This is a genomic window from Salinarimonas chemoclinalis, assembly GCF_041514305.1.
In the GTDB taxonomy this organism is placed as follows: Bacteria; Pseudomonadota; Alphaproteobacteria; order Rhizobiales; family Beijerinckiaceae; genus Salinarimonas; species Salinarimonas chemoclinalis.
In genome coordinates this window covers 221,721-330,519 of record NZ_JBGMWH010000003.1, presented here as the reverse complement: position 1 = coordinate 330,519, position 108,799 = coordinate 221,721, and the positions used below count along the sequence as shown (strand labels likewise).

At 72.5% G+C, this 108,799-nt stretch carries 109 protein-coding genes and 1 other RNA gene (1 of these 110 running past the window's edge); 47 read left to right on the top strand and 63 right to left on the bottom strand.

Annotated features, from left to right (window positions below; all coding sequences use genetic code 11):
* Positions 1–111 precede the first annotated feature (111 nt).
* On the top strand, positions 112–1,347 hold the full coding sequence (locus tag AB9M23_RS08790) for an FAD-binding domain-containing protein (protein WP_372424146.1): 1,236 nt from the start codon (positions 112–114) through the stop codon (positions 1,345–1,347).
* Positions 1,348–1,369: 22 nt separating this feature from the next.
* Here the strand turns inward: AB9M23_RS08790 and AB9M23_RS08785 are convergent, their stop codons facing one another.
* Positions 1,370–3,487, bottom strand: a complete 2,118-nt coding sequence (locus AB9M23_RS08785; RefSeq protein ID WP_372424145.1) for an oxidoreductase — start codon at positions 3,485–3,487, stop codon at positions 1,370–1,372.
* 14 nt (positions 3,488–3,501) lie between these two features.
* Positions 3,502–4,359 carry an alpha/beta fold hydrolase gene (locus AB9M23_RS08780; RefSeq protein ID WP_372424144.1) on the bottom strand — a complete coding sequence of 286 codons (858 nt, stop codon included), beginning with the start codon at positions 4,357–4,359 and terminating at the stop codon, positions 3,502–3,504.
* A 262-nt stretch (positions 4,360–4,621) separates the two neighbouring features.
* Here AB9M23_RS08780 and AB9M23_RS08775 point away from each other — a divergent pair, with 262 nt between their 5' ends.
* On the top strand, positions 4,622–5,500 hold the full coding sequence (locus tag AB9M23_RS08775) for a LysR family transcriptional regulator (RefSeq protein WP_372424143.1): 879 nt from the start codon (positions 4,622–4,624) through the stop codon (positions 5,498–5,500).
* A 36-nt stretch (positions 5,501–5,536) separates the two neighbouring features.
* Here AB9M23_RS08775 and AB9M23_RS08770 read toward each other — a convergent pair whose 3' ends face one another.
* Complete coding sequence (locus tag AB9M23_RS08770) at positions 5,537–6,283, bottom strand: YebC/PmpR family DNA-binding transcriptional regulator (protein ID WP_372424142.1); 747 nt, start codon at positions 6,281–6,283, stop codon at positions 5,537–5,539.
* A gap of 284 nt (positions 6,284–6,567) precedes the next feature.
* On the opposite strand from AB9M23_RS08770, the gene AB9M23_RS08765 reads away from it, so the two are divergent.
* A complete protein-coding gene (locus AB9M23_RS08765; RefSeq protein ID WP_372424141.1) occupies positions 6,568–8,010 on the top strand; it encodes a pilus assembly protein TadG-related protein in 1,443 nt (480 codons plus the stop codon).
* Between the two features lie 77 nt (positions 8,011–8,087).
* On the opposite strand, the gene AB9M23_RS08760 is transcribed toward AB9M23_RS08765, so the two are convergent.
* The 8 genes from AB9M23_RS08760 to ruvC all read right to left on the bottom strand — a co-directional run bounded on the left by AB9M23_RS08760 (position 8,088) and on the right by ruvC (position 14,063).
* On the bottom strand, positions 8,088–8,921 hold the full coding sequence (locus AB9M23_RS08760; RefSeq protein ID WP_372424140.1) for an exopolysaccharide biosynthesis protein: 834 nt from the start codon (positions 8,919–8,921) through the stop codon (positions 8,088–8,090).
* A gap of 16 nt (positions 8,922–8,937) precedes the next feature.
* A complete protein-coding gene (locus tag AB9M23_RS08755) occupies positions 8,938–9,759 on the bottom strand; it encodes a TIGR00282 family metallophosphoesterase (protein WP_372424139.1) in 822 nt (273 codons plus the stop codon).
* A 4-nt stretch (positions 9,760–9,763) separates the two neighbouring features.
* Positions 9,764–10,411: a 5-formyltetrahydrofolate cyclo-ligase gene (locus AB9M23_RS08750; RefSeq protein WP_372424138.1), complete on the bottom strand. Its 648-nt coding sequence runs from the start codon at positions 10,409–10,411 to the stop codon at positions 9,764–9,766.
* Positions 10,412–10,423: 12 nt separating this feature from the next.
* Positions 10,424–10,580, bottom strand: a non-coding RNA gene (gene ssrS / locus AB9M23_RS08745) — 6S RNA.
* 73 nt (positions 10,581–10,653) lie between these two features.
* On the bottom strand, positions 10,654–12,195 hold the full coding sequence (murJ, locus tag AB9M23_RS08740) for a murein biosynthesis integral membrane protein MurJ (RefSeq protein WP_372424137.1): 1,542 nt from the start codon (positions 12,193–12,195) through the stop codon (positions 10,654–10,656).
* Between the two features lie 6 nt (positions 12,196–12,201).
* Complete coding sequence (locus AB9M23_RS08735) at positions 12,202–12,825, bottom strand: DsbA family protein (RefSeq protein ID WP_372424136.1); 624 nt, start codon at positions 12,823–12,825, stop codon at positions 12,202–12,204.
* A gap of 106 nt (positions 12,826–12,931) precedes the next feature.
* Complete coding sequence (gene ruvA, locus AB9M23_RS08730) at positions 12,932–13,546, bottom strand: Holliday junction branch migration protein RuvA (protein WP_372424135.1); 615 nt, start codon at positions 13,544–13,546, stop codon at positions 12,932–12,934.
* A gap of 4 nt (positions 13,547–13,550) precedes the next feature.
* On the bottom strand, positions 13,551–14,063 hold the full coding sequence (gene ruvC / locus AB9M23_RS08725) for a crossover junction endodeoxyribonuclease RuvC (protein WP_372424134.1): 513 nt from the start codon (positions 14,061–14,063) through the stop codon (positions 13,551–13,553).
* 63 nt (positions 14,064–14,126) lie between these two features.
* Between ruvC and AB9M23_RS08720 the strand changes: the two genes are divergently transcribed.
* The 3 genes from AB9M23_RS08720 to AB9M23_RS08710 all read left to right on the top strand — a co-directional run bounded on the left by AB9M23_RS08720 (position 14,127) and on the right by AB9M23_RS08710 (position 17,061).
* A complete protein-coding gene (locus tag AB9M23_RS08720) occupies positions 14,127–14,906 on the top strand; it encodes a TSUP family transporter (RefSeq protein WP_372424133.1) in 780 nt (259 codons plus the stop codon).
* A gap of 130 nt (positions 14,907–15,036) precedes the next feature.
* Positions 15,037–16,563, top strand: a complete 1,527-nt coding sequence (locus AB9M23_RS08715; RefSeq protein ID WP_372424132.1) for a leucyl aminopeptidase — start codon at positions 15,037–15,039, stop codon at positions 16,561–16,563.
* Positions 16,564–16,608: 45 nt separating this feature from the next.
* Positions 16,609–17,061 carry a DNA polymerase III subunit chi gene (locus AB9M23_RS08710; protein WP_372424131.1) on the top strand — a complete coding sequence of 151 codons (453 nt, stop codon included), beginning with the start codon at positions 16,609–16,611 and terminating at the stop codon, positions 17,059–17,061.
* 61 nt (positions 17,062–17,122) lie between these two features.
* Here the strand turns inward: AB9M23_RS08710 and AB9M23_RS08705 are convergent, their stop codons facing one another.
* Positions 17,123–18,154 carry a tyrosine recombinase gene (locus AB9M23_RS08705; protein ID WP_372424130.1) on the bottom strand — a complete coding sequence of 344 codons (1,032 nt, stop codon included), beginning with the start codon at positions 18,152–18,154 and terminating at the stop codon, positions 17,123–17,125.
* Complete coding sequence (locus tag AB9M23_RS08700; RefSeq protein WP_372424129.1) at positions 18,151–18,297, bottom strand: histidine kinase; 147 nt, start codon at positions 18,295–18,297, stop codon at positions 18,151–18,153. Before AB9M23_RS08700 ends, AB9M23_RS08705 begins: the two co-directional genes overlap by 4 nt.
* A gap of 299 nt (positions 18,298–18,596) precedes the next feature.
* Between AB9M23_RS08700 and AB9M23_RS08695 the strand changes: the two genes are divergently transcribed.
* Genes AB9M23_RS08695 through AB9M23_RS08685 form a run of 3 tightly spaced genes read left to right on the top strand, consistent with a single transcriptional unit; the run spans position 18,597 to position 22,170 of the window.
* Complete coding sequence (locus AB9M23_RS08695) at positions 18,597–20,660, top strand: CHASE domain-containing protein (RefSeq protein WP_372424128.1); 2,064 nt, start codon at positions 18,597–18,599, stop codon at positions 20,658–20,660.
* Positions 20,657–21,082, top strand: coding sequence for a response regulator (locus AB9M23_RS08690; RefSeq protein ID WP_372424127.1), 426 nt, complete (start codon positions 20,657–20,659; stop codon positions 21,080–21,082). The genes AB9M23_RS08695 and AB9M23_RS08690 overlap by 4 nt, the downstream gene beginning before the upstream one ends.
* 5 nt (positions 21,083–21,087) lie before the next feature.
* The gene (locus AB9M23_RS08685; protein WP_372424126.1) at positions 21,088–22,170 is read left to right on the top strand and encodes a sensor histidine kinase; all 1,083 of its coding nucleotides are present in this window, start codon (positions 21,088–21,090) and stop codon (positions 22,168–22,170) included.
* Between the two features lie 6 nt (positions 22,171–22,176).
* On the opposite strand, the gene AB9M23_RS08680 is transcribed toward AB9M23_RS08685, so the two are convergent.
* The 8 genes from AB9M23_RS08680 to AB9M23_RS08645 all read right to left on the bottom strand — a co-directional run bounded on the left by AB9M23_RS08680 (position 22,177) and on the right by AB9M23_RS08645 (position 30,629).
* Positions 22,177–22,632 (bottom strand): acyl-CoA thioesterase, encoded by a 456-nt coding sequence (locus tag AB9M23_RS08680; protein WP_372424125.1) that lies wholly within the window; start codon positions 22,630–22,632, stop codon positions 22,177–22,179.
* A 154-nt stretch (positions 22,633–22,786) separates the two neighbouring features.
* Positions 22,787–23,815: a branched-chain amino acid ABC transporter permease gene (locus AB9M23_RS08675; RefSeq protein WP_372424124.1), complete on the bottom strand. Its 1,029-nt coding sequence runs from the start codon at positions 23,813–23,815 to the stop codon at positions 22,787–22,789.
* Positions 23,816–23,826: 11 nt separating this feature from the next.
* Positions 23,827–24,678, bottom strand: coding sequence for a branched-chain amino acid ABC transporter permease (locus tag AB9M23_RS08670; protein WP_372424222.1), 852 nt, complete (start codon positions 24,676–24,678; stop codon positions 23,827–23,829).
* 139 nt (positions 24,679–24,817) lie between these two features.
* Positions 24,818–26,023: an ABC transporter substrate-binding protein gene (locus tag AB9M23_RS08665; protein WP_372424123.1), complete on the bottom strand. Its 1,206-nt coding sequence runs from the start codon at positions 26,021–26,023 to the stop codon at positions 24,818–24,820.
* Between the two features lie 50 nt (positions 26,024–26,073).
* Positions 26,074–26,835: an ABC transporter ATP-binding protein gene (locus AB9M23_RS08660; protein WP_372424122.1), complete on the bottom strand. Its 762-nt coding sequence runs from the start codon at positions 26,833–26,835 to the stop codon at positions 26,074–26,076.
* Entirely contained in the window at positions 26,828–27,622 is a 795-nt protein-coding gene (locus AB9M23_RS08655) for an ABC transporter ATP-binding protein (protein ID WP_372424121.1), read from the bottom strand. The genes AB9M23_RS08660 and AB9M23_RS08655 overlap by 8 nt, the downstream gene beginning before the upstream one ends.
* A 172-nt stretch (positions 27,623–27,794) precedes the next feature.
* On the bottom strand, positions 27,795–29,387 hold the full coding sequence (purH, locus tag AB9M23_RS08650; RefSeq protein WP_372424120.1) for a bifunctional phosphoribosylaminoimidazolecarboxamide formyltransferase/IMP cyclohydrolase: 1,593 nt from the start codon (positions 29,385–29,387) through the stop codon (positions 27,795–27,797).
* Between the two features lie 72 nt (positions 29,388–29,459).
* Complete coding sequence (locus tag AB9M23_RS08645; protein WP_372424119.1) at positions 29,460–30,629, bottom strand: hypothetical protein; 1,170 nt, start codon at positions 30,627–30,629, stop codon at positions 29,460–29,462.
* A gap of 216 nt (positions 30,630–30,845) precedes the next feature.
* Here AB9M23_RS08645 and AB9M23_RS08640 point away from each other — a divergent pair, with 216 nt between their 5' ends.
* Positions 30,846–31,079, top strand: a complete 234-nt coding sequence (locus AB9M23_RS08640; protein WP_372424118.1) for a hypothetical protein — start codon at positions 30,846–30,848, stop codon at positions 31,077–31,079.
* Here AB9M23_RS08640 and AB9M23_RS08635 read toward each other — a convergent pair.
* Complete coding sequence (locus tag AB9M23_RS08635; protein ID WP_372424117.1) at positions 31,076–31,660, bottom strand: TrmH family RNA methyltransferase; 585 nt, start codon at positions 31,658–31,660, stop codon at positions 31,076–31,078. The genes AB9M23_RS08640 and AB9M23_RS08635 overlap by 4 nt on opposite strands.
* A 106-nt stretch (positions 31,661–31,766) precedes the next feature.
* Between AB9M23_RS08635 and AB9M23_RS08630 the strand changes: the two genes are divergently transcribed.
* On the top strand, positions 31,767–32,678 hold the full coding sequence (locus tag AB9M23_RS08630; RefSeq protein WP_372424116.1) for a pentapeptide repeat-containing protein: 912 nt from the start codon (positions 31,767–31,769) through the stop codon (positions 32,676–32,678).
* A gap of 10 nt (positions 32,679–32,688) precedes the next feature.
* Positions 32,689–34,941 (top strand): hypothetical protein, encoded by a 2,253-nt coding sequence (locus AB9M23_RS08625; RefSeq protein ID WP_372424115.1) that lies wholly within the window; start codon positions 32,689–32,691, stop codon positions 34,939–34,941.
* Positions 34,942–34,947: 6 nt separating this feature from the next.
* Here AB9M23_RS08625 and acuI read toward each other — a convergent pair whose 3' ends face one another.
* The 5 genes from acuI to AB9M23_RS08600 all read right to left on the bottom strand — a co-directional run bounded on the left by acuI (position 34,948) and on the right by AB9M23_RS08600 (position 41,962).
* The gene (gene acuI / locus AB9M23_RS08620) at positions 34,948–35,925 is read right to left on the bottom strand and encodes an acrylyl-CoA reductase (NADPH) (protein ID WP_372424114.1); all 978 of its coding nucleotides are present in this window, start codon (positions 35,923–35,925) and stop codon (positions 34,948–34,950) included.
* A 114-nt stretch (positions 35,926–36,039) separates the two neighbouring features.
* Positions 36,040–36,951 (bottom strand): GGDEF domain-containing response regulator, encoded by a 912-nt coding sequence (locus tag AB9M23_RS08615; protein WP_372424113.1) that lies wholly within the window; start codon positions 36,949–36,951, stop codon positions 36,040–36,042.
* 118 nt (positions 36,952–37,069) lie between these two features.
* The gene (locus tag AB9M23_RS08610; RefSeq protein WP_372424112.1) at positions 37,070–37,795 is read right to left on the bottom strand and encodes a nucleotidyltransferase family protein; all 726 of its coding nucleotides are present in this window, start codon (positions 37,793–37,795) and stop codon (positions 37,070–37,072) included.
* A 38-nt stretch (positions 37,796–37,833) separates the two neighbouring features.
* On the bottom strand, positions 37,834–39,420 hold the full coding sequence (gene tsaE, locus AB9M23_RS08605) for a tRNA (adenosine(37)-N6)-threonylcarbamoyltransferase complex ATPase subunit type 1 TsaE (protein WP_372424111.1): 1,587 nt from the start codon (positions 39,418–39,420) through the stop codon (positions 37,834–37,836).
* Positions 39,421–39,448: 28 nt separating this feature from the next.
* Positions 39,449–41,962: a sensor histidine kinase gene (locus tag AB9M23_RS08600; protein ID WP_372424110.1), complete on the bottom strand. Its 2,514-nt coding sequence runs from the start codon at positions 41,960–41,962 to the stop codon at positions 39,449–39,451.
* A 239-nt stretch (positions 41,963–42,201) separates the two neighbouring features.
* Here AB9M23_RS08600 and hemW point away from each other — a divergent pair, with 239 nt between their 5' ends.
* Complete coding sequence (gene hemW / locus AB9M23_RS08595) at positions 42,202–43,365, top strand: radical SAM family heme chaperone HemW (protein WP_372424109.1); 1,164 nt, start codon at positions 42,202–42,204, stop codon at positions 43,363–43,365.
* A gap of 23 nt (positions 43,366–43,388) precedes the next feature.
* Here hemW and AB9M23_RS08590 read toward each other — a convergent pair whose 3' ends face one another.
* The 4 genes from AB9M23_RS08590 to AB9M23_RS08575 all read right to left on the bottom strand — a co-directional run bounded on the left by AB9M23_RS08590 (position 43,389) and on the right by AB9M23_RS08575 (position 46,675).
* Positions 43,389–44,273 carry a ParB/RepB/Spo0J family partition protein gene (locus AB9M23_RS08590; RefSeq protein ID WP_372424108.1) on the bottom strand — a complete coding sequence of 295 codons (885 nt, stop codon included), beginning with the start codon at positions 44,271–44,273 and terminating at the stop codon, positions 43,389–43,391.
* 23 nt (positions 44,274–44,296) lie between these two features.
* Complete coding sequence (locus AB9M23_RS08585) at positions 44,297–45,232, bottom strand: ParA family protein (protein ID WP_372424107.1); 936 nt, start codon at positions 45,230–45,232, stop codon at positions 44,297–44,299.
* Positions 45,229–45,891 carry a 16S rRNA (guanine(527)-N(7))-methyltransferase RsmG gene (gene rsmG, locus AB9M23_RS08580; protein ID WP_372424106.1) on the bottom strand — a complete coding sequence of 221 codons (663 nt, stop codon included), beginning with the start codon at positions 45,889–45,891 and terminating at the stop codon, positions 45,229–45,231. Before rsmG ends, AB9M23_RS08585 begins: the two co-directional genes overlap by 4 nt.
* A gap of 67 nt (positions 45,892–45,958) precedes the next feature.
* Positions 45,959–46,675 (bottom strand): YggS family pyridoxal phosphate-dependent enzyme, encoded by a 717-nt coding sequence (locus AB9M23_RS08575; protein WP_372424221.1) that lies wholly within the window; start codon positions 46,673–46,675, stop codon positions 45,959–45,961.
* 195 nt (positions 46,676–46,870) lie between these two features.
* Here AB9M23_RS08575 and leuS point away from each other — a divergent pair, with 195 nt between their 5' ends.
* The 10 genes from leuS (at position 46,871) to AB9M23_RS08525 (ending at position 58,682) form a co-directional block, all read left to right on the top strand.
* On the top strand, positions 46,871–49,504 hold the full coding sequence (gene leuS, locus AB9M23_RS08570; RefSeq protein WP_372424105.1) for a leucine--tRNA ligase: 2,634 nt from the start codon (positions 46,871–46,873) through the stop codon (positions 49,502–49,504).
* Positions 49,491–50,099: an LPS assembly lipoprotein LptE gene (lptE, locus tag AB9M23_RS08565; protein WP_372424104.1), complete on the top strand. Its 609-nt coding sequence runs from the start codon at positions 49,491–49,493 to the stop codon at positions 50,097–50,099. Before leuS ends, lptE begins: the two co-directional genes overlap by 14 nt.
* 7 nt (positions 50,100–50,106) lie before the next feature.
* Positions 50,107–51,138 carry a DNA polymerase III subunit delta gene (gene holA, locus AB9M23_RS08560; RefSeq protein WP_372424103.1) on the top strand — a complete coding sequence of 344 codons (1,032 nt, stop codon included), beginning with the start codon at positions 50,107–50,109 and terminating at the stop codon, positions 51,136–51,138.
* A gap of 137 nt (positions 51,139–51,275) precedes the next feature.
* A complete protein-coding gene (locus AB9M23_RS08555) occupies positions 51,276–52,301 on the top strand; it encodes an ABC transporter substrate-binding protein (RefSeq protein ID WP_372424102.1) in 1,026 nt (341 codons plus the stop codon).
* Positions 52,302–52,391: 90 nt separating this feature from the next.
* The gene (locus tag AB9M23_RS08550) at positions 52,392–53,321 is read left to right on the top strand and encodes an ABC transporter ATP-binding protein (RefSeq protein ID WP_372424101.1); all 930 of its coding nucleotides are present in this window, start codon (positions 52,392–52,394) and stop codon (positions 53,319–53,321) included.
* A 16-nt stretch (positions 53,322–53,337) separates the two neighbouring features.
* Positions 53,338–54,258 (top strand): ABC transporter permease, encoded by a 921-nt coding sequence (locus AB9M23_RS08545; RefSeq protein ID WP_372424100.1) that lies wholly within the window; start codon positions 53,338–53,340, stop codon positions 54,256–54,258.
* Complete coding sequence (locus tag AB9M23_RS08540; protein ID WP_372424099.1) at positions 54,259–55,641, top strand: cytosine deaminase; 1,383 nt, start codon at positions 54,259–54,261, stop codon at positions 55,639–55,641.
* A gap of 37 nt (positions 55,642–55,678) precedes the next feature.
* The gene (locus AB9M23_RS08535) at positions 55,679–57,094 is read left to right on the top strand and encodes an FAD-binding oxidoreductase (RefSeq protein ID WP_372424098.1); all 1,416 of its coding nucleotides are present in this window, start codon (positions 55,679–55,681) and stop codon (positions 57,092–57,094) included.
* Between the two features lie 416 nt (positions 57,095–57,510).
* Positions 57,511–58,092, top strand: a complete 582-nt coding sequence (locus tag AB9M23_RS08530; RefSeq protein WP_372424096.1) for an NAD(P)H-dependent oxidoreductase — start codon at positions 57,511–57,513, stop codon at positions 58,090–58,092.
* On the top strand, positions 58,092–58,682 hold the full coding sequence (locus AB9M23_RS08525) for an NAD(P)H-dependent oxidoreductase (RefSeq protein ID WP_372424095.1): 591 nt from the start codon (positions 58,092–58,094) through the stop codon (positions 58,680–58,682). The genes AB9M23_RS08530 and AB9M23_RS08525 overlap by 1 nt, the downstream gene beginning before the upstream one ends.
* Positions 58,683–58,829: 147 nt before the next feature.
* On the opposite strand, the gene rho is transcribed toward AB9M23_RS08525, so the two are convergent.
* From rho to hemE, 3 genes are all read right to left on the bottom strand, one after another.
* Positions 58,830–60,155 (bottom strand): transcription termination factor Rho, encoded by a 1,326-nt coding sequence (rho, locus tag AB9M23_RS08520; RefSeq protein ID WP_029032109.1) that lies wholly within the window; start codon positions 60,153–60,155, stop codon positions 58,830–58,832.
* 189 nt (positions 60,156–60,344) lie between these two features.
* Positions 60,345–60,782 carry a protoporphyrinogen oxidase HemJ gene (gene hemJ / locus AB9M23_RS08515; protein WP_372424094.1) on the bottom strand — a complete coding sequence of 146 codons (438 nt, stop codon included), beginning with the start codon at positions 60,780–60,782 and terminating at the stop codon, positions 60,345–60,347.
* Positions 60,783–60,791: 9 nt separating this feature from the next.
* A complete protein-coding gene (gene hemE / locus AB9M23_RS08510; RefSeq protein ID WP_372424093.1) occupies positions 60,792–61,829 on the bottom strand; it encodes a uroporphyrinogen decarboxylase in 1,038 nt (345 codons plus the stop codon).
* A gap of 420 nt (positions 61,830–62,249) precedes the next feature.
* Between hemE and AB9M23_RS08505 the strand changes: the two genes are divergently transcribed.
* Genes AB9M23_RS08505 through AB9M23_RS08475 form a run of 7 tightly spaced genes read left to right on the top strand, consistent with a single transcriptional unit; the run spans position 62,250 to position 66,909 of the window.
* Positions 62,250–63,080: a pyruvate, water dikinase regulatory protein gene (locus tag AB9M23_RS08505; protein ID WP_372424092.1), complete on the top strand. Its 831-nt coding sequence runs from the start codon at positions 62,250–62,252 to the stop codon at positions 63,078–63,080.
* A gap of 19 nt (positions 63,081–63,099) precedes the next feature.
* The gene (locus tag AB9M23_RS08500) at positions 63,100–63,723 is read left to right on the top strand and encodes a Maf family protein (protein WP_372424091.1); all 624 of its coding nucleotides are present in this window, start codon (positions 63,100–63,102) and stop codon (positions 63,721–63,723) included.
* 44 nt (positions 63,724–63,767) lie between these two features.
* The gene (locus AB9M23_RS08495) at positions 63,768–64,625 is read left to right on the top strand and encodes a shikimate dehydrogenase (RefSeq protein ID WP_372424090.1); all 858 of its coding nucleotides are present in this window, start codon (positions 63,768–63,770) and stop codon (positions 64,623–64,625) included.
* A complete protein-coding gene (coaE, locus tag AB9M23_RS08490; RefSeq protein WP_372424089.1) occupies positions 64,622–65,230 on the top strand; it encodes a dephospho-CoA kinase in 609 nt (202 codons plus the stop codon). The genes AB9M23_RS08495 and coaE overlap by 4 nt, the downstream gene beginning before the upstream one ends.
* A gap of 24 nt (positions 65,231–65,254) precedes the next feature.
* On the top strand, positions 65,255–65,959 hold the full coding sequence (gene dnaQ / locus AB9M23_RS08485; RefSeq protein ID WP_372424088.1) for a DNA polymerase III subunit epsilon: 705 nt from the start codon (positions 65,255–65,257) through the stop codon (positions 65,957–65,959).
* Positions 65,960–66,019: 60 nt separating this feature from the next.
* Positions 66,020–66,547 carry a type II toxin-antitoxin system antitoxin SocA domain-containing protein gene (locus AB9M23_RS08480; RefSeq protein ID WP_372424087.1) on the top strand — a complete coding sequence of 176 codons (528 nt, stop codon included), beginning with the start codon at positions 66,020–66,022 and terminating at the stop codon, positions 66,545–66,547.
* A gap of 2 nt (positions 66,548–66,549) precedes the next feature.
* A complete protein-coding gene (locus tag AB9M23_RS08475) occupies positions 66,550–66,909 on the top strand; it encodes a hypothetical protein (RefSeq protein ID WP_372424086.1) in 360 nt (119 codons plus the stop codon).
* Between the two features lie 25 nt (positions 66,910–66,934).
* Here the strand turns inward: AB9M23_RS08475 and AB9M23_RS08470 are convergent, their stop codons facing one another.
* The 3 genes from AB9M23_RS08470 to AB9M23_RS08460 all read right to left on the bottom strand — a co-directional run bounded on the left by AB9M23_RS08470 (position 66,935) and on the right by AB9M23_RS08460 (position 69,627).
* Complete coding sequence (locus tag AB9M23_RS08470) at positions 66,935–67,171, bottom strand: DUF6894 family protein (protein ID WP_372424085.1); 237 nt, start codon at positions 67,169–67,171, stop codon at positions 66,935–66,937.
* Positions 67,172–67,244: 73 nt separating this feature from the next.
* Complete coding sequence (locus tag AB9M23_RS08465) at positions 67,245–67,643, bottom strand: DUF2237 family protein (RefSeq protein ID WP_372424084.1); 399 nt, start codon at positions 67,641–67,643, stop codon at positions 67,245–67,247.
* A gap of 64 nt (positions 67,644–67,707) precedes the next feature.
* Positions 67,708–69,627, bottom strand: coding sequence for a DEAD/DEAH box helicase (locus tag AB9M23_RS08460; RefSeq protein ID WP_372424083.1), 1,920 nt, complete (start codon positions 69,625–69,627; stop codon positions 67,708–67,710).
* Positions 69,628–69,867: 240 nt separating this feature from the next.
* Between AB9M23_RS08460 and AB9M23_RS08455 the strand changes: the two genes are divergently transcribed.
* Positions 69,868–70,719 (top strand): class I SAM-dependent methyltransferase, encoded by an 852-nt coding sequence (locus AB9M23_RS08455; protein ID WP_372424082.1) that lies wholly within the window; start codon positions 69,868–69,870, stop codon positions 70,717–70,719.
* On the opposite strand, the gene AB9M23_RS08450 is transcribed toward AB9M23_RS08455, so the two are convergent.
* From AB9M23_RS08450 to AB9M23_RS08425, 6 genes are all read right to left on the bottom strand, one after another.
* On the bottom strand, positions 70,656–71,222 hold the full coding sequence (locus tag AB9M23_RS08450) for a peroxiredoxin (RefSeq protein WP_372424081.1): 567 nt from the start codon (positions 71,220–71,222) through the stop codon (positions 70,656–70,658). The two genes, AB9M23_RS08455 and AB9M23_RS08450, sit on opposite strands and share 64 nt — an antisense overlap.
* Before the next feature lie 70 nt (positions 71,223–71,292).
* On the bottom strand, positions 71,293–72,306 hold the full coding sequence (locus tag AB9M23_RS08445) for an adenosine kinase (protein WP_372424080.1): 1,014 nt from the start codon (positions 72,304–72,306) through the stop codon (positions 71,293–71,295).
* 8 nt (positions 72,307–72,314) lie between these two features.
* Positions 72,315–72,827 carry a helix-turn-helix domain-containing protein gene (locus tag AB9M23_RS08440; RefSeq protein WP_372424079.1) on the bottom strand — a complete coding sequence of 171 codons (513 nt, stop codon included), beginning with the start codon at positions 72,825–72,827 and terminating at the stop codon, positions 72,315–72,317.
* 11 nt (positions 72,828–72,838) lie between these two features.
* Positions 72,839–73,471 (bottom strand): Smr/MutS family protein, encoded by a 633-nt coding sequence (locus tag AB9M23_RS08435; protein WP_372424078.1) that lies wholly within the window; start codon positions 73,469–73,471, stop codon positions 72,839–72,841.
* Positions 73,468–74,625, bottom strand: a complete 1,158-nt coding sequence (mltA, locus tag AB9M23_RS08430; RefSeq protein WP_372424077.1) for a murein transglycosylase A — start codon at positions 74,623–74,625, stop codon at positions 73,468–73,470. The genes AB9M23_RS08435 and mltA overlap by 4 nt, the downstream gene beginning before the upstream one ends.
* Positions 74,626–74,726: 101 nt before the next feature.
* On the bottom strand, positions 74,727–75,428 hold the full coding sequence (locus AB9M23_RS08425; RefSeq protein ID WP_372424076.1) for a Tim44/TimA family putative adaptor protein: 702 nt from the start codon (positions 75,426–75,428) through the stop codon (positions 74,727–74,729).
* 360 nt (positions 75,429–75,788) lie between these two features.
* On the opposite strand from AB9M23_RS08425, the gene secB reads away from it, so the two are divergent.
* The 3 genes from secB to AB9M23_RS08410 all read left to right on the top strand — a co-directional run bounded on the left by secB (position 75,789) and on the right by AB9M23_RS08410 (position 78,579).
* On the top strand, positions 75,789–76,349 hold the full coding sequence (gene secB / locus AB9M23_RS08420) for a protein-export chaperone SecB (RefSeq protein ID WP_372424075.1): 561 nt from the start codon (positions 75,789–75,791) through the stop codon (positions 76,347–76,349).
* A 136-nt stretch (positions 76,350–76,485) separates the two neighbouring features.
* Positions 76,486–76,962 (top strand): large conductance mechanosensitive channel protein MscL, encoded by a 477-nt coding sequence (mscL, locus tag AB9M23_RS08415; RefSeq protein ID WP_372424074.1) that lies wholly within the window; start codon positions 76,486–76,488, stop codon positions 76,960–76,962.
* A 468-nt stretch (positions 76,963–77,430) separates the two neighbouring features.
* On the top strand, positions 77,431–78,579 hold the full coding sequence (locus AB9M23_RS08410; protein ID WP_372424073.1) for a type III PLP-dependent enzyme: 1,149 nt from the start codon (positions 77,431–77,433) through the stop codon (positions 78,577–78,579).
* A 37-nt stretch (positions 78,580–78,616) separates the two neighbouring features.
* Here the strand turns inward: AB9M23_RS08410 and AB9M23_RS08405 are convergent, their stop codons facing one another.
* Both AB9M23_RS08405 and AB9M23_RS08400 read right to left on the bottom strand, forming a co-directional pair.
* The gene (locus AB9M23_RS08405; RefSeq protein ID WP_372424072.1) at positions 78,617–80,617 is read right to left on the bottom strand and encodes a putative bifunctional diguanylate cyclase/phosphodiesterase; all 2,001 of its coding nucleotides are present in this window, start codon (positions 80,615–80,617) and stop codon (positions 78,617–78,619) included.
* A gap of 169 nt (positions 80,618–80,786) precedes the next feature.
* Positions 80,787–81,317: a cytochrome b gene (locus AB9M23_RS08400; RefSeq protein ID WP_372424071.1), complete on the bottom strand. Its 531-nt coding sequence runs from the start codon at positions 81,315–81,317 to the stop codon at positions 80,787–80,789.
* 161 nt (positions 81,318–81,478) lie between these two features.
* Here AB9M23_RS08400 and AB9M23_RS08395 point away from each other — a divergent pair, with 161 nt between their 5' ends.
* The 3 genes from AB9M23_RS08395 (at position 81,479) to serA (ending at position 85,094) form a co-directional block, all read left to right on the top strand.
* Positions 81,479–81,955 carry a MarR family winged helix-turn-helix transcriptional regulator gene (locus tag AB9M23_RS08395; RefSeq protein WP_372424070.1) on the top strand — a complete coding sequence of 159 codons (477 nt, stop codon included), beginning with the start codon at positions 81,479–81,481 and terminating at the stop codon, positions 81,953–81,955.
* Positions 81,956–82,110: 155 nt separating this feature from the next.
* Positions 82,111–83,283: a phosphoserine transaminase gene (locus tag AB9M23_RS08390; protein ID WP_372424069.1), complete on the top strand. Its 1,173-nt coding sequence runs from the start codon at positions 82,111–82,113 to the stop codon at positions 83,281–83,283.
* Between the two features lie 206 nt (positions 83,284–83,489).
* Positions 83,490–85,094, top strand: a complete 1,605-nt coding sequence (gene serA, locus AB9M23_RS08385; protein ID WP_372424068.1) for a phosphoglycerate dehydrogenase — start codon at positions 83,490–83,492, stop codon at positions 85,092–85,094.
* 24 nt (positions 85,095–85,118) lie between these two features.
* On the opposite strand, the gene AB9M23_RS08380 is transcribed toward serA, so the two are convergent.
* Positions 85,119–85,493 carry a hypothetical protein gene (locus AB9M23_RS08380; RefSeq protein WP_372424067.1) on the bottom strand — a complete coding sequence of 125 codons (375 nt, stop codon included), beginning with the start codon at positions 85,491–85,493 and terminating at the stop codon, positions 85,119–85,121.
* A 239-nt stretch (positions 85,494–85,732) separates the two neighbouring features.
* Here AB9M23_RS08380 and trmB point away from each other — a divergent pair, with 239 nt between their 5' ends.
* Both trmB and AB9M23_RS08370 read left to right on the top strand, forming a co-directional pair.
* Positions 85,733–86,470 carry a tRNA (guanine(46)-N(7))-methyltransferase TrmB gene (trmB, locus tag AB9M23_RS08375; protein WP_372424220.1) on the top strand — a complete coding sequence of 246 codons (738 nt, stop codon included), beginning with the start codon at positions 85,733–85,735 and terminating at the stop codon, positions 86,468–86,470.
* 97 nt (positions 86,471–86,567) lie between these two features.
* Entirely contained in the window at positions 86,568–88,769 is a 2,202-nt protein-coding gene (locus tag AB9M23_RS08370; RefSeq protein WP_372424066.1) for a transglycosylase domain-containing protein, read from the top strand.
* Here AB9M23_RS08370 and AB9M23_RS08365 read toward each other — a convergent pair.
* The 6 genes from AB9M23_RS08365 to AB9M23_RS08340 form a co-directional block, all read right to left on the bottom strand.
* Positions 88,763–89,977 carry a multidrug effflux MFS transporter gene (locus AB9M23_RS08365; RefSeq protein ID WP_372424065.1) on the bottom strand — a complete coding sequence of 405 codons (1,215 nt, stop codon included), beginning with the start codon at positions 89,975–89,977 and terminating at the stop codon, positions 88,763–88,765. The genes AB9M23_RS08370 and AB9M23_RS08365 overlap by 7 nt on opposite strands.
* A gap of 113 nt (positions 89,978–90,090) precedes the next feature.
* Positions 90,091–90,564 carry a hypothetical protein gene (locus tag AB9M23_RS08360; protein ID WP_372424064.1) on the bottom strand — a complete coding sequence of 158 codons (474 nt, stop codon included), beginning with the start codon at positions 90,562–90,564 and terminating at the stop codon, positions 90,091–90,093.
* Positions 90,533–90,685: a hypothetical protein gene (locus AB9M23_RS08355; protein WP_372424063.1), complete on the bottom strand. Its 153-nt coding sequence runs from the start codon at positions 90,683–90,685 to the stop codon at positions 90,533–90,535. The genes AB9M23_RS08360 and AB9M23_RS08355 overlap by 32 nt, the downstream gene beginning before the upstream one ends.
* A 147-nt stretch (positions 90,686–90,832) precedes the next feature.
* Positions 90,833–91,540 carry a transglycosylase SLT domain-containing protein gene (locus AB9M23_RS08350; protein ID WP_372424062.1) on the bottom strand — a complete coding sequence of 236 codons (708 nt, stop codon included), beginning with the start codon at positions 91,538–91,540 and terminating at the stop codon, positions 90,833–90,835.
* A gap of 71 nt (positions 91,541–91,611) precedes the next feature.
* Entirely contained in the window at positions 91,612–92,925 is a 1,314-nt protein-coding gene (locus tag AB9M23_RS08345) for a hypothetical protein (RefSeq protein WP_372424061.1), read from the bottom strand.
* Positions 92,926–93,080: 155 nt separating this feature from the next.
* Positions 93,081–94,043, bottom strand: a complete 963-nt coding sequence (locus AB9M23_RS08340; protein ID WP_372424060.1) for an acetyl-CoA carboxylase carboxyltransferase subunit alpha — start codon at positions 94,041–94,043, stop codon at positions 93,081–93,083.
* Between the two features lie 237 nt (positions 94,044–94,280).
* Between AB9M23_RS08340 and ahcY the strand changes: the two genes are divergently transcribed.
* Positions 94,281–95,681: an adenosylhomocysteinase gene (gene ahcY / locus AB9M23_RS08335; protein WP_372424059.1), complete on the top strand. Its 1,401-nt coding sequence runs from the start codon at positions 94,281–94,283 to the stop codon at positions 95,679–95,681.
* A 79-nt stretch (positions 95,682–95,760) separates the two neighbouring features.
* On the opposite strand, the gene fliI is transcribed toward ahcY, so the two are convergent.
* From fliI to AB9M23_RS08315, 4 genes are read right to left on the bottom strand one after another with little or no spacing between them, the layout of a single operon-like run.
* Complete coding sequence (fliI, locus tag AB9M23_RS08330; RefSeq protein WP_372424058.1) at positions 95,761–97,104, bottom strand: flagellar protein export ATPase FliI; 1,344 nt, start codon at positions 97,102–97,104, stop codon at positions 95,761–95,763.
* A complete protein-coding gene (locus tag AB9M23_RS08325; protein WP_372424057.1) occupies positions 97,101–97,637 on the bottom strand; it encodes a hypothetical protein in 537 nt (178 codons plus the stop codon). The genes fliI and AB9M23_RS08325 overlap by 4 nt, the downstream gene beginning before the upstream one ends.
* Complete coding sequence (gene flgF / locus AB9M23_RS08320) at positions 97,637–98,368, bottom strand: flagellar basal-body rod protein FlgF (protein WP_372424056.1); 732 nt, start codon at positions 98,366–98,368, stop codon at positions 97,637–97,639. The genes AB9M23_RS08325 and flgF overlap by 1 nt, the downstream gene beginning before the upstream one ends.
* A gap of 35 nt (positions 98,369–98,403) precedes the next feature.
* Positions 98,404–99,183, bottom strand: coding sequence for a DUF1217 domain-containing protein (locus AB9M23_RS08315; RefSeq protein ID WP_372424055.1), 780 nt, complete (start codon positions 99,181–99,183; stop codon positions 98,404–98,406).
* A gap of 182 nt (positions 99,184–99,365) precedes the next feature.
* On the opposite strand from AB9M23_RS08315, the gene AB9M23_RS08310 reads away from it, so the two are divergent.
* The gene (locus tag AB9M23_RS08310; protein WP_372424054.1) at positions 99,366–99,521 is read left to right on the top strand and encodes a PIN domain-containing protein; all 156 of its coding nucleotides are present in this window, start codon (positions 99,366–99,368) and stop codon (positions 99,519–99,521) included.
* A 42-nt stretch (positions 99,522–99,563) separates the two neighbouring features.
* Here the strand turns inward: AB9M23_RS08310 and AB9M23_RS08305 are convergent, their stop codons facing one another.
* Positions 99,564–100,598: a sensor histidine kinase gene (locus tag AB9M23_RS08305; RefSeq protein ID WP_372424053.1), complete on the bottom strand. Its 1,035-nt coding sequence runs from the start codon at positions 100,596–100,598 to the stop codon at positions 99,564–99,566.
* A 206-nt stretch (positions 100,599–100,804) separates the two neighbouring features.
* On the opposite strand from AB9M23_RS08305, the gene AB9M23_RS08300 reads away from it, so the two are divergent.
* Entirely contained in the window at positions 100,805–101,617 is an 813-nt protein-coding gene (locus AB9M23_RS08300; protein ID WP_372424052.1) for a Crp/Fnr family transcriptional regulator, read from the top strand.
* 12 nt (positions 101,618–101,629) lie between these two features.
* Here the strand turns inward: AB9M23_RS08300 and AB9M23_RS08295 are convergent, their stop codons facing one another.
* On the bottom strand, positions 101,630–102,205 hold the full coding sequence (locus tag AB9M23_RS08295) for a protein phosphatase CheZ (protein WP_372424051.1): 576 nt from the start codon (positions 102,203–102,205) through the stop codon (positions 101,630–101,632).
* 78 nt (positions 102,206–102,283) lie between these two features.
* On the bottom strand, positions 102,284–102,667 hold the full coding sequence (locus AB9M23_RS08290; protein ID WP_029030313.1) for a response regulator: 384 nt from the start codon (positions 102,665–102,667) through the stop codon (positions 102,284–102,286).
* Positions 102,668–102,908: 241 nt separating this feature from the next.
* On the opposite strand from AB9M23_RS08290, the gene AB9M23_RS08285 reads away from it, so the two are divergent.
* Both AB9M23_RS08285 and AB9M23_RS08280 read left to right on the top strand, forming a co-directional pair.
* A complete protein-coding gene (locus AB9M23_RS08285) occupies positions 102,909–103,379 on the top strand; it encodes a MaoC family dehydratase (protein ID WP_372424049.1) in 471 nt (156 codons plus the stop codon).
* An 84-nt stretch (positions 103,380–103,463) separates the two neighbouring features.
* The gene (locus AB9M23_RS08280) at positions 103,464–104,441 is read left to right on the top strand and encodes a bifunctional riboflavin kinase/FAD synthetase (protein ID WP_372424048.1); all 978 of its coding nucleotides are present in this window, start codon (positions 103,464–103,466) and stop codon (positions 104,439–104,441) included.
* 69 nt (positions 104,442–104,510) lie between these two features.
* On the opposite strand, the gene AB9M23_RS08275 is transcribed toward AB9M23_RS08280, so the two are convergent.
* The 3 genes from AB9M23_RS08275 to rpmI all read right to left on the bottom strand — a co-directional run bounded on the left by AB9M23_RS08275 (position 104,511) and on the right by rpmI (position 105,483).
* On the bottom strand, positions 104,511–104,744 hold the full coding sequence (locus AB9M23_RS08275; protein WP_372424047.1) for a hypothetical protein: 234 nt from the start codon (positions 104,742–104,744) through the stop codon (positions 104,511–104,513).
* Between the two features lie 114 nt (positions 104,745–104,858).
* The gene (rplT, locus tag AB9M23_RS08270; protein WP_372424046.1) at positions 104,859–105,239 is read right to left on the bottom strand and encodes a 50S ribosomal protein L20; all 381 of its coding nucleotides are present in this window, start codon (positions 105,237–105,239) and stop codon (positions 104,859–104,861) included.
* Positions 105,240–105,282: 43 nt separating this feature from the next.
* Positions 105,283–105,483: a 50S ribosomal protein L35 gene (rpmI, locus tag AB9M23_RS08265; protein WP_372424045.1), complete on the bottom strand. Its 201-nt coding sequence runs from the start codon at positions 105,481–105,483 to the stop codon at positions 105,283–105,285.
* A gap of 264 nt (positions 105,484–105,747) precedes the next feature.
* Here rpmI and AB9M23_RS08260 point away from each other — a divergent pair, with 264 nt between their 5' ends.
* Positions 105,748–105,957 carry a hypothetical protein gene (locus tag AB9M23_RS08260; protein WP_372424044.1) on the top strand — a complete coding sequence of 70 codons (210 nt, stop codon included), beginning with the start codon at positions 105,748–105,750 and terminating at the stop codon, positions 105,955–105,957.
* A gap of 36 nt (positions 105,958–105,993) precedes the next feature.
* On the opposite strand, the gene AB9M23_RS08255 is transcribed toward AB9M23_RS08260, so the two are convergent.
* Entirely contained in the window at positions 105,994–107,487 is a 1,494-nt protein-coding gene (locus AB9M23_RS08255; protein ID WP_372424043.1) for an NAD(P)H-hydrate dehydratase, read from the bottom strand.
* A 223-nt stretch (positions 107,488–107,710) separates the two neighbouring features.
* Here AB9M23_RS08255 and AB9M23_RS08250 point away from each other — a divergent pair, with 223 nt between their 5' ends.
* Positions 107,711–108,049: a P-II family nitrogen regulator gene (locus AB9M23_RS08250; protein ID WP_372424042.1), complete on the top strand. Its 339-nt coding sequence runs from the start codon at positions 107,711–107,713 to the stop codon at positions 108,047–108,049.
* A 93-nt stretch (positions 108,050–108,142) separates the two neighbouring features.
* On the top strand, positions 108,143–108,799 hold the 5' end (the start) of the coding sequence (gene glnA / locus AB9M23_RS08245; protein ID WP_372424041.1) for a type I glutamate--ammonia ligase. The gene runs 753 nt beyond the window's last position; the window shows 657 of its 1,410 coding nt (coding positions 1–657); the start codon lies at positions 108,143–108,145; the stop codon falls past the right edge of the window.

Below are 108,799 nucleotides of genomic sequence, written 5' to 3'. Positions count from 1 at the left end.
GAACGGCTTGCAGTGCACCACATCGCGGCGATCCGCCGCGCCGCGCACCGGCATGTCGGCGACCTATCATCATCCTCCGGAGCTGCGCGCTCGCGCACGCAGGAGGTACGCATGTTCGCGCCCCCGACCCGCGCCGAGGGTCTCGCCCGCCTCGCCCGCTTCGTGCCGCGGGCGGGCAGCGCCTATGCCGCGAACCGCAACGAGGACCGCGGGCCGCGCGACCGCGCCAACGTCTCGACGCTGTCCCCCTGGGTCCGCCATCGCCTCGTGAGCGAGCGCGAGGTGCTGGCCTCGGTCCTCGCGGAGCACGGCCTCGAGGAGGCCGAGAAGTTCGTGCAGGAGGTGCTCTGGCGCACCTACTGGAAGGGCTGGCTGGAGCAGCGCCCCGCGATCTGGGAGCGCTACCTCGAGCGCCTCGCCGCCGACCTGCGGGCGCTGGACAGCGATCTCTCGCTGCGCCGGCGGGTCGAGGAGGCGACGGCGGGGCGCACCGGCATCGCCGGCTTCGACGACTGGGCCCGCGAGCTGGTCGAGACCGGCTACCTGCACAACCACGCGCGGATGTGGTTCTCGTCGATCTGGATCTTCACCCTGCGCCTGCCCTGGACGCTCGGCGCGGACTTCTTCCTGCGCCACCTCCTCGACGGCGACCCCGCCTCGAACACGCTCTCCTGGCGCTGGACGGCGGGGCTGCAGACGCCGGGCAAGACCTATCTCGCGCGGGCCGACAACATCGCCCGCTTCACCAACGGCCGCTTCGCGCCCGGCGGCCTCTCGCGCAGCGCCGAGCCGCTTTCAGAGCCGCCGCCGCCCGCGCCCGCGGGCGTGCCGCCGGCGGACAGGCCGCGGGCGGTCGAGGCGGCGCTCCTCGTCACCGAGGAGGACATGACGCCCGAGCACTGGGAGATCGGGCCGGTGCGGCCGAGGGCGGTGCTCGTCGGCCACGCCACCGCCGCACGCTCGATCCTGCCGCCGTCCGGGCCGGTACGCGCCTTCGCCGAGGGCGCCGTCGCCGACGCCGCGGCGCGGGCGGCGGACCATTACGGCGTCCCGGCGCACGCGGTCTCGCTCGCGCCGCAGGCGCTGACCGACGCGGCACGGGCCCTGCGCGTCGGCGCGCTGGTGACCGCCTGGGCGCCGGTCGGGCCGGCGGCGCGGGCGCTCGCCCGGGCGGAGGCGTCGCTGGCGGATGCCGGCGTCGCGCTCCTGCGGCTGCGGCGCCCGCTCGACGAGCGCGCCTGGCCGCACGCCACCCGCGGCTTCTTCGCCTTCCGCAAGGCGATACCGGACCTGCTCGCCGCCGAGGGGCTGATCCCGCCCGGCGCCCCGGCGCGCGCGGCCCGGTGAGTCCCGCGCGGCGCCGCGCGCCTCACAGGCTCATCGCCACACGCATCCCCTCCAGCATGGCCGCGTGCATGTTGCGCGAGGCGACCGCATCGCCGATCCGGGCGAGGACGAAACGCCCGGACGGATTCGTGACCGGGAAGTCGAAGCGGTCCTCGCCGATGCGGTCGAGGCCGAGCACGCCGCCATTCGACGCGTGCGGCACGAGCGCCTGCCAGATCTCGTCGACGGGCGTGGTGCCGTTCTCGATGACGAGCCAGTCGGCCTCGATCAGGTCCGGCTCCCCGGTGAGCGTGTTCGCGAGCCGGACGCCGAGCCCGTTGCCGCGGCTCTCGACCCCGACGAGCGCACGGTTCGGCACGAACGTCACGCCGAGCCGGAAGAGCGCGCGCAGCGCGACCGCACGCGTGGTGGGGCCGAGATCCTGGAGCGGCATCTCGTCGGGCGTGACGAAGATCACCCGCGCGCCGGCCTGCGCCCCCGGTCGCGACGCGATCCTGCGCGCAGCGACCTCCGCCGCCGCGGCGGCGGCGTGGCTGCCGATCTCGTCGTAGACGACGAGCGAGCCCTCCGGCCGCACGGCGCCGCCGAGGAGGTCGTGCACGCTGGCGATCCGCTCGGCGCCGGGCACGTCCGGGATCGCCGGCAGCCCGCCGGTGGCGAGGACGACGACGTCGGCGTCCGCGTCGAGCACGTCCTGCGCCTCCAGGTAGGAATCACAGCGCACGTCGACGCCCGCACGCGCCACCTCGTCGACGAGCCAATCGACGACGCCGAGCGTCTGGCGGCGCACCGTGCCCGCGCCCGCGAGCAGCAGCTGGCCGCCGAGACGTGGTGCGGCCTCGTGCAAGGTCACCGCGTGACCGCGCAGGGCCGCGACCCGGGCCGCCTCGAGCCCGCCCGGGCCGCCGCCGACGACGAGAACGCGCTTGCGCGCGCCCGGCGTCGACGGGACGACGTGGGGAAGCGTCAGCTCCCGCCCCGTCGCGACGTTGTGCCCGCACACCGCCGCCTTGCCCTGGTTCACCCGGTCGACACAGTAACCGAGCCCGACGCAGGGGCGGATGCGTGCCTCCTCGCCGCGCTCGAGCTTCGCCACGAGATGCGGATCGGCCATGTGGGCGCGAGTCATGCCGACCATGTCGACGAGCCCCTCCGCGAGGCCGAATCGCGCCGTGGCGAGGTCGGCGACGCCGCCCGCGGCGAGGACCGGCACGCCCGCGGCCGCGCGGATGCGCCCGGCGGCCGCGAGGTGCCCGACCTCGCCCATGCCCATCGGCGGCACCCATTCGGCGAGGCCGAGATTGTCGTAGGGCGCGCCCGCCACGACGTTCAGGAAATCGATCGCCCCCGTCCCCGCGAGCGCCTGCGCGATCGCCACGCAATCCTCCGCCGAGAGCCCACCGCCGCGGCGCTCGTCACCCGCGATGCGCAGGCCGAGCGCCGGCTCCGGGCCGATCGCGTCCCGCACGCCGCGGACGATGTCGAGCACCGCCGCGAGACGCTGCTCCAGCGGGCCGCCGAGCGCGTCCTCGCGGCGGTTGGCGTGCGGAGTCAACAGCTGGCCGAGGAGATGGCCGTGGGCCAGGAGCTCGATCCCGTCGAAGCCCGCCGCGACGCAGCGCCGGGCGGCGCGGGCGAAGTCGCGGCGGATGCGGCCCAGGTCGGCGGGCTCGATCGCCTTCGGAATGGCTCGATGCGCCCGCTCGCGCAGCGGCGACGGCGCGACGACGGGAAGCCAGGCGCCGTCGTCCCACAGGGTGCGGCGGCCCATGTGGGTGAGCTGGCACATCACCGCGGCGCCGTGGGCCTTCACGCCGTCCGTCAGCGCCCGGAACCACGGCAGGATCGAATCGTCCCCCGCGTAGAGCTGGCCGAACACCGAGGGGCTGTCGACGGAGACGTTGGTCGAGCCGCCGATCATGGTCAGCGCGAGGCCGCCCTTCGCCTTCTCGACGTGATACGCCGCATAGCGCTCCCGCGGGTGCCCGCCCTCGGCGAAGGAGGGAGCGTGTGCCGTCGAGAGGATCCGGTTGCGCAGCCGCAGCCGGCCGATGACGACCGGCGAAAGCAGCGGATCGACCCGCCCGCCGGCCCCCGCCGCTGCGCCCGCCGCCTCTCCTCCCGTCTCGTCCGCGCTCATGGTCGTCGTCCCGATCAGGGTCCCCGCCGCCGGTCCGTCGCGCCGAGCACGGCCGCGACGATGCTCTCCGGCGCGTCCTCCTGGACGAGGTGCCCGGCCTCCGGCACCGGCACGAGCCGCGCACCGGGGATCATGGCCGCGAGCCGCTCGCCCTGCGAGACGGGGATCCACGCGTCCTTCTCGCCCCAAAGCAGGGTGACCGGCACGTCGAGCCCGCCGAGACGCGGCTCGATCGCGTCCGTGAAGCGCTGTTCCATCTGTGCGATCTGGGCGTAGAACCCCGCCTTCCCCGCCGCGCCGAGCCAGGGCCGCATGTGCACCGTGCGCGCCTCCGCGCTCAGAGGCCGATGCGCAGCGCCCGCGATGTAGGCCTCCAGCATGGCCTCGTGCGCATAGTCCGGCAACCCCGAGAAGGCTGCTTCATGGGAACGCACGTGCTGGACGAAGGGCGAGCCCCAGGGCGCGATCGCCACGGGGTCGACCAGCGTCAGGCGCGAGACGGGGAGGCCGTCGAGCAGGATCGCCCGCAGCACGGTCGCCCCGCCGAAGTCGTGGGCCAGCACCTCGGGCCGCTCCAGGCCCCAGTGCCGCACGAGCGCGGCGAGGAGCCCGTTCTGGACGCCGAGCGACACGTCCGCGCCCGGCACCATCGCCGAGCGGCCGTAGCCCAGGAGGTCGAACCAGTACACGCGCCGTTCGCGCGCGAGCCAGGGCGCGATCCGCCGCCAGACCTGGGAGGAGAACGGCGTGCCGTGCACGAGGACGAGCGGTGGCCGCGCATCCGCCCCGTCTCCGGCGCTGCCCCAGGCGACGGGCCGGCCCTCGTGCACGAATCGATGCGGCGTCGCCAGCTCCGACGGGATCGTGTCCATGGGCTCCTCCTCGCTCCGGCGGGCGCACCGCGGGGTTCCGCACGATCCCGGGCGCCGAGCCGGAGGGGGCCGGCCCGGTCGGCCCCGGGATCGCCGGAACGGACGTCCGCTCGGGCCAGCCGCCGACGACTCGTTGCCCCAAGGCGCCGACGTCGGCCCGTCTCGCGCGAACATCCGTTCCTTTCTTGACAGATATACGCGCGCCCCCCACTCCTGTAGCGAAACCTCGTCACCGCTGCGTACACCGGGGGGAAACGCGAGCATGGGAAATGCGGAGCCCTCCTCCGCCGTTCGGCAGATCCTCCGCTCGGACGCGATGCGCGTCGCGCTCGCCGTGGTCGAGCTCGGCTCGGTCCGGCGCGCGGCCGCGGCCCTGTCGATGACGCCGTCGGCGGTGAGCAAGCAGCTCGTGCGCATCGAGCGCCAGCTCGGCCGCACGCTGTTCGTGCGCACCCGCGACGGCGTGCGGCCCAACGGCGAGGGCCTGGCGCTGGCGAGCTACGCGCGCCGTTTCCTCGCCCTCGTGGCCGAGGTGGGCGAGCGCTTCGAGACGGACTTCGCGTCCGCGCGCGTGCGCCTCGGCGTCGCCGACGACGTGGGGCTCGTGCGGCTGCCCGCGGCCTTGGCGCAGGCGGCCGAGGCGGCGCCGGACGTGGCCGTGGAGCTCACCGTCGCCTTCTCGTCGGAGCTCCTCGCGCTCGCCGAGTCGGGCAAGCTCGACCTGGCGATCCTCTCCGACGGCGGGCCACCTTTCCCGGCCGGCGCGCGCCGGCTGCGGCCCGAGCCGATGGCCTGGTTCGGCCGGCGCGACGCCGCGCCGCCGCCGGAGCCGCTGCCGCTCGCGGTGGCGGCGGAGGGTTGCCCCTGGAGGGCGCGGGCGCTGGCGATCCTGTCGGGCGCCGGCATTCCCTGGCGGATCGTCTGCACGAGCCCGTCGGCCGCGGGCCAGCTCGCCGCGGCCCGGGTCGGGCTCGCCGTGGCGCCGCTGCCGGAGGCCGTGGCCGACGGGCACGCCGAGCTCGCCCCCTTGCGCGGCCACCTCCCAGCGCTGCCCGCCTGCGCGCTGGCCCTCCTCGCGCCGACGCGGCCCGGCCGTGCCGTACGCGCGGTCGCCGAGGCGGTGCGCGGCGCCTACGGGTGAGTCTCGTCCGGCGGCGGGCGTGATGTCTCTCCGCGCTCAGGCGGAGAGCTTCTCCATCAGGGCTTCGGAGAGCTCGAAGTTGGCGTAGACGTTCTGGACGTCGTCGTGGTCCTCGAGCGTCTCCATCAGCTTCATCAGCTTCTCGCCGGTCTCGTCGTCGACGGCGACGGCGGTCTGCGCCTTCCAGATCAGCGCCGAGCGGCGCGCCTCGCCGAAGCGCTCCTCGAGCGCCTTCGTCACCTCGCCGAGCGCCGTGTCGGCGCAGTAGACCTCGTGGCCGGCCTCGGAGGAGACGACGTCGTCGGCGCCCGCCTCGATCGCGGCTTCCAGCATGGCGTCGGCGTCGCCGACGTCGGGCGCGTACTCGACGATGCCGACGCGGTCGAACATGAAGGCCACCGCGCCCGTCTCGGCGAGGTTGCCGCCGGACTTGGTGAAGAAGGAGCGGATGTCGGAGGCGGTGCGGTTGCGGTTGTCCGTCATCGCCTCGATGATCAGCGCAGCGCCTCCCGGGCCGTAGCCCTCGTAGCGGATCTCGTCGTAGCTCTCCGCGTCGCCGCCCTGGCTCTTCTTGATCGCGCGCTCGATGTTGTCCTTGGGCATGGATTGCGCCTTGGCCGCGAGGATCGCCGCGCGCAGGCGCGGGTTCATCGCGGGGTCCGGCATGCCCATCTTCGCCGCGACGGTGATCTCGCGGGCGAGCTTGGAGAAGAGCTTGGAGCGCTGCGCATCGACGCGCCCCTTGCGGTGCATGATGTTCTTGAACTGGCTGTGCCCGGCCATGCGGTCGTCCGTCCTCGCGCGGCGCCCGCAACGGGGCGCGGCGTCCTCTGGTCGATGGGATCCGTGGTGTCGCTGGAGTGCTGATATAGGCGGGGAGGGCGGGGCTTGTCGAGCGCGGCGCGCGGGAGACGGCCGGACCCCGCGGCGCGGCCCCGTCCGGGAAACGGGCAGGGCGGGCTTAACCATCGGCGCGAGTGCGGCGCCCGTCTCCCCGGGGATTCAAGATGTCGTAAGGTGTTCGCCTGCATCGTTCCCCGGATGTCGTTCTCGCGGAGGGGCGAAGGATGCAGGCAGCGTGGAATCGTCTCGGGCGCGACCGACGCGGGGGCGTCGCGATCGCCGTGGCGCTCGTGCTGGTCCCTCTCCTCGGGATCGCCGGGACGACGGTGGACTACAGCCGCGCCGTCAACTTTCGCGGCGAGCTCCAGAAGGCGGCCGATGCGGCGGCGCTCGTCGCGACCAGCGGGAACGAGTCCTTCGACGTGCGCAGGACCGCGGCGCTCACGGTAATCGACACCCAGCTGACCGCCTATGCGCAAACCGGCTACGAACCCGACATCGTGCCCGTGATGGAGGACGGCCGCGAGGTCGCGGTGCGCGTCTCGCTCACGGCGGGTGCACCGACGACCCTGCTCGGCGTGGTGGGCATCAGGACGATCGCCGTCTCCGTCGAGGCGCGGGCCTCGAGCGGACGCAACGAGCGGTTCGATCTCGCGTTCGTCCTCGACACCACGGGCTCGATGGCGGGTGAGCGGCTCGCAGTGCTCAAGTCCACCACCACACGGCTGATCGGCGAGATCGAGGACCGCCGCGGGGCCGACGACCAGGTCAGGATCTCGGTCGTGCCCTTCGGCCAGTACGTCAACGTCGGGCTCGCGAACCGCACGCAGCCCTGGCTCGACGTGCCCGCCGACCATCAGCGGCCGACGAACCGGTCCTGCCGGCTGGAACGCGAGGTCGTCGACCAGCGATGCGAGCGGGTCCTGGAGCCGGCGCGACCGGCGACCGACCGCACCTGCTGGGACGACGGCCGGGCCTACGCGTGCGGCAGCCCCGCGCGTCCCGCCCGCTGGGTCGATCGCTGCACCCCCGTCCATGGCGACCGGATGGTGGAGCAGTGCCGCACGACCGGCGGCGGCTGGGTGCGCTGGAGCGGATGCGTCGGCTCGCGCGATGCCCCGGACGACACGCGCGACGCCAACTACGCGGTGCGGATTCCCGGCCTGATGAACCAGAGTTGCGGCTCCCCGATCCTGGAGCCGACGACCAACCTCGCAGCAGCGAGGTCGCACATCCGCAGCTTGAGCACCTCCGGCGAGACCTACATTCCTGCGGGGCTGATCTGGGGATGGCGCGCGCTCTCGCCACACGCGCCGATCGCCGGGCGTACGAGCGAGGACGGCGTGCCGGTGAGGCGTTACATGGTTCTCGTGACGGACGGTCGGAATACCCGCTCGGCCAGCTACCCGAAGCACGACGGCACCAACGGCGCGGCCGCGGACGAGATCATGCGGCGCATCTGCCGGAACATCGCCGCGGACGGGGACACGGGCATCACGATCTACACGATCGCGTTCGAGGTCGGCGATCCCACGGTCAAGCAGATTCTCGAGGATTGTTCGCGCCTGACCGGTGGCACATTCTACGACGCGGCGGACGCGGCCCAGCTGGGGGACGCCATGAGCCACATCGGCGGGCAGATCTCGCGCCTGCGCCTGACGCACTGACCGGCCCGCGCGGCGGCGCGACCGGCTGGGGCGGCTACGCGGCAGGCCGACGGCGACCCCGCCGGGCGCCATGGCCCTCACATCCCCACCGCCTTCTGCGCCGCGAACAGCGCCACCCCCACGATAGCCCAGGACAGGCCGATCGTGTAGGCCATGCCGGCGAGGCCGAGCAGGCCGCCTATGCCGAGCATCACCCCGTCCTCCTGCATGATGGCGATGGCCAGCACCACGAGCGCGATCGAGGGCACGAAGTTCGTGCCCGGCAGCGGGATGATCACGCACAGGGCGAGCAGGATGGCGAAGACGCCGATCAGGCGGTCGCCGCGCGGGCCGAACAGCGCCGTGTAGCGGGGCCGGCAGAGGTTCTCCACCCAGCGGAGGCGGGGTTCGGCGACGTCGATGATCCGTCGGAAGGTCGTCACCGCGAAGGTCTTGTCCATCAGCCAGCGCGGCAGCCACGGCCGGCGCTTGCCCATCGCCATCTGCACCGCGAAGAGCACCACCGGCAGGCCGAACACCGAGTTCATGCCCGGCGGCGCGGGGATGCAGTTCGGCAGCGAGAACAGGATGATGACGAATCCGAAGGCGCGCTCGCCGAAGGCCTCGACGATCTCGCGGATGGAGATGCGATCGCCCTGGGCGGTGTCGATCACCGCGCGCAGCACGAGGGAGATGCGCTTGTGCTCCATCGCCTCGTGGATCGCCCGAGCGCGCTTGGCCTGCGGCGTATCGGCTTCGGCGGCGAGCCGCGCGGCCTTCGCCGCGCGGCGCTCGGCCCGGCGCTGCTGGAGCCGCTCGATCGCCTCGCGCACGCGCCGGCGGCGCTCGGCCGCGTGCGCCTCCGCGACGGGTGCCTCGCCCGACGGCTCGTTGCGCTCCTCGGCGCGGTCGCTCTGCTCGTGCGCGTTCATCGGCTCCACGTGCGGGTCAATCCCAGAAGGCCGGCCGGGTTTCGTCGAGATGCGGGCCTATCCGCACGGCGGCGACGCGCACGGCGAGGCCCGTGCGCGGATCGGTCTCGACGGCGATCCCGGAGAGCGCGCCGGGACCGGAGGCCGCCTCCAGCCGTGAGCCGGGCGTCTTCTGCAGGAAGCGCCGCAGCGGCTCGTCCTTGGCCATGCCCAGCACGGAGTCGTAGTCGCCGCACATCCCGGCGTCGGACATGTAGGCCGTGCCGCCGGGCATGATGCGGTGGTCGGCGGTGGGGACGTGGGTGTGGGTGCCCACGACGAGGCTCGCGCGCCCGTCGCAGAACACGCCCATCGCCTGCTTCTCGCTCGTCGCCTCGGCGTGGACGTCGACCACGATCGCGTCCGCGGCGGCGCCGAGCGGGCAGTCCGACAGCGCCCGCTCGACGGCGGCGAAGGGGTCGTCGAGCGCGTCCATGAACACCCGCCCCATCACGTTGACGACGAGGACGCGCGCGCCGTCCGGCGTTTCGACCAGGGTCGCGCCGCGGCCCGGCGTGCCCACGGGGTAGTTCGCCGGCCGCACCAGCCGGCCCTGCCGCTCGATGAAGACGAGGGCCTCGCGCTGGTCGAAGGAATGGTTGCCGAGCGTGATCGCGTCGGCGCCGGCGCCGATCAGCTCCTCGCAGATCGCCTCGGTGATCCCGAATCCGCCCGCTGCGTTCTCGCCGTTGATCACGACGCAGTCGAGCTTCCAGCGGCCGCGCAGGCGCGGCAGCTCCTCGGCCACCGCCTGGCGCCCCGGCCGGCCGACCACGTCGCCGAGGAAGAGGATGCGCATGCGCTCAGGCCTCCCGGGCCGCGCCGGCCGCCCGGTGCGGCGCACGGACGATCTCCGCCTCGGTCACGACGAGGTCGAGCCGCCGGTCGTGATCCTCGGCGGGAATGGTTTGCGCCTCCTGGACGGAAAACGCCACCCCGATCGCGATCACCGGCCCCGCGCGCTCCAGCGCGGCGAGCGCGCGGTCGTAGTGCCCCTTGCCGTAGCCGATGCGATGACAGGCCCGGTCGAACCGCGCGAGCGGCACGAGCAGCGCCCGCGGATGCAGCACCTCGGCCTCCGGCCCCGGCGCCTCGACGCCGAAGGGCCCGCGCACCAGGGGGGTGCCGGGCGTCCAGGCCCGGAAGACGAGGGAGGGCTCGCTGACGACGGGCAGCGCGATGCGGTGGCCGCGCTCGGCGAGCGCCGCCAGGGCGGGGCGCGGGTCGAGTTCGGACCGCAGCGGCCAGTACCCGGCGATCGGACCGACGCCCGCGAGTTCCGGCAGCGCGAGCAGCGTGCGCACGAGCCGCCGTGCCGCCTCCTCACGCACGTCGGGAGCGAGCGCGTCCCGCCGTGCCAGGCCTTCGGCGCGGAGCGACGGCTTGGCGAGGACCCCCTCCCCGAGGGGTAGGTCGTCGGGTGACTCGTGGTCGGGGGAGGTGCGCGTCATGCGATCATTCGGTGCGGAGCCGCGAAAGCCGTTGGAGAGTCGATCCCGGGATACCTACACAGTAGGTGGGCGCCGTATGTCCCGGTCCACGGACCGGGTCAGGGACAGCTCCCTTCGAGATCGATAAGGCCCCGGGGAAAAGTCCTCCTGACGAACCCCACAGCCCCGCAACGGCAATGTAATGGGGGGCGGGGGCGGGGGGAAGGGGGTGGACGGGCGATATTTGCGGAGGGGCGGCGCGCTCAGCGGGCGGCGCGCAGCTCCGCCAGATCCGCGCGGCGCACGGCGCCCAGGCCGATCGCGGCGGCGGCGTAGATCGCGGCGCCGGACGCGCAGGCGACGACGAGGCTCGGGCCGTCCACGACGCCTCCCGTCCACGTCCCGAGCAGCGTCAGCCAGCCGGCCATGGCCGCGCAGGCGACGACGATGCGGGCGAGCCGACCACCGAGACGCCGGTCCGGGCGCCAGCCCTCGTCGCGTGCGGCCACGGAGGCCAGGACCGTCGCATGGGCGAGGAGGCCCGCCGCGACGGCGAGGCCGAGGCCGAGCGGGCCCAGCGCGGCGACGAGGGGAACGCCGGCGGCGAGCGTCGCGGCGATGCCGGCCCCCGTGGCGGCGAGGCCGGGGCGCACCCGCTCGCGGGCGAAGCCGCCCTGCTGCAGGATCTTGCCCGCGGCGGCGACGGGAAGGCCGAGCGCGAGGCCTGCCAGCACCGCCGCCGTCGCCCCGACGTCGGCGGCGTCGAAGGCGCCGCGGGCGAAGAGCACGGCGACGATCGGCTCGGCGAGCACCACGAGCGCGGTGGCGGCGGGGAGCGCCACCAGGAGCGCCGCCTCGAGCGCGCGATTCTGCGCCCGCACGAGTCCGGCGGCATCGCCCGCGCGCACCCGCGCGGCCAGCCGCGGCAGCAGCACGGCCGTGGCCGCGGTGGCGACGAGGCCGAGCGGCAGCTGGACGAGCCGCTCGGCGTAGTAGAGCCGTGCCACGAGCCCCGGCGTGAAGGAGGCGACCTGCGTCGCCGCAAGCAGGATCAGCTCGACGCTCGCCACCGTCACCAGCGCGGGTCCGGCGAGCGCCAGCACCGCGCGGACCTCCGGCCCCAGCCGCGGTCGCGCCGGAACGAGCACGCCCGCCCGCCGCGCCGCGATCGCGACGATCGCGAGCTGGACGAGCCCGGCGAGCCCGACGCTCCCCGCGAGCACGGCGGCGAGGCGCTCGGGTTCCGGCACCCGCGCGGGCGCCAGCACCAGCGCCGCGATCGGCACGGCGTTGGTCGCGAGCGGCGCCAGCGCCAGCGCCACGACCCGGCCGCGGGCGGCGAGCATGGCCGAGACGAGCCCGGCGCAGCCGAAGGCGACGATCGCCGGGAGCGCGAGCCGCGTGAGGTCGGCGGCGAGCGCCCGCGTCGTGCCCTCCCCCGCGAGGCCCGCCGCCACCGCGAGCACGAGGGCGCCGGCGCCGATCATGCCGAGCGCGGTCGCGCCGGCGAGCAGCAGGGCGAGGCCGAGGAGCGCCTCGCCGCCGAGCCGGGCGGCGGCGTCCGCGCCCTTCGCCTCGCGCACCCGCGCCCAGAGCGGCGCGAAGCCCGCGGTGAGCGCGCCCTCGGCCAGCGCCCGGCGGGCGAGGTTGGGGATGCGGAACGCCACCAGGAAGGCGTCCGCCACCGGCCCGGCGCCGAGGGCCGCGGCGATCAGCACGTCGCGCACGAAGCCGAGCACCCGGGAAGCCAGCGCAGCAGCGGAGACGACGAGCGTCGCGGACAGGGCGGAGGCCGCGCGCGCCATCGCCGCTCAGGCGCGCAGGTCGGCGACGATGCGCCGCTTGGTGGCGAGGTCGATGTAGCCCTCCCAGGCCCAGGGCCCGACGAGGGTCGCCGGCGTGGCGTCCAAGCCCAGCCGTCGGCCGACCCCGATCATGTCCTCGAGCGCCGGGGCGATCCCCGGCAGCGCGGCGGCGCGCCCGACGGCGTCGACGTCGAGCCCGGCCTCCTCGGCGACGGCCAGCGCGCGGGCGCCGTCCTTGAGCCCGCGCGCGGAGAACAGGGCGGCGTGGAACGCGCGATAGGCCTCGGGCCCGGCGTGGGCGAGGACGCCCAGCGCGATCGCCGCCGCCTCCTGCGAGGCGTCCGACAGGATCGGGTAGCTCGCCAGCAGCACACTCACCCCCGGCATCGCGGCGAGCGCGTCGAGATGACCGGCGGAGGCGCGGCACCAGGGGCAATTGTAGTCGAAGAACTCGACGAAGATCACGTCGCCGCCGACGTCTCCCACCGGCACGAGGGCGGGGCGCGTGCGGGCGTGCTCGGCGAGCTCGCTCGGGATGCGATGCGGCGCGGTCGCCTCCTGCGAGAAGGCGGGGGTGCCCGGGAGAGAGGTCGCGAGGAGGCCGGCGAGGGCGGCGCGGCGGGTGGGCATGGGCGTCTCCGGTTCTGCTGGGCCGGCATCGGGAGACCGGGAAAAGGGCGCCCTCGTGGCATCGCCGCCGTCGCCCCATCACGGTCTCGGCATCGTCGTCTCGGCGTCAGCGCGCGAGCTCCTTGAGGCCCTGGCGGATGAGCTGGGCGGTGGTGGCCTCCTCGCCCATGGCCTTCACCGCGGCGGCGATCGCGGCGGCGGCCTGGGACTGCCCGTAGCCGAGGTTGACGAGCGCCGAGAAGGCGTCCTGCGCCGGGCCGGGCGGGGGCGCGCCCTCGCCGCCCGAGAGGCCGGCCATGACCGGGTCGATCGGCGCGAAGGCCGGGGCCTTGTCCTTCATCTCGGCGACGATCCGCGCGGCGAGCTTCGGCCCCACCCCCGGCGCGCGGGCGATCGCCGCCTTGTCCCCCGTCGCGATGGCGGTGGCGAGCTCGGCGGGCTCCAGCACCGAGAGGATGCCGAGGGCGACCCGCGCGCCGACGCCCTGGACGAGCTGGAGGAGCCGGAACCACTCGCGCTCCGGGTCGGAGCGGAACCCGTAGAGGCGGATCATGTCCTCGCGCACCACCGTCTCGATCGAGAGCACGGCGGCCTCGCCGACCTTCGGCAGGCGCTGGAGCGTGCGCGCCGAGCAATGCGCCACGTAGCCGACGCCGTGAACGTCGAGGATGACGAAGTCCTCGCCGTAGGCGTCCACCACGCCCTTGAGCTTGCCGATCATCGTCTCACGCCCCCGCCGTCAGCGCCGCCGTCAGGCTGCGCGCCTTGCGATGATGCGCGTGCGCGATGGCGATGGCCAGCGCGTCCGAGGCGTCCGCGCTCTTCGGGTCGGCCTTGGGCAGGAGCACGCGCACCATCGCCGCGACCTGCGCCTTCTCGGCGTGGCCGACGCCCACCACCGTCTTCTTCACCTGGTTCGCCCCGTACTCCGCCACCGGCAGCCCCGCCAGCGCCGGCACGAGCAGCGCCATCGCCCGCGCGTGCCCGAGCTTCAGCGTCGCCTGCGCGTCCTTGTTGACGAAGGTCTCCTCGACGGAGACCTCGTCGGGCGCCCACGCGCGCACGACCGCGGCGAGCCCGTCGTGGATCTGCACGAGGCGCAGTGCCAGCGCGAGATCGCCGTCCGACTGGATGACGCCGCAGGCGACGTAGGAGAGCCTCGTGCCCTGGACGGCCACGAGGCCCCAGCCCGTCTTGCGCAGGCCGGGATCGATGCCGAGGATGCGGATGGAGTCCATCGTCGCCGAGCCGCCGATTCGCTGAAGAGCGCGGGAACGTCGCGCGAACCCGAGGAGTCGCGCGTGTCCGACGTGCTTGTCAATATCGGCGTGCCGGCCCACATCGTCGGCTTTCCGCTCTGGTTCGCCTCGGCGGCGGCCTTCGTCGGCGGGACGGCGCGCGGCTTCTCGGGCTTCGGCGCGGGGCTGATCTTCATGCCGCTCGCCTCGGCGACGCTGGGCCCGCAGACGGCCGCCCCGGTCCTGCTCCTGATCGACACTCTGCTGATCGCCCCCTACGTCCCCGCCGCCTGGCGCGCCTGCGACAGGCGGGCGGTGTCGCTGATGACGCTGGGCGCGTACGTCGGCGTGCCGGCGGGGGCGGCCGTGCTCTTCCTCGTGGAGGAGACGACGATGCGCTGGCTCCTCGTCGCGCTGATCGCTTCCCTCCTGGCGCTCCTCGTCTCGGGCTGGCGCTACCGCGGACGCCCGCGCGCGCCGCTGACGCTGGGCGTGGGCGTGATCTCGGGCGTGCTCTCCGCCGCGGCGCAGGTGGGCGGGCCGCCGGCCATCGCCTACTGGCTCGGCTCGCAGGCGAAGGCGGCGCAGGTGCGCGCGAACCTCGTGGTCTTCGTGGTGCTCGCCGCGCTCGGGACGGCGGTGGCCTACCTCCTCGGCGGGCTCATGACGCCGGCGATCCTCGCCACGGCGCTGGTGATCGGCCCGTTCTACGGGCTCGGCCTCCTCCTCGGCTCGCGGCTCTTCGGGCGCGCGAGCGAGGCGCTGTTCCGGCGCATCTGCTACGGGCTGATCGCGCTCGCCGCGATCGTCTCGCTGCCGACGCTGGACGGGGTCCTGCGCTGAGCGCGGGGCGGGCGCGGCGGCGCCACCACGTCTCGCCCTTGTCCTGCCGCGGGCATCGGCTAACTTGAGCCGAAAGCGTCGCGAATCGAGCGACCCGCGGTCGCCCGCGCATCCCAGTCACGAGGTTTCCATGGCCGAGCCGCTGAAGATCGAGTTCCAGTCCCCCGCCCTGCCCGAGAGCGGCGACCTCGTCGTCCTCGTCGGCGCCGATCTCGCGCTCGGCCCGGTCGCGCAGGACCTGCTCGGGGAGGCGGCGGGCCTCGTCGCGCGCGCCGCCAAGGCGGAGCGCTTCAAGGGCAAGGCCAAGAGCGTCATGGTGCTGCCCGCGCCGGCGGGCCTCGCCGCCGACCGGCTCGTCGTCGTCGGCCTCGGGGCCGCCGGCGACGAGACGCCGCTCGATCTCGTGGCGCTCGGCGGCGCGATCGCCGGGCGCACCGCGGGGCGCGAGGCGACCGTGATCTGCGATTTCGCGGGCCGCGAGGTCGGGCCCGAGGAGATCGCCGAGATGACGCTGGGCGCGCGCCTGCGCGCCTACGCCTTCGACCGCTACAAGTCGAAGAAGGGCAAGAAGGCCAAGGACGAGAAGAACGGAGACGACTCCGAGGAGAAGACCGGCGGGCGCCTCGTGCTCGGCTGCGCCGACCCCGCCGCCGCGAAGAAGGCAGCCAAGGTGCGCGAGAGCCTCGCCGAGGGCGTGGTCCTCGCCCGCGACCTCGTCAACGAGCCCGCGAACGTGCTCGGCCCCGTCGAGTTCGCGGACGCGGCGAAGGCGCTCGAGAAGGTCGGCGTCGACGTCGAGATCCTCGACGAGAAGCAGCTCGCCAAGATCGGCATGCGCGCGCTGCTCGGCGTCGCGCAGGGTTCGGAGCGGCCGGCGCGGGTGGCGATCATGCGCTGGAACGGCGGCGCGAAGAAGGACAAGCCCGTCGCCTTCATCGGCAAGGGCGTCGTCTTCGACACCGGCGGCATCTCGATCAAGCCCGCCGGCGGCATGGAGGACATGAAGGGCGACATGGCCGGCGCGGCCTGCGTCGTCGGACTGATGCACGCGCTCGCCTCGCGCAAGGCGAAGGCCAACGTGGTGGGCGCCATCGGGCTGGTCGAGAACATGCCCGACGGGCGGGCCCAGCGCCCCGGCGACATCGTCGAGACGCTGTCCGGCCAGACTGTGGAGGTGATCAACACCGACGCCGAGGGCCGCCTCGTGCTCGCCGACGTGATGACCTACGTGCGCGACCGCTTCGAGCCCGCCTTCATGATCGACCTCGCCACGCTCACCGGCGCAATCCTGGTGGCGCTCGGCAACGAGCATGCGGGCCTGTTCTCGAACGACGACGCGCTGGCCGAGCGCCTCGTCGCCGCGGGCGAGGCCACCGGCGAGACGGTCTGGCGCATGCCGCTCGGACCCGCCTACGACAAGATGATCGATTCGAAGGTCGCCGACATGAAGAACGTCGGCGGCGGCCGCAACGCCGGCTCGATCACCGCGGCGCAGTTCCTCAAGCGCTACGTCGAGGACACGCCGTGGGCGCATCTCGACATCGCCGGCACCGGCATGGGCGCGCCGCAGAGCGAGATCGTACGCACCTTCGGCTCGGGCTGGGGCGTGCGGCTGCTCGACCGGCTGGTGCGCGACCACTACGAGGGGCGCGGCTGAGGCGCGGCGCGCGGTGGCGCTCCAGATCCCGGGGACGAGCCGGCGATGAGTGACGTCTGGTTCTACCACCTGCAGCGGGCGACCCTAGAGGAGGCGCTGCCCCGGCTCGTCGTCAAGGCGCGGGAGAAGGGCTGGCGGGTGGCGATCCGCACCACCGGGGAGGAGCGCCGCGACGCGCTCGACGACCTGCTCTGGACCTTCGAGGACGAGAGCTTCCTCCCCCACGTGACCGAGACCGACCCGCAGGCGGCCGAGGAGGCCGTGGTGATCCAGACCGGCGAGGGCGACCTCAACGCCCCCGACGCGCTTCTCCTCGTCGACGGCGCGGCCCTGCCCGAGGATCTCGCGCGCTACCAGCGGGTGACCCTGATCTTCGACGGTGACGACGACGACGCGGTGGCGCAGGCGCGGGTGCGCTGGAAGGCCGTGAAGGCCGCCGGCCACGAGGCGTCCTACTGGACCCAGGACGAGAAGGGGCGCTGGGTGAAGAAGGCGTGAGCGGATCGTCGCGCCCCCGGCGGCGTCGCCCCACGTCCCTCGCCGCCTCCGGTCGTGGTGTCTACTCCTCCGGCTCCGGAGACGCGGCGGCGTCCGGCCGCGGGTCCCCCAGCGGGTGGAGATCGCGCACCATCGCCGCGACGCGGGCGTCGAGCACGTGGGTGTAGATCTGGGTCGTGGCGATGTCGGCGTGGCCGAGCAGCTCCTGGATCACGCGCAGGTCCGCGCCGTTCTGCAGCAGATGGCTCGCGAAGGCGTGGCGCAGCACGTGCGGGCTCACCAGCCGCGCGGGGATGCCGGCGGCGCCGGCCAGCGCCTTCAGCTCGCGGGCGAAGGCCTGGCGGGTGAGGTGCCCGCTCTCGCTGTCCGCCGGGAAGAGCCAGGCGGTCTTCCCCGCGGGGGCGGGGCCGTCGTGCTCGAGCGCCGCGAGATAGTCCTGCGCCGCCGCCCGGGCGGGCTCGGTCACCGGCACGAGCCGCTCCTTGCCACCCTTGCCGCGGATCACGAGCGCCCGCTCGCGGGTGCGCGCCGCCGCGCGCGGCAGGGCGACGAGCTCGGAGACGCGCAGGCCCGTGGCGTAGAGATACTCGAGCAGGCAGCGCAGCCTCAGCGCCCGCAGCCGCGCCTTCGCGCCGATGCCCGGCACCGCGGCGGCCTCGGTCGCGACCGCGAGAAGCCGGTCGACCTCGTCCACCGAGAGCGTCTTGGGCAGGCCGCGCGCCTGCTTGGGCCCCTGCAGGGTCGCCGTCGGGTCGTGCGCCGAAAGGCCCTCGGCGAGCAGGAAGGCGTGGAAGCGCCGCACCGCCGACAGCCGCCGCGCGCTCGACGAAGCCTTGAGCCCGCGCTCGGCGATCGAGGCGAGGAAGCCGCGCACGGTCTGCGCGCGCGCCTCCACCACCGCCGTGCCCACCTCCGCGAGATAGTCGAGATAATCCGCGAGGTCGCGGCCGTAGGCGTCGAGCGTGTTGCGCGCGGCTCCGCGCTCGGCGGCCAGCATGTCGAGGAAGAGACCGACGAGCCGCGCGTCGCCCGGCCGCTCGTCGCCACCCCGCGCCGCGCCCGCCGCGGGGCGTTCCCGTCGCGGCCGGCTCATCGCGGCGCGAGCCGTGTGGGCGGCACCGTCGTCGAGATCTCCCGTACGTCCGGCTCGACGAACAGGGCGAGCGCCCACATGCCGGCATAGACGACGCCGGCCAGGAGGCCGAGCATCACGACGAGACGGAACAGGGTGGGCACGGTCTCGAGGCTCCCGGGCTGTGGAACGGCGCGGACGACACGAAACGGCCCGCGTCGCGCCGTCTCCGGGCCACGGGGCCGAACCAGGCGCGGTGGACGAACCCTAGGCGCCCGTCCGGCCCTTGCCTAGCCCCCGAAGGAAGCGGCCGGATCTGCGACCGCGCGGGGCGCCGTTTCGGCCGGGTCGCCCGTGCCCATCGGTGGAACAATCGCCGTGCCTGCGCGTTATGTCTGGCCACGCTGCGGCCTCGCGCCGTCGGTTGGCGCACGCCCCGGGACCAAGACGCGAGAGCGACGGAATGGACGACATGAACGCCGCACGGCTGGAGGACGCCGGCGGCGGCAGGACGCGCGGCGCGCGGCCGACGCGCCTCACCGGCCGGAACCTGCTCGCTCCCGCCGTCGTGTTCGCCGTCGGCCTCGCCAGCACCGTGATCGCCGGGCTTTCCTACGATCGGGTGGCCGCCGAACGCGACGCGCAGCGATTCGAATCACTCGTCGCCCAGCGGGTGATCTCGATCGACGAGCGCATGAGCCTCTATGTCGGGCTGCTGCGCGGCGTCGCCGCCTATTTCGCCGTCGACCAGACCATCGATCGCGCGCGCTTCTCCGCGCTGATCCGGCGCCTGCGGATCGACGAGGAGTACCCGGGCGTCCAGGGTGTCGGCTACGTGTCGCTGATCGAGGACGCCGCGGCGCAGGCCACCCTCGAGGAAGCGATGCGCACCCAGGGCGTCGCCGGCTTCGCGGTCTGGCCCGACGCGGACGACCGCACGCCGGAGTCGGCGGCGGATACGTCGGAGGCCCTGCGCAGCGCGATCGCGCTCCTCCAGCCCGAAGATGCCCGCAACAGGCAGGCCATCGGCTTCGACATGGCCTCCGAGGAGACGCGGCGCGCCGCCATGATCCGAGCCCGCGACCGCGGCAGCGCGACCGCGTCGGGGCGCGTGACCCTCGTCCAGGAGACGGACGAGGACGTGCAGCCGGGCTTCCTCGTCTACCTGCCGGTTTATGCCGGCGGGCGCATCCCGGAGACCGTCGAGGAGCGCCGGCGCCTGCTCGAGGGCTGGGTCTACGCGCCCTTCCGCGCCCGCGACCTGTTCGACCGCGCCCTGTTCCAGGGGCTCGGCGGCGAGCTCGCCTTCGCGGTCTACGACGGTGTCGAGCCGACGCCGGAGAACCTGCTCTACCGCACCCGCGATCTCGGCGAGCCCGGCCGGCTGGGCTTCGCCAGCGTAGAGCGCATCACCATCGCCGACAAGCCGTGGACCGTCGTGCTCGAGACCGCGCCGCTGTTCGAGCGGGCCTCGCCGCGGGTCTTCACGCCCTTCATCTTCCTCGCCGGGCTCCTCGCCACCGGCATGCTCACCGCCGCGAGCGTGCGGCAGGCCCGGGCGGTGGACGCGGCGGAGCAGGCGCGCACCGAGGTCGAGGAGCTCAACCACACGCTCGAGCACCGGGTCGAGCGGCGAACGGCGCAGCTCGAGCGCGCCCGGGCCCGCCTCGCCGAGCTCAACGTCGATCTCGAGCGGGCCGTCCAGGCGCGCACCGCGGAGCTCACCGCCGCCAACGAGGAGATCCAGCGCTTCGCCTACATCGTCAGCCACGATCTGCGCGCGCCGCTCGTGAACGTGATGGGGTTCACCGCCGAACTCGAGACGGTGCGCTCGGACGTCGAGGCCCTCCTCGCCGACTTGGCGGAGAAGGCGCCGGAGATCGCCAGCGAGGACGCGCGACGCGCCATCGAATCCGACCTGCCGGAGGCGCTCGGCTTCATTCGAGCCTCCACGCAGAAGATGGACCGGCTGATCAACGCCATCCTCAAGCTCTCCCGCGAGGGCCGGCGGGTGCTGTCGGCCGAGCCCGTCGCGCTCTCCGAGATCGTCGAGGGACTGCGCGACAGCCTCGCCCACCAGCTCGTCGAGCGTGACGCCACGATCGAGATCGGGCCGCTGCCGCGGATCACCTCCGATCGGCTCGCCCTCGAGCAGATCATCGGCAACGTGGTCGAGAACGCGGTGAAGTACCTCGACCCGGCGCGGCCGGGGCGGATCCGCGTGACGGGGCAGGACGCCGGTCCACTGGTGCGCCTCGCCGTCACCGACAACGGCCGAGGCATCTCGCAGACCGACTTCGAGCGGATCTTCGACCTGTTCCGCCGGGCCGGGCGCCAGGACGTGCCGGGCGAGGGGATCGGCCTCGCCCACACCCGTGCGCTGGTGCGCCGCCTCGGCGGCTCGATCGAGGTCGAGTCGACGGCGGGAGAGGGCTCGACATTCACGATCACGTTGCCGAAAGTGCTCGACGACGCCACCAAGGCGTCCAAGGACGAAAACAAGGACCAGAAGGAGAGCGTGGCATGAGCCCGCAGCCCGTCACCATCATCATGGTCGAGGACGACCAGGGCCACGCCCGCCTCATCGAGAAGAACGTCCGCCGCGCCGGCGTGAACAACGAGATCCGGCACTTCGTCGACGGCACCTCGGCGCTCGCCCACGTGATGCAGGAGGAGGTGCGCGCCAACGGCCCGCTCCTCGTCCTGCTGGATCTCAACCTGCCGGACATGAGCGGCATCGACATCCTGGCCAAGCTCAAGGCCGACGAGCGCCTCCGGCGTGCGCCGGTGATCGTGCTGACGACCACGGACGACCAGCGCGAGATCCAGCGCTGCTACGACCTCGGCTGCAACGTGTACATCACCAAGCCGGTCGAGTACGAGACCTTCGCCCAGGCCATCCGGCAGCTGGGTCTCTTCCTCTCCGTGATGCAGGTGCCAGAGGCCTGACGATCGTGCCCTACCAGCTCGAAGGCGTGCGCCTCCTCTACATCGACGACGATCCCGCCTTCGGCCGCCTGGTCGAGCGCACGCTCGCCCGCAAGGGCATCGCCGTCAGCTTCGCGCTCGGAGGCGACGAGGGGGTCGCGGCGCTCGGGACGGGCGGCTTCGACGTGGTCGCCCTCGACCATTTCATGCCGGGCAAGGAGGGGCTGGAGGTGCTGGCGGAGATCCGCGCCCTCCCCGATCCGCCACCGGTGGTCTACGTCACCGGCGCGGACGAGGGGCGCATAGCGGTCGCGGCGCTGAAGGCCGGGGCCGCGGACTACATCGTCAAGGACGTGGGCGGCGCCTTCTTCGACCTGCTGGTCGCCGGCATCGGCCAGTCGCTGACCCAGGAGCGCGTCCGCCGCGCCAAGGAGGCCGCGGAGCGCGAGGTGCGCGAGCAGCGCGACCGGGCGGAGATGCTGCTGCGCGAGGTCAACCACCGCGTCGCCAACTCGCTCCAGCTCGTCTCCTCGCTGGTCTCGATGCAGAAGTCGATCGTCACCGATCCGGCGGCACGCTCGGTTCTCGTGGAGACGCAGTCCCGCATCACCGCGATCGCGCAGATCCACCGGCGGCTCTACACCTCGCCGGACATCCGCGCGGTGTCGATGGACGCCTACCTGCGCGGCCTGATCGAGGAGCTCGCCGCCGCGCTGCAGGCGCAGGGTGAGCGGCACGAGCTGAAGGTGCGGGCGGACGGCGTTCCGATGCCGACGGACAAGGCGGTGTCGCTCGGGGTGATCGTCGCGGAGCTCGTGACGAACGCGGTGAAGTACGCCTACCCCGCGGGTGCCGGCGGGGAGATCCGCGTTCTCCTCCTGCGCGAGAGCGGCGGCATGGCGCGGCTCGTGGTCGAGGACGACGGCGCCGGCTGGCGCGGCGACGAGCCGGCGACGGGGAGCGGGCTCGGCACCCGGATCATCAGGTCGATGGCCTCGGCGCTCCAGTCGAAGCTCGAGTTCGACCCCAGCCACCGGGGGACGAAGGTGATGCTGAGCTTCGCGGTGGACGAGGATGTGCAGGAGGACCCGGCGCGGCGCGTCGGATGAGAACCGTCAGGCCGTCGATGGGAGCGCCGTGATCGGCAGCCGCTCGAGCGCCGCGCGGATCTCCGGCGGGATCGGCACCGGCCGGCTGTTTTCACGTGAAACGAAGACGTGGGTGAAGCGCCCCGCCGCCGCGGCCGCGGGCGCCCCGGCCTTGAAGATCCCGACCGCGTAGGTGACCGAAGACGTGCCGAGCCGGGCGACCGTGATCCCGGCCTCCAGCCCCTCGGGGAAGGCGACGCTCTCGAAATAGGCGCAGGACGTCTCGACCACGAGCCCGATCACCGGGCTCGCCGCGACGTCGAGCAGGCCCTCGTCGACGTACCAGCCGTTCACGGCCGTGTCGAAGTAGCTGTAGTAGACCACGTTGTTGACGTGGCCGTAGACGTCGTTGTCCATCCAGCGCGTCTGGATCGGCCTGAAGACGGCGAACGCGTCGCGCGCGGGGCGGGGCTGACGGGACACGCGGGGGGGCCTCCTCGATGGGTCGGCCCGAGCATAGGCGCGGCATCTCCCGGCGTCACGCCCCCGCCCGACGGGCCGCCCGGCGCCCGTCGCCCGTCGACTCTCCGGCCTTCGGCCTCGCCCCTCTCCTGTGGGGAGGAACCGATCGGCGCCGTCATCCACCCTTCGCGCCATCCGCCGATGTCGCGCCCGCCCTTCCGGGCGCGACGCGCTCGGGATCGTCGTCTCGGCTCTCACGCCCCCGCGCCTTCTCCGAAGAGGCGCGTCGCGCGGCGAAGGCCATCGCCTCGCCGACGATCCCGCGGCGGAACAACAGGACGACCACGACGAAGATCACGCCCTGCGTGACGAGCACCCATTCGCCGAAGCCGGCGAGGTAGTTCTGCATGGTGACGATGACCGCCGCGCCGACCACGGGGCCGAACACCGTCCCCATGCCGCCCACCAGCGTCATCAGCACCACCTCGCCCGACATCTGCCAGGCGACGTCGGTGAGGGACGCGAGCTGGAACGCGAGCGCCTTCGTCGCGCCCGCGAGCCCGGCCAGCGCGGCCGAGAGCGTGAAGGCGAGGAGCTTGTAGCGGTCCACCGCGTAGCCGAGCGAGATCGCGCGGGGCTCGTTCTCGCGGATGGCCTTGAGCACCTGCCCGAACGGCGAGTGGATCGTGCGGTATACGAGCAGGAAGCCCGCGGTGAAGATCGCCAGCACGACGTAGTAGAGCACCGTGTCGTCGCGCGTGTCGATCACGCCGAGGATCGGCGTGCGCGGGATCGCCTGGATGCCGTCCTCGCCACCGGTGAAGGGGGCCTGGAGCGCGAAGAAGTAGAACATCTGCGCGAGCGCCAGAGTCACCATGGCGAAGTAGATGCCCTGGCGGCGGATCGCAAGCGCGCCGACGACGAGGCCCATGGCCCCGGCCGCCAGCGCGGCCGCGGGGATCGCGAGCTCCGGCGGCCAACCCCAGACCTTGAGCATGTGGCCGCAGAAGTACGAGGCGCCGCCGAAGAACATCGCGTGCCCGAAGGAGAGCAGGCCCACGTAGCCGACGAGCAGGTTGAAGGCGCAGGCGAAGAGCGCGAAGCACAGCACCTTCACCAGGAAGACCGGGTAGAGGAAGAACGGCGCCACGAGCGCCAGCGCCAGGAAGGCGAGGAAGGCGAGCTTGCCGCGCGAGATGGTCATGCGATCCCCTCTCACTTGGCGGTGCCGAACAGGCCGGCCGGCTTCACGAGGAGCACGATCGCCATGACGACGAAGATCACCGTGCTCGACGCCTCCGGCCAGAAGACCCTGGTGAGGCCCTCGACGATGCCCAGCGCGTAGCCGGTGACGATGGCGCCGAGGATCGAGCCCATGCCGCCGATCACCACCACGGCGAAGACGACGATGATCAGGTTCGCCCCCATCAAGGGGCTCACCTGGTAGATCGGTGCGGCGAGCACCCCGGCGAAGCCCGCGAGCGCGACGCCGAAGCCGTAGGTGAGCGTGATCATCAAGGGCACGTTGACGCCGAAGGCCTGCACGAGGTCGGGCCGCTCGGTGGCCGCACGCAGGTAGGACCCGAGCTTGGTGCGCTCGATCACGAGCCACGTCCCGAAGCAGACGACGAGCGAGGCGACGACGACCCAGCCGCGATAGGTCGGCAGGAACATGAAGCCGAGATTGGTCCCGCCCGGCAGCGGGTTCGGGTAGGGCTGACCGGAGACGCCGTATTGCGAGCGAAACAGGCCCTCGATGATGAGCGCGAGGCCGAAGGTCAGGAGCAGGCCGTAGAGGTGGTCGAGGTGGTAGAGCCGCCGCAGCATCGTGCGCTCGATGACGATGCCGACCGCCCCGACGATCACCGGCGCGAGCACCAGCGCGCCCCAATAGGGCACGCCGAAGACGACGAGCAGGATGTAGGCGACGAAGGCGCCCATCATGTACTGCGCGCCGTGGGTGAAGTTGATGACGTTGAGGAGACCGAAGATGACCGCGAGCCCGAGGCTCAGGACCGCGTAGAAGGCGCCGTTGATCAGCCCGAGCATGAGCTGGCCGAACAGCATCTGCGGGGATACTCCGATGAGTTCGAGCACGGGCGGCGGGCCTCGATCCTGGCGGTGGGTCTGCGGGCGAGAAGGCGGGTGGCGGCGGCGCCGGGCACGGGGGCGATGGACCCCACCCCCGCGCCGCCGCGCCCCGCGATCAGTTCACGAGCGGGCACTCGCCCTCGGCGAGCGGGCGGAAGGCCTCGGCCGCGGGAATCGTGGCGCGCAGGGTGTAGTAGTCCCAAGGCCCCTGCGAGTCCTCCGGCGCCTTCACCTCGAACAGGTACATGTCGTGGATCTTGCGCCCGTCCTGCCGGATCTCGCCCTCGCCGAACAGCCGGTCGCTCGTCGGCATCTCCTTCATCGCCGCGACGACCGCGGCGCCGTCCTCCACCGAGCCGACCTCGGCGACGGCCTTGAGATAGTGCGTCACGGCGGAGTAGACGCCGGCATGGACCATGGTGGGATGCTGGCCGCTGTTCGCCGCGGCGAACTCCTCCGCGAAGGCGCGGTTGGCGTCGTTCAGGTCCCAGTACCACGCCTCGGTGAAGATCAGCCCCTGCGCCACCGGCAGGCCGAGCGCGTGCACGTCCGTGAGGAACATCAAGAGCGCGGCGAGGCTCTGGCCGGACTGGACGATGCCGAACTCCGCGGCCTGCTTGACGGTGTTCACCGTGTCGCCGCCGGCGTTGGCGAGCCCGATGATCTGCGCGCCCGAGGCCTGCGCCTGGAGCAGGAAGGACGAGAAGTCCGAACCCGGGAAGGGATGGCGCACGGTACCCACCACCTCGCCGCCGTTCTCCACGACCACCGCCGACGTGTCGCGCTCGAGCGCGTGGCCGAAGGCGTAGTCCGCGGTGATGAAGAACCAGCTCTCGCCGCCGGTCTCGACGATGGCCTTGCCGGTGCCGTTGGCGAGCGACCAGGTGTCGTAGGTCCAGTGCACCGTGTTGGGCGAGCAGGCCTTGCCGGTGAGGTCGGACGTCGCCGCTCCCGAGGACAGGAACACCTTGTTGCGCTCGCGGGTGAGCTCGTTGATGGCGAGCGCCACCGAGGAGGTCGGCACGTCCACGATCATGTCGACGCCGTCGACGTCGTACCATTGCCGTGCGACCGACGAGCCGACGTCCGGCTTGTTCTGGTGGTCGGCGAAGACGAGCTCGACCGAAAGCCCGTGCGCTGCGGGGTCGAAGTCCTCGATCGCCTTGCGCGCGGCCCAGACGGAGCCCTGGCCGGTGAGATCGGAATAGAGGCCCGACTGGTCGTTGAGGACGCCGATGGTCACCTCGGTCTGGGCGGCGGCGCTCGTGGCGGCCGTCAGCGCCAGAGCCGAGAGGCCGGCGAAGAGCATGCGTTTGGTCATGGTCGTTCTCCCTTCGTTTGCGGCGCGGCCCGAACGCCCGTCTTCGTTGTTCAGACGCCGAGATAGTCCTGCAGCGTCTTCATGTTGGAGCCGATATCCTCGTTGCGGAACATCTCCACCACCTGGCCATGCTCGACGACGTAGTGCCGGTCGGCGACGGTCGCGGCGAAGTGGAAGTTCTGCTCGACGAGCAGGATGGTGAAGCCCTTGCGCTTGAGCTCACCGATGATGGCGCCGATCTGCTGCACGATGACGGGGGCGAGCCCCTCCGTCGGCTCGTCGAGCAGCAGCAGCTTGGCGCCGGTGCGCAGCACGCGGGCGATGGCGAGCATCTGCTGCTCGCCGCCCGAGAGCTTGGTGCCCTGGCTCGCACGGCGCTCCCGGAGGCGCGGGAAGAGGTCGTAGACCTCCGCGACACTCATGCCGCCGGGCTTGACCACGGGGGGCAGTTCCAGGTTCTCGCGCACGTCGAGGCTCGCGAAGATGCCGCGCTCCTCCGGCACGTAGCCGATGCCGAGCCGCGCGATCCTGTCGGAGCGCAGCGCCATGGTCTCGACCCCGTCGAACACGATCGAGCCCGAGCGCTGGCGCAGCATGCCCATGATGGCGCGCATCGTCGTGGTCTTGCCGGCGCCGTTGCGGCCGAGCAGCGTGACGACCTCGCCCGCCGCGATCTCGAACTCCATGCCGTGCAGCACATGGCTCTCGCCGTACCAGGCGTCGAGATCGCGCACGCCGAGAAGCGGGCGGGCGCGGGCGGCCGCGTCGGCACGGGGCTTCTCTCCGGGCGTCTCGGGCACCGCCTCAACCATCGGCCGGCGCCGCCGCGCTCGCGTCGGTCCCCGTGCCGGCGCCCGTTCCCATGTAGGCCTCCACGACGCGCGGATCGGTCGAGACCTCCGCGTAGGAGCCCTCCGCCAGGATCTCGCCGCGCGCGAGAACCGTGATCGTGTCGGAGAGGTCGGCGACGACGGAGAGGTTGTGCTCCACCATCAGCACCGTGCGGTCCTTCGCGACGCGGCGGATCAGCGCCGCGGTGCGGCCGATGTCCTCGCGCCCCATGCCCGAGGTCGGCTCGTCGAGGAGCAGCATCTCGGGATCGAGGGCGAGCGTGGTGGCGATCTCGAGCGCGCGCTTGCGGCCGTAGGGCAGCTCGACGGCGGTGAGGTCGCGGTAGGCGGCGAGCCCGACGTCCTCGAGCAGCGCCGTCGCCCGCGCGTCGAGCTCGGAGAGCGAGCGCTCGGAGCGCCAGAAGTGGAAGGACGTGCCGAGCCTGCGCTGGAGCGCGACGCGCACGTTCTCGAGCAGAGTGAGGTGGCCGAAGGTGGCGGAGATCTGGAAGCTGCGCACCATGCCCATCTTGGCGACGTCCGCCGGCTTCGCGCGGGTGACGTCGCGCCCGCCGAACAGGATCGTCCCGCGGGTCGGCTCGAGGAACTTGGTGATCAGGTTGAAGCAGGTGGTCTTGCCGGCGCCATTGGGGCCGATCAGCGCATGGATGGCGCCACGCCTCACCTTCAGGTCGACGCCCGAGACCGCGGCGAAACCCTTGAATTCCTTCGTCAGGCCCCGCGTCTCGAGGATGATGCCGTCGCTCATGCACACCGCCCCGCCTCGTGCGGGGTCATGTGGCCACAAAGGCCGAGCAGGGTCAAGCTGTCGCAGCCCTGCCGCTGCGACCCCGCCGGGGTCGGAACTCACGATGGAACGTCCGCGGCCCGGACATCCGGACCGCCTCCGGACGTCGTGTGTGCGCCGTCCTCTCGCGGGATCAATGCCGGAAGTGCCGGTGCCCCGTGAAGACCATGGCGAGCCCCGCCTCGTCGGCGGCGGCGATCACCTCGGCGTCGCGCATCGAGCCGCCGGGCTGGATCACGGCGGTGGCGCCGGCCTCGGCCGCGGCGAGGAGGCCGTCGGCGAAGGGGAAGAAGGCGTCGGACGCCACGACGGATCCCTTCGCCAGACTCTCGGGGATGCCGAGCGCCCGCGCCGCCTCGCCCGCCTTCCACGCGGCGATGCGCGACGAGTCCACCCGGCTCATCTGCCCCGCGCCGATGCCGACGGTGGCGCCGTCGCGGGCGTAGACGATGGCGTTCGACTTGACGTGCTTGGCCACGCGGAAGGCGAAGGCGAGATCCGCCATCTCCCGCGCCGTCGGCTGGCGCTTGCTCACCACGGTCAGCGTCATGTCGGAGACGACCGCGCTGTCGCGCTCCTGCACCAGCAGCCCGCCGGCGACGGTGCGCACCGAGAGGCCGCTCGCCCGCGGATCGGGCAGCGCGCCGGCGAGCAGCAGGCGCAGGTTCTTCTTGGCCGCGACGACGCCAAGCGCCTCCTCGGTGGCGTCCGGCGCGATGATCACCTCGGTGAAGACCTCGACGATCCTCGCCGCCGCCTCGGCGTCGAGCGTGCGGTTGACGGCGACGATGCCGCCGAAGGCGGAGACCGGGTCGCAGGCGAGCGCCCTCGCATAGGCGTCCGCCAGCGTCGCGCCGGTGGCGACGCCGCAGGGGTTGGCGTGCTTGACGATCACGACCGCCGCGCTCTCGCCCGGGTCGAGTTCCGCCACGCATTCGTAGGCGGCGTCGGTGTCGGCGATGTTGTTGTAGGAGAGCGCCTTGCCCTGCACCTGGCGGGCGGTGGCGACGCCGGGGCGGGCCTCGCCGGTGCGGTAGAAGGCGGCCGTCTGGTGCGGGTTCTCGCCGTAGCGCATGGCCTCGGCGAGACGCCCGCCCACCGCGCGGAAGGTCGGCGCCTCGACGGCGAGCGCGTCCGCGAGCCAGTTCGAGATCGCCGCGTCGTAGGCGGCGGTGCGGGCGTAGGCCTTCTGGGCGAGGCGCTTGCGCAGGGCGAGCGTGGTGGCGCCCTCGTGCGCCTCTAGCTCGGCGAGCAGGGTCTCGTAGTCCGCCGGGTCGACCACGACGGCGACGCTCTCGTGGTTCTTGGCCGCCGCGCGGATCATCGCCGGGCCGCCGATGTCGATGTTCTCGACGCAGGCCTCGTAGTCCCCGCCCGCGGCGAGCGTCGCCTCGAACGGGTAGAGGTCGACCACGAGGAGGTCGATCTCGGCGATGCCGTGGGCGAGCATCGCCGCCTGGTGCTGCGGGTCCGCCCGCCGGGCGAGCAGGCCCCCGTGCACCTTGGGGTGGAGCGTCTTGACCCGCCCGTCCATCATCTCGGGGAAGCCGGTGAGATCCGACACCTCCGTGACCGCGAGCCCCGCCTCGACGAGCGCGCGATGCGTCCCCCCCGTGGACACGAGCGCCACCCCGCGCGCGGCGAGCGCCCGGGCGAAGTCGACGATTCCGGCCTTGTCGGAGACGGAGAGGAGCGCGCGGGTGACGCGCTCGGGACGGGTGGGCATGGTGGCGAGTCCCGCGGGGTAGGAGGGTTCCGCGGGCGGTTAGCATGGTTCGGGGGCGGGGGGGAAGCGGGGTCAGGGCTGGCCGACGCCCGCGACCATCGGCTCGCGGGGCTCGCGGCGGTCGCTGGCGATGACGGTCTCCAGGTCCTGGCGCACGGCCTCGTAGAACGGCGTGCCAGCCTGGACCTCCACGCAGGGCGCCTCGCTGTTGAAGCGCAGCTGGTGGAAGTAGGGCGTGAGCAGCATGCGCTTCTCGGAGAGCGTCAGGCGGTAGTTCAGCGTGGAGTTCTCGAGCGCGACGACCTCGACCGTGCCCTTGCGCGGCGCGTCGGCGTAGGCGTTCGCGCGGGAGATGTCCTCGGCGATGGTCCGCCAGCTGTCCAGCGACTGCGCGCATTGCGCCCGGACCTGCTTGACCTCGGCTTCGTGACGCTTGCGTGAAGTGTCCGCGATCATCGCGGGGATGGCGGGGTTCTCCGGGTGCAGCAGCACCGCGCGGACGTTCACGCCCTTGACGAGCGTGAGGTACGCGACGAGGTCCGGGAAGCAAAGCGTCTGGCCGTCGCTGGTATCGTATTCGAAGTTGTAGCTCGTGAAGTGCTGGAGCGTCATGCCGGACAGGGTGAGGGAGTCCTGCGCTTCCGTGAAGAAATCCGTATACAGCTCGACCTCGGCTCCGGGGCGCTTCTTCACGGCGAGGTCCTTGAACCGCTCGTAGAAACGGAACTGACGGTGATTGCGCGCGAGAGGGTCGTATCGACCGAAGGCCGTCGACTGATGCGACTCCGTTTGCATGACGTTGCGGACGAACCCGGCGACAGTCTCGACGAGGCTCGGATCGGCGGGTGACGGCTCCTCCTTCCTCGGATCATATGCGAACTCGATCATCCGGTAGCCCTGAACGTCGAAATGGGTCTTCTCCTTGCTCCATCGCAGGATGATGACCTTTCGCCCTGCCGCTTTCGCGAGAGCAAGCTCGTAATAGACGTTCGGCCTGTCGTATGCGAGCACCGCAAAAACTACACGATCGTTCAGAATAGAAGCGATCACGCTCTCCATGATCGGACCAGTCAGCTGATCCTCGTCGGACCTGATCGCCTCCAACCCGAGCGCTCCGCCAGTGGCGATCTGGCAGGCGGGTCCAATGATTTGTGCCCGGACCCAATCTGCGAGACGCCGTTGAGGCGAGTTGGGCTTTCCGATGGGGCTGATGATGAAGGCGCGCTGCTGCATCGCGGTCATGCACCCGATCCTCGACAAGGACGCGGGCAATGCGCCCGCTGGACACCAGGTACGCCACACGCGTTAACCATAATCACAGATCTTTTCTTCGCGCAACCTCGTATGAGTTGACCTGTCTTGATCAACCTTTTGGGACGCGCGGATGTGAACCAAGCATTAACCGTTTCGCCCCAGCATGGCTTCGGCGGAGCAGACGACCGCCCCGGCGGAGACACCATGGCTCAGATCATCGCCTTCCCCACCGATCGCGCCCGGCAGCGAGGACGTCCATCGGGCGACGTCGATCCGGCCCGCTCGCGAGAAGCCGACGTACGCGAACTCGTCCTGATGCCGCGGCTCAACCTCCCTCGACTGTGTGCGATCTTCGACCTCGATATCGACAAGTTCGACCCGGACTACGCCGAACGCGCACCGGCCGAGCAACGCGAAGGCGGCACCCCCGCCGCCTAGCCCCCTCGCGCCACCACCCCCGCGCAATACGCCGCGTAGCACGTGATCCCCACCGACATCGCCACGTTCAGGTTCGGCCGGCCGTCATTGGCGGGCGGCGCCGTGCGGCCGGGATCGATCGGGTTGGCCGTCGGCGGCTTGGGCGTGAACACGTCCGGCATCGGGATCGTCAGCGCGGCGTCCGCCGCCGCCGCGTAGGCGGGGTCGAGGCCGTCGTATTCCGAGCCGAAGGCGATCACGTCGCCCGGGCGGAACGCGAAGGCCGGCAGCTCCACGGCATCGGGCGCGATCGTCGTCGCGACGAGCCGCCCCGCGCCGATCCAGGCGCGCGCGGCGTCGAGCCCGGCGAGCCGCGCGAAGCCGCGGCGCTCCAGCGCGCCGCAGGAGAAGTCGCGGATCGTCTGGAGGCGCGCCGGGTCGTCGAGCACGTCGTCGGCGCCGGTGAGCGCCACCTCCGCCTCGTAGGTCTCGGCGACACGCAGGATCATGCCGGTGTTGATCGGCGAGCGCACGCCCACGAGCAGGATGCGGATGCCCGTCACCCCGTTGCGCCCGCCCCAGCTCCCGCTCGTCCCGGCCATCGCGATCCCTCGCTCGTCGTTCGAATCCGCATTCGGATCTCTTACCATCTTCTTAACGGCACGTAGTTGCGCTATCATCCCGGGCATTCACCCGGGACGCCGCATCATGCCCCTCTCTCGCTCCCCCCGCACCGCCCTCCTGCGCCTCGCCCCCTGGCTCGAGCCGCATCTCGACGCCGTCGAGAGCGCCTGCGCCACCCCCGCCGGCGCACCGCCCGCCGCCGCCGCGGCCGCGCGGGACGCCGCCGCGCGGGAGCGGTTGGCGGCGGGGATCGGCCGCTGGAACGCGTGGGCGATGGAGATGCTCCAGCTCGCCCCCGCCTTCGCCGAGAGCCCGCGGGCCACGCGGCTCTTCGCCTTCGCGGCGGCGGTGGACCTCGGCGGCGTGGCCGATCTCTCGATCGACCTCGGCGGCGCCGTGGTGCCGGGCGCGCTGCGGCTCGCCGGCGCGCGGCTGCCGATGGGCATCTGGGCGTCCGCCGCGCAGTTCCACGGGCCTGTCGACGCGACGGGCGCCGTGTTCGGGCGCGAGGCGACCTTCGAGCGCGCGGTGTTCTCCGCCCCCGCGACCTTCGCCGACGCCGCCTTCTCCCGCTCGGCGGAGTTCCGGGACGTCTCCTTCCGCGCCGGCGTCTCCTTCGCCGCCGCGCGTTTCGCCAAGGACGCCTGGTTCCGCGGCGGGTCCTTCGCGGGCCCGGTCGACTTCTCGGGGGCCTCCTTCGCCGGCGAGGCCGGGCTCGGCAACGTCACCTACGCCGACGGGGCGGACTTCTCCGACGTCGACTTCGCCGACAACGCGGGCTTCGACTCCGCCCGCTTCGGCGGGCCGGCGCGGTTCGACCGCGCCCGCTTCGGCCGCAACGCCTGGTTCGAGGGCGCGGCCTTCGCCGACGAGGCGAGCTTCGACCGCGCCCGCTTCCAGGGGCGCGTCGTCTTCAAGGACGTCGAAACCCCGCCCAAGCGCACCGAGGTCGCGGCCATGCTGGCCGAGATCGAGGCGCGGCTCGGCGGGCGCTGAGCCGGGGATCGTGCGCACCGACCTCCCGCCCGGCCATGGGGCCGAGCGCGCCGCGCGGCTGTGGAGCGAGGCGCAGCCGCTCCTCGTCGGCGTGACGGGCCAGCGCTACTTCGACAGGACGTCGGCCTCGGTGAACGCCGCCCGCGCGGCGACCGTGGAAGCGCGCCTCGCCACCGTCTTCGCTCGGCTCGACGGCGACTTTCCGGACACGCCGAAGCTCCTCCTCACCGGCGCGGCCATGGGCGCGGACCTGATCGCCGCGCGGGCCGCGCGCAACCGTGGCCCGCTGTGGCGCGTCGCCGCGATCCTGCCCTTCGCGCCGGATCTCTTCCGCGAGGATTTCTCGCCGCCCAAGGACCTGCCCGCGATGGAGCACGCGGCCTTCGTCGCCTGGTGCGAGGGGCAGCGGCAGGACTTCGAGGCGCTGCTGCGCACGCCCGAGCCCGAGGTGCTGGTGCGCGTCCTGCCACCGCTCGAGGGTACGGGTCCGCTCTCCCGCGAGGCGAGCGGCTACGATCGGGACGGACGGCATGCGCATTACGAGCAGATGGGCCAATGGATCGCGGAGGCGGCGACGCTCCTCGTCGCGGTGACCGAGCCGGGCGCCGTCTCGGATGCGATGACACGCCGGGCGAAGGAGGTCGCCGGCGCGCCCGCGGAGGACGGCGCGCGGACGGACGGCAGCACGACGCGGGTCGTCGCCACCCGCCGCCACGGGCTCCCCGACGCCGCCGGGCGCGCGGTCGCGCGGCGCAGCACCGTGCTGAGGCGGGATTGGTCGCCGGTCCTGCCGCCGCCGAGCCGGTCCGTCTGGCTCGTCGACCCGACGGAGGATTGGCGGCCCGAGCGGCGTCGCTTCTGGGCCGCGCGGACCTATCCGGTGTCGGCGCTCCGGCCGATCGAGCCGCCCCCGCCCGGCGATCACGAGAAGCCGCCGCCGCCGATGGTCGAGGCGGGGCATCCGTCGCTGCGCCTGGCCCGCGCCTTCGACCGGTACGGCCGCGAGGTCGCGAGCCGAGCGATGCCGATGCGCGCGGACGCAAGCGCGATCGCCGCGCTCGAGCGGGCGCGCAGCGCGCTGAGCGGCGCCTCCCGCGGTGCCAAGAAGCCGTCCGAGCGCGCCTTCTGGGGGCTCGCGCTCCTCTTCGTCGGCGCCGTCGCGGTCTACGAGACCTTCGCGAAGTTCCGGCCGAGCGATCCATCCGTCCTGATCGGATACCTGGTGCTCCTCCTCGCCATCGGCGCCGTCGCCCTCCTCGCCGGGCGGCGGCGCTGGCAGCCCCGCGCGGAGGACTATCGAGCGGTGGCGGAGATGCTGCGCGTCCAGAACGCGTGGTGGAGCGCGGGCTCGTCCAAGCGCGTCGACCGCGAGCATCTCCAGGGCGTCGACCGCGATCTCGCCCGCATCCGCGACGGGGTCACCGGCATCCTGACCTGGATCTGGTTGCGACGCACGACCGCCGAGTCGATGCGGACGCCGCCCGCCGCTGCGGAATGGAGCCGGGTGCGTGCCGGCGGCGGGACGCCGCGCGCGAAGCTCGGGACGTGGGAGAAGCCTCCGAAGGACTGGATCGGCAGCCAGCTCTGGTATTTCGAGCGCAACGCGGAGAATCGCGAGACGCACGCCGCGCGGGCAGAGCGCCAAAGCTGGTTCCTCGTCGTGACGTCGGGCGTGCTGGCGGCACTGCTCCTCGTCTGGATCGGCGTCCCCTGGGTCAAGAAGCCGTTCGAAGCGTCGGGCATCCTCCTCGGCTGGTGGGGCCTCGTCGGGGGCATCGCGATCACCGTCGCGGTCGCGGCGCTGCGCGACGCGCTCTCACCCCGCTTCCGGGGCTTCCGGTCCGTCCTCGTCTCCCTCGCGTTCGCCCTGCCCACGGCTGCCGCGCTGGGCCTCGCCGCCGCCGGCCTCGGGCACGCCATCGTCGAGGCGGGCGTCGCCGACATGTCCGGCTCCACCGCGACCAAGTACGCCGCCATCGTCCTCGTCGTCCTGCTCAACGCCGTCGCCGGTGCCTGGCGCTATCTCGCCGAGAAGCTCGGATGGGAGGCGGAGGCGCTCGCCTATCGCGACGCCTACCGCGCCTTCCACCGAGCCGAGGAGGCGCTCGCGGCGATCTGGGACGAGACCTCCCAGCGCCCGCGCGCCGACCGCGAGGACGAGGCGCGCGCCATCGTGCACGAGCTCGGCCGGATCGCGCTCCTCGAAAACGAAGCCTGGCTGAAGACGCGCCGCGAGCGCCCGCTCACCCCGGTCGCCGGCTGAGCCGCCTCACGCGACCTCCACCACGATCCGCCCGCGCACCCGCCCGGCGAGGATCTCGTCGGCCGTACCGATCACGTCCGCGAGCGGGATCGTCGTCGTCATGGCGTCCAGCGCGGCAGGGTCGACGTCGCGGGCGAGGCGGTCCCAGGCGGCGCGGCGCAGGGGGATGGGGGCGGGGACGGAGTTGACGCCGAGCAGCGCCACGCCGCGCAGGATGAAGGGCGCGACCGACGTCGGCAGGTCCATGCCGCCGGCATTGCCGCAGGCGGCGATGGCGCCGTCGGGCTGAGTCATCGCCAGCGCGTTGGCGAGCATCGCCCCGCCGACGGTGTCGACGCCCGCGGCCCAGCGGGCCTTGGCGAGCGGCTTCACAGGGCCCGTCAGCTCCGCGCGGGGCAGGATCTCGGCGGCGCCGAGCCCCTCGAGGTAGGCCGCCTCCTCCGGCCGGCCGGTCGCGGCGATCACGCGCCAGCCGGCCTTGGCGAGGAGCGCCACCGCCACGGAGCCGACGCCGCCGGCGGCGCCCGTCACCAGCGCCGGGCCGGCGTCGGGCGTCAGGCCGTGGCGCTCGAGCGCGAGCACGCACAAGGCCGCGGTGAGGCCGGCGGTGCCGAGCGCCATGGCGCGCGCGGCGTCCATGCCCGCGGGCAGCGGCACGAGCCAGCCGCCGGGCACGCGGACCATCTCGGCGTAGCACCCCAGATGCGTCTCGCCGACGCCCCAGCCGGTGAGGATCGCCGCGTCGCCGGGCTTCCAGTCGGGATGCGTCGAGGTCTCGACCACCCCCGCCGCGTCGATGCCGGCGATCATCGGAAAGCGCCGCACGACCGGCATCCGCCCGGTGAGGGCGAGCCCGTCCTTGTAGTTCACGGTGGAATGGGAGACGCGCAGGGTGACGTCCCCCTCCATCAGCTCGCTCTCGGGGAAGTCCCTCAGGGCGGCGGTCGTGCCGGTCTCGGCCTTTTCGACGACGATGGCGCGCATGATGGTCCTCCCCGGAGCGTGAGCCTTCTCTCGGGGAGGGAGTTCACACCGGGGAGGGGCGAGGGGCAAGGGGGGAGGCGGCGAGCGATCGAGTTCGGTCGCCCCCCTGATCCCTCACCCCACCCGCGACACGTACACGTCCGAGAACGCCGTCATCACGCGGTCGCGGCCGTTGGCCTTGGCGTCGAACAGGGCGAGGTCGGCGCGCTTCATCAGGCCCTCGACGGTTTCGCCGTCGGACCATTCGCCGACGCCGAGGCTGGCGGTGAACTTCACCGGGCCGGAGCGACCGCGCACGCGGATCTCGGAGATCTTGCCGCGCAGGGTGTTGGCAACGTCGGAGGCCTCCATGCCACGCATGCCGGGGAGCGCCAGCGCGTATTCCTCGCCGCCGACGCGGCCGGCGAAGCCCTTGTGGTCGCGGGCCACTGCGCCCAGCACCTCGCCGGCGGCGCGGATGGCGGCGTCGCCGACCGCGTGGCCGTGGCCGTCGTTGATCTTCTTGAAATGGTCGAGGTCGATGCCGACGAGCGCGAGCCGCCCCTGCGGCCCGTGCCGACGCGCGGCCTCGCCGAGGCGGTGGATGAAGGCGCCGCGGTTGAGCAGGCCCGTGAGCGAATCCGTCTCGGCCAGCCGGATCAGCTCGCGCTGGAGCGCGGTGAGGCGCTGGGCGGCGCGCAGGCGCGCGTTCAGCTCCTCCGCCACCGGCGGCTTGGAGAGGAAGTCGTCCGCCCCAGAGTCGAGCGCTTCGGAGAGGTTGCGCGCGTTGTCGGTCGACGACATCGCGATGATGTAGAGGGGCCGGCGGTCCTCGGCCAGGAGCCGTGCCGACCAGCACAGCTCGAACCCGCCGATCGGGCGCGTCTCCAGGCTGGTGATCAGCGCGTCCACGCTCGGCGTGTCGGTGACGAAGGCGAGCGCCTCGCGGCTGTCGGTGAAGGTCTCGACCTGGTGACCCTTGGGAGCGAGCAGACCCGCCACCATCTTCAGGACGACCCGGCTCGAGTCCACGACCACGATGTGCATGTGCGGCCCCAATTCCCCACGGGAAGACATGCCCAGGGATAGAGGGGACGGCTTAAGAAGGCGCTAAGGCGATCCGCGATGCCGGCCGGGCGCGTGCGGGTGAACCGTCTCGGAGGGCTCAGCCCGCCGTCGCCAGCCGCTCCTCGGCCTCCGCGAGCGCACGCGGATCGCCGACGTGCAGCCAGGTGCCGTCGAGCCGCAGGCCCCGGAGGCGCCCGGCGCGTTCGGCGCGGTCGAACAGGAGGTTGAGCGAGAACGGCCCGTCGGGCGTGTCCTCGAACAGGGCCGGCGTGAGGATCGCGACGCCCGCGTAGGCGAAGGGCGCCACCGCGCGCTCCCGACGACGGGCGAGGCGACCCTCGCCGTCCATCTCGAAGTCGCCCGGGCCGTCGAAGCCGATCGATCCCGCGGTGGCCGCGAGCAGGAGGGCGATGTCCATGCGCTGCGGATCGTAGAGGTCGATCAGCCGGGCGATGTTGCTGCGCGGACCCTCGAGCCAGGCGGAATCGGTGTTGTGGACCAGGAACGGCCCCGGGCCGAGCCGCGGCAACGCCGCCTTGATGCCGCCGCCGGTGTCGAGGAGCCGCTCCCGCTCGTCCGCGACGACGAGCGCCGGCGGCGGGGTGCGCCTGGCGCAATGCGCCTCGATCAGGTCGGCGAGGTAGTGCACGTTCACGACCGCGGTCTCGACCCCCGCCCCGGCGAGGCGCTCGAGCGCGTGGTCGATCAGCGGCTTGCCGCCCAGCCGCACCAGCGGCTTGGGTGTCGTCGTGGTGAGCGGGCGCATGCGCCGGCCGTAGCCGGCGGAGAGGACCATGGCCGTGGTGGGGCGGGGCGTCGTCATGGGGGCGTCGTCATGGGGGCATCGTCATGGGGGCATCGTCACGAGGGGGTTGCGGAGCCGGGCTCCGCCGCGAGGCGCGGAGCGTGCGCCTCGTACCACGCCCTGAGGCGGGCGAGATCGGGATGGGCGAGGTTGCGGACGAGCACCGCCTCGAGCCGCGGCAGGTGGGCGAGGTAGCCTGGCTTGCGGTCGCGCCGGTCGAGGCGGGTGAAGATGCCCAGGCACTTCGTCGCACGCTGCGCGCCCAGGATGGCATAGTCGCGCGCGAAGGCGGCGACGTCGAAGCCGGGCTCGCGGGCGCGCCGCTCCCGGGCGTAGAGCGAGAGCAGCTTGAGTTCCAGCTCGGGCGCCACGTCGACCCGCGCGTCCTGCGCCAGCGAGACGAGGTCGTAGGCGGGGTTGCCCAGCACCGCGTCCTGGAAGTCGATCAGCCCGACGCGGGCGATGCCCTGCCGCCCGGGCAACCAGATCAGGTTCGGCGAATGGTAGTCGCGCAGGCACCAGGTCGCCGGCGCCTCGTCCAGGAGGGCGAAGACCTCCCGCCAGGCGGCGAGGAACTCGGCGCGCGCCGCCGCCGTCAGCTCGTGGCCGACGCGGAAGCGCAGGTACCAGTCGACGAACAGCTCGACCTCGATCGCGAGCGCCGCCTCGTCGTAGGGCGGGACCACGTGCTCGATCTCGTCGGCCACGGGGAGCACGTGCGGAAGCGTCGTCGTGTGGATCTCGACGAGGAGCCGCGCGGCCTCGGCGTAGCGCTCGGGGATCGCGCCGCCGGCGTCCACGACCGGCTCGTCGCCGAGGTCCTCCAGCAGGAGCAGCCCCTCGTCGAGCGCCTCGCCGAGGATACGCGGGGCGGAGAGGCCGAGCGAGCGCAGGCCGCGGTCGATCGCGACGAAGGCGTGGACGCTCTCGGCCAGGCGGGCGATGGCGCTGTAGGGCTTGCCCTGACGGATCGGAGGGCCGTCCGGGCGGCGCGGGGCGATCATCAGGACCGCCGTCTCGCCCGTATCGCGGGTCAGCCGCTCGTAGGCGCGGGTCGAGGCGTCGCCCGTCATCGGGGCGCGGCGTGCGCCGGACCAGCCGGCCCGGGCGAGCAGGCCCTTGAGCGCCCGCGCGCGCACCAGCCGCTCGCCGAAGGCGCCGACGCCGACCAGGATCGCGACGCGCGCGTCGCCGCCGTCGTGCGCCACGATCTCGAGCGTGATGTCGAGGCGCGACGGCGAGAGCGCCGCGGCGGCCCGGTCCGGCCACTCGACGAGCGCGATGGCGCTCTCCGTCGCCTCGTCCCAGCCGAGCTCGACGAGCTCGTCGGAGGAGGAGAGGCGGTAGAAGTCGGCGTGGACCACGGGCGCCTTGCGCGTTTCGTAGGTCTGCATCAGCGTGAAGGTGGGGCTCGGCACCTCGAGCGCAGGGTCGCCGGCGAGCGCGCGGACGACGGCGCGCGCGAGCGTCGTCTTGCCCGCGCCGAGCCCGCCCGACAGCGTGACCACGTCGCCCGGCTTCAGCTCGTCGGCGATGAAGCGCGCCATGTCGCGGGTGGCCCGTTCGTCGTCGAGCAGCACCTCCCAGACCGGCAGGCGCGGGTCGGGACCCGGGGGCAGGCCCATGAGGCCTCTCTCTGGCATCGATTCCTCGCTGTCGGGGCGCCCGGCGCTACTCGGCCGCGAGGCGCTGCGGCCCGTCGGCCGGGAAGACGCAGGTCACCGTCGTTCCCGATCCCGGGTTCGACGTCAAGGACACGCGCCCGCCGTGCAGCTCCACGAAGGCGCGCACGATGGACAGGCCGAGCCCGACGCCGCGGTGGCGGGTGCCGAGCGTATGGCTCTCGAATCTGTCGAAAACGCGCTCGACCACGTCGGGCGGGATGCCCCGACCCTGGTCGGCGACCTCGAACACCACCTCGCCGCCGCTCTTGCGGGCGGAGAGGCGCACCGTCTGCCCCGTCGAGGAGAACCCGACGGCGTTCGAGAGCAGGTTGAACAGCACCTGGCGCACGCGCTTGGCATCGGCGACGAAGCCGCCGATGCCGTCGGGGGCGTCGATGACGAGGGAGAGCTTGTTCTCGGCGATGCGGTCGTCGATCCCGCGCACGGCGGCGTCGATCGTCTCGCGGATGTCGACCTCCTCCGGATCGAGCTCGAGCGAGCCCGTGTCGATCGAGGCGAGGTCGAGGATGTCGTTGATGATGGCGAGCAGCGCGCCCGAGGAGCGCATGATCAGCCCGGCGTATTCGCGCTGGCGGTCGTTGAGCCCGCCGACGGTCTCGTCGCCGAGCAGCTGCGCGAAGCCGATGATCGTGGTGAGCGGCGAGCGCAGCTCGTAGGAGACGTGGTGGACGAAGTCCTCGCGCAGCCGCGCCGCCACCTCCAGCGCCTCGTTCTTCTCGATCAGCGCCCGCTCGACGTTCACGCTCGCGGTGACGTCGACGAAGGCGATCAGCGTCGCGCCGTCGGGCAGCGGCTGGACCGCGCAGTCGAGATGCAGGCCGTCGCGGCGCGCCAGCCGCAATCCGAGCTCGGTGCGCCCTTCCGCGTCCCCGGCGACCGCGGCGCGGATCGCGGCCCAGGCCTCCTCGTCGGGGGCGAGCCCGCGGCAGGCGGAGACCACGCTCTCGAGATGCGGCTCCTCGCCGGGGGCCTGCTCCGGCAGCCGCCAGAGCGCACGGAAGGCGCGGTTGGCGAGCTTGAGCCGCCCGTCCGAGCCGAACACGGCGACGCCCTCCTCCAGCGCGTCGAGCGTCTCGCCCTGGACGCGCATGAGGGAATTGTAGCGGCTCTCCAGGGAGAGATGCTCGGAGACGTCGTCGAACAGCCAGGTCAGGCCGCCCTGCGGGTTGGGGTTGGCGACGACGTGGAGCGTACGCCCGTCCGGCAGGTGCCACCAGATCTCCTGCGGCTCGATGGCGCGGTAGGCGGCGAGCACGTCGGCCTTCCAGCGCCGCCAGTCGGCCTGCTCGGGCAGGCGCCGCTCGGCGCGCAGGCGATCGAGGATCTCGCCCTCCGACGGCCCGCTCTCCAGGAAGCCGCGATCGAGGCCCCAGAGGCGGCGGTAGGCCGAATTGTGGAAGACGAGGCGCTGGCTCGAATCGAAGATCGCCACCGCGTTCGGCAGATGGTCGAGGGTGCGCACGTGCGCCTGCATCTGGCGCTGGAGGTCGGCGCGGACCTCCTCGAGATCGGTGACGTCCACCGCGATCCCGACGAAGCCGCCGGGCGAGGGCGTCTCGGCGACGTCGAGGGTGCGCCGGGCGCCTGCGACGATCGCGGTGGTGCGCGCGGCGAAGGGCGCGCGCGCGCCGCGGGCGGTCGCGGCGTCCTCGCGGGCGCCGCGGTCGAGGAGCTCGAGACCCCGGGCGCGGGCGTCCTCGAGGGATTGCGCCTCCACTGCCGCGAGCCAGGCGGGGTTCGCCCAGGCGATGTGACCCTCGCCGTCGCGCAGCCAGACCGGCTGGCTCATGCCTTCGAGCAGCGCGCGCAGGTTCTTCAGGTCGTCGCCCTGGCGCACCAGCGTCTCGCGGGCCTGGAGCAGCTCCAGCCGATCGCCGGTGACGTCGCGCAGGCGCAGGATGGCGCGCCCGCCGAGAGCGCGCCCCTGCGCCTCGACGAACCGATCGCGCTGGGCGCGCAGGGTCAGGCGAAAGGACTCGCCGCGCTCGCGCAGCCGCGTCAGCGCTCCGTCGAGCGCCCCTGCGTCGGCGGGGGCGAGCCAGGCACCGAAGGCCAGGAGGCGCTTGCCCGCCGCCGCGGGACCGAGCGCGTTCGGGTCGCCCTCGATGCGCGGCTCGGCGTCCCGGCCGTCCCAGGAGACGACGAGCTGGCTCTCCGCACCGATGACGGTCTCCGCCCGGTCGGCGGCGGCGCGCAGCTCGGCGAGTTCGGCGCGGAGCCCCGCCTCGCGCTCCGACCAGCGCCGCTGCTCGATGCGGTAGACGAAGGCGGTGGTGAGCGCGAAGACGAGGGAGCCCGCCACGAAGGCGAAGCTGATCGCGTTCTGCGGGTCGAGCCGGGCGAGCAGCGCGTCGGGCGCCAGTGCCCGGGCCGGACCCGCGACGAGGGCCCCCGCGGCGAGCGCGCTCGCGCCCGTCAGCGCCGCGCGCAGCCGCCCGAGCGGGAGCCCGCCGTCCCGCCTCGCCGTCCCCTCACCGGACCGCCCGTTCCGTTCGCCCATCACCCGCCCGAGGCTCCCCATCGTCGCGACGCCCGCAGGGGCCGAGGATCCGGCGGCCAGCGGCGACGGCGACGCGATTCGCGTGCAGTGTACCCGTCCGGCGACTCCGCCAGGAAGAGGGTTAATGTCCGTTTAAGCGCGGGTGTCACCCTCCGGACTCGGGTCCCGGCGCCCGGCGGGCACGCGGCGCCGATCGCCCTGTTGCCAAACCGCCCGCGGACGGTCACATCTGCGGGGTCATGACCGCTCACCCCACGACGAGCGCCGGATTCGGCGTGTACGTGCACTGGCCCTTCTGCGCCTCGAAGTGCCCGTACTGCGACTTCAACAGCCACGTGCGGCGCGAGCCGCCGGACGAGGCGCGCTTCCTCGCGGCCTTCGCCGCCGAGATCGCGCATCAGGGCGCGCTCGCGCCCGGCCGCACGGTGGGCAGCGTCTTCTTCGGCGGGGGCACGCCCTCGCTGATGCGGCCGGGCACCGTCGGCGCGATCCTCGACGCCATCGCGAAGGCCTGGAGCGTCGCGCCCGACGTCGAGGTGACGCTCGAGGCGAACCCGACGAGCGTCGACGCCACCCGCTTCGCCGGCTATCGAGCGGCGGGCGTGGGCCGCGTGTCGCTCGGCGTGCAGGCGCTGAACGACCCCGACCTGCGCGCGCTCGGGCGCCTGCACACGGCGCGCGAGGCGCTCGACGCGGTGGGTGTCGCGCAGACGCACTTCCCGCGCTCGTCCTTCGACCTGATCTACGCCCGCCCCGCCCAGACGCCCGCCGCCTGGGCGGCGGAGCTGCGCGGGGCGATCGACCGCGCGGCCGAGCACCTGTCGCTCTACCAGCTGACGATCGAGCCCGACACCTGGTTCGAGAAGCTCCACCGCGCCGGCAAGCTCGTCGTGCCCACGGCCGACGAGGCGCGCGCCCTGTGGGACGTCACGCAGGAGGTCTGCGAGGCCGCGGGGCTGCCCGCCTACGAGATCTCGAACCACGCCCGCCCGGGCGCGCAGTCGCGCCACAACCTCGTCTACTGGCGCTATGGCGAGTATGCCGGCGTCGGCCCCGGCGCGCACGCGCGGCTCGTGACCAACGAGGGCCGCATCGCACTCGCCACCGAGCGCCATCCAGAGACCTGGCTCGCGCTGGTGGAGCGCGACGGCAACGCCACGGTGTCGCGCGAGGTGCTCTCGGAGGAGGCGCAGGGCGACGAGTTCCTGCTGATGGGCCTGCGGCTCGCGGAGGGCGTCGACCCGGCCACCTACGAGGCGCTCGCCGGCCGCACCCTCGACCCGCGGCGCATTTCCGCCCTCGTCGGCGACGGTCTCATCGAGACCCGCGCCGGCGGCCGTCTCGCCGTCACCCAGGCGGGCTTCCCCGTCCTCGACGCGGTCGTCGCCGACCTGGCCGCCTGAGCGACCCGCGCCCGCCCGCGGGCTCACCCGCCGCGCAGCTTCCGGCAGAGCATGTCGAGCTGCTCCAGGCTCGCGTAGCGGATACGCACCTCGCCGTTGGGCGCGCCGGGCTTGGCGGCGATCGCCACCTCGAGGCCCAGCGTCTCGGCGAGCGCCTGCTCGAGAGCGCGGGTATCGGCGTCCTTCTCCGCGCGGGGGCGTCCGCCCCGCGAACCGGGCGCGGCCTCCTCGTCGCGGGCGAGGCGCTCGACGTCGCGCACGTTGAGGCCCTGCTCGACGATGCGCTCGGCGGCGCCCTCCGGGTCCTTGACGGCGAGGAGCGCGCGCGCGTGCCCGGCGCTGATGGCGCCGGCCGCGAGCTTGTCCTGCACGCTCTTCGGCAGCTTGAGGAGCCGCAGCGTGTTGGCCACGTGCGAGCGGCTCTTGCCGATGACCTGGCCGAGATCGGCCTGGGAATAGCCGAACTCGGCGATCAGCGTCTCGTAGCCCGCGGCCTCCTCCAGCGCGTTGAGGTCCGTGCGCTGGACGTTCTCGACGATGGCGTATTCGAGCGAGAGCCGGTCGTCCGCCTCGACGACGACGATCGGCACCTCGTGCAGGCCCGCCCGCTGGCCGGCGCGCCAGCGCCGCTCGCCGGCGATGATCTCGTAGGCGTCCTCGAGCCCGCGGAGCGAGCGCACCACGATCGGCTGGATGATTCCGCGCTCGCGGATCGACTGGGCGAGATCCTCGAGGTCGCTCTCCGCGAAGGCCTTGCGCGGGTTGCGCGGGTTGGGCCGCAGGAACTCGATCGGCACGCGGCGCTGGCCGCGGCCGCGCTCGACCACGCCCTCGTCGTCGTCCCCCATGTCGCCGATGAGCGCGGCGAGGCCCCGACCGAGCCGCAGGCGCTGTCCCTCTTCCGCCATGGTCTTTTCCCCGGGTCCGTGTCTCAGGCCGCCTTGAGCGTGCGCTCGCGCTGGATGATCTCGGAGGCGAGCCGCAGGTAGGCCTGGCTGCCCGAGCACTTGAGGTCGTAGAGGAGGACGGGCTTGCCGTAGGACGGCGCCTCCGAGACCCGCACGTTGCGCGGGATCATCGTCTCGTAGACCTTGCCGCCCATGAAGGAGCGGACGTCCGCGACGACCTGGTTCGAGAGATTGTTGCGCGGGTCGAACATGGTCAGCACCACGCCCTGGATGGTCAGGCGCGGGTTGAGGTTGTCGCGCACCTGCTCGACCGTCTTGAGCAGCTGGCTCAGGCCCTCGAGAGCGAAGAACTCGCATTGCAGCGGCACGAGCACCGAATCGGAGGCGGCCAGCGCGTTGATCGTGAGCAGGTTGAGCGAGGGCGGGCAGTCGATCAGGACGTAGGTGAAGGGCTCCGCACGCAGGGCGTCGCCGAGCGCGAGCCCGTCGACGGCGAGCTTGAGGCGATGGGCGCGGTTGCGCGCCGAGGCGATCTCGAGCTCGACACCGAGCAGGTCGAGGGTCGAGGGCGCGAGATGCAGGCGCGGCACGGCGGTCTCGCGGATGGCCGAGCGCAGTTCCGCCTCGCCGGTGAGGACGTGGTAGGTCGAGACGCGGCGCTGCTTGCGCTCGATGCCGAGCCCGGTCGAGGCGTTGCCCTGCGGGTCGAGATCGATGACGAGCACCTTCTCGCCGATCGCCGCCAGCGCCGTGCCGAGATTGATCGCCGTCGTCGTCTTGCCGACGCCACCCTTCTGGTTGGCCAGCGCGAGGACGCGGGGACGGGCGTGCGGTCGGCGTGCCTCGCGCTGCGGGGCGGGATCGGCGCGATCCGCCGCGTCGGCGCGCGCGCCATCTCGCTCGGCCTCTCGGGGGGGCGCGATGGCCACGTCGTCGTCCACGAAGGTATCGCTGGTCATGGTCGGTCGGTCCTGGACGCGTCGTCCCGGGGGAGCCAGCGGATCCGCAGGACGCGCGCGCGCGAATCGGTCCGGCTCGGGATCTCTTCGACGGCGACTGTCCGGGATTTCGCGAGGGTGGTCAATTCGCTCTCGACGCCGGCGCCCTTGGGAAACAGGCCGACGGCGCCGGTTTTCAACAGCTCCTCGCTCCACCCGACGAGCGTGTCGAGGGGCGCCAGAGCCCGGGCGGAGACGACCTCGGCCTCGCCTGCGAAGCCGGGAACGACGCTCTCCAGGCGCGCGTCGTGCACCCGCGCCGGCGCGTTCGTCAGCCGGGCGACGTGGCGCAGGAAGGCGCACTTGCGGGCGTTCGCCTCGACGAGATCCATGCGGAAGCCGGGCCGGTCCGCCAGCGCGATGGCGACGACGAGGCCTGGGAAGCCCGCGCCGGAGCCGAGATCGACCCAGCGCCCGGCCTCCGGCGGGGCGAGGTCGACGAGTTGCAGGGAGTCCGCGACGTGGCGGGTCCAGACCTCGTCGAGCGTGCGCGGCCCGACGAGGTTCTTCACCGGCTGCCAGCGGCGCAGCTCGGCGACGAGGATCTCGAGGCGCGCGCGCGTTTCACGTGAAACGCCGTATGGGGCGAGGGCTGCGTCGGGCGAATCGGCGGTGGGCATCGATGATATGTGAGCCGCGGCGAGCGCTGCGTAAAGCCCGCCGCGACGGTGCCCGCCTCCGCGCGCCTCAACCGCGGGCGCCGAAGATCGCGCTGCCGACGCGGACCATGGTGGCGCCCATCTGGATCGCGGCGCCGAAATCCGCGCTCATGCCCATGGACAGCTCCGAGAGGCCGTTGCGCGTCGCGATCTCGGCGAGGAGGGCGAAGTGGGGAGAGGGCGGGTCCTCGGCGGGAGGAATGCACATCAGCCCCTCGATCGCGAGACCGTGAGCCTCGCGGCAGGCGGCGACGAAGGCGTCGGCGTCGCCGGGGGCGACGCCGCCCTTCTGCGGCTCCTCGCCGGTGTTCACCTGGACATAGAGCCGCGGGACGCGTGCGCCCGCCTCGCGGGCGCGGGCGATCTCCTTGGCCAGCGCCTGGGCGAGCGAGGGGCGGTCCAGCGTCTGGATGGCGTCGAACAGGGCTACCGCGTCGCGGGCCTTGTTGGACTGGAGGGGGCCGATGAGATGCACCTCGGCGTCGGGAAACGCCTCTCGCAGGCCCGGCCACTTGCCCTTGGCCTCCTGCACGTAGTTCTCGCCGAACACGCGATGGCCGGCGGCGAGCACCGGCGCGATGCTGTCGGCGTCGTAGGTCTTCGACACGGCGACGAGCGTCACCGAGGCGGGATCGCGGCCGGAGTCGCGCGCGGCGCGGGCGATCGCCGCCTCCACCTGCCGCAGCCGCTCGACGCTCGCCGCGCCGGCCCGCGCCCGCGCAGCCGCGAAGGCCTCCGCATCCATGCCGGTCGCATCCATCCTCTCGGCATCCATGCCCGTCCGCTCCCTTCGGCCCGCCCGAACCCGTTGACCGGCGCGCCCTTTCGTGCCCAATTGCCCCCGCGTCGCGGGCTCGCGTCGGCGGCGCGTGATGGCGCGCGCCCTCTCGAAGCGCCATCCTGCCACATCTCCCACAGGACACGCCAGATCGACCCCGCGATGAAGGCCGAGCGCTACAATCCCAAGGACTCAGAGCCCCGGTGGCAGGCGGAATGGGCGAGAGCCGAGACGTTCCGCACCCGCAACGACGATCCCCGGCCGCGCTACTACGTGCTCGAGATGTTCCCGTACCCGTCCGGGCGCATCCACATGGGCCACGTGCGCAACTACGCCATGGGCGACGTCGTGGCGCGCTACAAGCGCGCCCGTGGCTTCAACGTCCTCCACCCGATGGGGTGGGACGCGTTCGGCATGCCCGCCGAGAACGCGGCGATGGAGAACAAGGTCCACCCCAAGGAGTGGACCTACAGGAACATCGCCACGATGCGCGGGCAGCTCCAGTCCATGGGCCTGTCGCTCGACTGGTCGCGCGAGATCGCGACCTGCGATCCGTCCTACTACAAGCACCAGCAGGCCATGTTCCTCGACTTCCTCGAGGCCGGCCTCGTCGACCGCAAGACGGCGAAGGTGAACTGGGATCCGGTCGACCAGACCGTGCTCGCCAACGAGCAGGTGATCGACGGCCGCGGCTGGCGCTCCGGCGCGCTCGTCGAGCAGCGCGAGCTGACGCAGTGGTTCCTGAAGATCACCGACTATTCGGAGGAGCTGCTCCAGGCGCTCGACGGGCTCGAGCGCTGGCCCGACAAGGTCCGGCTGATGCAGCGCAACTGGATCGGCCGCTCGGAAGGCCTGATGGTGCGCTTCGCGCTCGACCAGGCCACCGCACCCGAAGGCGTCCCGAGTCACGCGACGGATCTCGAGATCTTCACGACGCGGCCCGACACGCTGTTCGGCGCGAAGTTCATGGCGCTGGCGCCCGACCATCCGCTCGCCAAGGCCGCCGCCGCGCGGGATCCGAAGCTCGCCGCCTTCGCAGAGGAGTGCCGGCGCGTGGGCACGTCGGCGGAGGCGATCGAGACCGCCGAGAAGCTGGGCTACGACACCGGCATGCGCGCGGTGCACCCGTTCGACCCGTCCTGGACGCTTCCCGTCTACGTCGCGAACTTCATCCTGATGGAGTACGGCACCGGCGCGATCTTCGGCTGCCCGGGCCACGACCAGCGCGACCTCGACTTCGCCCGCAAGTACGACCTCGGCGCCACCGCCGTCGTCTGCCCGCCGGACGCGGACCCCGCGACCTTCTCGATCGGCGACGACGCCTATGTCGGCGAGGGGCGGCTGATCAATTCGCGCTTCCTCGACGGTCTGTCCATCGAAGAGGCGAAGGAGGCGGTGGCCGCGCGGCTCGAGCAGGAAACGCTCGGCGGGCGACCCGTGGCGACGCGCAAGGTGAACTTCCGCCTGCGCGACTGGGGCATCTCGCGCCAGCGCTACTGGGGCTGCCCGATCCCGGTGATCCATTGCGACGCCTGCGGCGTCGTGCCGGCGCCCCGCGAGAGCCTGCCCGTCGAGCTGCCGGAGGACATCGGCTTCGACAAGCCCGGCAACCCGCTCGACCGGCACCCGACCTGGCGCGACGTGCCCTGCCCGCGCTGCGGCGGCGCGGCGCGGCGCGAGACGGACACGATGGACACGTTCGTCGATTCGTCCTGGTACTTCGCCCGCTTCACCGATCCGCATCTGGCGGACCGGCCGACGGATCCGAAGGAGGCCGACGGCTGGCTTCCCGTGGACCAGTACATCGGCGGCATCGAACACGCGATTCTGCACCTGCTCTACTCGCGCTTCTTCACGCGGGCCATGCGCACGTGCGGCCACCTGAACCTGGACGAGCCGTTCCGCGGCCTGTTCACCCAGGGCATGGTGGTGCACGAGACCTACAAGGACTCCGGCGGGCGCTGGGTCATGCCCGTCGACGTGCGCATCGAGACGGTCGAGGGCGAGCGCCGCGCGTTCCACGTGAAAACCGGCGAGCCCGTCGCGATCGGCTCCATCGAGAAGATGTCGAAGTCGAAGAAGAACGTCATCGACCCCGAGCACATCCTAGACAGCTTCGGGGCGGACGCCGCGCGCTGGTTCGTCCTCTCCGATTCGCCGCCCGAGCGCGACGTGATCTGGACGGAGGAGGGGGCGCAGGGCGCCTATCGCTTCGTCCAGCGCGTCTGGCGGCTCGTCAACGAGACGCCGCTGGGCGACCCCGCGGCGGCCCGACCCGAGACGCTCGGCGACGACGCGCTCGCCGTGCGCAAGGCGACGCACCGCACGCTCGCCGCCGTCGAGGAGGCGATCGAGGGCCTGCGCTTCAACGTCGCCGTGGCGAAGATCTACGAGCTGGCGAACGCCATTTCCGGCGCAGCGCCGAAGGATGGCTCGACTCCGGCGCCTGATCTCGGCTCTTCCCTGCGCGAGGCGCTGGGCACCCTCGTCCAGCTCGTCGCGCCGATGATGCCGCACCTCGCGGAGGAGTGCTGGCGCGTGCTCGGCCGCGACGGCCTCGTCGCGGACGCCGCCTGGCCCGCGATCGAGCGGGACCTGCTCGTCGAGGACACCATCGTCCTGCCCGTTCAGGTCAACGGCAAGAAGCGCGCGGACATCGCGGTCGCGCGCGACGCCGGCACGCAGGCCATCGAGGCCGCCGCGCTGGCGCACGAGAACGTGCAGCGGGCGATCGAAGGCCGTCCCGTTCGCAAGATCATCGTCGTCCCGCAGAGGATCGTGAATGTCGTCGCCTGAGGATCGCGCCGTCGCCGCGCCAACCCGCCGCGCCGTGCTCGGCGGGCTCGCCTGCCTCGTCGCCCTGCCGCTCGCCGGCTGCCTGAGGCCGCTCTACGGCACCACGGGCGCGAGCGGAACCGGCACCGTCGCGGATCTGCTGCGGCAGGTCTCCGTCGAGCCGGTGAAGGTGGATGCGGGCGAGGAAGTGCTCGCACACTACCTGCGCCAGGAGCTCGTCTTCGCGCTGGACGGAACCGGCCGGTCGACCTCGGAGGGGCCGCGGACCTACGTCCTCGCCGTCGAGGCGGGAGCCTCGGTCTCGCTCCCGATCGTGGACGCCGTCACGCTGCGAGCGAGCGTCGCGAGCCTCGCCGGGCGCGCGAGCTACACGCTCTCCACCGCGGACGGGAGCACCGTGGTCGACAGCGCCAGGGTGAACGCCATCGTCACCTACGAGCGTACCGCGCAGCGCTTCGCAGCGGTCCGCGCGGGCCGCGAGGCACGCATCCGCCTCGCCAAGCGCCTGGCCGACGAGATCCGCACACGACTCTCGATCACCCTGGGCGCACCGCCCGCGCCCGCCGTCGCCGCGGCCACCGGCCCGACCGGCTGAGCGGGGCATGGTCGCGGTCAAGGCCGCCGATGCCGAGGGCGCGCTCCGGCGCATCGACCCGCGGGTCGCGGTCGTCCTGCTCTACGGGCCCGACACGGGCCTCGTCGCCGAGCGGGCGCGGGGCGTCGCCCGGGCCGCCGTCTCCGATCCCGAGGACCCGTTCCAGCTGGTGAAGCTCGACGGTGACGGCATCGCCGGCGATCCCGGGCGGCTCGCCGACGAGGCGGGCACCATCGCCATGTTCGGCGGGCGGCGCGCGGTGTGGGTGCGGCCGACGTCGAAGAACCTCGCACCCGCCGTGGAGGCCGTACTCGCGATCCCCGGGAGCGACGCCCTCGTCGTCGTCGAGGCGGGCGACCTCGCCAAGACGTCGCCGCTGCGCGCCCTGTGCGAGAAGGCGCCCCGGGCGCTCGCCATCCCCTGCTATGCCGACGAGGGCCGCAACCTCTCCCAGGTCGTCGACGACGTGCTGCGCGAGGCGGGGCTTTCGATCGACCGGGACACGCGTACGCTCCTGGTCGAGAGCCTCGGCGGCGACCGACTCGCGACCCGCTCCGAGCTCGACAAGCTCGTCCTCTATTGCCACGGCTGCGGAAGCGTGACCGCCGCCGACCTCGAGGCGGTGCTCAGCGACGTGTCCGGGCTCCAGGCGAGCGTCGTGACGGACGCCGCCTTCGCCGGCGCCGTGCGGCAGGCCGACGAGGCCCTGCGGCGCCTGCGCCTCGAGGGGACGAGCGCGACCGGCATCCTCACCCCGCTGCTGGGCCACGCCACGACGCTGCTGCCGCTCGCCCTCGACGTCGCCGCCGGCTCCGCCCCCGCGAGCGCCGTGGAGGGCTGGCGCGGGCTCCACTTCAAGCGCAAGCCGCTCGTGACGAAGCACCTCGCGCTGTGGACGCCCGACCTGCTGCGACGCCTCGTCGCGCGCATCCAGGACACGGTGCTCGCCACGCGCCGCTCCGCCGATCTCGCCGACCCGCTGACCGAACGCCTCGTCATCGACATCGCCCGCACGGCCGCGCAGCGCGCCGGCCGCTGAGGCCGCGACCGGCCTCCGAACCGCGCCGCGGCTCCGGCACGCCCCTTGCCAAGCGGGGCCGGGCTCGCGAGGATGCGGGTCGGTGCGGCGGGCATGCCCACGCCTCGAGCAATTCGAACCGGCAGGGATAGGCAAAGATGACGCTTTCTTCCACCGCGAGGCGCGCGGTCGCAGCCTCGACGCTCGCTCTCCTGGCCGCCGCTCCGGCGCTCGCCCAGAGCGGCGATCTGCGCGAGGTGCGCTTCGGCACCAATTGGGTCGCCCAGGCCGAGCACGGCGGCTACTACCAGGCCGTCGCGGACGGCACCTACGAGGCGTGCGGGCTGTCCGTGGAGATCGTGCCGGGCGGGCCGCAGGCCAACAACCGCATGCTCCTGCCGGTCGGCCGCATCGACTTCTACATGGGCGGCAACATGATCCAGGCCTTCTCGGCGATCCAGGAGGAGATCCCGACGCTCGTCGTCGCGGCGAGCTTCCAGAAGGAGCCGCAGATCCTGATGTCGCATCCGGGCGTGCACGACACGTTCGAGAGCCTGAAGAATTCGCAGTCGATCTATGTCGGCCGCGAGGGACAGGCGACCTTCTACCAGTGGCTCGTCACCGAGTACGGCTTCACCGAGGAGCAGGTGAAGCCCTACACGTTCAACCCGGCGCCCTTCATCGCCGACACGGACGCGGTGCAGCAGGGCTACCTCACCTCCGAGCCGCTCGCGGTGGAGCGCGAGGCGGGATTCGCGCCCAACGTCTTCCTGCTGGCGGACTTCGGCTTCGACACCTACTCGACGACGATCGAGACCCGCCGCGAGCTGGTGGACGAGGAGCCCGAGGTGGTCCAGTGCTTCGTCGACGGCTCGGCGATCGGCTGGTACAACTACCTCTACGGAGACAACGCCGCCGCCAACGAGATGATCAAGGCCGACAACCCCGAGATGACGGACGACCAGATCGCCTATTCCATCGAGAAGATGAAGGAGTACGGCATCGTCGATTCGGGCGACGCGCTGGAGATGGGCATCGGCGCCATGACGGACGCGCGCATGGAGAGCTTCTTCGGGAAGATGGTCGAGGCCGGCCTCTTCACCGCGGACCTGGAGTTCGAGCAGGCCTACACGCTCGCCTTCGTCAACAAGGGCGTCGGCCTCGAGCTGCGCCCCGCGCAGTGAGCCGGCCCGCGCGGCACCGGACCTCCCCGGCGAAACCCCGGGGGGGACGGTCGACGCGGCGATGATCGAGGGGAGCAGCGACGGCAGCAGATGAGCGCGATACAGGCAAGGACGTCACCGCCTCCGTCGGAGAGCCCTCCCGCGGAAGGATCTTCGCGGGGTGCCGGGCTCGTCGCCCTGCGCGGCATCGACAAGACCTTCGCCAACGGCACGCTCGCGCTCTCCGGCCTCGACCTCGACATTCGCGAGAACGAATTCGTCTCGCTGCTCGGCCCCTCCGGCTGCGGCAAGTCGACGGCGCTGCGCATCCTCGCCGGGCTCATCCCGGCTTCGCGGGGGGACGTCGCCTGGATCGGCGGCGGCACCGCGGAGGATCATCGTGGCGAGATCGGCTTCGTCTTCCAGGAGCCGACGCTGATGCCATGGGCGACCGTCGCCGACAACGTCTTCCTGCCGCTGCGCCTGCGCGGCGTCTCGCGCCGCGACGCGGCGGACGCGATCGCGTCCAGCCTCGATCTCGTCGGCCTCTCCAAGTTCGCGCACGCCTATCCGCGGGAGCTGTCGGGGGGCATGAAGATGCGCGTCTCGATCGCGCGGGCCCTGTCGCTGCGCCCGCGGATCCTGCTGATGGACGAGCCCTTCGCGGCGCTCGACGAGATCACCCGCTTCAAGCTGAACGACGATCTCCTGCGGCTGCAGCGCGAGTTCGGCTGCACCGTGGTCTTCGTCACGCACTCGGTCTACGAGAGCGTCTACCTGTCGACGCGCATCGTGGTCATGGCCGCGCGGCCGGGGCGGATCGTCGCCGAGATCCCGGTGGCGGCGCCGACGCCGCGCAGCGAGGCCTTCCGGACGACGCCGCTCTACGCCGCGCTCTGCCGCGAGGCGAGCGCCGCGCTGCATGGTGCGATGGATGGGGCCATGGATGGGGCCATGGATGGGGTCATGGATGGGGCCATGGATCGGGCCGTGGATCGGGCCGCGGATGCCGGCCCGGTCGGCGCCCACGCGGATCTCTGAGGGGGAGGGGAGCGGCATGAGCGAGGCGAACGCCGCAGCCGAGGCCGGGCGTATCGCGACCGTCGGTGCGCCGAGCAAGACCGCCGCGCCGAGCGCCTCGGGCAGCCGGCCGGACCCGGCGCGCCTGCTGCGCGTCGCCCTGCCGCTCGGGCTGTTCGCCCTCGTGGTCCTCGGCTGGGAGCGCTATGTCGTCGCCTGGGAGGTGCCGCACTACATCCTGCCGGCGCCCAGCCGCATCATGCAGACCATGATCGCGGACTGGCCGGTGCTGTGGGCCTCGCTGCTCCAGACGCTGAAGACGACCTTCCTCGGCCTCGCACTGGCGGTCGCGGGCGGGGTGGGGCTCGCGGTGCTCTTGTCGCTGTCGCGGCTCGTCGAGTACTCGCTCTATCCCTATGCCGTGGTGCTTCAGGTGACGCCCGTCGTCGCCATCTCGCCGCTGCTCCTGATCTACATGCCGCAGGAGGCCGCGGTCCTCACCTGCGCCTGGATCGTCGCCTTCTTCCCGATCCTGTCGAACACCACCCTCGGCCTGCAGTCGGTCGATCGCAACCTGCTCGAGCTGTTCGACCTCTACGGGGCGACGAAGCCGCGCTGGGCGCCGCCCTGGCTCGGACGCTTCCTGTCGCGGGTCAAGGCACTGTGGTACCTCCGCCGGCCGGCCGCCCTGCCCTACTTCCTCGCCGGCCTGAAGATCGCCGGCGGCCTCGCGCTGATCGGCGCGGTCGTCGCCGAGATCGCGGCGGGCTCCGCGGGCGCCGGGTCGGGCCTCGCCTACCGCATCCTGGAGAGCCAGTTCCGGCTCAACATCCCCCGTCTGTTCGCGGCGCTGGCGCTCCTGTCGCTGACGGGCGTCGTGATCTTCCTCGCGCTGTCCGCCGTCTCGCATCTCCTGCTGCGGCGCTGGCACGAGAGCGCGATCGCCGAGGAGCGCTGAATGACCGATCCCTTCGCCACGCGCCCCAGCCCGCCTCCGGCTACCCTCCCGCGGGAGGTCGTCGAGGCGCGCGCCTGGCGCATCGAGAACGCGCGGGCGCCGCTGTGCCTTCTCCAGGCCTCCGGCGTCGCCGGCGACGCGGACGGGTTCGCGCGCATCGATCTCGTGGTCGAGGACGGGCGCATCGCCGGCATCGGGCCCGCCGGCGGCTTCCACCTCGACGGGGAGGACCTGCCGCGGGTGGATCTCGGCGGGCGCATCCTGCTGCCGCGGCTCGTCGACGTGCACACGCATATCGACAAGGGCCACATCTGGCCGCGCCGCCCCAACCCCGACGGCACCTTCCCCGGCGCGCTCTCCGCCGTCGCCGCCGACCGGGACGCGCACTGGAGCGCCGAGGACGTGGCGCGGCGGATGGACTTCTCCCTGCGCTGCGCGCTCGCCCACGGCACGGGGGCGCTGCGCACGCACATCGATTCGAGCGGGCGCCAGACGGCGATTTCCTGGCCGGTCTTCGCCGAGATGCGCGAGACCTGGCGCGGCATCGTGGCGCTGCAGGGCGTGTCGCTGTTCCCGCTCGACCTGATCCACGAGGATCCCCACCAGTTCCACGAGATCGTCTCGACCACGGCCCGCTACGAGGGCGTGCTCGGCGCCGTCACCTTCCTCGGGTCGGCGCCGGACGCGCGCATCGACGGCGCGCTCGACATTCTGATGAAGACCGCCGCGGCGGAGGGGCTCGACCTCGACCTGCACGTCGACGAGAGCCTCGCGCCGGAGGCGCGCACGCTGGAGCGGATCGCCGACGCCGCGATCCGCAACCGCTTCCCCGGGCGCATCCTCGCCGGCCATTGCTGCGCGCTGGCGGCGATGGAAGAGGGCGAGGCGGCGCGGGTGATCGACAAGGTGGCGCAGGCGCGCATCGCCGTCGTCTCGCTGCCGATGTGCAACATGTACCTTCAGGACCGGGCCGCCGGCCGCACGCCGCGGATGCGCGGGGTGGCGCCGCTGCACGAACTCGAGGCCGCCGGCGTGCCGGTGATGGTCGCCTCCGACAACACCCGCGACCCGTTCTACGCCTACGGCGACCTCGACCTCCTCGAGGTCTTCCGCGAGGCGACGCGCATCCTGCACCTCGACCATTCGGGGAACCGCTGGCTGCGGACGATCGCGGCGACGCCGGCCGACGTCATGGGCATCGACCGCGCCGGGCGGCTGGAGGCGGGGGACGCCGCCGATCTCGTCCTCCTGCGCGCCCGCTCGATGGACGAGCTCCTGTCGCGCCCGCAATCCGACCGCATCGTCCTCGCCGCCGGCCGCCCCCTCGCGTCGAGCCCGCCCGACTATTCCGAGCTCGACGACCTGATGCACCGCCGACCGTAGACCAAGACCAAGACCGCGTGCCCCCACAGGAGTGACCATGAGCGCCCGCTACGACATCGACGCCCTGGAGGCGCGCCTCGACGGCATCCGGACCGAGCGCAACCCCGCCCTCGTCAAGCAGAAGAGCCGGGACTTCTACTGGTACTCCCCCATCCTCAAGCGCCAGCTCGACGCGGTCACCGGCGAGATCGTGGTCTTCCCGCGCTCCCGCGACGAGGTCGTGCACACGCTCGCCGCCGCGCATGCGCTCGGCATCCCGGTGACGCCGCGCGGGACGGGGACCGGCAATTACGGGCAGGCGATGCCGCTGTCGGGCGGCATCGTGCTCGACCTGTCGCTCTTCTGCGCGGTCCAAGAGATCCGGCACGGCAGCGTCGTGGCCGAGCCGGGCGCGGTGATCGCCGCGATCGACAAGGAGACCCGCGCGGACTCCCGCCAGGAGATGCGGCTGCACCCGTCGACCTACCACACCGCCTCGATCGGCGGCTTCGTCGCCGGCGGCTCGGGTGGCGTCGGTTCGATCCGCTGGGGCGGGCTGCGGGACGCGGGCAACATCATCTCGCTCGAGGTGGTGACGATGGAGGCGAGCCCGCGGGTGCTGACGCTGACCGGCGACGACCTGCACAAGGTCTCGCACGCCTACGGCACCAACGGCATCATCACCAGGGTCGAGATGCCGCTCGCCCCGGCCTATGCCTGGGTCGACGTCATCCACGGCTTCGACACGCTGCGGGAGGCGACCGCGTTCGCCAACGCCGCGGGCGAGCAGGACGGGCTCCTGCTCAAGGAGCTCGCCGTCGTCGCGGCGCCCGTGCCGCACGACCACTTCAAGCGGCACCGCAAGTACCTGCCGCGCGAGAAGCATCTCGTGCTCGCGATGGTCGCCGACTTCGCCCTCTCCTCCTACCTCGCGGTGGCGGGGCGCCATCCCGGCGCGGAGCTCTTGTTTCGCAACGACACGCTGCCGGCCGAGGACCTCAAGGGCCTGCCCCCGGTGTTCGAGCTGTCGTGGAACCACACCACGCTGCGGGCCCTGCGCGACGACCCGACGATCACCTACCTCCAGGTCCTCTATCCGTTCCCGAACCAGGTCGAACTCGTGACGCGGATCCACGAGCGCTTCGGCGAGGAGCTGCCCGCCCACCTCGAGTTCGTGAAGTTCGACGGCAAGGTCACCTGCTTCGGCCTGCCGCTGGTGCGCTTCACCAGCGAGGAGCGGCTGGAGGAGATCATGGCGATCCACGAGGAGATGGGCGCGCCGATCTTCAACCCGCACCGCTACACGCTGGAGGAGGGCGGCATGAAGCAGACCGACGCCGTCCAGCTCGCCTTCAAGCAGGAGGCCGACCCGCAGGGCCTGCTCAACCCCGGCAAGATGATCGCCTGGGAGGACCCGAGCTACGACTACCGCTCGGGCAAGACCTTCCTGTTCCGCGCCCTGGCGGAGGGGTGAGATGGGCGCCAGGGTGTCTTCGCGCCCGGAGAGGATCCGGAGGGTCACGGAGTGTCGTGGAGTGTGCTCTGGAGGCGCGCGCGTCCCTGTCCTTCCCCGTAGGGGAAGGTGGCGCGCAGCCGAAGGCTGCGTGACGGATGGGGCGCGGCGCGCAGCGACGCGTTCCGCGAAGCGGAAGCCGCCGTGTCCGCTGCCGCCGTCGCTCTTCGGCTTCGCCGAACGCGCGTTCCGCGCGCCCCATCCGTCTCGGCGCTGCGCGCCGATCCACCTTCCCCTACAGGGAAGGAGAATAGCCGCCCCGCCCCTCGAGGTCCGTCCCGCCCGCCACCCGCTTCGTCGACGGCACCAACATCCTGCGTCGGCATTCCCTCATCCCCTGCCCCTCTCCCTCGCGGGAGAGGGGAGGAAGTGGTGACATGCGCATCCTCGTCCTCTACGCCCATCCCGACCCGGAGAGCTACGTCGCGGCCCTCCACCGGACCGTCGTCGAGACGCTGACCGCCCGCGGGCACGAGGTCGACGATTGCGACCTCTATGCCGAGGGCTTCGACCCGGTCCTCTCCTGTGCGGAGCGGCGTGGCTACCACGAGACGCCCTCGAACCGCGCACCGGTGGAGGACTACGTCCGGCGGCTCGAGGCAGCCGAGGGGCTCGTCCTGGTCAACCCGGTCTGGAACTTCGGCTTCCCGGCGATCCTCAAGGGCTTCCTCGACCGCGTCTTCCTGCCGGGTGTCAGCTTCGTCATCGCCGACGGCAAGGTGGCGCCCGCCTTGCGCAACATCCGGGTCCTGATGTCGGTGACGACCTACGGCGCCACGCGCTGGCGCGCCTTCCTGATGGGCGATCCGCCGCGGCGCTGCGTCATGCGCATGCTGCGGGTGCTCGCGGCTCCGACCGCACGCACCGCCTATCTCGCGCATTACGACATGAACAACGCCACGCCGCAGAGCCGCGAGGCCTTCCTGAAGCGGGTCGCGGCGACGCTCTCGGGGGTGTGATGCGCGTTCTCCTGGTCTACTGCCACCCGGTGCCGGAGAGCTTCAACGCGGCGGTGCGCGACCGCGCGGTCGCCGCGCTCGAGGCCGGGGGCCACGCGGTGGATCTGCTCGATCTCTACGCCGAGGGCTTCGACCCGGTCCTCTCGGCGGACGAACGGCGGGCCTATCACGAGGCCGGCGTCAACGAGGTGCCGGTGGCGGGCCATCTCGCCCGGCTGAAGGCGTGCGAGGCGCTGATCTTCGTCTTCCCCACCTGGTGGTACGGCCCGCCCGCCATGCTCAAGGGCTTCGTCGAGCGCGTCTTCGTGCCCCACGCCACGTTCGGCATGCCGCAGCCGGGGCGGCCGATCACGCGGGTGCTCACCAATATCCGCGTGCTGGGCGCGATCTCGACGCTCGGCGCGCCGCGCTGGTGGTGGTGGTTCATGGGCATGCCCGGCCGGCGCATGCTGCTCACGGGGCTCGGCGTGCTGTGCGCGAAGGGCTGCCGGACGTTCTGGATGGGGCTGCACGAGATGGACTCGGCGAGCGCCGCGGACCGCGCGCGGTATCTCGACCGTGTGGCCGCACGGCTGACGCGGCTGGGCTGAGGCGATTGTTCCTCCCCGGAGGGGAGGAGTCCGCGCGAAGCGCGGGCGGTGGGGCCGTTCGGAGCACGATCGAGCCGGCCCGCCGTCCTCCCCACCCTCCGTCCTTCGGCCGTCGTCCTCCCCTGCGGGGAGGGGGCGGCTCGAGCGTCAGGTGTTCATCGAATCGAAGAACTCGCCGTTCGACTTGGTGGCGCGCAGCTTGTCGAGCAGGAACTCGATGGCGTCGACGGTGCCCATCGGGTTGAGGATGCGGCGCAGGACGTAGGTCTTCTTGAGCTGGTCGGGCGGGACGAGCAGCTCCTCCTTGCGGGTGCCGGAACGGGTGATGTCCAGCGCCGGGAAGGTGCGCTTGTCGGCCACCTTGCGGTCGAGGATGATCTCGGAGTTGCCGGTGCCCTTGAACTCCTCGAAGATCACCTCGTCCATGCGCGAGCCGGTGTCGATCAGCGCGGTCGCGATGATCGTCAGCGAGCCGCCCTCCTCGATGTTGCGCGCCGCGCCGAAGAAGCGCTTGGGGCGCTGCAGCGCGTTGGCGTCGACGCCGCCGGTCAGCACCTTGCCCGAGGACGGCACGACCGTGTTGTAGGCGCGGCCCAGCCGGGTGATCGAATCGAGCAGGATGACCACGTCGCGGCCATGCTCGACGAGGCGCTTGGCCTTCTCGATCACCATCTCGGCCACCTGCACGTGGCGCACCGCCGGCTCGTCGAAGGTCGAGGCGATGACCTCGCCCTTCACCGAGCGCTGCATGTCGGTGACCTCCTCCGGCCGCTCGTCGATGAGCAGCACGATGAGGTAACACTCGGGGTGATTCGTGGTGATCGACTGCGCGATGTTCTGCATCAGCACGGTCTTGCCGGTGCGCGGCGGCGCGACGATGAGGCCGCGCTGGCCCTTGCCGATCGGCGAGACGATGTCGATGATCCGCGCCGAGTAGTCCTTGCGCGTCGGGTCCTGCTGCTCGAGCTTGAGCCGCTCCGTCGGGTAGAGCGGCGTCAGGTTGTCGAAGTGGACCTTGTGGCGGATCTTCTCGGGATCCTCGAAATTGACCGTGTTGACCTTCAGGAGCGCGAAGTAGCGCTCTCCCTCCTTCGGTCCCCGGATCGGGCCCTCGACCGTGTCGCCGGTGCGCAGACCGAAGCGGCGGATCTGCGAGGGCGAGATGTAGATGTCGTCGGGACCGGGCAGGTAGTTCGAGTCCGACGAGCGCAGGAAGCCGAAGCCGTCCTGCAGGGTCTCGACGACGCCCTCGCCGATGATCTCCACCTCGCGGGCGGCGAGCTGCTTGAGGATCGCGAACATCAGCTCCTGCTTGCGCATGGTGCTGGCGTTCTCGACCTCGAGCTCCTCCGCGAAGGTGGTGAGCTCGGTCGCGGTCTTCGACTTGAGATCCTGGAGCTTGATCTCCCGCATGGCGGGAGCCGTGTCCGAGGTCTCGCGGATCGGTGCGTTGATGATGTCGTCTTCGATCATGGGGCGTTCGCGCTGAGGCGAGGCGACAGGGCGGTTCGGGCCGGGTCGGTGGTGAGACACCGCTTCGCGGGACGGTTGCCGGCGAAGGAGCCGGGACCGGATCGCCCGAGGGGAAGCGCGACCTGTCACTCGAGGGGAGGGTAGGGCTGCATATCGCGTTTTCCCGCGACGCTCAACCCCAAAACGCCTTCACCAGAGAATCGGTTTCACGATCACGAGGACGACGATGCCGATCATCAGGAGCGTCGGGGCCTCGTTGAAGACCCTGAAGAACTTCGAGGACTTGTCGTTGGCGTCCGCCGCGAAGGCCTTCACGTACCGCCCCATCAGATGATGCGAGACGAGAAGGCCGAGGACCAGCAGCAGCTTGCCGTGCAGCCAGCCCTCGCTCCACCAGCCGCCGAGGAAGGCGAGCCACAGCCCGGTGACCACGGAGACGATCATCGCCGGCGTCGTGATCGCCTTCAAGAGCCGGCGCTCCATTACCTTGAAGGTCTCGGACTGCGGCGTGCCCGGCTGCGCGCCCGTGTGGTAGACGAACAGCCGCGGCAGGTAGAGCAGCCCCGCCATCCAGGCGATGATGGCGATGACGTGCAGGCTCTTGAGCCAGAGATATCCGTCGAGCATGGGGTCCCGTCAGCTGCCGCGCACGCGGGCGATCATCGCCTCGACGTGGGGGATCGGCGTGTCCTTCTCGATGCCGTGGCCGAGGTTGAACACGTGCGGACGCCCGCGGGTCGCCGCGAGAATCGCGTCGATGCCCTCCTCCAGCGCCCGCCCGCCGGCGACGAGCGCCTGCGGATCGAGGTTGCCCTGGCTCGCCAGCCCCGCCGGCAGGCGCGCCACGGCCTCGGCGATGTCCGTCTGCCAGTCGATGCCGACCGCATCCGCGAAGCCCGCCGCGGCGAGCCGATGGAGATGCCCGCCGCCGCGTACGAAGACGATCGCCTTGGCATGCGGCCGCGCCGCCTTCACGCCCTCGACGATACGCCGCAGCGGGCCGAGCGAGACGCTCTCGACCATCGAGGGCGGCAGGCTCGTGCCCATGCTCTCGAAGATCTGGACCGCGTCGGCGCCGGCGTCGATCTGCGCGACGAGGTAGCGGATCGAGGTCTCGACGAGCGTCTCGATCAGGGCGGCGAGGAAGGCGGGATCGCGGTAGGCGGCAAGCCGCAAGGGCGCCTGCTCGGGGCTGGAGCGGCCGGCGATCATGTAGCTCGCGAGCGTCCAGGGCGCGCCGCAGAAGCCGAGCAGCGTCGTCTCGGCGGGCAGCTCGGCCCGCAGCCGCCGCACGGTCTCGATGACCGGCGCGAGGTGCTCGAGCGGGTCGCGCCCCTCGCCCAGCCGCCTGACGTCGTCCAGCGTGGAGATGGGCGTGAGCCGCGGGCCCTCGCCCTCCTCGAACCAGACCTCCTGGCCGAGCGCGTGGGGGACGACGAGGATGTCGGAGAACAGGATCGACGCGTCGAAGCCGAAGCGCCGGATCGGCTGGAGGGTCACCTCCACCGCGAAATCAGGGTCGTAGCACATGGCCAGGAACCCGCCGGCCGTGGCGCGGGTTTTCTTGTACTCGGGCAGGTATCGACCCGCCTGGCGCATCAGCCAGATCGGCTGCGGCCAGACGGCCTCGCCGTCGAGCACCCGCATGAGCTTGCGTGCCGGCTTCTCGGTCATCCGCGTTCCTCCCCCTTCCCTCTCAAATCAGAAATTCTTTCTAGAATCGAATCCTGTTTCTGCTTGGCAGGGGTACAGGGCTGCCGCAACGCCGTCCACAGCCCCTCCACATGCGGGGCCCGCCGTGAAAGCCTCGAGAAAGGGTTGACGCGGTCGTCGAGCGAATCCGGAATCGCAATCCCTAACAAAACGTTAACGATCCCGTTGCGCCGGCGTCCGGCCCGGCCGCGCACCCCGCGCCCGCATTTCCCACCATAGCCGCCGCGGGCTTCCCCAGAACATCCGGTGTTGACGGTATGGAGGCGTCCTCCACAGGCCTCCGGCTGGACCCGCGCGCCGGGGGGCTTTATCCACACTCATCGACTCCCCCGACCGTCGGCCTGGGGACGGCGAGGACGTCACGGCGAAGGAGGCGGGCCCTTGGCGCGAAGCTACTTCCACCTGCATCTCGTCTCCGATTCGACGGGCGAGACGCTGATCACCGTCGCCCGCGCGGTGGCGGCGCAATACGAGGGCGTGTCCGCCATCGAGCACGTCTACCCGCTGGTGCGCTCGGGGACGCAGCTCGAGCGGGTGATCGCCGAAATCGAGGCGGCGCCCGGCATCGTGCTCTACACGCTCGTGGAGCAGGACCTCGCACAGCGGCTGGAGGAATCCTGCCGGGAGAACGGCTCGCCGGCGCTCTCGGTGCTCTCGCCGGTGCACGCGCTGCTGCAATCCTATCTCGGCGCGGCCTCGACGGCGCGGCCCGGCGCGCAGCACATGCTCAACGCCGACTACTTCAAGCGCATCGACGCGATGAACTTCACCCTCTTCCACGACGACGGCCAATTGCCGACCGACATCGAGGAGGCCGACGTGGTGCTGATCGGCGTCTCGCGCACCTCGAAGACGCCCACCGCCATCTACCTCGCCAATCGCGGGCTCAAGACGGCCAACATCCCGCTCGTCCCGAACGTGCCGCTGCCGCCGCAGATCGAGAACGCGAAGAAGCCGCTCTTCGTGGGCCTCGTCGCGAGCCCGGAGCGCATCGTCCAGATCCGCCAGAACCGGCTCCTGTCCCTCAACGCGTCGGACGAATCCGACTACGCCGACAAGGACCGGGTGACCGAGGAGATCGCCTACTCGCGCAAGCTCTTCGCCCGCAAGCACTGGCCGGTGATCGACGTGACGCGCCGCTCGATCGAGGAGACGGCCGCGGCGATCCTGGAGCACTACCGCGCCCATCGCATGAAGTTCATCGCGACGTGAGGGCCGGGGAGATCGATCGATGAGCGACGCCTTCCTCTGGCGCGATCCGGCCCCCCTCGTCCTCGCCTCGACCTCGGCGACGCGGCGCGCGCTGCTGGCCTCGACCGGGCTGCCCTTCGAGGCCGTGCCGCCGGAGGTGGACGAGCGCGCGATCGAGGCGGGCGCCCGGGCCGAGGGTCTCGCGCCCGACGCGCTGGCGGTGCTCCTCGCCCGCCAGAAGGCGCTGTCGGTCTCGGGCGCGCGGCCCGGCGCTCTCGTGATCGGCGCCGACCAGACCCTGGCGCTGGGCGAGAGGCTCTTCCACAAGCCGGCCTCGCGGGAGGAGGCGCGGGCGCAGATCGCGGCGCTGGCCGGGCGCACGCACGCGCTCCATTCCGGCGTGGCGATCGCCCGGGACGGCGCCGTCGTCGCCGCCTTCGTCGAGACCGCGCGGCTCGACATGCGCCCGCTCGACGCGGACGCGATCGACCTCTATCTCGCCTGCGCCGGGGGGGCCGTGACGACCAGCGTGGGCGGCTACCAGCTCGAAGGCGTCGGCGCCCACCTCTTCGCACGGGTCGAGGGGGATCATGCGACGATCCTCGGCCTGCCGATCCTGCCGCTGCTCGCCGCCTTTCGTGACCTGGGAGCGCTCGCGCTGTGACGCCGCCTTCCTCTTCGACGCAGACCTGGACGCCGAGAGAGACCATGCCGCCGAGAGCCTTCGTCGCCGGGCATCCGATCGCCCATTCCCGCTCGCCCATGATCCACGGCCATTGGCTGGAGCGCATGGGCATCGCCGGCAGATACGAGCGCGTCGACGTCGCGCCCGACGCCTTTCCCGGCTTCCTGCGCGGGCTCGCGCGCGAGGGCTACGTCGGCGGCAACGTCACGATCCCCCACAAGGAGGCCGCCTTCCGCCTCGTCGATGCCCCGAGCGCCCGGGCGCAGCGGCTGCGGGCGGTCAACACGGTGTGGCTGGAGGATGGGGTTCTCGTCGGCGACAACACCGACGTCACCGGGTTCGTCGAGAGCCTCGACGCCGGGCTCGGCACAGGATGGGAGGCGCGGCTGCCGCGGGCGCTGGTGCTCGGTGCCGGCGGCGCGGCGCGGGCGGTGGCGGCGGGGCTCCTCGACCGGGGGCTCGCCCGGGTCGTCGTCGCGGCGCGGGACGTCGGGAAGGCGGAGCCGCTCGTGGGCTTCGATCCGCGGCGGGTGGCCGCGCTGGCCTTCGTCGAGGTGGAGCGGATGCTCGGGGGCGTCGATCTCCTCGTCAACGCCACCTCGCTCGGGATGACCGGCAAGGATCCGCTCGCGCTCGACCTCGCCGCGCTGCCGGACGGGGCGGCCGTCGCGGACATCGTCTACGCCCCGCTGGAGACGGATCTCCTGCGCACGGCGCGCGCGCGCGGTCTCGCCACGGTGGATGGGCTCGGCATGCTGCTGCACCAGGCGGCGCCCGGCTTCGCGCGGTGGTTCGGCCGGCGTCCGGAGGTGACGCCGGAGCTGCGCGCACTCGTCGAGGCGGATCTCGCGCGGCCGTCGGCGGAGAGCGTCCGGCGATGACCTTCGTCCTCGGCCTCACCGGTTCGATCGGCATGGGCAAGTCGGCGACGGCCGCCATGTTCCGCCGCGCCGGCGCCCCCGTGCACGACGCCGACGCCACGGTGCACCGGCTCTACGCGGGCGCGGCAGCGCCGGCGATCGAGGCGTCGTTCCCCGGCGCGACGAAGGGCGGCGTCGTCGACCGCGCCGCGCTCGGGCCGATGGTGATCGGCAGGCCCGAGGCGATGGCGCGGCTCGAGGCCATCGTCCACCCGCTCGTCTCGGCGGAGCGCGCGGCCTTCCTCGGGCGGGCGCGGGCGTCCGGCGCGCCGCTCGCGGTGCTCGACGTGCCGCTTCTCCTCGAGACCGGGAGCGAGCGCCTGTGCGACGCGGTCTGCGTGGTCACGGCGCCGGAGGCGGTCCAGCGCGCGCGGGTGCTGGCGCGCCCGGAGATGACGCCGGAGAAGCTCGCCGGCATCCTCGCCCGGCAGGTGCCGGACGTGGAGAAGCGCGCCCGCGCGCATTTCCTGGTGGATACGAGCCGCGGCTTCCCTTCCGCCGAGCGGCAGGTCCGCGATATCGTGCGCGCGCTCGCCGGCCGTCACGGCCGCGCGGCGCGCCCCTGACCAGAGCCTGCCGGAGCCCGAGCCTTGCGCGAGATCGTCCTCGACACCGAGACCACCGGCCGAGACGCCAACCTGGGCGACCGCATCGTCGAGATCGGCTGCGTCGAACTCCTCAACCAGATCCCGACCGGGCGGACCTGGCATCGCTACGTCAATCCGGAGCGAGCGATGTCGGAGGGCGCCTTCCAGGTGCACGGCCTCTCCGACGACTTCCTCGCCGACAAGCCCGTGTTCGGGGCGATCTGCGACGACTTCCTCGCCTTCGTGGAGGGTGCGCGGCTCGTCATCCACAACGCGCCCTTCGACATGGGCTTCATCGACATGGAGCTCGAGCGGCTCGGCCGCCCGCGCTGGCCCGCCGCGCAGGTGCTCGACACGCTGATGATGGCCAGGCGCAAGTTCCCCGGAGCGCCGGCGAGCCTGGACGCCCTGTGCAGCCGCTTCGGCATCGACAACGCGCGGCGCACCAAGCACGGCGCGCTGCTCGACGCGGAGCTGCTGGCGGAAGTCTACATCGAGCTGATCGGTGGCAAGCAGGTCGATCTCGGGCTCGCGGCCCCGAGCCTCGCCCGCGGCCCCCTCGTCGCGGGTGCGCCCGCCGTGGCGCGGCGCCCGGCCCCGCCGCGTCTCACCGACGCCGAGCGCGAGGCGCATGCGGCGTTCCTGGCTGGGTTCAAGGGCGAGACGGTGTGGGGGGATTACCTTCGGGCGCGAGAGGCGGCGGAGTAGGGCGCGCCGGCCGGATCGAGGCAGGTTGCGCTTGTCGAGCCGAATTCTTATTCTTCCGGCATGATCCGCTTCAAGTTCGCCGTCGACAAGGCCTTTGCAGCCCTGCACAGGATGGTCTCCGACCATCCCGGGATCGATCTGCACGCGGCGCTCAAAGCGTGCTATTTCGCCGACCGATCGCATCTCAACGCGCACCTCAGGCCCATCTTCGGGGCCACGTATCGCGCGATGCGGTTCGGCCCGGTTCCGCTCGAGATCTACGAGATGGCGAAAGCCGAGTCGCTGTGGCTCGCCGAGCTCGGCGTCGAGAGCGTGCCGTGGAGCCTCGGGGGCTACCGGCTGACCCCGACGGGATCGGCGCAGGTCGACACGTCCGCACTCTCGCAAAGCAATCAGGAGCATCTCCGCGCCGGCCTCGAGCGCTCGCTGTCGATGAGCTTCAACGAGCGGACGGCGGCGACTCACGGCCCGGACTGGCAAGCCGCGGAACTCGGATACATGCGCTACGAGGACATGCTCGACGATCGTCCCGACAAGGAGGAGGTCATCGAGATGCTCCGGGAAAAAGCACGCTTCATGAGGCTCTGAAGGTGTTGAGGCCCCGGCAGGTCATCGTCATTCCCGACGGCACCGTTCGTCCGCCGAAGCCGAAGATGGTCGCCTGCGTGGAACCGACCCTCGGATACTTCTACAGGATCAACACGCGACGTTGGCCGCCAGTCGTGAAGCTCGTACGCGACCCGCTACACACGTTCCTAGACCACGACCGCTACCTGGAATGCGGGGATCCCCTGGAGATCGACGACTACATCGTTCAGGACAGCGTCGACAGGAACGGCATCGTGGGTGAGATACACGAGAGCCTGTGCGGAGAGATCATCAAGCTGCTCACGATGGCGACGACGCTCAGGGAGGAAGACCGGCGGCGAATCATCGAAGCGCTGTCGTGACGCCGAAGCTTCGAGACCGTTCCCGTCACCCCTGCGGGATCGCCTCGCTGAACGGCAGCTCCAGCACCGGGCGGTCGTGGTCGTCGCGGATGTCGAAGGCCCAGCCGGTGCGGTCCTGCGCGTGCTTCTCGCCCTCCGCCATCTCGACGAGGGCGCGGTCGATCGCCTCGCGGCGCACGGCCTCGCCGTCGGGCAGGCGCACGCCGGCCATGTCGGGATGGACGCCGCGGTCGGAGCGGATGTGGAAATAGTAGACCGGCATGGCTCTCCTCGTGTCACGCGGGGGAAACGGCGCGGCCGGGCGGGCCGTTCCCGCACCGCAGCACGCGGGGCACCTACGCCTCGACCGCGTGGGCTTCCAGGTCCGCGAGGCGCACGAAGTCGAGGGCGCGCGCATGCGTCGCGGCGAGCCTGACCTTCGGGGCGACGCCCGCCTCCAGCGCCTCGCGCCAGCGCAGCGCGCACAGGCACCAGCCGTCGCCCGCCCGCAGGCCGGGGAAGTCGAACTCGGGGCGGGGCGTCAGCAGGTCGTTGCCGCGGCCCTGGCTGAAGCGCAGGAATTCGTCGGTGACGACGGCACAGATCACGTGCGTGCCGACGTCCTCCGCCGCCGTGTTGCAGAAGCCGTCGCGGAAGAAGCCGGTGCGCGGCGACGCGCAGCACAGGGCGAGCGGACCGCCGAGCACGTTGCGGGCGCCGCCCCCGCGCTCGAACCGTCGCGACATGTCGTTCATCGGCGCGTCCTCCCGAGGTCTCCCTCCGGAGAGCTAGGACGGGGTTGGCGCCCCGTCGAGCCCGTCAGCGCTCGCCGTGGCGCCGGCGCGGCGCACCCTCGGCGGGGCCGCGGCGCGCGTCGTCCCGGCGCGGGGGCGCCTCGCCCCGCGGCGCGGGCTTGCCGCGCGGGCCGCCCTTGTCGAATCCCCCCTTGTCGAATCCCCCCTTGCCGAACGAAGGCTTCTCGAAGGGGCCCTTTCCCGACCTCGCGGGACCGGTCTTCCCGAAACCGCCCTTGCCGGGCCCTGGCTTGCCGAAGGCGGGCTTGCCGAAGCCGGGCTGCGGCCCCGGCTCGCCGTCGGCGCGCGCGACGCGCACGTTCTCGTCGTTCGGGCGCTCGGCCGCCTGGGCGAAGCGCTCGGCGGCGTCGACGACGATGCCGAAGCGCGTCTCCTCGGGGAAGATGCGGATCGGGCCGACGACCCCGCGCTCGACGTTGCCGATGCGGCAGATCAGCGGAAGCAGCCATTTCGGGTCGGCGTTCTGGCGCCGCCCCACGGAAAGCGTGAACCAGGCCATCGGCAGGCGCTCGCGCGGCTCCCGAGGCTCCCGGCCGCCGCGGCCCTCGAACGGCGTCTTCTCGCGCGCGGCGAACGTCTCCCGCTCCTCGCGGGTGCGGCGCTGCGGCCGTTCGCCGGGATCGGAGACGTCCTCGGGCGCCGGCAGGCGGGCGCGCCACAGGCGCACGAGCGCGGCGGCGATCTCCTCGGGGGAGCGGGTCTCGACGAGCCGGCGGGCGGTCTCGATCTCGTCCTCGCCGGGCGCCTCGCCGAGCACTGGGTCGGCGAGGAAGCGCGCCTCGTCGGCGGCGCGGATCTCCTCGATCGTCGGCGGGCCGGACCACTCCACGTCGATGCGCGCCGCCTGGATCAGCGATTCGGCCTTGCGGCGGCGGTTCACCGGCACGATCAGCGCGCACACGCCCTTGCGCCCCGCGCGGCCGGTGCGGCCGGAGCGGTGGAGCAGGGCCTCGCGGTCGTTCGGCAGGTCGGCGTGGACGACGAGGTCGAGATGCGGCAGGTCGATGCCGCGCGCGGCGACGTCGGTCGCCACGCACACCCGCGCGCGCCCGTCGCGCAGGGACTGGAGCGCGGTGGTGCGCTCCGCCTGCGACAGCTCGCCCGACAGTGCCACCGCCGAGAACCCGCGCTCGAGAAGGCTCGCATGGAGATGGCGCACCTGCTCGCGGGTGGCGCAGAACACCATCGCCGCCCGCGCCTCGACCTGGCGCAGCACGTTGACGACGGCGTGCTCGACCTCGCGCGGCGCGACGCGGACCGCGCGATAGGCGATGTCGGCGTGGGGCGCGTTGCGCCCGACCGTGTCGATGCGCATCGCGTCGGTCTGGTGATCGCGCGCCAGCGCGGCGATCTGCGGCGGGATGGTCGCGGAGAACAGCAGCGTGCGGCGCGTCGCCGGGGCCTCGTTCAGGATGAAGGTCAGGTCCTCGCGAAAGCCGAGATCGAGCATCTCGTCGGCCTCGTCGAGCACGGCCACCTCGAGCGCCGAGAGGTCGAGCGCCCCGCGCTCGATGTGGTCGCGCAGGCGCCCGGGCGTGCCCACGACGATGTCGGCGCCCACCTCGAGGGCCCGGCGCTCGCGGCGCGGGTCCATCCCGCCGACACAGGAGACGAGGCGTGCGCCGGTGCGCTCCCACAGCCAGGCGAGCTCGCGCTCGACCTGCAGCGCCAGCTCGCGGGTCGGCGCGACGACGAGCGCGCGCGGGGCCAGGGAGGGGACGAGGATGGGAGCGGCGCCGATCAGCGTCTCGGCGAGCGCGAGCCCGAAGGCGACCGTCTTGCCGGAGCCGGTCTGGGCGGAGACGAGGAGGTCGCGCCCCTCGTGGCCGGGCGCCAGCACGGCCGCCTGGACCGGCGTCGGCTCGGCGTAGCCGCGCGCGGACAGCGCCTCGGCGAGGAGGGGGTGGGTCGCGGGAAAGGGCATTGCGGTCGGTACCGTCGAAAAGAGGTCCCCGCCGGGCCGATCCGGGCATCCCCGGTTTCGGTTCTGGTCCGTCGGTGCTGGACTGGCGGGAGGGGGCGCTGCGGCACGCGGGCCGGGCGTTCGGGACCCACATAAGCCATCGCGCGACGAATTGCGAGCGCGTTGCGCGCCGGGCGGCCCTGCGGGTTGCGCATCGCGCGCCGGCGCGTCATTGCTGGCACGGGAGGAGAGCGCCGGGCCATGACCCTCGACGTCGTCGCGTTGCGCGCATTCTACGAGAGCCCGCTGGGCGAGACCGCGCGGCGCTTCGTCGGGCGCGCGCTCGACGATTTCCTGGCGCCGGTCGGCGGCGCGCGGGTGATGGGGCTCGGCTATCCCGGCCCCTTCCTCCACGCCGCCCGGGGGCGTGCCGAGCGCGTCCTCGCCTTCATGCCGGCGGCGCAGGGCGTCGAGCCCTGGCCGGCGGACGCGCGCTCCGCCGCCTGCCTCGCCGACAGCCTGATGCTGCCGCTGCCCGACGGCTGCATCGACCGGGTGCTCCTCGTCCATGCGCTGGAGACGTCGGAGGATCCCGACGAGCTGTTCTACGAGGTCTGGCGGGTGCTCGCGCCGGGCGGGCGGCTCGCCGTCGTCGTGCCCAACCGCGGCGGGTTGTGGGCGCGCATGGACGTCACCCCCTTCGGTTACGGACAGCCCTACTCGCGCGGGCAGCTCAAGGCCCTGATGCGCCGCACGCTGTTCACCCCCGAGACCTGGACGGAGACGCTCTACGTCCCGCCGCTGCCCTCCCGCGTGCTGCGCGGCTCCGCCGGAGCCTGGGAGCGGCTCGGCACGCGCCTGTCCCTCCCCTTCGCCGGAGTCCACGTCGTGGAGGCCACGAAGCAGCTCCACCGCCCGCTGATGGTCCGCCAGACGAGGCGCGGCACGCGCTTCATCCCCGTGCTGGTGCCGCAGGCGAACGGGGCGGCGACGCGGCGGGCCGCGGGCTCGACGCGCGTCGGCAGTTCGGATGCGGTCGGGGCCGCGGTTCAGCTCCCCCGCAGCCGCGCCAGCACGTCCGCGGCGTTCCGGTCGGGCGGGAAGACCGGGTAGAGCACCGTCTCGATGGTGCCATCGCGCGCGATCAGCGTGACGCGCTTGTGCAGCGTGCGCCCCATCCCCTCGAAGGTGGGAAGCCGCAACGCCTCGGCCAGCGCGAGATCGGCGTCGGAGAGCAACGGAAAGGGAAGGTGCAGTCGGCTCGCCGCTTCCGCCTGCGCCTGTGGCGCCTGCGTCGAGATCCCGAAGACGGCGTCGGCGCCGGCCTCGCGCAGGTCCGCGAAATGGTCGCGGAAGGCGCAGCTCTGCGGCGTGCAGCCCTTGGCGCCGGGGATCCCGTCCCAGCCCTCCGGCAGCGCGACTCCGGGCTCGGCCGTCATCGGGTAGACGTAGATCACGGCCACCCCCGCGAGTCCCGAAAGCAGCACGCGCCCGCCCGCGGTCGAGACGAGCGCCACGTCCGGCAGGCGCATCCCGACGAGATGCGCGGCGGCGCCGTCGTCCTCCGGCACCGGGAGGGCCGACCAGTCGACGGGTGGTGGGGTGGGGATGCTCATGCGATCGATCCTCTGCCGGTGTCCCGAGAGCCAGGCGGCCTGCGTGGCGTCCGCGAGACGCCGGTGCCCGTCACCCGAGCAGCCCCTCCGCCTCGGCCATCTCCCTCAGGCTGCGCTGCGGGCGCGCGCCGATGTGGGAGATCACCTCGGCCGCGGCCATGGCGCCGAGGCGGGCGCTGGCGACGTGGTCGAGGCCGCGGGTGAGGCCCGCGAGGAAGCCGCCGGCGAAGAGGTCGCCGGCGCCGGTGAGGTCGACGATGCTCTCGGGCGGGTAGGCTTCGACGGCGCGCGTGCCCGCCCGGCTCACGATCAGCGAGCCGCGCTCGGAGCGCGTCACCACGGCCAGGAAGTCGCGGTCGGGGTGGCCCTCCTCGCGCAGGGCGGCGACGGCGGTGTCCTCGTCGGCGGTCTCGTAGAGCGCCTTGAGCTCGTGGATGTTGGCGAACAGGATGTCGAGCGCGCCGGTGCGGGCGAGGTCGAGGAACTCGGCGCGGTAGCGGTCGACGCAGAAGGAATCCGAGAGCGTCAGCGCCACCTTGTTGCCGGCGCCGTGGGCGATCTCCACCGCCTTGCGGAAGGCCTGCTTCGCCGCCGGCGGATCCCACAGGTAGCCCTCGAGGTAGGTGATCGCCGCGCCCTTCACCGTCGCCGCGTCGATGTCGTCGGGCGTCAGGTTCTGGCAGGCGCCGAGGTAGGTGTTCATCGTCCGCTCGCCGTCCGGCGTCACGAGAATGAAGGAGCGCGCCGTGGCCGGCCCCTCGGGGGCGGCGTAGGCGGTCTCGAAGCGCACGCCGGTGGCGTTCATGTCGTGGCGGTAGATGCGGCCGAGCTCGTCCTCTCGCACCTTGCCGATGAAGCCCGCGCGTGCGCCGAGCGAGGCGGCGCCCACCGCCGTGTTCGCGCCCGAGCCCCCGGAGATGATCGCGGCCTGGCCCATGCGGGCGTAGAGATCCTCGGCGCGGGCCTCGTCGATGAGGTTCATCGAGCCCTTGTGCAGCTTCTCGGAGACCAGGAAGGCGTCGTCGGTGTGGGCGATCACGTCGACGATGGCGTTGCCGAGGGTCAGGACGTCGAGCTCGGGCATGGATATCCTCAGTTGCTGTCTTCGTCGGGCGACGGGGCGCGGAGCCGGTCGGGGGAGCGGGACCGCGCAGGGTTAGACCCGCTCGCGACCGGCCCGTCAAGTTCCACCGCCGCATCGAGCGTTGCAGGAATGCCATCCAGGATCGCGAGCATGGCCGCGACCCGGTCCGCGTCGAGCGCGCCGATCTCCCGCGCGAGGCGGTTGGCCAGCAGCATCGCGTCCGGCCCGGCGCCCGCGGCGGGAATGCGCGGGGCGGGGTCGGAGAGTTCGGCGAGGCGCTGGAGCTCGTCCGCCTCGTCCCAGATCACGCCGAAGTAATGGATCGTCCCCTGGACGAGCGTGAAGGTCGGGCGCCCCCGCTCGCCGCGCTCGAGCGCCGAGAGATAGGCGCTGGAAACGCCCAGATGCGCCGCCATGTCCTTGAGCTGGAGCCCGCGCGCGGCGCGCAGCCGGCGCACCCGCCGGCCGAAGGGGGTGAGCGCGCGGGCGTCGGCCTGCGGATCGCGGGAGCGGCGCGCCACGGGCGCCTCCCTCAGCGCCCGTCGCGGCGGCGGAGCCGCACGTAGAGCGCGCCCTCCCCGCCGTGATGGTGCGCCGCGGGCTCGAACCCCAGGACGAGGCCGCGAATTCCGGGCTCGGCGAGCCAATGCGGCACGAGCCGGCGCAGCACGCCGCGTTCCTCGAAGAGCGCGGCGGAACCCACGTCGCGCCCGGGCGCGCCCTTGCCGGTGATCACGAGCACGATGGCGTGGCCCTGCGCGGCGGCCCGGTGCAGGAAGCCGTGGAGCGCGAGATGCGCCTCGCCCTGGCGCATGCCGTGCAGGTCGAGCGTCGCGTCGGGGCGGCGCGAGCGCCGGGAGAGCGCCGTGCGCTCCTTGCGGGCGAGCTTCGCGAGCGGGGGGATCGGCGGCGGGGGCGGCGGCGTCGGGCGATAGGGCGCCGCGGTCGGGGCGTGGGGCTTCGGCGGGACGCCGGGCGGCCGCGGCGGGGCGGATCTCGCTCGGGCGACCTTCGGTGGCGCGGCGGTGGCGGTCTCGGGCACCGTCGGCGGCGGAGCGGGTTCCGGCGGGACCGCCTTGCCGGGCAGCGGCTCGACGTGGCGCACCACGTGGCGCCACAGGAGCCGCTCCTCCTCCGTCAGCTCGCGCCGGCGCCGCGAGGTCATCGCGGGGCCTCCCCACCGGGACGCTCCGTCGCGGGGCGCGGCAGCAGGACGACGAAGTCCGTCGCGTGCCGGATCAGCCCCGCGCGCGTCCCCGCCCGCGCGCCCGAGCCGACGAACCAGTCGCCCCGTGCCGGGCCGAGGATGGCCGAGCCCGTGTCCTGCGCCACCATCAGCCGGGCCAGCGGACGCTCGACCCCGTCCGCGTCCGGCAGCGCGCCGGAGAGCCAGAACGGCAGGCCGTAGGGCCACAGCCCGCGATCCACCGCCAGCGAGCGCCCCGGCGTCAGCGGCACGCCGGCGCCGCCGATCGGGCCGAGGGACGGGTCGTGATCGGACAGGATCGCGAAGAAGATGTAGGAGGCGTTCTCGCGCATCAGCGCGCGGGCGGCGTCGGGGTTCTCGCGCAGCCAGCCGAGCAGGCGCTCGAGGCTCATGGCGTCGCGGTCGATCGCGCCGCGCTCCACCAGGAGCCGCCCGATCGAGGTATAGGGATGCCCGTTGCGCCCGGCATAGCCGACCCGCAGCACCCGGCCGTCCTCCAGGAGGATGCGCGCCGAGCCCTGAACGTGCACGATGAAGGCCTCGCCGGGCTCCTCCAGCCAGACGATCGGCGGCGCGGCGTCGTCGAGTGCGCCCTCCTCGATCCCGGCGCGCGTCGGCACGGGCCGGAAGCCGCCGGTGTCGTCCTTCAGCGCGGCGCGCAGGGCGGGGTCGACGCCCGGGCGCGTCTCGCCCTCGGCGAGGGTCACGAGGTCGACCGGCCGCGCCCGCAGCGGCGTCGCGAAGCGGGGCGTGCGCACGAGCGAGCCCGCGAGTTCGGGCTCGTAGTAGCCGGTGAGGAAGCCGCGGCCCGAGGCCGGGATCACCCGGTGTGGGACGAAGGCGCGCTCGAAGAAGGCGCGGGCGTCGGCGGGCGGGACGGCGAGCGCCGCACGGCAGGCGGCGAGGAGGTCGACCCCCGCCGCGGCCGCCGGCCTCAGGGCGGCGCGGCCGTCCAGGATCGGGCCGCAGGAGACGCGCAAGGCGGCGAGCGCGGCGGCGTGGTCGTCGTCCGCCCAGCCGGGGAGGTCCCCGTAGGCGACGGGCTCGAGCCGGGCGCCGCCGATGTCCGACGCGGCGGCGCGGGCGCCTGCGGGATGTGGGCCGAGCGCCATGGCGGCACCGAGGGCGAGCAGGAGTGCTAGGAGGAGCGCTGGGAGAGGTGCCGGGAAGAGTGCGGGGAAGAGTGCGGGGAAGACTGCACGCGGCGCTCCCCTCATTGCCCCGCTTCGGTCGCGACGAGGTGCCAGTTCGGGTCGCGCGCGCCGAGCTGGCGGGCGAAGGTCCACACGTCCGTGACGTCGACGACCTGGTCGGCGGAGCCCTCGACGACGTCGCCCGCGGCGGAGCGCGTCACCGAGATCAGCTCGGAGACGATGCGCACCGTGATCTGCGCGGTCTTGCCCTTCACCTCGGCGGCGGTCACCTCGGCCTTGTCGATGGCGACGAACGTGGTCTCGGCCTTCTCCCCGCGGGTCTCGCGGTCGGTGATCGCCGCCTCGAAGCCTTCGTAGACCTCCTTCGACAGGAGATCCTTGAGCGTCTTGCGGTCGCCCGCGGCGAAGGCCGTGACGATCATCTCGTAGGCCATCTTTGCGCCCTCGAGGAACTCCCGGCCGTTGAAGGCGGGCTCCTGCCGGGCGATCTCGTCGAGGCCGGCGGTCACCTCGGCGCCGGGCGCGGAGATACTCTTCCAGCGGTCCGGGGAGGCGGGGGCGCCGGCCGCGCCGTTGGGCAGGCGCACCACGTTGTCGCCGCCGGGACGCCCGCCGCGGGGGCCCGACGCCTCGCGCCGGAACGGATCCTGCGGCGGCTTCTCGTTCCCGGTCTTGGTGCCGAGCACGGAGCGCAGGCGCCAGATCACGAAGACGGCGAGTGCGAGGAAGATGAGCGTCGTGAGGTCGAATGACTCTTGCATCGTCGGTCCGGCCTGGAGTTCCCGGGAAGCGGGCTTCGGTCGCGGGCGCGGCGGCGACGATCGTCCCGCCGCACCGCGCCCTCGTTCGCATATGGGCAACGAGCGTCGTAACATCCACCCATCGTCGCGACAAGGAGCGTGCGATCGCGGCTTTTTTCCGCGTCGACGGTCGGCCCGCGCCGCGAGCATCGCGGACCGGCGGCACGCGTCGACGGTCGGGCGCGGGGGCCCGGGCGCTCGCCCCACGCTTGTTCCCTCGCGCGAAGCGTGCTAGCGCGCCTGCCATCGAGGCCGGCGGGGGCTCCCGCCCGCCTTTCCGCGCCCGGCCGGGCGCTCACGCAGGAATTCGGAGATTTCCCGATGGCCGACACCCCGGCGACCAACGGCGCCCAGAACGGCGGCGCCCCGAACGGCGGGGGCGCGAGCGCCGCGCCCTCCCTCAACGCGCTCGCGCAGTACACCAAGGACTTCTCCTTCGAGAACCCGACCGCGCCCCGCTCGCTGGCGCCGCAGCAGGCCCAGCCGAAGATCGGCATCCAGGTCAACGTCAACGCCAAGCAGATGAGCGAGACGGACTACGAGGTCGAGCTCAAGCTCGACGGTGACGCCAAGACCGACGACCTGGTGATGTTCAAGTTCGAGCTGAACTACGCCGGCGTCTTCCGGGTGCTCAACGTCCCCAAGGAGCAGCTCCACCCGGTCGTGATGATCGAGTGCCCGCGCCTGCTCTTCCCCTTCGCCCGCCAGATCGTGGCGGACGCGGTGCGCAACGGCGGCTTCCCGCCGCTCTACATCGACCCGATCGACTTCGTCGCGCTCTACCGCCAGCGCGCCGCCGTCGCCCAGCAGGCGCAGGCGGCCGCGTCCGGCGGCGCCGCGCCGGGTGGCGCGCCCGGCGGCGAGGGTCCGCAGACGGCCTGACCGCGCCCGGCCGCATCGCCCGAACGCCCCCGGACGCGCCCCGTCCGGGGGCGTTCGCACGTCTTGCCGCTTTACGAAGCGTGGCCTTCCCGCGTAACCCTGTGGCGGATCAAACAGGGGAACGGGGGAGCCGGCCATGGCGATCATCGACGAGTTCAGGACCTTCGCGCTCAAGGGCAACGTGGTGGATCTGGCGGTGGGCGTCATCATCGGCGCCGCCTTCTCGCGGATCGTCTCCTCGCTCGTCGAGGACGTGTTCACGCCGCTCATCGGCGTCGTCACCGGCGGGCTCGACTTCTCGAACTACTTCGTCGCGCTCTCGTCGGAGGTCACGGCGACGTCGCTGGCCGCGGCGCGCGAGCAGGGCGCGGTTCTGGCCTACGGCGCCTTCATCACCGCGACGATCAACTTCCTCATCGTCGCCTGGGTGCTGTTCTTCGTGATCCGCGCCGTCAACCGCCTGCGCGCGCGCCAGGAGGCGGAGGTCGCCGCCCCGCCGGAGACGCCCGCGGAGCCCGCGCTTCCGGCCGACGTGAAGCTTCTCGCCGAGATCCGGGACATCCTCGCCGACGGCCGCGAGAAAATTTCGCGAACCACGCCAGAAAGCCATTGATCCCGAAGGGAATCGGCATTACGTACGCCCTTGCCCAATTTCGCACGTGCCTGTGGTCGCGTGCCGGTCGGTGGGCATCCGGGCAAGAGACCGGACAGCCGCCCGAGGGAGACTTCCCTCGACACCCCTGACCGGCAGCCGGAGGCGAAACCGGCGCACTCCGCCCTCAGCGGGGAACGCGACTTAAAGCAACGACGACACGGGCTTTTTTGGTCTCGATCGGCCCTCCAAAGGTCGGTCACCGAAGAGGCTTGTCTCATCATTGCCGGGCGTGCGGACGGGTCATCCCGCTCCAATCCATGGCAGCACGTCGGGTCGCTCCGTCGTTCGCGCGTTCGCGTCTCCAAAGCGCGCTCGCCCGTCGAAGCGGCGTCCCATCGAGCTTGCGCGACCTCGGGCGAGGTCGCGATCGTGTTCAATCGGTGGCCGCACGCAACGGCCGCCCGCGAGCCTATGGGGGAGAGCGCCATGACCGAGCGCATCCGTGAGTTCCTGCGCCGCCGCCGCGAGGACGGGCCCTGCCTCGTCGTCGACCTCGAGGTCGTGCGCGACAACTATTCCAAGTTCGCCCGCGCCCTGCCCGACACGCGCGTGTTCTACGCCGTGAAGGCGAACCCGGAGCCCGCGCTGCTGGCGCTCCTGGCCGACCTCGGCTCGTGCTTCGACACGGCCTCCGTCGTCGAGATCGAGCTGGCGCTCGGTGCCGGCGCGACGCCCGACCGCATCTCCTTCGGCAACACGATCAAGAAGGAGCGCGACGTCGTGCGCGCCCTCGAGCTCGGCGTGCGCCTGTTCGCGGTCGACTGCGAGGACGAAGTCGAGAAGATCGCCCGCGCCAAGGCCGCCACCGGCGCCGAGGACGTGCAGGTGTTCTGCCGCATCCTATGCGATGGCGCCGGCGCCGAGTGGCCGCTCTCGCGCAAGTTCGGCTGCGAGCCGGAGATGGCGGTGGAGGTGCTGGAGCACGCCCATCGCGTCGGGCTCGAGGCCTACGGCGTGTCCTTCCACGTCGGCTCGCAGCAGGGCAACACCGGGGCCTGGGACCAGGCGCTCGGCTCCGCCGCCGCGATCTTCCGCGCCCTGGCGGACAAGGGCATCCACCTGTCGATGGTCAACCTCGGCGGCGGCTTCCCGACGAAGTACCTCAAGGACATCCCGGCGGTGGAGGCCTACGGCCAGTCCATCTTCGAGGCCCTGTCGCGCCACTTCGGCAACCGCATCCCGGCGACGATCATCGAGCCGGGCCGCGGCATGGTCGGCAACGCCGGCGTGATCGAGGCGGAGGTGGTGCTGGTGTCGCGCAAGAGCCGCTCGCAGGACGAGATCCGCTGGGTCTACCTCGACATCGGCAAGTTCGGCGGCCTCGCCGAGACGATGGACGAGTCGATTCGCTACCCGATCCGCACGGACCGGGACGCGGACGCGGTCGCGCCCTGCGTGCTCGCCGGGCCGACCTGCGATTCGGCCGACGTGATGTACGAGAAGACCCCCTACCCGCTGCCCGTGTCGCTCTCCGTCGGCGACAAGGTGCTGATCGAGGGCACGGGGGCCTACACGACCACCTACGCCGCCGTGGCCTTCAACGGGTTCCCCCCGCTCAAGAGCTACGTCATCTGAGGAGACGCCGGCGCCGGGCACGCGGTGCCGGCGGCTCTCAGGCGAGCGGCGGGCTCGCCCGCCGACGCTCCGGCCCGCGCGTCGCTCCGTCGGCGTCCGGTCGACGGAGCGTGCGCGCGTGTCGGCCCAGGTACCCCGCGACGTCCTCCGGTGCGAGGGGCACGGCGAAGAGATAGCCCTGGCCGACGTCGCAGCCCATGCCCTCGAGGATCGCGCGCTGCCGCGGCGTCTCGATGCCCTCCGCGACGACGCCGAGCGAGAGGCCGTGGGCGAGGCCCACGATGCCCGACACGAGGGCGCGCGCGCCCGCGTCGCCGTCGATGCCCTCGACGAAGCTGCGGTCGATCTTCAGGCGATCGACGGGGAAGCGCTTGAGATGGGCGAGCGAGGCGTAGCCCGTCCCGAAATCGTCGAGCGCGATGGCCACGCCCATGCCGCGCAGCCGCTCCAGCGTCGCGACGATGATGCCGGCGTCGCGATCGAGCAGCACCGTCTCGGTGATTTCGACCTCGAGCCGGCTCGCCGGGAGGCCGTGGCCGGCGAGCACGCCCGAGACGAGGTCGACGAACCCGGCGTCGCGCAGCTGCGCGGCCGCGACGTTGACCGCGATGCGCCCCGGCTCGAGCCCCGCGTCGACGAGCGCGCGCGTCGCCGCGAGCGCCTTGTGGAGCACGGCGGCACCGACCGCGCCGATCAGGTTGGCGTCCTCCGCCACCGGCACGAACAGGCCCGGCGGCACGAAGGCGCCGGCCCGACGCCAGCGGGCCAGGGCCTCGAAGCCCGTGTGGACCCCGTCGGCGAGGGACACCTGCGGCTGGAGCGCGACGCCGATCTCGTCCGCGGCGAGGGCCTCGCGCAGGCCCGTGACGAGGCCCTGGCGGCGCGCCTCGCGCTCCCCCAGCGCCGGCGCGTAGACCCGTGCGGTGCCGCCCGGCGCCTCCGCCCGCGGCGCGCCGGCCCGGCGCTGCGCCTTGACGTCGTAGAGGGCGAGGTCGGCGGCCTTGAGCAGCGCCCGCGCGTCCGCGCCGTGCTCGGGGAAGAAGGCGCAGCCGACGCTCGCGCGCGGGAACAGCGTGCGCCCGGGCGTCTCCACCGGCCGGCCGAGCCGCTCCAGCACCCGCGCGACGAGCCGCTCGAGCGCCGCCCGCGAGCCGATGCCCGGCATCAGGATCGCGAACTCGTCGCCGCCGAGCCGCGCGGCGACGTCCGCCGGCCGCAGCGCCGCGGCGAGCCGATGCCCGATCTCGCGCAGGAGCGCGTCGCCCACGTCGTGGCCGAAGGCGTCGTTCACGCCCTTGAAGCCGTCGAGGTCGAGGATCGCGAGCGCCCCCGGGCGGGCGCGCCGTCCCGGCCCGACGAGGCGCTCGAGCCGCTCGCCGAAGGCGGCACGGTCGAGTAGCCCGGTCAAGGGGTCGCGCTCCGCGCGCTCGCGCACGGCGATCTCGGCGCGCTTGAGCGCCGTGACGTCCGCGCCGACGCTGACTCGGTGGCCGCTCGGCGAGCGGCGCTCGCGGATCTGCAGCCAGCGCCCGTCCGCGAGCCGCCGCAGCCGGCGCCTGCCGGGGCGGACGCGCTCGCGCATCACGCCGTCGAGCCAGGCCTCGAACGCCTCGGGGGTCGATCCGACGCCGACGAAGCGCCCCCGCGCCGCCGCCCGCATCACCACCTCGCGGAAGTCGAGCCCTTCGATCGCCGAAGCCGATCCGAGCCCGAGCAGGCGCCGGAAGGCGCGGTTGGACAGGACGAGCCGATCCTGCGGATCGAAGGCGGCGATGCCCGCGGGCACCGCGTCGATCACCTCGCGCAGCAGCGTCTCGGCCGCGGTGCGCCGGCGCACCTCCTCCGCGAGCTCCGCCATCATCGCATCTCGTGCGCAGAGCGGCGGCGGGGCGGCGATGCCGTCGCCCGTCGCCGCTGGCGCGGCGTCGTCGGTCCCCTCGACGGCCTCTCGCCCTCTCTCCTCGAAGAACCCCTCGACGACCGCCCGGATCGCGGCGCCGTCGACCCTCTCCGCATGCCGCTCGCGACGCGCTTTCATCAGCAACTCCCCGTACCGTGCAGCGCCCGTTGCGACCGTTTCGTAGTGGCACAGTTCGTAGGATGTCCGACTGATCTTTATCAAAGGTGAATTCACACCGCGGAAGCACGCGCCCGCGTCGAGGGCGGGCGCACGGCGGGTGTCGCCGGCGGCGCGACGCGGCGCCGGATCAGGCGGCGGGGCGGCGCCAGATCCGGCGGAGCGTCGCGTCCCGCAGGACCCAATGGTGGTAGAGCGCGGCAGCGACGTGCAGGGTGATCGCCGCCAGGATCAGCCGCGCCGCGAGACCATGCCCCGCCCGCGGCGGAAGCGCGGCGAGGTCCGGGAGCGGCGCCGCGCCGAACACCGCGACGGGCAGCCCGGAGAGCGCCGCCATCGCGATCCCGCTGACCAGGAGCGCGACGATCGCGACGTAGAGCGTGCGATGCGTCCATCGCGCGGCCGTCTCCTGCCAGGCCGGCAGGCCGCCGATCGGCGGCGGCTTGCGATCGAGCCGCCACCACCAGGCGAGGCGCACCACGGTGATCGCCAGGACCAGGAGCGCGGCGGGCAGGTGGATCCGCAGGGCCGCCACCTTCGTGGCGGCATCCTGCGCGAATCCCGACGCGAAGCCGCTCGCGATCAGGACGAGGATCAGGAAGGCGCTCGCCCAGTGGATCGCGATCGCCACGGCTCCGTAGCCGGTCTGGTCGCTCTTCATCGTCGTTTCTCCGCTCTTTCGGACTCGGGACGAACGGCCGCGGGAGGCGAGCGGACGGCATCGGTGCCGGCGGGGCACCGGCCGTTCGCCGTTGGATCCGCCTCGCGGCTGTTCGGCGTGCGATTCGATCGCTATGATCCTCTTACACGACCTTAGCTTACATGGCAATTATGACTACGACAACAAAATCCATCAGTGCGCCCCGCTCCCTGGGGCGCGCCCTGAATCTGGCGGCGGGCAGGGGCTCGGCGGTCTGCAACCGCCTTCTGGAGCCGCATGGGCTGAGCCTCGCGCAATGGGCGGTCCTGTCCTGCCTGTGGCGGAACGGGCCGCTCGGCGTGAAGGACATCGCGGAGCTGACGGGCAACGAACCCTCCGCCGCCTCCCGGATCGTCGACCGGATGGTCGCGGGCGCGCTCGTCGTGCGGCGGCCCGACGCGCAGGACCGCCGCGCCGTGATCGTCGACCTCGACGCGAGAGGCGAGGCGCTCCGGCCGCTGCGGGAGATCTACGAGGAGGTCAACGCCGTCCTGACCGCGGACCTCTCCGAGCAGGAGGCCGAGATCCTGTTCGACCTGCTGGACCGGGTCGAGCGGGCCGGGCGCGCCTGGCTCAGCGATCCCGGGAGCGGGGGCTGAGCGACGCCGCGCGGGGCGCGCCGGATACGCAATATTCGGTGACTTTCGGGTGACGGATCACACCCGCTTGACCCCGCCCGTGCGCTCGGCGCATACATGTCGGCGGGACACCTCTCCCCACCGAGAGGCGCCCATCTGGAAGGATGGAAACCGCGATGACACGTCACCACGCCCCCGAGGCGCGCCCGCGCGCGCCCTACTTCTCGTCCGGCCCCTGCGCCAAGCGCCCCGGCTGGAGCCTCCAGGCCCTGGAGAACGCGGCGCTCGGCCGCTCGCACCGCGCCAAGCTCGGCAAGTCCAAGCTCGCCCGCGCCATCGACCTCACCCGCTCCGTGCTGCGGGTGCCCGACGACTACCGCATCGGCATCGTCCCGGCCTCCGACACCGGTGCCGTCGAGATGGCGATGTGGACGATGCTCGGCGCCCGCGGCGTCGACATGCTCGCCTGGGAGAGCTTCGGCGAGGGCTGGGTGACCGACGCGGTCAAGCAGCTCGCGCTGGACGATGCGCGGGTGATCACGGCGGACTACGGCTTCCTGCCCGATCTCGCCCAGGTCGACGCCGCCAACCGCGACGTGGTCTTCACCTGGAACGGCACGACGTCGGGCGTGCGCGTGCCGAACGCCGACTGGATTCCCGCCGCGCGCGAGGGCGTCGTGATCTGCGACGCCACCTCGGCGGCGTTCGCGCAAGCCCTCGATTGGGAGAAGCTCGACGTCGTCACCTTCTCCTGGCAGAAGGTGCTCGGTGGCGAGGCAGCCCACGGCATGCTGATCCTCTCGCCCCGCGCGGTGGCGCGCCTCGAGAGCTGGAAGCCCCCGCGCCCGCTGCCGAAGATCTTCCGCCTGACCAAGGGCGGCAAGCTGATCGAGGGCATCTTCGCGGGCGAGACCATCAACACGCCCTCCATGCTCGCCGTCGAGGACTATCTCGACGCGCTCGAATGGGCCGAGTCCATCGGCGGGCTCGACGCCCTGATCGCGCGCGCGGACGCCAATGCCGGCGTCATCCACGAGTGGGTGGCGCGCACCGACTGGGTGGCGAACCTGGCGCGCGATCCCGCCACTGCCTCGAACACCTCCGTGTGCCTGATGATCGACGATCCGGAGATCGTCGCGCTGGGCCAGGACGCCGTCGCGGCGCTGGCGAAGAAGATGGTCGCGCGGCTCGACGCCGAGGGCGTCGCCTACGACATCGGCGCCTATCGCGACGCGCCCCCCGGGCTTCGCATCTGGTGCGGCGCCACCGTCGAGCGCGCAGACCTCGAGGCGCTCACCGCCTGGCTCGACTGGGCCTTCGAGCAGGAGAAGGCCACCCTCGCCGGCTGATCTCGTCCCTCCCCGTCGGGGAGGGGACGGTTCGCGCAGCGAACCAGGGGTGGGGTCCGTCGCCGGCATCCGCTTCGCGGATCGCGCCTTCGGCGCGCCCCATCCGTCACGCCGCTTCGCGGCGCGCCACCTTCCCCTACAGGGAAGGACAGGGCCGCCGTCGGACGCGCATCTCGACCGTCATTCCATCCGAAGGAGCGCCGCCCATGCCCGCGTCCTCGTCCGCCCCCCGCGTCCTCGTCTCGGACGCGCTCTCCCCCGCCGCCGTGAAGATCTTTCGGGATCGTGGCGTTCACGTCGATTTCCGTCCCGAGCTCGGGAAGGACAAGGAGGCGCTGGCCGAGGCCGTCGCCGACTACGACGGCCTCGCCATCCGCTCGGCCACCAAGGTGACGCCCAAGCTGCTCGAGCGCGCGACGCGTCTTCGGGTGATCGGCCGCGCCGGCATCGGCGTCGACAACGTCGACATCCCCGCCGCGACCGCGCGCGGCGTGATCGTGATGAACACGCCCTTCGGCAATTCCATCACCACCGCCGAGCACGCCATCGCCATGATGTTCGCCCTCGCCCGCCAGATCCCGCAGGCCGACGCGTCCACGCAAGGAGGCAAGTGGGAGAAGAACCGCTTCATGGGCGTCGAGATCACCGCGAAGACGCTCGGCGTCATCGGCTGCGGCAACATCGGCGCCATCGTGGCCGACCGCGCCATCGGCCTGCGCATGCGGGTCGTCGCCTACGACCCCTTCCTGTCGCCGGAGCGGGCGCTCGAGCTCGGCGTCGAGAAGGTCGAGCTCGACGAGCTGCTCGCGCGCGCGGACGTGATCACGTTGCACGTGCCGCTCACCGACCGCACCCGCAACATCCTCTCGCGGGAAGCCCTGGCGAAGACGAAGCCCGGCGTGCGCATCGTCAACTGCGCCCGCGGCGGCCTCGTCGACGAGGCGGCCCTGCGCGATATGCTCGACGAGGGCCGGGTCGCCGGCGCGGCCTTCGACGTGTTCGCGCAGGAGCCGGCGACCGAGAACCCGCTCTTCGGCCATCCCAACGTGGTCTGCACGCCGCATCTGGGCGCCTCCACCACCGAGGCGCAGGAGAACGTGGCGCTGCAGGTGGCCGAGCAGATGTCGACCTACCTGCTCACGGGGGGCGTCGAGAACGCGGTGAACTTCCCCTCGATCTCGGCGGAGGAGGCGCCGCGCCTCAAGCCCTTCGTGGCGCTCGCCGAGAAGCTCGGCTCGTTCCTGGGCCAGCTCACGGAGGCGCCGATCAAGGGCGTGCGCATCGAGTACGAGGGCGCGGTCGCGGGCATGAACACCCGCGCGCTCACGGCGGCCGCGGTGACCGGCGCGTTGAAGCCCATGCTCCAGGACGTCAACATGGTCTCCGCCCCGATCGTGGCGCGCGAGCGCGGCATCGTGATCGAGGAGATGACCCGCGAGAACCCGCAGCGCGACTACGAGAGCCTGGTGCGCATCACCATCGACGCCGAGGACATGCCGCGCTACGCGTCGGGCACCGTGTTCCACGACGGAAAGCCACGCGTCGTCGAGATCCGCGACATCGACGTCGACGCGGAGTTCGCGCCGCACATGATCTACGTGCGCAACGCCGACGAGCCGGGCTTCATCGGGGCCTTCGGCTCGCTGCTGGGCGCGGCGGGCGTCAACATCGCCACCTTCTCGCTCGGCCGCGATGCGCCGGGAGGTGACGCGATCTGCTTCGTCTCGGTGGACCAGAAGCCGTCCGCCGAGCTGCTGGAGCGCATCGAGGCGATCCCGCAGGTCAAGCGGGCGCGGGCGATCGCGTTCTGATTCGAAGGGCCGCCCAGGCCGCGCTCACTTCGGCGCGGCCTGGACCGGCACTCGGTGCTGGCCGTCCGCGTCGTAGACGACGAGTTCCGCGATCGCCTCGGCGGCGACGAAGGTGGTGGAGACCTGGAACGGCTTGAAGGCGGGCAGTCGGACCTCGGGCTGGAAGAACAGCAACGCGAACTCCGGCGGGAAGATCGTCAGCTGCGACTGCACCAGCTTCGCCTCCATGTTGAAGCTCGGCAGGCTGCCCTGGGCGGTCAGCTCGACCACGGAGCCCGTCTGGCTGGCCATGTAGGTGCCACGCCCCTTCACCCACCGACCGATGTCGCCTCCTGCGCTGGTGACGCTCTGCGCGTCCTCGCCGGCCGCCCGAAACGGCCACGGAATCTCACCGGACATCGTCTTCCCTCCCTTCGACCGCCGCCTGCGTTCGGCTCCAGCCGAGCGAGAACACCGGATTGAGTTTAATACAACATAAAATAGAATATCGGCAGCGTCAACTCGGATCGCTCAGGCATGGTCGCAGGCTGCGTCTCATGCATCCCGGTCGGCGGACCTGTTCTCGCGGCGCGGAGCCGTATATGGCTCGGCGCCGCCGCACCCGCGGCGCCGAGCCGGACGAGACCATGACACGCGAGATGCCCACCGCCGAGACGCCGGACACCTCCGAGGCGAACGCCTTCTTCGGGCGACGCAAGGGCAAGCGCCTGCGCCCGGGCCAGGAGGCGCGGCTCGCGACGCTGCTGCCGCAGCGGCTCCTGCCCGACCCGCGGACCGACCGCGCGGCCTACGCCGATCTCGCGGCGCTGTTCCCGCATCGCCCGGAGCGGATAGTGCTCGAGATCGGCTTCGGCGGCGGCGAGCATCTCGCCCACCGCGCGCGGGAGGATCGGGCGGCCGGGTTCATCGGCGTCGAGCCCTTCGTCAACGGCATGGCGAAGATGCTCGCCGCCATCGACGAGGACGACCTCGCCAACGTGCGCCTGTTCGACCAGGATGCGGCGCTCCTCCTGCCGGCGCTGCCCGACGCCTCGCTCGAGGCCGTGTACCTGCTCTATCCCGATCCGTGGCCGAAGCGGCGCAACCGCAAGCGCCGCTTCGTCTCGCTGGCCACGCTTTCCGAGATCGCCCGCGTGCTCGAGCCCGGCGGGACCTTCCGCTTCGCCAGCGACATCGACGACTACGTCGGCTGGACGCTGGTGCGCGCCGCGGCCGAGCCGCGCCTCGCCTGGACGGCGCGCACCGCCGACGACTGGCGCACCCCCTTTCCGGGCTGGCCGGGCACGCGCTACGAGGCCAAGGCGATCCGCGAGGGCCGGGTGCCGAGCTATCTCGGCTTCGTGCGCGTCGACGCCGATGCGGGAGCGGGCCGGTAACGTTCATGTCCCGTTAAACCGCCACAATCTATCCCTTTGACGAGGTCCGCACACGGGGGCGGCGCGTCGCGCCGTGCCCGCGAGACGCGAGGGCGGCATGGACGAATTCGACCGAGGACGGCGGGGGCGGCGCGAGCCGACCTTCGACATGCCGACGGCGGACGCGCTCGACATCCGTCTCTCCCCGCGCGACCGCGCCGGAGGAGGCAACGAGATGGCCCGAAAGCCCGCCCGCGGCCGCAGCGGCGCCAAGCCGTCCTCGGCGAGCGCCGTGAAGGCCCCGCCCCGTCGCGGCGCCGCCGCGCCGGTCCGCGCCGGCGGCCGGCCCGCCTCGCGCGGCGGATCGGGCCGCGGCCGCGGCGGGCGGCCGCGCCGGCGGCGCTCGCTGCTGGGCCACCTCGTCTACTCGACCTTCGTGCTCGGCATCTGGGCGATGATCGCGGTGGCGGGCGTGGTCGCCTGGCACGCCACCCAATTGCCGCCGATCGACCAGCTCCAGGTTCCCAAGCGCCCGCCCAACATCGCGGTCCTCGCCGCCGACGGCACGCTGCTCGCCAACCGCGGCGAGACCGGCGGCTCGAACGTGCCCTACGAGGAGCTGCCGGACCATCTGCCCGCCGCCTTCGTGGCGATCGAGGACCGGCGCTTCTGGTCGCACTGGGGCGTCGACCCGCAGGGCGTCGCCCGCGCGCTCGTGACGAACCTGCGCGGGGACAGCGGCCTGCACGGCGGCTCCACGCTGACCCAGCAGCTCGCCAAGAACCTGTTCCTGACCCAGGAGCGGACGATCTCGCGCAAGATCCAGGAGGCGATCCTGGCGCTGTGGCTGGAGCGGACCTACTCCAAGGCCGAGATTCTCGAATTGTACATGAACCGCGTCTATTTCGGCGCCGGCGCCTACGGCGTCGAGGCGGCGGCGCGGCGCTACTTCGACAAGTCCGCGCGGGACGTGACGCTCTCGGAGGCGGCGATGCTGGCGGGCCTCGTGCAGCAGCCCTCGCGGCTCGCGCCCACGCGCAACCCCGCGGGCGCCAAGGCCCGCGCCGAGGTCGTTCTGCGGGCCATGCGCGAGGAGGGGCTGATCGGCGAGACGGCCCTCGTCACCGCGCTCTCGCGCCCGGCCGAGGCGGTTCGGCCGGAGGGCAGCGGCACGGCGAACTACGCGGCCGACTACATCATGGACGTGCTCGACGACTTCGTCGGCACGGTGGAGGAGGACATCGTGGTCATGACCACGATCGTGCCCCGGGTGCAGGCTGCGGCGGAGCGGGCGCTGGGCGCCACGCTCGCGGAGGAGGGCGGCACCTTCGGGGTCTCGCAGGGCGCGGTCGTGACGATGCGGCCGGACGGCGCCATCGTCGCGCTCGTCGGCGGCAAGGACTACCGGGCGAGCCAGTTCAACCGCGCCACCCAGGCCAGGCGCCAGCCGGGCTCCGCCTTCAAGCCGTTCGTCTACCTCGCCGCGCTGGAGGCGGGCCTGACGCCGGACACGATCCGCGAGGACCGCCCGGTGACGATCGGCAATTGGTCGCCGGAGAACTTCTCGCGCGATTTCCGCGGGCCGGTGCGGCTGCGCGAGGCGCTGGCTCTGTCGCTCAACACGATCGCCGCGCAGCTCGCCGCAGAGGTCGGGCCGCGCGAGGTCGTGCGCGTGGCCCAGCGGCTGGGCATCGCCTCCCCGATGGATCCCAACGCCTCGATCGCGCTCGGGACGTCCGAGGTGACGCCGCTCGAGCTCACCGGCGCCTTCGCCGCCTTCGCCAACGGCGGAGAGGGGGTGATTCCCTACGTCATCTCGGAGATCCATTCCGCCGAGGGGCCGGTGCTCTACCGTCGCGGCGACCTCTCGCTCGGACGCGTGATCGAGCCCGAGCACGTGGCGATGATGAACGCCATGATGCACGAGACCTTCACCATGGGCACCGCCCGGCGTGCCGCGCTGCCCGGCTGGGCCGGAGCGGGCAAGACCGGCACGAGCCAGGAGTTCCGCGACGCCTGGTTCGTCGGCTACACCGGCGCGCTCGTCACCGGCGTCTGGATCGGCAACGACGACGGCACGCCGACGCGCCGGGCGTCGGGCGGAAACCTGCCCGTGATGGTGTGGAGCCGCACGATGGAGGCGGCGCTCTCCGGCGAGACGCCGGTGGCGCTGCCCGGCGGTGGCGTCTGGCAGGGGCCGGCCCCGCTGTGGAACGCGCCGATCGCCCAGGCGCCGGCGGCGCCGCCGGCGAATGAGAACTCCGATTGGCAGCGCCCGACCGAGCCCGGCTTCATCGAGCGGATCTTCGGGATCTACTGAGGCGCGGCCCGGCGTGCGCCGCGCGAGAGCACGAAGACGCCGCAGCCCATCAGCCCGAGCGCGGCGACGGCGCCCGGCAGGGCGAGCGGCGTCGTCGCCACGGCGGCGCCGAGCCCGATGCCGACGATCGCCGCGATCGACATCTGGCAGATGCCCATCAAGGAGGACGCCGCGCCGGCCCGCTCCGGGAAGGGCTGCATCGCGGCGGCCATGGATTGCGGCATGGTGAGCCCCACGCCCACAGCGTAGAGCGCCATCGGCAGCGTGATCTCGAGCGACGAGCCGGTGCCGGCGAGCGCGAGCGCCAGCATCGCCACGCCGCCGGCCGCCTGCGCGGCGAGGCCCACGACGATCGTGCCGTCGAGCCCGCGGCCCGGCACGAGCCGCTGCGCCAGGATCGTGCCGCCGATGTAGCCGACGACCATCGTCGCGAAGGAGAAGGCGAAGGCGAGCTCCGAGAGGCCGTAGATGCCCTGGAGCACGAAGCTGGAGCCCGAGATGAAGGCGAACAGGCCCGAGTAGGTCAGCGTGTTGAGCGCGACGTAGACCCGGTAGGTCGGGTGGCGCAGGAGGTCGCGGAAGCCGCGCAGGATCGAGACCACCGAGAGCGGCGTCGGGTCGCGCGCGCGCAGCGTCTCGGGCAGAGCGAGGGCGACGACGACGGCGAGCGCGAGCGCGCCCGCGGCGCTCGCGCCGAAGATCGCCCGCCAGCCCAGCGCGGCGAAGATCAGGCCGCCGAGGATCGGCGCGATCGCCGGCACGAGGCCCATGATCGTGCCCATGCGCGAGAGTTCGCGCCCCGCCCGCGGCCCGTCGTAGAGATCCCGCACGATGGCGCGCGCCAGCACGATCGGCCCCGATGCGCCCAGCGCCTGCACGAAGCGCGCCGCCGAGAGCGCCTCGATCGTCGGCGCCAGCGCGCACGCGATCGTCGCCACGAGGAAGAGCGCGAGGCCCGCGGCCAGGAGCGGCTTCCGGCCCATCCGGTCCGACAGCGGCCCGTAGAGGAACTGCCCGCAGGCGAAGCCGACGAGGAAGGCCGACAGGGTCGCCTGCGTCTGCGGCGTGGTGGCGTCGAGCGCCCGGGCGATCGCCGGCAGCGCCGGCAGGTACATGTCCGTCGACAGCGGCCCCAGCGAGGTGAGCATCGCGAGCGTGGCGGTGAGGCCGAGCGTGTCGGGGCGCAGGAGGAAGCGGGTGGGGCGCATGCCTTCGCTGTACAGCCTCGCGCGGCGGCTGTCTCGCGCGGGCTGGGCAGGGGCGTCGGGACCGGGCGTCGGTCAGGGGGCGTGGGTGCGCAGGACGGAGGCGGAACCTCTCGTCAACGCGCGAGCTCCGGTCCGACCGAGAAACTGATCGGCAGCCCGAACCCCATGATCGCGGCGATACCCACGACGGCCGCCAGAATGCCCGTGAAGACGAAGGTCGCGGCGAGCGAGACCCAGAACGAGGCCCAATTGCGACCCTGCAGTGCCCGTCGGAGGATGTGGGGCTCCGCTTCCGCGATGGCCGTCTCGCCGACCGCATTGAGGATCTGGCCGGCCCTGGCGAGATAGGACCGCAGGACCTCGTCCGTCTGCGTTGCGGCGTGCGAGCGCAGGTCCGCTTCCGACGGTGCCCGCCCGTGAGCGCGGCGGAACTGCGTCACCCTTTGCCGTTTGCCGCTCTTGTAGAGGTAGTACGCGAGCGCAGCGGCCGCTGGGTTCGCGGCCATGGCATCCAGGGTCTCGAAGGTCGGATTGTAGTAGCCGTCGTCAGGAAGGTCAGGCCGCGTCGTGGCGCTCGCGGACGACATCGAAGCTCCCTCTTTCGATCTCCGCGATGGCGCGACCGACCTCGCGCCCAGCGACGTCCAGCAGCCGCCGGGAGGCGATCTCGTCGAGATGCGTCGCGAGGCGCCCGTCCGGCAGCAGCACGCGACCGCGTCCCGCACCGCGATCGGCGGAGAACAACGCCGGTCTCGGAATGCTGGGCTGCCTCCTCATCCGCATCGACGTCTCCCTGCTGCGCGTATTCCGTCTACTCGTGTTCATTCATGACGTATCGATTGGCGATCGTCAACCTCAGCGCGCGATCGACAAGGCCGAGCTCGGCAGGCGGCTCTCGATCGCCCGCATGCGCTCCTGGTGGCGCCGCCACAGCGCGGCGTCGTAGCCCCCGCCCACGCCGCCGCCGCGCCGGGCGACGGCGACCGCCTGCGGGACCTCGGCGTCGGCGAGCGGCGAGCCGATCTCCTTCAGGTGGGCGATGGCGCGCACGCAATACGCCACCGAGCGCGCGCTCATGCGCGTCTCGCCGTGGCCGGCGCGGTACTTCATCAGCGCGGTGCAGAGGTCGCCGTCGGCGAGGCGCCAGGCCTGCGCCAGGTAACGCACGCCGTAGCGCACGTTGACCGCGGGCAGGCGCAACGCCGCGACGCTCCCGCCGAAGCCCAGCATGGCGGCGGTGCCGGGGCGCACCTGCATCAGGCCGACCTCGTCGAGCGCGCCGAGCGCCGCCGGGTCCCAGGCGCTCTCGACCGTGACCACCGCCTCGGCGAGCGCGACGGGGATGCCGTTGCGCTGCGCCTCCGCGTCGACGAGCGCGAGGTGCACCTCCCGGCCCTTCGCCGCGAACGCCTCCTCCAGCGTCGCCGCGAGCACGTCCTCGGTGGTGGGCGGCGAGGCGGCGGGCGGCGGCGCGGGCAGGTCGAGGGCGACGGCCGGCGGCATCGCCGACGCGACGCCGAGCGCGGCGCCGAGCAGCGTGGCGACGAGGCGCACGGAACGCATGAAAAACCCTCCCGGAAGCGATCGGCTCCCGGGAGGGTAGGCGGAGATTGCGGACGCTCTGGGGCGCCGGATCAGTCGAGCGAGGAATAGCCCGAGGACGGCCACAGCGGCTGCGTGCCCGGCGCGACCGACGCGCCGCGCTGCGGCGGCACGGGCGCCGTCGTCGCCGGGTCGCGCGAGGCGGGCGCGCCGCCGAGCGGCAGGGTCGAGAACAGGCCGCCGAGCATGCGGGCGTAGAACGGCTCGCGGGGCTCCGCGGGCGTCGCCGCAGCCGTCGCCGGGGCGGACGTCGGCACGCTCGCCGTCGCCACCGGAGCGGCGGCGGGCGCCGCGGGCCGGGTCTGGACGGCGACGGCGGTCGGCGTCGCCTCCTCGAGCGGACGCCCGCGGGAATCGACCGGCACCAGCCGCGGCCCGGCGGCGAGCGCCTCCGGCCGGCTGACGACGCCGAGGCGATCGTCGTTGCGGTTGCGCCCGGCGTCGAGCGCGGCGAAGGCGGTGGCGCTCGACACGTCCGTCTGGCGGGCGGTGGCGAGCCCGAAGGAGGGATGGCCGCCGCCGTCCTCGTAGACCACCCGTACCGCCGGCTTGCCCGCCTCGATCAGCCGCGCGACCTCGATCTCGTCCGCCTGGGCCCGCTGGCGCACCATCGCCGTCACCGTCGGGTCGACCGGCGTGCAGTTCTGCGTGCCGAAGGAGTAGCGCCCGCCGCAGACCTCGACCGACGGCTCGAGGCGCGTCACCTCGAAATGGTCCCAGCCTTCCTTGAGGTTGCGCCAGAAGGCGATGTTGGGGTCGTAGCGCGACTGGGCGAGGTTCTCGGGCGTCATGCGGAACGGGTAGGACTGGAACTGGAAGGCGCGCTGGCCGCCCTCGAAGGCCTCGCGGGCGAGCGCGTAGACCTCGGCGATCGCCTCGTCCGTCATGGCGAAGCAGCCGCGCGAGGTGCACGAGCCGTGCACCATCAGGTGCGAGCCGGTGCGCCCGTGCGTGCGGTCGTAGGCGTTGGGGAAGCCGGTGTTGAAGGAGAGGTAGAAGCTCGAGTTCGGGTTCATCAGCGCCGGCGAGACGGCGTAGAATCCCTCCGGCGCCTGGCGGTCGCCCTCGCGGATCTTCGGGCCCAGCTGGCCCGACCAGCGGCAGATCGGGTAGGTGTCGAGGAGCGCGTAGCGCCCGTCCCGGCCCTTCTTCCAGACCTCGAGTTCGGATTCCATCTTGAAGACCCGCACCAGAATCGGGTCGTCCTGGTCCATGCCCTTCGAGGCCATCAGCGCGAGCGTCTGCGGCGGGATCGGCTGGAGATGCTTGTTCGACGAGACGGTGCGCTCCTGGCAGGCGGCCAGCGCCAGCGCCATCGCGGCCACGAGAGCGGCTCTTCTCACCATGGGGTCCCCACTTCCTCGCGCCCGTCGGCGCACCTCGTCGTCGGCGCGTCGCGCGCGCCGTTCGTCCCCCGCACCGTAGGATCGTTAGCCTTACGCGAGCCTTACCGCAAGACCACCCCTCGCGGGCGCAGTCTTCACGTATGGTGAACGAATCGTTACCCCAGCTTGAGCTTGCGGCCGATGGCGAGGAACTTGTCCGCCCGCGCGGCGCGCACCGCGTCCGGCGAGAGCGGTGCGAGCTCGGCCAGCGCGGCGGCGACGGCGTTGCCGGTCGCCTCCATCACCGCGGCGGCGTCGCGATGCGCGCCGCCGACGGGCTCGCGCACGATCGCGTCGATGACGCCGAGCCGGAGCAGGTCCTGCGCGGTGATCTTCATCGCGGTCGCGGCGTCCTGCGCGCGCCCGGCGTCGCGCCACAGGATCGAGGCGGCGCCCTCCGGCGAGATCACGGAATAGATGGCGTGCTCGAGCATCAGCACCCGGCTCGCGGTGGCGAGCGCGATGGCGCCGCCCGAGCCGCCCTCGCCGATGACGACGGCGACGTTGGCCACGCCGAGCGCGAGGCAGGCCTCGGTGGAGCGCGCGATCGCCTCCGCCTGGCCGCGCTCCTCGGCGTCGATGCCCGGGTAGGCGCCCGCCGTGTCGACGAAGGCGATCACCGGCAGGCCGAAGCGGTCGGCGAGCTCCATGATGCGCACGGCCTTGCGGTAGCCCTCCGGGCGGGCCATGCCGAAATTGTGCCGGATGCGCGCGCGCGTGTCCGAGCCCTTCTCCTGGCCGATGACGCAGACCGGCTGGCCGCGGAAGCGCCCGAAGCCGCCGACGATGGCCTCGTCCTCGCCGAACTTGCGGTCGCCGGCGATCGGCGTGAACTCGTCGACGAGGCCGCGCACGTAGTCCGAGAAGTGCGGCCGCTGGGGATGGCGCGCGACCAGCGTCTTCTGCCAGGGCGTCAGCGCCGCGTAGAGCCCCGCCAGCGCCTCCGCCGCCTTGGCCTCGAGCCGCGCGATGTCGTCGGAGATCGCGACGGCGTCGCGCTCCGCGCCGAGCGCGCGCAGCTCCTCGAGCTTGGCTTCGAGCTCGGCGACGGGCTTTTCGAAATCGAGATAGGTGCGCATCGAACCGCGGTGATGGGACGGGCGGGACACGGGGCCGTGGCGGCCCCCCGCGAGGCGCGCGGACACTGCTCGCAACGTCCGGGGAAGTCAAGGCGCACGCCCGTCGCCGCAACAAGGACATAAAGACATGTTTATATGTTGATTGCCATTCCTCCCGCGGTCTGCTATGGCATCGCGAGACGCCGAGATCCGCATCCGAGATCCGCATCCGACACACACATCGAGGGACACCGACCGATGGCGCAGGACTACATCGTCAAGGACATCTCGCTCGCCGACTGGGGCCGCAAGGAGATCTCCATCGCCGAGACCGAGATGCCGGGCCTCATGGCCACGCGCGAGGAGTACGGCCCGTCGCAGCCCCTGAAGGGCGCGCGCATCGCCGGCTCGCTGCACATGACCATCCAGACGGCGGTCCTGATCGAGACGCTGAAGGCGCTCGGCGCGGACGTGCGCTGGGTGTCGTGCAACATCTACTCGACGCAGGACCACGCCGCCGCGGCCATCGCCGCCGCCGGCATCCCGGTCTTCGCCTGGAAGGGCGAGAGCCTGACGGACTACTGGGACTACACCGCCAAGCTGTTCGACTGGCACGGCGGCGGCATGCCCAACATGATCCTCGACGACGGCGGCGACGCCACCATGCTCGTCCACCTCGGCAAGCGCGCCGAGGACGGGGACGTCGCCTTCCTCGACAAGCCGGGTTCCGAGGAAGAGGAGATCCTCTTCGCGCTGATCCGCCGCCTGCTCGCCGAGAAGCCGAAGGGCTGGTTCAACGCGCTCGCCGCCTCGATCAAGGGCGTCTCCGAGGAGACGACGACGGGCGTGCACCGGCTCTACATCATGGCCAAGGAAGGCAAGCTGCTCTTCCCCGCCATCAACGTGAACGACTCGGTGACGAAGTCGAAGTTCGACAACCTGTACGGCTGCCGCGAGTCCCTCGTCGACGGCATCCGCCGCGGCACGGACGTGATGATGGCCGGCAAGCTCGCCATGGTCGCCGGCTACGGCGACGTCGGCAAGGGCTCGGCCGCCTCGCTGCGCCAGGCCGGCTGCCGCGTGATGGTGTCCGAGGTCGATCCGATCTGCGCGCTCCAGGCAGCCATGGAGGGCTACGAGGTCGTGACGATGGAGGACGCCGCCCCGCGCGCCGACATCTTCGTCACCGCCACGGGCAACAAGGACGTCATCACCGCCGACCACATGCGGGCCATGAAGGACCGCGCGATCGTCTGCAACATCGGCCACTTCGACAACGAGATCCAGGTCCAGGCCCTGCGGAACTACAAGTGGACCAACATCAAGCCGCAGGTCGACGAGATCGAGTTCCCCGACGGCAAGCGCATGATCCTGCTCTCCGAGGGCCGACTGGTGAACCTCGGCAACGCCATGGGTCACCCGTCCTTCGTGATGTCCGCCTCGTTCACCAACCAGACGCTCGCGCAGATCGAGCTGTGGCAGAACACGGGCAAGTACGAGAACCAGGTCTACGTGCTGCCCAAGCACCTCGACGAGAAGGTGGCCATGCTCCACCTCGAGAAGATCGGCGCCAAGCTCTCAAAGCTGCGCCCGGATCAGGCCGATTACATCGGCGTGAAGGAGGCCGGCCCGTTCAAGCCGGAGCATTATCGGTACTGAGGCGGCGCCCCTACGCGGAACGCGAGCAGCCCGGCGGATGCGCAGTCCGCCGGGCTTTCTCGTGCGGACCGGCCCCCGCTCACCCCTTCAAGAGCACCGCCAGCTCCCGATACGGATCCTCGCTCTTGGGCGAGGACGGGTCCTGCCTCAGCGCGTCGTAGAGCTTCGGCACGATCGCCACCGCGCGGTCGAGGTCGGCGTCGGCGCCGGCCTGGTAGGCGCCCATCAGGCGCAGGTCGCGGGTCTCCTCGAAGCGGGCGATCAGCGCGCAGAAGGAGCGCACCAGCGCCTGCTCGTCGGGCGACCAGACCTTGCGGGCGAGCCGCGAGATCGAGGTGAGCGGGTTCATCGCCGGATAGCGGCCGCGGTCGGCGATCCAGCGCTCGAGCACGATGTGGCCGTCGAGCGTGCCGCGGATCGCGTCGGCGACGGGGTCGTTGTGGTCGTCGCCGTCGACGAGCACCGAGAAGACGCCCGTGATCGTGCCCCCGGTCCCCTCGAAGCCCGGCCCGGCGCGCTCGAGCAGCCGCGGCAGGTCGGAGAACACGCTCGGCGGATAGCCCCGCGAGACCGCGGGCTCGCCGGCGGCGAGCGCCACGTCGCGGGCGGCATGGGCGTAGCGGGTGACGCTGTCGGCGATGAGCAGCACGTGCTCGCCGCGATCCCGGAAGAACTCGGCGACCGCCATCGCGGTGTTGGGCGCGAGCCGGCGCATCATCGGGCTCTCGTCGCTGGTGGAGACCACCATCACCGCCTTGTCGCGATCGTGCCCGAGCGTCTCCTCCAGGAATTCCCGCACCTCGCGCCCGCGCTCGCCGACGAGCGCGATCACCACGGTGTCGACGGCCTGCGCGGCGGCGAGCATCGAGATCAGCGTCGACTTGCCCACCCCCGAGCCCGCGAAGACGCCGATGCGCTGGCCGGCGCACAAGGGCGTGAACAGGTCGATGGCCCGCACGCCGGTGCGGAAGTGCCCGCCCACCCGGGCGCGGCGCATCGCCGGCGGCGGCTCGCGGAAGGGGTGGACGACGTCCGCGCCGTGCCGCAGGGGGCCACGCCCGTCGATCGGGCGGCCGAGCGCGTCGACGACCCGACCCTTCCAGGTCGCATCGGGCTGGAGCGAGACCGGCTCCATCCGCCAGGCGCGGGTCTCGAGCCGGGCGTCGATGGCGCCCTCGAAGGGCTTGACGGTGGCGCCCTCGGCATCGATGCGCACCACCTCGCCGATCCGCGGACCGTCGGCGCCTGGGATCGCGACCCGCTCGCCGAGCTTCAGGAAGGGCGAGAGGCCGCCGACGCGGTAGTGCCCGGGCGCCACGGCGGCGACGACGCCGCCCTCGGCGACGAGGGGCACCTCGCGGGCGGCGCGGCCGACGGCGTCGGCGAGCCGGTCGAGAGCATTGGCGGGGGGCGGCGGGCTCACGGCGTGTCCGCCCCGCCCGCGGGCGCCCTGAGGGGCAGGTCGCCGAGGTGGCGCGCGCGCAGGGCCTCGATCACCTCGGCCGGGAAGACGCTGCGCGGGTCGGCGGCGAGGCGCGCGGGGTCGACCACGACGGGCTCCGAGGCCGGGGCCTCCGGCGGGGGCGACCAGGCGTCGCGCGGATCGACGGCGGCGAGTGGGGCGGCCGCGGCGGTGTCGGTGGCCGCCGCGCCGCGCAGGGCGGGCATGTCCTCGCTCGCCCACAGGTCGATGGAGGCGTCCGCGGGCGTCTGCGGCGGCGGCGGGATCGGCGGCGGCGGCGGCGCGTTCGCCGCGGCATGCAGCGCGCGGGCGATCAGCGCCTCCTCGAAGGAGGGCGGGATCGGGACGTTCCCGGCGGGGAGCGGCGGCGGCGGCGTGCGCGCGAGCCGCAGCGCCTCGCGCGCGGCCTCGAGACGGCCGATGCGCGCGTGCGCCTGCGCATCCATCGCCAGCCCGGGGGGCGGGCCGGAGAGCGGGACGACGACCTCGCTCATCAGGCGCCGCCCTCGCCGCCGAGCGTGCGGATCGCGCTCGACTGCGTGCGCTCGGACTGCTCGATCGTCTTCGACACCGCGTCGAAGGCGCGCGAGACCATGACGAGCCGCGTCATCTCGAGCACGGGGTTGACGTTGGCGCCCTCGACGTAGCCCTGCGCCACGCCGTTGCCCACGAAGTCGAGCACCGGCTCGGCGGGCAGGTCGGGCACGACGCCGGAATTCTCGAAGCGCCCGAGCCGCGCCGCCTCGGGGATGGAGAACAGCCCGATGGCGCCGACCTGCACGCCGTTCTGCTGGAGCATGCCGTCGCGCGAGGCCGCCGGCGGGCCGGCGTCGGCGTCGAGCTGGATCGGCGCGCCGCCGACGTCGAGCACGCGGTAGCCGGCGGTGGTGACGAGTTCGCCGTTCGCGTTCATCGAGAAGCGCCCGTCGCGGGTGTAGACCGGGCCGTTGGGGCCCTCGAAGGCGAAGAAGGCGTCACCGTCCACCGCGAAGTCGAGGAGGTTGCCCGTCTGCTGCAGCCCGCCCGCGTTGCGCGACACGAAGGTCTCCCCCGCCGAGGCGAAGGCGACCGGGTCCTTGCCGGCGGTGGAGAGCAGTTGCTCGAAGGTCACCTCGTCGGCGCGGTAGCCGACGGTGGACATGTTGGCGACGTTGCGCGCGATCGTCTCCATGCGGCGCTCGAGCGCCACCTGGCCGGAGAGGGCGACGTAGATGGAGGGCTGCATGGCGGGTCCCCTGGCCTCTTCTTCCCGGAGCGCCGTCAGCGTCCGAGCCGGATGGATTGCAGGCTCATCAGCACGTCCGAGCCGATCTGCGCGGTGACCGGCTGGCCGAAGAGGATCGTCGGCACCTGCGGCGCCACCGGAGGGTTCGCGACGTCCCACAGGGCGGCGAACCGCTCGAGGAACTTCGAGAGTGCGTCCGGGTCCTTCAGGTCCTCGAGGTCGAGGCGGCTCTCGATCAGGCGCGCCTGCTTGTCGATGTCCATGCTCTGCATCGAGTCGGGCAGGCCGAGCGCCGTGCGCACCACCTGCGCGAGCGCCGGATCGGCCAGGATCTGGTAGGGGCTCGTCAGGCCGGAGGCCTTGCGCTCGAAGTAGAGCGCGAGGCGCACGCCCTCGTTCTGCGCGCCTTGCGTCTCCTCGAGCGTCTGGCGGACGTACTTGTCGATCGTGCCCTGCACGGCGCGGGAGAAGATCGTCGTCGTCTCGCCGTAGCGCTTGAAGTTGAAGGCCTCGACGAAGTCGCGGTAGCGCCGGTCGACGAGCTTCATGGCGAAGGCGTCGCGGGAATCGATCCCCTCCTCCAGCGCCTTCCTCATGAAGCCCTTGGCGTAGGTCATGTCGGAGAGGCCGTGGGCCTTCATCGCGAAGGAGAACAGGCGATCGTCGGCGAGGAAGTCCTCCATGGACTTCACCTGCCCGATCTTCTCCCGGTAGTACTCGATCTCCCGCGCCGCCTGGGGCGTCTGGGCGGTGCGCTCCAGCGAGCGCGGCAGGTCGCTCGCCACGAGCCGGTAGGACAGGGCCGTCGCCAGCATGGGGCCTCCTCGCGCCGATGCCGGCGCCTCTCGTGACACGAGGATCGGGGGAGAGGCTTGCGCGGGGCTGGAGGCGCTGCTCTCGAGCGTCGCGCTGAAGCGCGACGGCGAACGTGCGCCGACGATCGAGGAGTTTCGGGAAATCGCCGAGGCGGGCTGGGCCGGCGAGAGGTGAGGGTCTGTTGCGCGGCTACGACTTCGCCGATGCCGCGATCGCGACGATCGGGCTGGAGATGGGAGCCGAGATCGTCACCAGCTTCGACGTGCGGGCTCTCGAACGGTTGAAACGCGTGGGGTTCGTCGCGCTACCACCGGAGCAGCGCATCGCGCGCCGGTGACGTGCGCGCGGCGCGCGTGCCGTCATCGAACCCCCTCGCCCCCTACCCCGCCGGGAACCTCACCACCACCGCCGTCCCCCGCGGGCGGCGCTCCCAGGCGATGGTGGCGTCGAGCTGGCGGGCGAGTTCGCCGACGATGCGCATGCCCAGGCCCTGGCGGGTCTCCTGCTCGAAGCCCTCGGGGAGCTCGCGCCCGTCGTCGGCGATCACGAGCCGCACGCGGCCGTCCGGCTCGACCTCGAGCGACAGGTCGACCGCTCCCGGCGCATCCGGCGCATAGGCGTGCTTTAGCGCGTTGGTGAGGAGTTCCGTCACCACCAGGGAGAGCGTCACGAGGCGATGATGCGCGATCTCGACGGGCGCCGTGCGCACCGTGCAGACGACCCGTGTCGCGCCCGCGGCCGCGACGACGTCGCCGCACAGGTCGGAGAGGATGCGGTCGAGCCCGCCCTGCGCCACCTCGGGATCGTAGAGCCGCCGGTGGATGCGGCCCATCACGTCGAGCCGCGCGCGGGCGGCGTCGAGGGCCGCGAGGGCGGCGGGATGGCCGCCGACGTGGCGGCGCTGGAGAGTGAGCAGCGCGGCGACGAAGGCCATGTTGTTCGAGACGCGGTGCTGAAGCTCGTGGAACAGCGTGCGCTGCGCGTCGAGCAGCGCCCGGGCGCGGGCCTCCTCGGCGGCGAGGCGGCGCAGGGAGACGTCCATCACGTGGATGAGCAGGATCTCGACCCCGACGACGAGCACGTAGAAGGCCAGCGCGATCACCGTCTCCGGCCACAGGAGAGCGAACGAACGGAAGGGCGGGATGAACAGCCACCAGGCGGTGAGGCCGCCGAGCACCGCCGCGAAGATGCCGGGACCGACCCCGCCCAGGAAGGTCGCGATCACCACGACGGGGAAGAACGTCACGTAGGGATAGCCGACGAGCGCGTCCCCGATCGCGATCCGCAGGCCGAGCGCCACGAGGAAGCCGATCGTGGCGACCGCGTAGCCGATCGCGGGGCGCGCGCGCAGCCCGGCGGTGGCGTCGAACAGGCGCAGGAGCGGGGGGGCGGGGGCGGCTACGGCGGCGGGCATCGCGGACGATCTCCGCGCGCCGCTGGGACGCGCTCTCGTGGTCGGGCGTCGCGGCGCGCGCCGCCGGACGTGCGTGAGACTTCCTGCCTAGGCTGGGCGCGACGGGATGTCAGCGCACAAGTGCACACTCCGGGCCCGCGACCACCGAGATCCCGGCAGCGTCCGCGGGGATCGAACCACGGCCGAGCTTGGGCGTTGACGCCGCGATGGAGACCAGAGCCGAGGCCGAAGCCATGCTCGTCACGGGCCAGACCAACACCCTTCCCGCCCACGTGGAAGGCAACAACCTCCTGCGCGCGCTGCGCCACGAGGACCTCGCGCGGATCGTGCCGCATCTCGAGGTCTGGGAGGGCGGGCGCGACGAGATCCTCTACGAGCCCGGGGACGACGTCGCCCACGTCTATTTTCCCTGCGCGGCGAGCCTCGCCTCCTTCCTGGTGCCGCTCGCCGACGGGCGGGCGGTGGAGACGGTGCTGATCGGCCGGGAGGGCGCGGTGGGCGGCATCGTCAGCCGCGGCCGGCTGCCGGCCTACGCGCGGGCGATCGTGCAGCATCCCGGCCGCTTCCTGCGCCTGCCGGTGACCGCGCTCGACGCCGCCAAGCGCGGCTCGCCGGGCATCGCGGACCTCTTCGCCCGCTACGCCGATTGCCTGATCGCGCAGGTGTTCCAGTCGGTGGCCTGCAACGCCGCACACACGCTCGAGCAGCGCGCCGCCAAGTGGCTGCTGGCGGCCGAGGAGCGCACGGGCGAGGCCTCTATCCCGATGACGCAGGAGCAGCTCGCCGCCATGCTCGGCGTGGGGCGCAGCTATCTCAGCCGCGTGGTCCGCGTGCTGCGCGAGCGCGGGGCGGTGCGGGTCTCGCGGGGACGCATCGAGATCGTGGACCGCGGCCGGTTGGCGATGGGCGCGTGCGGCTGCAACGCGCTGGTGCGCAAGCACTTCGACGAGGTTCTGGCGGGCGTCTACCCGCAGGAGGTCGCGCCAACGCGCCCACGCCTCGCCGAGGCGGTCGGCTGACGGGCGCTGCGATCAGCCGAACAGGGCGTCGATGTCGTCCTGGCTGACCGCCAGGTCCGCGGTCTGCGGGCCGTTGAGAATGAGCGCCTCCTTGCGGGCCTGCTTGGCGGCGTCCTCCGGGTCGACCTGCGCGGCCTGGTCGCGCATGTTCACCGCCGCCGCGAAGCGCGAGAGGCGCTTCTCGACCTGGGCGAGCTCGTCGACCACCTTGTTGATGCGCTGGCCGGTGATGTCCTGGAAGGAGCAGGCCTCGAAGATCTGCGTCACCTTGTCCTGGACGAAGGCGCGGTAGGTCTCGAAGTCGTCCTCCGCCGAGCCGAGGATCTCCTCGGCGGCGGCCATGATCGTGTTCGTCGCCGACTGCGTCGCGTCGACCACGTTGCCGAGCTCGTCGTGCGCGACGGGCAGGCGCGCCCGGTAGAGTTCGTTGGCGCGCAGCGCGCCGATCTCGCGCTTGATGTTGGTGACGTAGTCCGCCACCGCCTCCAGCTCGCGGGCGACCATCTTGAGGTCGATCCCGTCCGGGTCGATCAACGCGCCGCGGGGTCTCGTGCTCGTGCGCATGCGCTGCGCGGATGCCGTCGCCATGCCGCCACCTTTCGCTGTTCTCGTTCGTGGACGGCGGACCCCGCGGCGTGCGCCGCGGGACCGCGGGGGGCGCCGGGATCAGGACCCGCAGACGGCCTCGATCTTGGCCTTGAGCGTCTGCGCGTTGAAGGGCTTGACGATGTAGTTGTTCACGCCGGCCTTCTTCGCCGCGATGACGTTCTCCGTCTTCGACTCGGCGGTGACCATGATGAAGGGCGTGACGCGCAGCGCCTCGTCCGAGCGGACGTGGCGCAGCAGCTCGTAGCCCGTCATCGGCTCCATGTTCCAGTCGGAGATGACGAGGCCGTACTTCTTCTCCTTGAGCTTGGCGAGCGCGGCGGTGCCGTCGGACGCGTCGTCGACGTCCTCGAACCCGAGCTGCTTGAGGAGGTTACGGATGATGCGGACCATCGTCTGATAATCGTCGACGACGAGGATCGGCATCTTGAGGTCGAGGGCCATGTCCCAAGCTCCGGTTTCGCGAGCCGCCGCCTCTTTCCGGGCGGCGAGAAGACGGTGATCGAGGCGGCCTCCGCGGGGGACGCCGATGCTCGCCTTCTAACCCGGGCCGTGTTGCGAAGCGGTTAATCGCCCGAGCGCCCCGGGCCGCGACGTGCGACTTCGGTTCGACGGGACCAAAGTCTCATGGATGCGCGTTGCCGATGCGCTCTATTCTTCGGGGCATCGCGAGGAGGACAGAACGATGGCCGCCAACGCACTCGCCCGGGCGCCCGAGGACACGCAGACGTTTCCCGTCCTCTACTATGAGGACCTGTCGCTCGGCGCCCACGCGACGCTCATGCGCACCGTGATGGAGGCCGATCTCGCGCGCTTCGCGGAGATCTCGGGGGACACCAACCCGATCCACCTGTGCGAGCGCTACGCGCAGGCCACGCGCTTCGGCCAGCGCATCGCACACGGCATGTTCACCGCGAGCCTGATCTCGGCGATCCTCGGCACCCGCCTGCCGGGGCCCGGCGCGGTCTACCTGTCGCAATCGCTCCAGTTCCTGGCGCCGGTGCGCATCGGCGACGTGGTCTGCGCCACCGTCGAGATCGTCGAGCTCGTCCCCGAGCGCCGCCGGGCGCGGCTGTTCTGCGAGGCGCGGGTCGACAATCGCCCGGTGCTCGAGGGCGAGGCGTGGGTCGCGGTGCCTAGCCGCGCACGGCGCTGACGCGCCCGGCCGACCGCGCGCCGCGCGGCCGGCGGGCGGGTTCGCGCTTGATTTGTGCGCGCGGCTGACGCACTTCGTGCGCCCATGACCGGATCGCCTCCCCAAGCCTCCCCGCCTTCCGTCTCCACGACGCATGTCGACCCCGCGCCCGGCCGCCGCGGCCCCGTGGTCGTCATCGGCAATTTCGACGGCGTCCACCGCGGGCACCGCACGCTCCTCGCCGACGCCCGCGAGAAGGCCGCCGCGCGTGGCGTCGGGACGGCGGTGCTGACCTTCGAGCCGCACCCGCGCGCCTTCTTCTCGCGCGGCGAGCCGTTCTTCCGCATCACGCCGCGGGCGGAGAAGGAGCGGGTGCTCGCCCGCGTCGGGGTCGACGCCGTGCACGTGCGCGCCTTCGACGCCGGGCTCGCGGGCATGAGCCCCGAGGCCTTCGTCGACGAGCTCCTCGTCGGCGCGCTCGACGCCTCGGGCGTGGTCGTCGGCTACGACTTCCACTTCGGCAAGGGCCGAGCGGGCACGCCGGCGGTGCTGACGCGGCTGTGCGCCGAGCGGGGCATCGGCTGCGACGTCGTCCCCGTGGTCGAGGAGGCGGGCGCGCCGGTCTCCTCCTCAGCCATCCGCGCGGCGCTCGCCGCGGGCGACGTCGCGCGGGCGAACGCGCTGCTCGGCTACCGTTGGTTCGTGCTGGGCGAGGTCCGCCACGGCGACAAGCGCGGGCGCACGCTGGGCTATCCCACGGCCAACATGGCGCTCGCCGAAGGCTGCGGCCTCGCCCACGGCATCTACGCGGTGCGGTTGTCCGCCGACGGCGTGGTGCGCGACGGCGTCGCGAGCTTCGGCCGCCGCCCGACCTTCGACGACGGCGCGCCCCTGCTCGAGACCTTCGTGTTCGACTTCACCGGCGACCTCTACGGCAAGACGGTCGGCGTCGAGTTCGCGGGCTTCATCCGCGGCGAGGAGCGCTTCGAGAGTGCGCAGGCGCTGATCGCGCAGATGGACCGCGACAGCGCCCGCGCGAAGGAGATGCTGGCGGCGCGGGACGGGCTCGACTCGATGCTCTGAGGAGTCCGCGCGCCGCGCGGATGGTGGGGCCGTTCGACGTTTCCCGGCGAGCGGCGTCTCCGGCCGCGCTCACCGCGGCGGCGGCTGGTCGCCTTCGGAGACGCCGGGCTCGACGATCTCGAGACGTCGCTCGATGCGATCGAGGCGATCCTCGATGCGGTCCATCTTGGCGAAAGACGTCGCGCCCTGGTGCTCCAGATGAGAGACGCGGGCGCGCAACTCCCGCAGCAGTTCCCCGTGGGTCTGGAGAACCCCGCGGATCTCGCGCAACATCGGCAGGATGATGCTGTCCTGGTTGCTCATGCGTCTACCTTCCTACACGAAGAAGCATAGGCCGGCACTTCGCGTAGGTCAACGAAGAAGAGCGCGTGGGTCGCCCCACGCGCTCCGTAACAACCGAGAAGCGAAACGCCCCGATCAGGCGGCCTGGGCCTCGGCCGGCGCCGGCAGCGCGCCCTTGGCCTTCTCGACGAGGGCGGCGAAGGCGCCGGGCTCGTGGATGGCGATGTCGGAGAGGACCTTGCGGTCCACCTCGATGCCGGCCTTGTTGAGGCCGTCGATGAAGCGCGAGTAGGTCAGGCCGTGCTCGCGGACCGCGGCGTTGAGGCGCTGGATCCACAGCGCGCGGAAGGTGCGCTTCTTGTTCTTGCGGTCGCGGTAGGCGTACTGCATCGAGCGATCGACGGCAGCCTTCGCGGTGCGGATGGTGTTCTTGCGGCGGCCGTAGAAGCCCTTGGCGGCCTTCAGGACCTTCTTGTGCTTGGCGTGAGCGGTCACGCCGCGCTTGACGCGGGCCATGGTTCAGTCTCCGGTGTTCGTAATGTGCGGCAGGATTTCGGGATCAGGCGTAGGGAATGAAGTAGCGCTTCACGAACTTCGCGTCGCCCTCGAACATCACGGCCGTGCCGCGCTGGTCGCGAATCTGCTTCTTCGTGCGCTTGATCATCCCGTGCTGCTTGTTCGCCTGGGTGCGGATGACCTTGCCGGTACCGGAAACCTTGAAGCGCTTCTTGGCGCTCGACTTCGTCTTCATCTTGGGCATTTGGCTCGTCTCCTGTCGCGCACGGCGTCTCTCGCCTCCCCGGAGGAAGGCCGCGCCGCCCGCCCGTCTCGTGTGAGCGTCTCGACCAGCCACGGCAGCCCTTTCGCCGGGCCGGTCGATGAGGCGCGGGACATTGCACGAATCCGGGGCGCGTGCAAGGTCCTCCGCCGGCCGTCCGCCCGGGCCCGGCCGCGATCGGAACCCGCCGTCCGCCGCCGCCTTGTCTCTCCACGACCCGCGACGATCGCGACACGGAGACCCCTCATGGCCGAGAAGACGCCCGACGACGCCCCACGCGAGCACGAGAAGACGCCGACGCACGCCCCCGGCGAGGACGCGCCGCCCGGTCGCCGCGGCCCGCCGCCCTACCCGGTGGACGACCCCGAGCTGACCGACCCCGGCAAGACCCGCGGCGCCGAGCCCGACGTGGTGCCCGGGCGCCCGGGTGTCGGCGGCGAGACGCCGACGATGTAGGACACCGACGATCGGAAGGCCGGTCGGCCGAGGTTCTCACCCCAGCACCTCCCCGAGCAGCGCCGGGAGCATCTCCGGCAGGTCCTCCGCGATCAGCCCCGGGCCGACGCGCGCGCCGGCGCGGCCGTGCAGCCACACCGCCGCGCAGGCGGCCTCGAACGCGGGCATGCCCTGCGCGAGGAGCCCGGCGACGAAGCCGGCCAGCACGTCGCCGGAGCCCGCCGTCGCCAGGTGGGGCGTGCCGCCGGCGTTGATCGCGGCGCGGCCGTCCGGAGCCGCGATCACCGTGTCCGGGCCCTTGTCGACCAGGACGATGCCGAGCGCCGCCGCCCCGGCCCGGGCGGCGGCGAGCTTGGAGGGCGCGTCGCGGGTCTCCTGGCATCGCGAGAACAGCTCGGCGAACTCGCCCGCGTGCGGCGTCGCCACCGCGGCGCCCGTCCGCGCGCAGAGCGCCGCCAGCGCGTCGTGCTCGCCCGCGAAGGCGGTGAGCACGTCCGCGTCGAGGACGAGCGCGCGATCCGCCGCGTGCGCCGCCCCCGCCGCCGCCTCGACGAGCGCCCGCGCGCGCTCCCGCCCCAGGCCCGGCCCGAGCGCGAGGACGTTCAGGCGCGCGTCCTCGAGCAGGCCCGCCAGATCGCCGGCGTCGTCGCACGGCCGCAGCATGATCGCGGTGAGGTGGGCGGCGTTCACGGCGAGCGCGTCGCGCGGGGAGCCCACCGTCACCGCGCCGGCCCCGATCCGCAGCGCTCCGCGCGCCACGAGCCGCGCCGCGCCGGTCGTGTCGGCGGGGCCGGAGAGCACGAGCGCGTGCCCGCGCGCGTACTTGTGCGCGTCGAGAGCCGGGCGCGGGAAGGCGGCGCGCCACAGCGCCTCCTCGTCGGCGAAGGTCCGCGGCGCGAGCCCGGCGATCACGGCGTCGGGGATGCCGATGTCGGCGACGACGAGGCGCCCGCACAGCGCGCGTCCCGGCATCAGCAGGTGACCGGGCTTGCGCCGCGCGAAGCCGACGGTGAGCGTCGCCGGGCAGGCGGTGCCGCGCACCCGGCCGGTGTCGCCGTCGAGGCCCGACGGGACGTCGACGGCGAGGACCGGGACGCCGGCGCCCGCCAGCCGATCGAGGAACGCGGCGGCCGCCCCGTCGACGTCGCGGTCGAGGCCCGCCCCGAGGAGGGCGTCGATCACGAGGTCGAACGCGCCCGGGTCGGCCCCGGCGAGCGCCACGTTCGGGCCGGTCCAGCGGGAGGCCGCCGTCGCCGCGTCTCCGGCGAGTCGTGCACGCTCGCCGAGCAGCGCCACGGTGACCGCGAAGCCGCGTTCGGCGAGGACGCGCGCCGCGACGAAGCCGTCGCCGCCGTTGTTCCCGGGTCCGCAGGCGACGAGCACGCGCGCGCCGGCCGCGACGAAGCCCGCCGCCGCGTCCGCGACCGCCGCGCCGGCGGCTTCCATCAGCGCGATGCCGGGCCGGCCCGCGGCGATGGTGCGCCGGTCGGCCTCGCGCATGCCGGCCGTGTCGAGGAGATGATGCATCATTTTTGGCCGTCCCCTGCCTCGTATCCGCTCGCGGTGGAGCGCCCGCCGGCGCAGCACCTCCATATTCCGCCTGTCCCGTGAGCATTCGCCCGGAATTTGTGCAACACCAGCCGCAAAAGCGATCAGCATCCCTTGCTCGGCTTTCCCGCGGTGATGATAAGAGATGAGGCGCGGACGCGCAGCCCGCGCCGGCACGACAGCGACGACCGAGGGCGAAGCCGACATGCGAAAGATCGAGGCGATCATCAAGCCGTTCAAGCTCGACGAGGTGAAGGAAGCGCTCCAGGACGTCGGGCTGCAGGGCATCACCGTCATCGAGGCCAAGGGCTTCGGGCGGCAGAAGGGGCACACGGAGCTCTACCGGGGTGCCGAGTACGTCGTCGACTTCCTCCCCAAGGTGAAGCTCGAGATCGTCCTCGCCGACGACCTGGTGGAGAAGGCCGTCGACGCCATCCGCAAGGCGGCGCAGACCGGGCGCATCGGCGATGGCAAGATTTTTGTATCGACGGTGGACGAGGCGATCCGCATCCGCACCGGCGAGACCGGGTCGGACGCGATCTGACCCGCCCCGCCCGCTTCGACGAGAACCGCGGCCGTCCAGGACCGCGGATGAAGATCCCGCCCTGAAGACCCCGTACGAGAGGACTACCCGGACATGCAGACCGCCAACGACGTGCTCAAGGCGATCAAGGACAACGACGTCAAGTACGTCGACTTCCGCTTCACCGATCCGAAGGGCAAGTGGCAGCACGTCACCTTCGACGTCACCTTCGTGGACGAGGACACCTTCGCCGACGGCATCATGTTCGACGGCTCCTCGATCGCCGGCTGGAAGGCGATCAACGAGTCCGACATGACGCTGATGCCGGCCCCCGAGACGGCCTGCATCGACCCGTTCTTCTCGGCGACGACGATGTCGATCGTCTGCGACGTGCTCGAGCCGGCCTCCGGCGAGCCCTACGGCCGCGACCCGCGCGGCACCGCCAAGAAGGCCGAGGCCTTCCTCAAGTCGACCGGCATCGGCGACACGGTGTTCGTCGGCCCCGAGGCCGAGTTCTTCGTGTTCGACGACGTGAAGTTCGCCGCCGACCCCTACAACGTCTCCTTCCAGGTCGACGCGACGGAGCTGCCCACCAACGGCATGCGCTCCTACGAAGGCGGCAACATGGGCCATCGCATCCCGATCAAGGGCGGCTACTTCCCCGTGCCGCCGCTGGATTCGGGGCAGGACATGCGCTCGGAGATGCTCGCGGCCATGGCCGAGATGGGCGTCAAGGTCGAGAAGCACCACCACGAGGTGGCCTCGGCCCAG

Excerpts from the sequence above, each read along its gene's own strand:
- AB9M23_RS08695 (WP_372424128.1), top strand. The coding sequence starts at position 18,597 with ATGGACGACATGAACGCCGCACGGCTGGAGGACGCCGGCGGCGGCAGG.
- AB9M23_RS08660 (WP_372424122.1), bottom strand. The coding sequence starts at position 26,835 with ATGGTTGAGGCGGTGCCCGAGACGCCCGGAGAGAAGCCCCGTGCCGAC.
- AB9M23_RS08495 (WP_372424090.1), top strand. The coding sequence starts at position 63,768 with ATGCCGCCGAGAGCCTTCGTCGCCGGGCATCCGATCGCCCATTCCCGC.
- AB9M23_RS08365 (WP_372424065.1), bottom strand. The coding sequence starts at position 89,977 with ATGCGCCCCACCCGCTTCCTCCTGCGCCCCGACACGCTCGGCCTCACC.
- AB9M23_RS08525 (WP_372424095.1), top strand. The coding sequence starts at position 58,092 with ATGCGCGTTCTCCTGGTCTACTGCCACCCGGTGCCGGAGAGCTTCAAC.
- trmB (WP_372424220.1), top strand. The coding sequence starts at position 85,733 with ATGCCCACCGCCGAGACGCCGGACACCTCCGAGGCGAACGCCTTCTTC.
- AB9M23_RS08655 (WP_372424121.1), bottom strand. The coding sequence starts at position 27,622 with ATGAGCGACGGCATCATCCTCGAGACGCGGGGCCTGACGAAGGAATTC.
- AB9M23_RS08435 (WP_372424078.1), bottom strand. The coding sequence starts at position 73,471 with ATGACCTCGCGGCGCCGGCGCGAGCTGACGGAGGAGGAGCGGCTCCTG.
- rpmI (WP_372424045.1), bottom strand. The coding sequence starts at position 105,483 with ATGCCCAAGATGAAGACGAAGTCGAGCGCCAAGAAGCGCTTCAAGGTT.
- AB9M23_RS08380 (WP_372424067.1), bottom strand. The coding sequence starts at position 85,493 with ATGTCCGGTGAGATTCCGTGGCCGTTTCGGGCGGCCGGCGAGGACGCG.
- AB9M23_RS08545 (WP_372424100.1), top strand. The coding sequence starts at position 53,338 with ATGAGCGAGGCGAACGCCGCAGCCGAGGCCGGGCGTATCGCGACCGTC.
- mscL (WP_372424074.1), top strand. The coding sequence starts at position 76,486 with ATGGCGATCATCGACGAGTTCAGGACCTTCGCGCTCAAGGGCAACGTG.
- AB9M23_RS08405 (WP_372424072.1), bottom strand. The coding sequence starts at position 80,617 with ATGAAAGCGCGTCGCGAGCGGCATGCGGAGAGGGTCGACGGCGCCGCG.
- purH (WP_372424120.1), bottom strand. The coding sequence starts at position 29,387 with ATGCCCACCCGTCCCGAGCGCGTCACCCGCGCGCTCCTCTCCGTCTCC.
- flgF (WP_372424056.1), bottom strand. The coding sequence starts at position 98,368 with ATGCAGCCCTCCATCTACGTCGCCCTCTCCGGCCAGGTGGCGCTCGAG.
- AB9M23_RS08765 (WP_372424141.1), top strand. The coding sequence starts at position 6,568 with ATGCAGGCAGCGTGGAATCGTCTCGGGCGCGACCGACGCGGGGGCGTC.
- AB9M23_RS08255 (WP_372424043.1), bottom strand. The coding sequence starts at position 107,487 with ATGATGCATCATCTCCTCGACACGGCCGGCATGCGCGAGGCCGACCGG.
- rho (WP_029032109.1), bottom strand. The coding sequence starts at position 60,155 with ATGATCGAAGACGACATCATCAACGCACCGATCCGCGAGACCTCGGAC.
- ruvA (WP_372424135.1), bottom strand. The coding sequence starts at position 13,546 with ATGATCGGCAAGCTCAAGGGCGTGGTGGACGCCTACGGCGAGGACTTC.
- AB9M23_RS08285 (WP_372424049.1), top strand. The coding sequence starts at position 102,909 with ATGGCCGCCAACGCACTCGCCCGGGCGCCCGAGGACACGCAGACGTTT.
- AB9M23_RS08450 (WP_372424081.1), bottom strand. The coding sequence starts at position 71,222 with ATGAGCATCCCCACCCCACCACCCGTCGACTGGTCGGCCCTCCCGGTG.
- AB9M23_RS08710 (WP_372424131.1), top strand. The coding sequence starts at position 16,609 with ATGAGTGACGTCTGGTTCTACCACCTGCAGCGGGCGACCCTAGAGGAG.
- AB9M23_RS08550 (WP_372424101.1), top strand. The coding sequence starts at position 52,392 with ATGAGCGCGATACAGGCAAGGACGTCACCGCCTCCGTCGGAGAGCCCT.
- acuI (WP_372424114.1), bottom strand. The coding sequence starts at position 35,925 with ATGCGCGCCATCGTCGTCGAAAAGGCCGAGACCGGCACGACCGCCGCC.
- AB9M23_RS08535 (WP_372424098.1), top strand. The coding sequence starts at position 55,679 with ATGAGCGCCCGCTACGACATCGACGCCCTGGAGGCGCGCCTCGACGGC.
- hemW (WP_372424109.1), top strand. The coding sequence starts at position 42,202 with ATGACCGCTCACCCCACGACGAGCGCCGGATTCGGCGTGTACGTGCAC.
- AB9M23_RS08280 (WP_372424048.1), top strand. The coding sequence starts at position 103,464 with ATGACCGGATCGCCTCCCCAAGCCTCCCCGCCTTCCGTCTCCACGACG.
- AB9M23_RS08425 (WP_372424076.1), bottom strand. The coding sequence starts at position 75,428 with ATGCAAGAGTCATTCGACCTCACGACGCTCATCTTCCTCGCACTCGCC.
- AB9M23_RS08775 (WP_372424143.1), top strand. The coding sequence starts at position 4,622 with ATGGGAAATGCGGAGCCCTCCTCCGCCGTTCGGCAGATCCTCCGCTCG.
- AB9M23_RS08555 (WP_372424102.1), top strand. The coding sequence starts at position 51,276 with ATGACGCTTTCTTCCACCGCGAGGCGCGCGGTCGCAGCCTCGACGCTC.
- AB9M23_RS08750 (WP_372424138.1), bottom strand. The coding sequence starts at position 10,411 with ATGACGCGCACCTCCCCCGACCACGAGTCACCCGACGACCTACCCCTC.
- serA (WP_372424068.1), top strand. The coding sequence starts at position 83,490 with ATGCCCGCGTCCTCGTCCGCCCCCCGCGTCCTCGTCTCGGACGCGCTC.
- AB9M23_RS08760 (WP_372424140.1), bottom strand. The coding sequence starts at position 8,921 with ATGAACGCGCACGAGCAGAGCGACCGCGCCGAGGAGCGCAACGAGCCG.
- AB9M23_RS08395 (WP_372424070.1), top strand. The coding sequence starts at position 81,479 with ATGGCAATTATGACTACGACAACAAAATCCATCAGTGCGCCCCGCTCC.
- AB9M23_RS08755 (WP_372424139.1), bottom strand. The coding sequence starts at position 9,759 with ATGCGCATCCTCTTCCTCGGCGACGTGGTCGGCCGGCCGGGGCGCCAG.
- secB (WP_372424075.1), top strand. The coding sequence starts at position 75,789 with ATGGCCGACACCCCGGCGACCAACGGCGCCCAGAACGGCGGCGCCCCG.
- AB9M23_RS08735 (WP_372424136.1), bottom strand. The coding sequence starts at position 12,825 with ATGCCCACCCGCCGCGCCGCCCTCGCCGGCCTCCTCGCGACCTCTCTC.
- AB9M23_RS08370 (WP_372424066.1), top strand. The coding sequence starts at position 86,568 with ATGGACGAATTCGACCGAGGACGGCGGGGGCGGCGCGAGCCGACCTTC.
- AB9M23_RS08360 (WP_372424064.1), bottom strand. The coding sequence starts at position 90,564 with ATGTCGTCCGCGAGCGCCACGACGCGGCCTGACCTTCCTGACGACGGC.
- AB9M23_RS08500 (WP_372424091.1), top strand. The coding sequence starts at position 63,100 with ATGAGCGACGCCTTCCTCTGGCGCGATCCGGCCCCCCTCGTCCTCGCC.
- AB9M23_RS08300 (WP_372424052.1), top strand. The coding sequence starts at position 100,805 with ATGGAGACCAGAGCCGAGGCCGAAGCCATGCTCGTCACGGGCCAGACC.
- AB9M23_RS08460 (WP_372424083.1), bottom strand. The coding sequence starts at position 69,627 with ATGCCCTTTCCCGCGACCCACCCCCTCCTCGCCGAGGCGCTGTCCGCG.
- AB9M23_RS08665 (WP_372424123.1), bottom strand. The coding sequence starts at position 26,023 with ATGACCAAACGCATGCTCTTCGCCGGCCTCTCGGCTCTGGCGCTGACG.
- AB9M23_RS08400 (WP_372424071.1), bottom strand. The coding sequence starts at position 81,317 with ATGAAGAGCGACCAGACCGGCTACGGAGCCGTGGCGATCGCGATCCAC.
- AB9M23_RS08325 (WP_372424057.1), bottom strand. The coding sequence starts at position 97,637 with ATGAGCGAGGTCGTCGTCCCGCTCTCCGGCCCGCCCCCCGGGCTGGCG.
- AB9M23_RS08410 (WP_372424073.1), top strand. The coding sequence starts at position 77,431 with ATGACCGAGCGCATCCGTGAGTTCCTGCGCCGCCGCCGCGAGGACGGG.
- AB9M23_RS08645 (WP_372424119.1), bottom strand. The coding sequence starts at position 30,629 with ATGACCGCGATGCAGCAGCGCGCCTTCATCATCAGCCCCATCGGAAAG.
- AB9M23_RS08305 (WP_372424053.1), bottom strand. The coding sequence starts at position 100,598 with ATGCCCGCCGCCGTAGCCGCCCCCGCCCCCCCGCTCCTGCGCCTGTTC.
- AB9M23_RS08530 (WP_372424096.1), top strand. The coding sequence starts at position 57,511 with ATGCGCATCCTCGTCCTCTACGCCCATCCCGACCCGGAGAGCTACGTC.
- AB9M23_RS08455 (WP_372424082.1), top strand. The coding sequence starts at position 69,868 with ATGACCCTCGACGTCGTCGCGTTGCGCGCATTCTACGAGAGCCCGCTG.
- AB9M23_RS08315 (WP_372424055.1), bottom strand. The coding sequence starts at position 99,183 with ATGCTGGCGACGGCCCTGTCCTACCGGCTCGTGGCGAGCGACCTGCCG.
- AB9M23_RS08630 (WP_372424116.1), top strand. The coding sequence starts at position 31,767 with ATGCCCCTCTCTCGCTCCCCCCGCACCGCCCTCCTGCGCCTCGCCCCC.
- hemE (WP_372424093.1), bottom strand. The coding sequence starts at position 61,829 with ATGACCGAGAAGCCGGCACGCAAGCTCATGCGGGTGCTCGACGGCGAG.
- ruvC (WP_372424134.1), bottom strand. The coding sequence starts at position 14,063 with ATGGACTCCATCCGCATCCTCGGCATCGATCCCGGCCTGCGCAAGACG.
- rsmG (WP_372424106.1), bottom strand. The coding sequence starts at position 45,891 with ATGCCCACCGCCGATTCGCCCGACGCAGCCCTCGCCCCATACGGCGTT.
- rplT (WP_372424046.1), bottom strand. The coding sequence starts at position 105,239 with ATGGCCCGCGTCAAGCGCGGCGTGACCGCTCACGCCAAGCACAAGAAG.
- AB9M23_RS08295 (WP_372424051.1), bottom strand. The coding sequence starts at position 102,205 with ATGGCGACGGCATCCGCGCAGCGCATGCGCACGAGCACGAGACCCCGC.
- AB9M23_RS08390 (WP_372424069.1), top strand. The coding sequence starts at position 82,111 with ATGACACGTCACCACGCCCCCGAGGCGCGCCCGCGCGCGCCCTACTTC.
- AB9M23_RS08705 (WP_372424130.1), bottom strand. The coding sequence starts at position 18,154 with ATGAGCCGGCCGCGACGGGAACGCCCCGCGGCGGGCGCGGCGCGGGGT.
- hemJ (WP_372424094.1), bottom strand. The coding sequence starts at position 60,782 with ATGCTCGACGGATATCTCTGGCTCAAGAGCCTGCACGTCATCGCCATC.
- AB9M23_RS08290 (WP_029030313.1), bottom strand. The coding sequence starts at position 102,667 with ATGGCCCTCGACCTCAAGATGCCGATCCTCGTCGTCGACGATTATCAG.
- AB9M23_RS08470 (WP_372424085.1), bottom strand. The coding sequence starts at position 67,171 with ATGCCGGTCTACTATTTCCACATCCGCTCCGACCGCGGCGTCCATCCC.
- AB9M23_RS08600 (WP_372424110.1), bottom strand. The coding sequence starts at position 41,962 with ATGGGCGAACGGAACGGGCGGTCCGGTGAGGGGACGGCGAGGCGGGAC.
- AB9M23_RS08575 (WP_372424221.1), bottom strand. The coding sequence starts at position 46,675 with ATGGATGCGGAGGCCTTCGCGGCTGCGCGGGCGCGGGCCGGCGCGGCG.
- AB9M23_RS08590 (WP_372424108.1), bottom strand. The coding sequence starts at position 44,273 with ATGGCGGAAGAGGGACAGCGCCTGCGGCTCGGTCGGGGCCTCGCCGCG.
- AB9M23_RS08445 (WP_372424080.1), bottom strand. The coding sequence starts at position 72,306 with ATGCCCGAGCTCGACGTCCTGACCCTCGGCAACGCCATCGTCGACGTG.
- AB9M23_RS08670 (WP_372424222.1), bottom strand. The coding sequence starts at position 24,678 with ATGCTGTTCGGCCAGCTCATGCTCGGGCTGATCAACGGCGCCTTCTAC.
- AB9M23_RS08675 (WP_372424124.1), bottom strand. The coding sequence starts at position 23,815 with ATGACCATCTCGCGCGGCAAGCTCGCCTTCCTCGCCTTCCTGGCGCTG.
- AB9M23_RS08585 (WP_372424107.1), bottom strand. The coding sequence starts at position 45,232 with ATGACCAGCGATACCTTCGTGGACGACGACGTGGCCATCGCGCCCCCC.
- AB9M23_RS08790 (WP_372424146.1), top strand. The coding sequence starts at position 112 with ATGTTCGCGCCCCCGACCCGCGCCGAGGGTCTCGCCCGCCTCGCCCGC.
- AB9M23_RS08780 (WP_372424144.1), bottom strand. The coding sequence starts at position 4,359 with ATGGACACGATCCCGTCGGAGCTGGCGACGCCGCATCGATTCGTGCAC.
- AB9M23_RS08250 (WP_372424042.1), top strand. The coding sequence starts at position 107,711 with ATGCGAAAGATCGAGGCGATCATCAAGCCGTTCAAGCTCGACGAGGTG.
- AB9M23_RS08715 (WP_372424132.1), top strand. The coding sequence starts at position 15,037 with ATGGCCGAGCCGCTGAAGATCGAGTTCCAGTCCCCCGCCCTGCCCGAG.
- AB9M23_RS08465 (WP_372424084.1), bottom strand. The coding sequence starts at position 67,643 with ATGAACGACATGTCGCGACGGTTCGAGCGCGGGGGCGGCGCCCGCAAC.
- AB9M23_RS08610 (WP_372424112.1), bottom strand. The coding sequence starts at position 37,795 with ATGACGACGCCCCGCCCCACCACGGCCATGGTCCTCTCCGCCGGCTAC.
- lptE (WP_372424104.1), top strand. The coding sequence starts at position 49,491 with ATGTCGTCGCCTGAGGATCGCGCCGTCGCCGCGCCAACCCGCCGCGCC.
- AB9M23_RS08480 (WP_372424087.1), top strand. The coding sequence starts at position 66,020 with ATGATCCGCTTCAAGTTCGCCGTCGACAAGGCCTTTGCAGCCCTGCAC.
- AB9M23_RS08690 (WP_372424127.1), top strand. The coding sequence starts at position 20,657 with ATGAGCCCGCAGCCCGTCACCATCATCATGGTCGAGGACGACCAGGGC.
- AB9M23_RS08260 (WP_372424044.1), top strand. The coding sequence starts at position 105,748 with ATGGCCGAGAAGACGCCCGACGACGCCCCACGCGAGCACGAGAAGACG.
- AB9M23_RS08615 (WP_372424113.1), bottom strand. The coding sequence starts at position 36,951 with ATGCACATCGTGGTCGTGGACTCGAGCCGGGTCGTCCTGAAGATGGTG.
- tsaE (WP_372424111.1), bottom strand. The coding sequence starts at position 39,420 with ATGCCAGAGAGAGGCCTCATGGGCCTGCCCCCGGGTCCCGACCCGCGC.
- AB9M23_RS08640 (WP_372424118.1), top strand. The coding sequence starts at position 30,846 with ATGGCTCAGATCATCGCCTTCCCCACCGATCGCGCCCGGCAGCGAGGA.
- coaE (WP_372424089.1), top strand. The coding sequence starts at position 64,622 with ATGACCTTCGTCCTCGGCCTCACCGGTTCGATCGGCATGGGCAAGTCG.
- leuS (WP_372424105.1), top strand. The coding sequence starts at position 46,871 with ATGAAGGCCGAGCGCTACAATCCCAAGGACTCAGAGCCCCGGTGGCAG.
- AB9M23_RS08540 (WP_372424099.1), top strand. The coding sequence starts at position 54,259 with ATGACCGATCCCTTCGCCACGCGCCCCAGCCCGCCTCCGGCTACCCTC.
- AB9M23_RS08350 (WP_372424062.1), bottom strand. The coding sequence starts at position 91,540 with ATGCGTTCCGTGCGCCTCGTCGCCACGCTGCTCGGCGCCGCGCTCGGC.
- AB9M23_RS08275 (WP_372424047.1), bottom strand. The coding sequence starts at position 104,744 with ATGAGCAACCAGGACAGCATCATCCTGCCGATGTTGCGCGAGATCCGC.
- ahcY (WP_372424059.1), top strand. The coding sequence starts at position 94,281 with ATGGCGCAGGACTACATCGTCAAGGACATCTCGCTCGCCGACTGGGGC.
- murJ (WP_372424137.1), bottom strand. The coding sequence starts at position 12,195 with ATGGCGCGCGCGGCCTCCGCCCTGTCCGCGACGCTCGTCGTCTCCGCT.
- holA (WP_372424103.1), top strand. The coding sequence starts at position 50,107 with ATGGTCGCGGTCAAGGCCGCCGATGCCGAGGGCGCGCTCCGGCGCATC.
- AB9M23_RS08340 (WP_372424060.1), bottom strand. The coding sequence starts at position 94,043 with ATGCGCACCTATCTCGATTTCGAAAAGCCCGTCGCCGAGCTCGAAGCC.
- AB9M23_RS08770 (WP_372424142.1), bottom strand. The coding sequence starts at position 6,283 with ATGGCCGGGCACAGCCAGTTCAAGAACATCATGCACCGCAAGGGGCGC.
- AB9M23_RS08785 (WP_372424145.1), bottom strand. The coding sequence starts at position 3,487 with ATGAGCGCGGACGAGACGGGAGGAGAGGCGGCGGGCGCAGCGGCGGGG.
- AB9M23_RS08635 (WP_372424117.1), bottom strand. The coding sequence starts at position 31,660 with ATGGCCGGGACGAGCGGGAGCTGGGGCGGGCGCAACGGGGTGACGGGC.
- AB9M23_RS08345 (WP_372424061.1), bottom strand. The coding sequence starts at position 92,925 with ATGGTGAGAAGAGCCGCTCTCGTGGCCGCGATGGCGCTGGCGCTGGCC.
- mltA (WP_372424077.1), bottom strand. The coding sequence starts at position 74,625 with ATGGCGCTCGGCCCACATCCCGCAGGCGCCCGCGCCGCCGCGTCGGAC.